104 protein-coding genes and 5 pseudogenes (2 of these 109 cut by a window edge) are annotated in these 112,008 nt (G+C 66.9%); 49 read left to right on the top strand and 60 right to left on the bottom strand.

What is annotated here, in order from left to right; translation table 11 throughout:
* Positions 1-283, bottom strand: the 5' end (the start) of a protein-coding gene (locus tag A6E15_RS01975; protein ID WP_076143164.1) for a ZIP family metal transporter. 515 nt of this gene lie to the left of the window's left edge; the window shows 283 of its 798 coding nt (coding positions 1-283); the start codon lies at positions 281-283; its stop codon lies off the left edge, out of view.
* Between the two features lie 157 nt (positions 284-440).
* Here A6E15_RS01975 and A6E15_RS01970 point away from each other — a divergent pair, with 157 nt between their 5' ends.
* Positions 441-2,081 (top strand): potassium channel family protein, encoded by a 1,641-nt coding sequence (locus A6E15_RS01970; protein WP_076143163.1) that lies wholly within the window; start codon positions 441-443, stop codon positions 2,079-2,081.
* A 62-nt stretch (positions 2,082-2,143) separates the two neighbouring features.
* Here A6E15_RS01970 and A6E15_RS01965 read toward each other — a convergent pair whose 3' ends face one another.
* Positions 2,144-3,394, bottom strand: coding sequence for a digeranylgeranylglycerophospholipid reductase (locus A6E15_RS01965; RefSeq protein WP_076143162.1), 1,251 nt, complete (start codon positions 3,392-3,394; stop codon positions 2,144-2,146).
* Between the two features lie 192 nt (positions 3,395-3,586).
* On the opposite strand from A6E15_RS01965, the gene A6E15_RS01960 reads away from it, so the two are divergent.
* Positions 3,587-5,257: an AMP-binding protein gene (locus tag A6E15_RS01960; protein ID WP_084177322.1), complete on the top strand. Its 1,671-nt coding sequence runs from the start codon at positions 3,587-3,589 to the stop codon at positions 5,255-5,257.
* A 105-nt stretch (positions 5,258-5,362) separates the two neighbouring features.
* Here A6E15_RS01960 and A6E15_RS01955 read toward each other — a convergent pair whose 3' ends face one another.
* From A6E15_RS01955 to A6E15_RS20720, 3 genes are all read right to left on the bottom strand, one after another.
* Positions 5,363-5,779, bottom strand: coding sequence for a universal stress protein (locus A6E15_RS01955; protein ID WP_076143161.1), 417 nt, complete (start codon positions 5,777-5,779; stop codon positions 5,363-5,365).
* A gap of 110 nt (positions 5,780-5,889) precedes the next feature.
* On the bottom strand, positions 5,890-6,582 hold the full coding sequence (locus tag A6E15_RS01950; protein ID WP_076143160.1) for a triose-phosphate isomerase: 693 nt from the start codon (positions 6,580-6,582) through the stop codon (positions 5,890-5,892).
* A gap of 5 nt (positions 6,583-6,587) precedes the next feature.
* Positions 6,588-6,737: a DUF7557 family protein gene (locus tag A6E15_RS20720; protein ID WP_175607190.1), complete on the bottom strand. Its 150-nt coding sequence runs from the start codon at positions 6,735-6,737 to the stop codon at positions 6,588-6,590.
* A 148-nt stretch (positions 6,738-6,885) separates the two neighbouring features.
* On the opposite strand from A6E15_RS20720, the pseudogene A6E15_RS01945 reads away from it, so the two are divergent.
* Positions 6,886-7,116, top strand: a pseudogene (locus A6E15_RS01945) (hypothetical protein).
* Between the two features lie 176 nt (positions 7,117-7,292).
* Here A6E15_RS01945 and A6E15_RS01940 read toward each other — a convergent pair.
* The 3 genes from A6E15_RS01940 to A6E15_RS01930 form a co-directional block, all read right to left on the bottom strand.
* Positions 7,293-8,084, bottom strand: a complete 792-nt coding sequence (locus tag A6E15_RS01940; protein ID WP_076143159.1) for a hypothetical protein — start codon at positions 8,082-8,084, stop codon at positions 7,293-7,295.
* A gap of 136 nt (positions 8,085-8,220) precedes the next feature.
* Positions 8,221-9,150, bottom strand: a complete 930-nt coding sequence (locus A6E15_RS01935; protein WP_076143158.1) for a ribonucleotide-diphosphate reductase subunit beta — start codon at positions 9,148-9,150, stop codon at positions 8,221-8,223.
* A gap of 131 nt (positions 9,151-9,281) precedes the next feature.
* Positions 9,282-9,785 (bottom strand): hypothetical protein, encoded by a 504-nt coding sequence (locus tag A6E15_RS01930; RefSeq protein WP_076143157.1) that lies wholly within the window; start codon positions 9,783-9,785, stop codon positions 9,282-9,284.
* Positions 9,786-10,142: 357 nt separating this feature from the next.
* On the opposite strand from A6E15_RS01930, the gene A6E15_RS01925 reads away from it, so the two are divergent.
* A complete protein-coding gene (locus A6E15_RS01925; protein ID WP_338141478.1) occupies positions 10,143-12,941 on the top strand; it encodes an ice-binding family protein in 2,799 nt (932 codons plus the stop codon).
* Between the two features lie 315 nt (positions 12,942-13,256).
* Here the strand turns inward: A6E15_RS01925 and A6E15_RS01920 are convergent, their stop codons facing one another.
* A complete protein-coding gene (locus tag A6E15_RS01920) occupies positions 13,257-13,463 on the bottom strand; it encodes a cold-shock protein (protein WP_006180818.1) in 207 nt (68 codons plus the stop codon).
* A gap of 203 nt (positions 13,464-13,666) precedes the next feature.
* On the opposite strand from A6E15_RS01920, the gene A6E15_RS01915 reads away from it, so the two are divergent.
* On the top strand, positions 13,667-13,936 hold the full coding sequence (locus tag A6E15_RS01915; RefSeq protein WP_076143155.1) for a DUF7571 family protein: 270 nt from the start codon (positions 13,667-13,669) through the stop codon (positions 13,934-13,936).
* 50 nt (positions 13,937-13,986) lie between these two features.
* Here A6E15_RS01915 and A6E15_RS01910 read toward each other — a convergent pair whose 3' ends face one another.
* The gene (locus tag A6E15_RS01910; protein WP_006647780.1) at positions 13,987-14,220 is read right to left on the bottom strand and encodes a DUF7385 family protein; all 234 of its coding nucleotides are present in this window, start codon (positions 14,218-14,220) and stop codon (positions 13,987-13,989) included.
* Positions 14,221-14,443: 223 nt separating this feature from the next.
* Between A6E15_RS01910 and uvrA the strand changes: the two genes are divergently transcribed.
* The 3 genes from uvrA (at position 14,444) to A6E15_RS01895 (ending at position 18,326) form a co-directional block, all read left to right on the top strand.
* Positions 14,444-17,407, top strand: a complete 2,964-nt coding sequence (gene uvrA / locus A6E15_RS01905) for an excinuclease ABC subunit UvrA (RefSeq protein ID WP_076143154.1) — start codon at positions 14,444-14,446, stop codon at positions 17,405-17,407.
* A gap of 98 nt (positions 17,408-17,505) precedes the next feature.
* Positions 17,506-17,922 (top strand): hypothetical protein, encoded by a 417-nt coding sequence (locus tag A6E15_RS01900; protein ID WP_076143153.1) that lies wholly within the window; start codon positions 17,506-17,508, stop codon positions 17,920-17,922.
* Positions 17,923-17,966: 44 nt separating this feature from the next.
* Positions 17,967-18,326, top strand: coding sequence for a hypothetical protein (locus tag A6E15_RS01895; RefSeq protein WP_076143152.1), 360 nt, complete (start codon positions 17,967-17,969; stop codon positions 18,324-18,326).
* 96 nt (positions 18,327-18,422) lie between these two features.
* Here the strand turns inward: A6E15_RS01895 and A6E15_RS01890 are convergent, their stop codons facing one another.
* Positions 18,423-18,827: a CBS domain-containing protein gene (locus A6E15_RS01890; RefSeq protein WP_076143151.1), complete on the bottom strand. Its 405-nt coding sequence runs from the start codon at positions 18,825-18,827 to the stop codon at positions 18,423-18,425.
* 129 nt (positions 18,828-18,956) lie between these two features.
* On the opposite strand from A6E15_RS01890, the gene A6E15_RS01885 reads away from it, so the two are divergent.
* From A6E15_RS01885 to A6E15_RS01875, 3 genes are read left to right on the top strand one after another with little or no spacing between them, the layout of a single operon-like run.
* Positions 18,957-21,221, top strand: a complete 2,265-nt coding sequence (locus A6E15_RS01885; protein ID WP_076143150.1) for a PD-(D/E)XK nuclease family protein — start codon at positions 18,957-18,959, stop codon at positions 21,219-21,221.
* Positions 21,214-22,266: a PD-(D/E)XK nuclease family protein gene (locus A6E15_RS01880; RefSeq protein ID WP_076143149.1), complete on the top strand. Its 1,053-nt coding sequence runs from the start codon at positions 21,214-21,216 to the stop codon at positions 22,264-22,266. The genes A6E15_RS01885 and A6E15_RS01880 overlap by 8 nt, the downstream gene beginning before the upstream one ends.
* A complete protein-coding gene (locus A6E15_RS01875) occupies positions 22,259-26,011 on the top strand; it encodes an ATP-dependent DNA helicase (protein ID WP_076143148.1) in 3,753 nt (1,250 codons plus the stop codon). The genes A6E15_RS01880 and A6E15_RS01875 overlap by 8 nt, the downstream gene beginning before the upstream one ends.
* 39 nt (positions 26,012-26,050) lie before the next feature.
* On the opposite strand, the gene folP is transcribed toward A6E15_RS01875, so the two are convergent.
* From folP to A6E15_RS01860, 3 genes are all read right to left on the bottom strand, one after another.
* Complete coding sequence (gene folP / locus A6E15_RS01870; RefSeq protein WP_076143147.1) at positions 26,051-28,588, bottom strand: dihydropteroate synthase; 2,538 nt, start codon at positions 28,586-28,588, stop codon at positions 26,051-26,053.
* 301 nt (positions 28,589-28,889) lie between these two features.
* Positions 28,890-29,132 carry a hypothetical protein gene (locus A6E15_RS01865; RefSeq protein WP_076143146.1) on the bottom strand — a complete coding sequence of 81 codons (243 nt, stop codon included), beginning with the start codon at positions 29,130-29,132 and terminating at the stop codon, positions 28,890-28,892.
* A gap of 189 nt (positions 29,133-29,321) precedes the next feature.
* Positions 29,322-30,101, bottom strand: coding sequence for an ABC transporter ATP-binding protein (locus tag A6E15_RS01860; protein WP_076143145.1), 780 nt, complete (start codon positions 30,099-30,101; stop codon positions 29,322-29,324).
* Positions 30,102-30,264: 163 nt separating this feature from the next.
* Between A6E15_RS01860 and A6E15_RS01855 the strand changes: the two genes are divergently transcribed.
* Positions 30,265-31,938 (top strand): hypothetical protein, encoded by a 1,674-nt coding sequence (locus A6E15_RS01855; RefSeq protein WP_076143144.1) that lies wholly within the window; start codon positions 30,265-30,267, stop codon positions 31,936-31,938.
* A 137-nt stretch (positions 31,939-32,075) separates the two neighbouring features.
* Here the strand turns inward: A6E15_RS01855 and carB are convergent, their stop codons facing one another.
* The gene (gene carB / locus A6E15_RS01850; protein WP_076143143.1) at positions 32,076-35,252 is read right to left on the bottom strand and encodes a carbamoyl-phosphate synthase large subunit; all 3,177 of its coding nucleotides are present in this window, start codon (positions 35,250-35,252) and stop codon (positions 32,076-32,078) included.
* Between the two features lie 345 nt (positions 35,253-35,597).
* Between carB and A6E15_RS01845 the strand changes: the two genes are divergently transcribed.
* Together A6E15_RS01845 and A6E15_RS01840 are read left to right on the top strand one after the other, a co-directional pair.
* Positions 35,598-37,991 carry a PAS domain S-box protein gene (locus A6E15_RS01845; protein WP_076143142.1) on the top strand — a complete coding sequence of 798 codons (2,394 nt, stop codon included), beginning with the start codon at positions 35,598-35,600 and terminating at the stop codon, positions 37,989-37,991.
* A 113-nt stretch (positions 37,992-38,104) separates the two neighbouring features.
* A complete protein-coding gene (locus tag A6E15_RS01840) occupies positions 38,105-39,376 on the top strand; it encodes an RNA-guided endonuclease TnpB family protein (RefSeq protein WP_076143141.1) in 1,272 nt (423 codons plus the stop codon).
* 37 nt (positions 39,377-39,413) lie between these two features.
* Here A6E15_RS01840 and A6E15_RS01835 read toward each other — a convergent pair whose 3' ends face one another.
* The 4 genes from A6E15_RS01835 to A6E15_RS01820 form a co-directional block, all read right to left on the bottom strand.
* The gene (locus A6E15_RS01835; protein ID WP_076143140.1) at positions 39,414-39,950 is read right to left on the bottom strand and encodes a DUF5815 family protein; all 537 of its coding nucleotides are present in this window, start codon (positions 39,948-39,950) and stop codon (positions 39,414-39,416) included.
* 360 nt (positions 39,951-40,310) lie between these two features.
* On the bottom strand, positions 40,311-40,721 hold the full coding sequence (locus tag A6E15_RS01830) for a DUF7124 domain-containing protein (RefSeq protein ID WP_076143139.1): 411 nt from the start codon (positions 40,719-40,721) through the stop codon (positions 40,311-40,313).
* 72 nt (positions 40,722-40,793) lie between these two features.
* The gene (locus tag A6E15_RS01825) at positions 40,794-41,042 is read right to left on the bottom strand and encodes a hypothetical protein (protein ID WP_076143138.1); all 249 of its coding nucleotides are present in this window, start codon (positions 41,040-41,042) and stop codon (positions 40,794-40,796) included.
* Positions 41,043-41,270: 228 nt separating this feature from the next.
* Positions 41,271-42,509 (bottom strand): NAD(P)/FAD-dependent oxidoreductase, encoded by a 1,239-nt coding sequence (locus A6E15_RS01820; RefSeq protein WP_076143137.1) that lies wholly within the window; start codon positions 42,507-42,509, stop codon positions 41,271-41,273.
* 238 nt (positions 42,510-42,747) lie between these two features.
* Here A6E15_RS01820 and A6E15_RS01815 point away from each other — a divergent pair, with 238 nt between their 5' ends.
* Both A6E15_RS01815 and A6E15_RS01810 read left to right on the top strand, forming a co-directional pair.
* Positions 42,748-43,332 carry a DUF6149 family protein gene (locus A6E15_RS01815; RefSeq protein WP_076143136.1) on the top strand — a complete coding sequence of 195 codons (585 nt, stop codon included), beginning with the start codon at positions 42,748-42,750 and terminating at the stop codon, positions 43,330-43,332.
* A 101-nt stretch (positions 43,333-43,433) separates the two neighbouring features.
* Positions 43,434-44,699 (top strand): MFS transporter, encoded by a 1,266-nt coding sequence (locus tag A6E15_RS01810; protein WP_076143135.1) that lies wholly within the window; start codon positions 43,434-43,436, stop codon positions 44,697-44,699.
* Positions 44,700-44,777: 78 nt separating this feature from the next.
* On the opposite strand, the gene A6E15_RS01805 is transcribed toward A6E15_RS01810, so the two are convergent.
* From A6E15_RS01805 to A6E15_RS01795, 3 genes are all read right to left on the bottom strand, one after another.
* The gene (locus tag A6E15_RS01805) at positions 44,778-46,121 is read right to left on the bottom strand and encodes an ABC transporter substrate-binding protein (protein ID WP_076148140.1); all 1,344 of its coding nucleotides are present in this window, start codon (positions 46,119-46,121) and stop codon (positions 44,778-44,780) included.
* A 456-nt stretch (positions 46,122-46,577) separates the two neighbouring features.
* Positions 46,578-47,915: an ABC transporter substrate-binding protein gene (locus tag A6E15_RS01800; protein WP_076148138.1), complete on the bottom strand. Its 1,338-nt coding sequence runs from the start codon at positions 47,913-47,915 to the stop codon at positions 46,578-46,580.
* Positions 47,916-48,275: 360 nt separating this feature from the next.
* Entirely contained in the window at positions 48,276-49,610 is a 1,335-nt protein-coding gene (locus A6E15_RS01795) for an ABC transporter substrate-binding protein (protein ID WP_245800511.1), read from the bottom strand.
* A 277-nt stretch (positions 49,611-49,887) separates the two neighbouring features.
* On the opposite strand from A6E15_RS01795, the gene A6E15_RS01790 reads away from it, so the two are divergent.
* The 3 genes from A6E15_RS01790 (at position 49,888) to A6E15_RS01780 (ending at position 54,235) form a co-directional block, all read left to right on the top strand.
* A complete protein-coding gene (locus A6E15_RS01790; RefSeq protein ID WP_076143133.1) occupies positions 49,888-52,896 on the top strand; it encodes a methyl-accepting chemotaxis protein in 3,009 nt (1,002 codons plus the stop codon).
* 114 nt (positions 52,897-53,010) lie between these two features.
* Positions 53,011-53,898: a homoserine kinase gene (locus A6E15_RS01785; protein ID WP_076143132.1), complete on the top strand. Its 888-nt coding sequence runs from the start codon at positions 53,011-53,013 to the stop codon at positions 53,896-53,898.
* A 7-nt stretch (positions 53,899-53,905) separates the two neighbouring features.
* Entirely contained in the window at positions 53,906-54,235 is a 330-nt protein-coding gene (locus tag A6E15_RS01780) for a hypothetical protein (RefSeq protein ID WP_076143131.1), read from the top strand.
* 128 nt (positions 54,236-54,363) lie between these two features.
* On the opposite strand, the gene pdxS is transcribed toward A6E15_RS01780, so the two are convergent.
* Positions 54,364-55,272 (bottom strand): pyridoxal 5'-phosphate synthase lyase subunit PdxS, encoded by a 909-nt coding sequence (gene pdxS / locus A6E15_RS01775; protein WP_076143130.1) that lies wholly within the window; start codon positions 55,270-55,272, stop codon positions 54,364-54,366.
* A 238-nt stretch (positions 55,273-55,510) separates the two neighbouring features.
* Between pdxS and A6E15_RS01770 the strand changes: the two genes are divergently transcribed.
* On the top strand, positions 55,511-56,218 hold the full coding sequence (locus A6E15_RS01770) for a DUF1405 domain-containing protein (protein ID WP_076148136.1): 708 nt from the start codon (positions 55,511-55,513) through the stop codon (positions 56,216-56,218).
* 53 nt (positions 56,219-56,271) lie between these two features.
* On the opposite strand, the gene A6E15_RS01765 is transcribed toward A6E15_RS01770, so the two are convergent.
* From A6E15_RS01765 to A6E15_RS01745, 5 genes are all read right to left on the bottom strand, one after another.
* A complete protein-coding gene (locus tag A6E15_RS01765) occupies positions 56,272-58,929 on the bottom strand; it encodes a valine--tRNA ligase (protein ID WP_139326625.1) in 2,658 nt (885 codons plus the stop codon).
* A gap of 674 nt (positions 58,930-59,603) precedes the next feature.
* Entirely contained in the window at positions 59,604-60,506 is a 903-nt protein-coding gene (locus tag A6E15_RS01760) for an HFX_2341 family transcriptional regulator (RefSeq protein ID WP_076143128.1), read from the bottom strand.
* Positions 60,507-60,552: 46 nt separating this feature from the next.
* The gene (locus tag A6E15_RS01755; protein ID WP_076143127.1) at positions 60,553-61,191 is read right to left on the bottom strand and encodes a hypothetical protein; all 639 of its coding nucleotides are present in this window, start codon (positions 61,189-61,191) and stop codon (positions 60,553-60,555) included.
* Positions 61,192-61,238: 47 nt separating this feature from the next.
* Positions 61,239-62,726, bottom strand: a complete 1,488-nt coding sequence (locus A6E15_RS01750; protein ID WP_076143126.1) for a sodium:solute symporter family protein — start codon at positions 62,724-62,726, stop codon at positions 61,239-61,241.
* Positions 62,723-63,004: a DUF3311 domain-containing protein gene (locus A6E15_RS01745; RefSeq protein ID WP_076143125.1), complete on the bottom strand. Its 282-nt coding sequence runs from the start codon at positions 63,002-63,004 to the stop codon at positions 62,723-62,725. The genes A6E15_RS01750 and A6E15_RS01745 overlap by 4 nt, the downstream gene beginning before the upstream one ends.
* 176 nt (positions 63,005-63,180) lie before the next feature.
* Between A6E15_RS01745 and A6E15_RS01740 the strand changes: the two genes are divergently transcribed.
* The 5 genes from A6E15_RS01740 to A6E15_RS20715 all read left to right on the top strand — a co-directional run bounded on the left by A6E15_RS01740 (position 63,181) and on the right by A6E15_RS20715 (position 67,244).
* Complete coding sequence (locus A6E15_RS01740; RefSeq protein ID WP_076143124.1) at positions 63,181-64,020, top strand: ArsR/SmtB family transcription factor; 840 nt, start codon at positions 63,181-63,183, stop codon at positions 64,018-64,020.
* Between the two features lie 108 nt (positions 64,021-64,128).
* Positions 64,129-64,791, top strand: coding sequence for a helix-turn-helix domain-containing protein (locus tag A6E15_RS01735; RefSeq protein WP_076143123.1), 663 nt, complete (start codon positions 64,129-64,131; stop codon positions 64,789-64,791).
* A gap of 78 nt (positions 64,792-64,869) precedes the next feature.
* Positions 64,870-65,238 carry a DUF7344 domain-containing protein gene (locus A6E15_RS01730; RefSeq protein ID WP_076143122.1) on the top strand — a complete coding sequence of 123 codons (369 nt, stop codon included), beginning with the start codon at positions 64,870-64,872 and terminating at the stop codon, positions 65,236-65,238.
* A 227-nt stretch (positions 65,239-65,465) separates the two neighbouring features.
* Entirely contained in the window at positions 65,466-66,935 is a 1,470-nt protein-coding gene (dnaG, locus tag A6E15_RS01725; RefSeq protein ID WP_076143121.1) for a DNA primase DnaG, read from the top strand.
* Between the two features lie 132 nt (positions 66,936-67,067).
* Positions 67,068-67,244, top strand: coding sequence for a hypothetical protein (locus tag A6E15_RS20715; RefSeq protein ID WP_175607189.1), 177 nt, complete (start codon positions 67,068-67,070; stop codon positions 67,242-67,244).
* A 123-nt stretch (positions 67,245-67,367) separates the two neighbouring features.
* Here the strand turns inward: A6E15_RS20715 and A6E15_RS01720 are convergent, their stop codons facing one another.
* Positions 67,368-68,693 (bottom strand): DUF92 domain-containing protein, encoded by a 1,326-nt coding sequence (locus tag A6E15_RS01720; protein WP_076143120.1) that lies wholly within the window; start codon positions 68,691-68,693, stop codon positions 67,368-67,370.
* Positions 68,694-68,792: 99 nt separating this feature from the next.
* Between A6E15_RS01720 and A6E15_RS01715 the strand changes: the two are divergent.
* A pseudogene (locus tag A6E15_RS01715) lies at positions 68,793-69,092 on the top strand (zinc ribbon domain-containing protein); the annotation flags it as partial.
* A 150-nt stretch (positions 69,093-69,242) separates the two neighbouring features.
* On the top strand, positions 69,243-69,848 hold the full coding sequence (locus A6E15_RS01710; protein WP_076148135.1) for an undecaprenyl diphosphate synthase family protein: 606 nt from the start codon (positions 69,243-69,245) through the stop codon (positions 69,846-69,848).
* Between the two features lie 7 nt (positions 69,849-69,855).
* Here A6E15_RS01710 and A6E15_RS01705 read toward each other — a convergent pair whose 3' ends face one another.
* Entirely contained in the window at positions 69,856-70,248 is a 393-nt protein-coding gene (locus A6E15_RS01705; RefSeq protein ID WP_245800510.1) for a DUF7344 domain-containing protein, read from the bottom strand.
* A 63-nt stretch (positions 70,249-70,311) separates the two neighbouring features.
* A complete protein-coding gene (uppS, locus tag A6E15_RS01700; protein ID WP_076143118.1) occupies positions 70,312-71,244 on the bottom strand; it encodes a polyprenyl diphosphate synthase in 933 nt (310 codons plus the stop codon).
* Positions 71,245-71,410: 166 nt separating this feature from the next.
* Here uppS and A6E15_RS01695 point away from each other — a divergent pair, with 166 nt between their 5' ends.
* Complete coding sequence (locus A6E15_RS01695; RefSeq protein WP_076143117.1) at positions 71,411-71,827, top strand: DUF5778 family protein; 417 nt, start codon at positions 71,411-71,413, stop codon at positions 71,825-71,827.
* Positions 71,828-71,919: 92 nt separating this feature from the next.
* On the opposite strand, the gene A6E15_RS01690 is transcribed toward A6E15_RS01695, so the two are convergent.
* Positions 71,920-72,249 carry a hypothetical protein gene (locus tag A6E15_RS01690; protein ID WP_076143116.1) on the bottom strand — a complete coding sequence of 110 codons (330 nt, stop codon included), beginning with the start codon at positions 72,247-72,249 and terminating at the stop codon, positions 71,920-71,922.
* Between the two features lie 201 nt (positions 72,250-72,450).
* Between A6E15_RS01690 and ahbB the strand changes: the two genes are divergently transcribed.
* The 3 genes from ahbB to hemA are packed head-to-tail and all read left to right on the top strand — an operon-like array spanning position 72,451 to position 75,538.
* Positions 72,451-73,533 carry a siroheme decarboxylase subunit beta gene (gene ahbB, locus A6E15_RS01685; protein ID WP_076143115.1) on the top strand — a complete coding sequence of 361 codons (1,083 nt, stop codon included), beginning with the start codon at positions 72,451-72,453 and terminating at the stop codon, positions 73,531-73,533.
* A gap of 29 nt (positions 73,534-73,562) precedes the next feature.
* Positions 73,563-74,216 (top strand): precorrin-2 dehydrogenase/sirohydrochlorin ferrochelatase family protein, encoded by a 654-nt coding sequence (locus A6E15_RS01680; RefSeq protein ID WP_076143114.1) that lies wholly within the window; start codon positions 73,563-73,565, stop codon positions 74,214-74,216.
* Positions 74,216-75,538 (top strand): glutamyl-tRNA reductase, encoded by a 1,323-nt coding sequence (gene hemA / locus A6E15_RS01675; RefSeq protein ID WP_076143113.1) that lies wholly within the window; start codon positions 74,216-74,218, stop codon positions 75,536-75,538. Before A6E15_RS01680 ends, hemA begins: the two co-directional genes overlap by 1 nt.
* A 213-nt stretch (positions 75,539-75,751) precedes the next feature.
* Here the strand turns inward: hemA and A6E15_RS01670 are convergent, their stop codons facing one another.
* The 4 genes and pseudogenes from A6E15_RS01670 to A6E15_RS01655 form a co-directional block, all read right to left on the bottom strand.
* Positions 75,752-76,081, bottom strand: a complete 330-nt coding sequence (locus A6E15_RS01670; protein ID WP_076143112.1) for a hypothetical protein — start codon at positions 76,079-76,081, stop codon at positions 75,752-75,754.
* Between the two features lie 334 nt (positions 76,082-76,415).
* Positions 76,416-76,613, bottom strand: coding sequence for a hypothetical protein (locus A6E15_RS01665; RefSeq protein WP_076143111.1), 198 nt, complete (start codon positions 76,611-76,613; stop codon positions 76,416-76,418).
* Positions 76,614-76,681: 68 nt separating this feature from the next.
* On the bottom strand, positions 76,682-77,317 hold the full coding sequence (locus tag A6E15_RS01660) for an HAD family hydrolase (RefSeq protein ID WP_076143110.1): 636 nt from the start codon (positions 77,315-77,317) through the stop codon (positions 76,682-76,684).
* 65 nt (positions 77,318-77,382) lie between these two features.
* Positions 77,383-78,186, bottom strand: a pseudogene (locus A6E15_RS01655) (ABC transporter substrate-binding protein); the annotation flags it as partial.
* A gap of 73 nt (positions 78,187-78,259) precedes the next feature.
* Here A6E15_RS01655 and A6E15_RS01650 point away from each other — a divergent pair.
* Positions 78,260-78,687: pseudogene (locus A6E15_RS01650) on the top strand (VOC family protein).
* A 43-nt stretch (positions 78,688-78,730) separates the two neighbouring features.
* Here the strand turns inward: A6E15_RS01650 and A6E15_RS01645 are convergent.
* From A6E15_RS01645 to A6E15_RS01625, 5 genes are all read right to left on the bottom strand, one after another.
* Entirely contained in the window at positions 78,731-79,291 is a 561-nt protein-coding gene (locus tag A6E15_RS01645) for an HTH domain-containing protein (protein ID WP_076143109.1), read from the bottom strand.
* Positions 79,278-79,484 carry a hypothetical protein gene (locus tag A6E15_RS21290; RefSeq protein WP_076143108.1) on the bottom strand — a complete coding sequence of 69 codons (207 nt, stop codon included), beginning with the start codon at positions 79,482-79,484 and terminating at the stop codon, positions 79,278-79,280. The genes A6E15_RS01645 and A6E15_RS21290 overlap by 14 nt, the downstream gene beginning before the upstream one ends.
* Before the next feature lie 112 nt (positions 79,485-79,596).
* Entirely contained in the window at positions 79,597-79,986 is a 390-nt protein-coding gene (gene lwrS, locus A6E15_RS01635) for an LWR-salt protein (RefSeq protein WP_076143107.1), read from the bottom strand.
* Positions 79,987-79,992: 6 nt separating this feature from the next.
* The gene (locus A6E15_RS01630) at positions 79,993-80,274 is read right to left on the bottom strand and encodes a 4a-hydroxytetrahydrobiopterin dehydratase (RefSeq protein WP_076143106.1); all 282 of its coding nucleotides are present in this window, start codon (positions 80,272-80,274) and stop codon (positions 79,993-79,995) included.
* A 148-nt stretch (positions 80,275-80,422) separates the two neighbouring features.
* Entirely contained in the window at positions 80,423-81,082 is a 660-nt protein-coding gene (locus A6E15_RS01625) for a helix-turn-helix domain-containing protein (RefSeq protein WP_076143105.1), read from the bottom strand.
* Between the two features lie 167 nt (positions 81,083-81,249).
* Between A6E15_RS01625 and A6E15_RS01620 the strand changes: the two genes are divergently transcribed.
* On the top strand, positions 81,250-81,657 hold the full coding sequence (locus tag A6E15_RS01620; RefSeq protein ID WP_076143104.1) for a hypothetical protein: 408 nt from the start codon (positions 81,250-81,252) through the stop codon (positions 81,655-81,657).
* Positions 81,658-81,872: 215 nt separating this feature from the next.
* On the opposite strand, the gene A6E15_RS01615 is transcribed toward A6E15_RS01620, so the two are convergent.
* Entirely contained in the window at positions 81,873-82,304 is a 432-nt protein-coding gene (locus A6E15_RS01615; RefSeq protein ID WP_245800509.1) for a hypothetical protein, read from the bottom strand.
* 243 nt (positions 82,305-82,547) lie between these two features.
* Here A6E15_RS01615 and A6E15_RS01610 point away from each other — a divergent pair, with 243 nt between their 5' ends.
* A complete protein-coding gene (locus tag A6E15_RS01610) occupies positions 82,548-83,909 on the top strand; it encodes a TIGR00341 family protein (protein WP_076143102.1) in 1,362 nt (453 codons plus the stop codon).
* Positions 83,910-83,963: 54 nt separating this feature from the next.
* Here A6E15_RS01610 and A6E15_RS01605 read toward each other — a convergent pair whose 3' ends face one another.
* A complete protein-coding gene (locus A6E15_RS01605) occupies positions 83,964-85,400 on the bottom strand; it encodes an MATE family efflux transporter (protein WP_076143101.1) in 1,437 nt (478 codons plus the stop codon).
* Positions 85,401-85,514: 114 nt separating this feature from the next.
* On the opposite strand from A6E15_RS01605, the gene A6E15_RS01600 reads away from it, so the two are divergent.
* Positions 85,515-86,081, top strand: coding sequence for a hypothetical protein (locus A6E15_RS01600; protein ID WP_084177321.1), 567 nt, complete (start codon positions 85,515-85,517; stop codon positions 86,079-86,081).
* A gap of 88 nt (positions 86,082-86,169) precedes the next feature.
* On the opposite strand, the gene A6E15_RS01595 is transcribed toward A6E15_RS01600, so the two are convergent.
* Positions 86,170-87,255: a geranylgeranyl reductase family protein gene (locus tag A6E15_RS01595; RefSeq protein WP_076143100.1), complete on the bottom strand. Its 1,086-nt coding sequence runs from the start codon at positions 87,253-87,255 to the stop codon at positions 86,170-86,172.
* A gap of 147 nt (positions 87,256-87,402) precedes the next feature.
* Between A6E15_RS01595 and A6E15_RS01590 the strand changes: the two genes are divergently transcribed.
* Together A6E15_RS01590 and A6E15_RS01585 are read left to right on the top strand one after the other, a co-directional pair.
* Positions 87,403-88,227 carry a cyclase family protein gene (locus A6E15_RS01590; RefSeq protein WP_076143099.1) on the top strand — a complete coding sequence of 275 codons (825 nt, stop codon included), beginning with the start codon at positions 87,403-87,405 and terminating at the stop codon, positions 88,225-88,227.
* Positions 88,224-89,210, top strand: a complete 987-nt coding sequence (locus tag A6E15_RS01585; RefSeq protein WP_076143098.1) for a fumarylacetoacetate hydrolase family protein — start codon at positions 88,224-88,226, stop codon at positions 89,208-89,210. The genes A6E15_RS01590 and A6E15_RS01585 overlap by 4 nt, the downstream gene beginning before the upstream one ends.
* Before the next feature lie 14 nt (positions 89,211-89,224).
* Here the strand turns inward: A6E15_RS01585 and A6E15_RS01580 are convergent, their stop codons facing one another.
* Complete coding sequence (locus A6E15_RS01580) at positions 89,225-89,587, bottom strand: hypothetical protein (protein ID WP_076148131.1); 363 nt, start codon at positions 89,585-89,587, stop codon at positions 89,225-89,227.
* A 140-nt stretch (positions 89,588-89,727) separates the two neighbouring features.
* On the opposite strand from A6E15_RS01580, the gene A6E15_RS01575 reads away from it, so the two are divergent.
* Complete coding sequence (locus A6E15_RS01575) at positions 89,728-91,131, top strand: cryptochrome/photolyase family protein (protein ID WP_076143097.1); 1,404 nt, start codon at positions 89,728-89,730, stop codon at positions 91,129-91,131.
* Positions 91,132-91,201: 70 nt separating this feature from the next.
* On the opposite strand, the gene A6E15_RS01570 is transcribed toward A6E15_RS01575, so the two are convergent.
* From A6E15_RS01570 to A6E15_RS01550, 5 genes are read right to left on the bottom strand one after another with little or no spacing between them, the layout of a single operon-like run.
* Positions 91,202-91,771 (bottom strand): GTP-dependent dephospho-CoA kinase family protein, encoded by a 570-nt coding sequence (locus tag A6E15_RS01570; protein WP_076143096.1) that lies wholly within the window; start codon positions 91,769-91,771, stop codon positions 91,202-91,204.
* 3 nt (positions 91,772-91,774) lie between these two features.
* Complete coding sequence (spt4, locus tag A6E15_RS01565; protein WP_076143095.1) at positions 91,775-91,972, bottom strand: transcription elongation factor subunit Spt4; 198 nt, start codon at positions 91,970-91,972, stop codon at positions 91,775-91,777.
* 2 nt (positions 91,973-91,974) lie between these two features.
* The gene (locus A6E15_RS01560; protein WP_076143094.1) at positions 91,975-92,544 is read right to left on the bottom strand and encodes a DNA-directed RNA polymerase; all 570 of its coding nucleotides are present in this window, start codon (positions 92,542-92,544) and stop codon (positions 91,975-91,977) included.
* Positions 92,545-92,937 (bottom strand): PIN domain-containing protein, encoded by a 393-nt coding sequence (locus tag A6E15_RS01555; RefSeq protein ID WP_076143093.1) that lies wholly within the window; start codon positions 92,935-92,937, stop codon positions 92,545-92,547.
* Position 92,938: 1 nt separating this feature from the next.
* Complete coding sequence (locus A6E15_RS01550; RefSeq protein ID WP_076143092.1) at positions 92,939-94,171, bottom strand: translation initiation factor IF-2 subunit gamma; 1,233 nt, start codon at positions 94,169-94,171, stop codon at positions 92,939-92,941.
* 166 nt (positions 94,172-94,337) lie between these two features.
* Between A6E15_RS01550 and A6E15_RS01545 the strand changes: the two genes are divergently transcribed.
* Entirely contained in the window at positions 94,338-95,342 is a 1,005-nt protein-coding gene (locus A6E15_RS01545) for a DUF5787 family protein (RefSeq protein WP_076143091.1), read from the top strand.
* Positions 95,343-95,411: 69 nt separating this feature from the next.
* Here the strand turns inward: A6E15_RS01545 and A6E15_RS01540 are convergent, their stop codons facing one another.
* The 3 genes from A6E15_RS01540 to A6E15_RS01530 all read right to left on the bottom strand — a co-directional run bounded on the left by A6E15_RS01540 (position 95,412) and on the right by A6E15_RS01530 (position 98,290).
* Positions 95,412-96,236 (bottom strand): MBL fold metallo-hydrolase, encoded by an 825-nt coding sequence (locus A6E15_RS01540; RefSeq protein WP_076143090.1) that lies wholly within the window; start codon positions 96,234-96,236, stop codon positions 95,412-95,414.
* A 69-nt stretch (positions 96,237-96,305) separates the two neighbouring features.
* On the bottom strand, positions 96,306-96,635 hold the full coding sequence (locus A6E15_RS01535; protein ID WP_076143089.1) for a hypothetical protein: 330 nt from the start codon (positions 96,633-96,635) through the stop codon (positions 96,306-96,308).
* A gap of 191 nt (positions 96,636-96,826) precedes the next feature.
* Positions 96,827-98,290: an ATP-binding protein gene (locus tag A6E15_RS01530; protein WP_076143088.1), complete on the bottom strand. Its 1,464-nt coding sequence runs from the start codon at positions 98,288-98,290 to the stop codon at positions 96,827-96,829.
* A 142-nt stretch (positions 98,291-98,432) separates the two neighbouring features.
* Here A6E15_RS01530 and A6E15_RS01525 point away from each other — a divergent pair, with 142 nt between their 5' ends.
* Together A6E15_RS01525 and A6E15_RS01520 are read left to right on the top strand one after the other, a co-directional pair.
* Positions 98,433-98,804: a universal stress protein gene (locus A6E15_RS01525; RefSeq protein ID WP_076143087.1), complete on the top strand. Its 372-nt coding sequence runs from the start codon at positions 98,433-98,435 to the stop codon at positions 98,802-98,804.
* Positions 98,805-98,806: 2 nt separating this feature from the next.
* The gene (locus A6E15_RS01520) at positions 98,807-99,382 is read left to right on the top strand and encodes a GNAT family N-acetyltransferase (RefSeq protein ID WP_076143086.1); all 576 of its coding nucleotides are present in this window, start codon (positions 98,807-98,809) and stop codon (positions 99,380-99,382) included.
* Positions 99,383-99,401: 19 nt separating this feature from the next.
* Here the strand turns inward: A6E15_RS01520 and A6E15_RS01515 are convergent, their stop codons facing one another.
* Positions 99,402-99,860 carry a universal stress protein gene (locus A6E15_RS01515; RefSeq protein ID WP_076143085.1) on the bottom strand — a complete coding sequence of 153 codons (459 nt, stop codon included), beginning with the start codon at positions 99,858-99,860 and terminating at the stop codon, positions 99,402-99,404.
* Between the two features lie 114 nt (positions 99,861-99,974).
* Between A6E15_RS01515 and A6E15_RS01510 the strand changes: the two genes are divergently transcribed.
* The gene (locus tag A6E15_RS01510; protein ID WP_076143084.1) at positions 99,975-100,433 is read left to right on the top strand and encodes a universal stress protein; all 459 of its coding nucleotides are present in this window, start codon (positions 99,975-99,977) and stop codon (positions 100,431-100,433) included.
* A 78-nt stretch (positions 100,434-100,511) separates the two neighbouring features.
* Positions 100,512-101,780: a DHH family phosphoesterase gene (locus A6E15_RS01505; RefSeq protein WP_076143083.1), complete on the top strand. Its 1,269-nt coding sequence runs from the start codon at positions 100,512-100,514 to the stop codon at positions 101,778-101,780.
* 353 nt (positions 101,781-102,133) lie between these two features.
* Here the strand turns inward: A6E15_RS01505 and A6E15_RS01500 are convergent, their stop codons facing one another.
* From A6E15_RS01500 to A6E15_RS01475, 6 genes and pseudogenes are all read right to left on the bottom strand, one after another.
* The gene (locus A6E15_RS01500) at positions 102,134-102,829 is read right to left on the bottom strand and encodes a hypothetical protein (RefSeq protein WP_076143082.1); all 696 of its coding nucleotides are present in this window, start codon (positions 102,827-102,829) and stop codon (positions 102,134-102,136) included.
* Between the two features lie 66 nt (positions 102,830-102,895).
* Complete coding sequence (locus A6E15_RS01495) at positions 102,896-103,324, bottom strand: DUF5807 family protein (RefSeq protein ID WP_076143081.1); 429 nt, start codon at positions 103,322-103,324, stop codon at positions 102,896-102,898.
* A gap of 163 nt (positions 103,325-103,487) precedes the next feature.
* A complete protein-coding gene (locus tag A6E15_RS01490; RefSeq protein WP_076143080.1) occupies positions 103,488-103,904 on the bottom strand; it encodes a DUF7500 family protein in 417 nt (138 codons plus the stop codon).
* A 457-nt stretch (positions 103,905-104,361) separates the two neighbouring features.
* Positions 104,362-104,841, bottom strand: a pseudogene (locus A6E15_RS21285) (archaellin/type IV pilin N-terminal domain-containing protein); the annotation flags it as partial.
* Positions 104,842-105,549, bottom strand: coding sequence for an archaellin/type IV pilin N-terminal domain-containing protein (locus tag A6E15_RS01480; RefSeq protein ID WP_076143078.1), 708 nt, complete (start codon positions 105,547-105,549; stop codon positions 104,842-104,844). It abuts the pseudogene before it with no gap.
* A 2-nt stretch (positions 105,550-105,551) separates the two neighbouring features.
* On the bottom strand, positions 105,552-106,271 hold the full coding sequence (locus A6E15_RS01475; RefSeq protein ID WP_076148130.1) for an archaellin/type IV pilin N-terminal domain-containing protein: 720 nt from the start codon (positions 106,269-106,271) through the stop codon (positions 105,552-105,554).
* 427 nt (positions 106,272-106,698) lie between these two features.
* Here A6E15_RS01475 and A6E15_RS01470 point away from each other — a divergent pair, with 427 nt between their 5' ends.
* The 6 genes in view from A6E15_RS01470 to flaJ are tightly spaced (at most 35 nt apart) and all read left to right on the top strand, a layout consistent with a single transcriptional unit that may run on beyond the window.
* On the top strand, positions 106,699-107,784 hold the full coding sequence (locus A6E15_RS01470; protein WP_076143077.1) for a FlaD/FlaE family flagellar protein: 1,086 nt from the start codon (positions 106,699-106,701) through the stop codon (positions 107,782-107,784).
* 35 nt (positions 107,785-107,819) lie between these two features.
* Positions 107,820-108,251 carry a flagellin gene (locus A6E15_RS01465; protein ID WP_076143076.1) on the top strand — a complete coding sequence of 144 codons (432 nt, stop codon included), beginning with the start codon at positions 107,820-107,822 and terminating at the stop codon, positions 108,249-108,251.
* A 3-nt stretch (positions 108,252-108,254) separates the two neighbouring features.
* Positions 108,255-108,719 (top strand): flagellar protein G, encoded by a 465-nt coding sequence (locus tag A6E15_RS01460; protein WP_076143075.1) that lies wholly within the window; start codon positions 108,255-108,257, stop codon positions 108,717-108,719.
* A complete protein-coding gene (locus tag A6E15_RS01455; protein WP_076143074.1) occupies positions 108,716-109,444 on the top strand; it encodes an ATPase domain-containing protein in 729 nt (242 codons plus the stop codon). The genes A6E15_RS01460 and A6E15_RS01455 overlap by 4 nt, the downstream gene beginning before the upstream one ends.
* Positions 109,444-111,123: a type II/IV secretion system ATPase subunit gene (locus tag A6E15_RS01450; protein WP_076143073.1), complete on the top strand. Its 1,680-nt coding sequence runs from the start codon at positions 109,444-109,446 to the stop codon at positions 111,121-111,123. The genes A6E15_RS01455 and A6E15_RS01450 overlap by 1 nt, the downstream gene beginning before the upstream one ends.
* A 4-nt stretch (positions 111,124-111,127) precedes the next feature.
* Positions 111,128-112,008, top strand: the 5' portion of a protein-coding gene (flaJ, locus tag A6E15_RS01445; RefSeq protein ID WP_076143072.1) for an archaellar assembly protein FlaJ. It continues 847 nt past the right edge of the window; the window shows 881 of its 1,728 coding nt (coding positions 1-881); it begins with the start codon at positions 111,128-111,130; its stop codon lies beyond the right edge, outside the window.

Below are 112,008 nucleotides of genomic sequence, written 5' to 3'. Positions count from 1 at the left end.
CGATCTCGGTGTCCATCAGGACGTCGTGTGCGATGACGACCAGCGCGACGCCGGCGACCATCCCGATCGCGATCTCCAGCGGCGTGCCCTCGGCCAGCCCCTCCTCGACCAGTCCGAACAGCGACGCCGAAACCATGATCCCCGAGGACAGCCCCCAGAGGACGACGTTACGCCGATCGCTGATCCCGTCGAAGAAGAAAAACGGGAGCGCACCGAGGCCGGTCGCCAGCGCCGTGACGAAACCGGCGACGAACACCAACACGAGGTTCTCGAGGGCAACCATCCGTCGGATCTCGGTGGCGGACGTATAAATTGGCGGCGAAAGCGGCGTGCGTAGCCGTGTCATCGGCGATTCGTCCCCTCATACGACGGCCACCGGAGCGGTCGTTCCGGGGTCGCCGACCGATACCGTCAACAGCCACCCGTCGAATGGCACGTGTATGTCACTGTGGCGATCGCGTCGGGTCGGCTCCTATCTCGCGCTGGTGGCCGGGACCACCGTCGCCGCCACGCTGCTGTACAACTACGGGATGGCGACGTGGGAGAACGATCCCCAACCGCTCTATCGATCGCTCGAGGTCGTCTTTCAGACCTTTACGACGACCGGCTACGGCGAGGACGCCCCCTGGTCGACGCCCCAGATGAACTTCCTGATGATCGGGCTCCAGCTGACGGGAATCGGGCTGATCCTCACGGGCGTCGACATCTTCGCCGTCCCGTGGCTCCGGTCGGCGCTCGCGACGACGGCCCCGACGACCGCGTCCGACCTCGAGGATCACGTCATCGTCTGTGAGTACTCGCCCCGCGGCGAGGCGTTCATCGAGGAACTGGAGTCCCGCGGGCAGGACTACGTCGTCGTCGAGTCCGACGAGGAGACGGCGCTGGAACTCCACGAGACCGACCGGCGGGTGATCCACGGCGACTCCGAATCGACCGACGTCCTCGAGGAGGCGGGAATCGAACGGGCGCGGGCGGTCGTGGCCGACGCGGCGGACGACACGAACGCGAGCATCGTCCTCTCGGCGCGAGAGGCAAACGCCGAGGTCCGGATCGTAACGCTGGTCGAGGATCAGCGACTCGGCGAATACCACCGGATCGCGGGGGCGGACAAGGTCCTCTCGCCGCGACAGTTGCTCGGTGAGAGCTTCGCCCACCGGGTGCCGACGGCCGTCACGACCGCGGTCGACGAGGGGATCGAGATCGGCAACGACCTGGAACTCGTCGAACTCTCGATCGCCGAGGGGAGCGACCTCTGCGGGCGGACCGCCGACGCGGTCGGGCTCCGGGACCGGTTCGGCGTCGACGGGATCGGTGCCTGGTTCAACGGGGACTTCGAGAGCCCGATTCCGCCCGATCGCGACCTCGAGACGGGGACGCGACTGCTCGTGGCGGGCGAGCCAGACCGGATCGACGAGCTGCGGGCCGAGGCCGCGTCGACGGTCCACCCCTTCGCGGCCCAGAGCGTCGTGATCGCCGGCTACGGCGAGGCGGGCGCGGCGGCCGGCAACGCGCTCGCGGCGACGAATACCCGGGTGACCGTCCTCGACAGCGACGACAAGGACGGCGTCGACATCGTCGGCGACGCCCGCGATCCGGAGACGATCGCCGAGGCCGGCATCGACGACGCGTCGGCCGTGATCGTCACGCTGGACGACGACACGAGCGCCATTTTCACCACGCTCGTCGTCCGGGACCTGAACCCGTCGGTCGACATCGTCGTCCGAGCCAACGACACGGAGAACGTCCAGAAACTGTATCGCGCGGGCGCGGACTACGTCCAGTCGCTGGCGACCGTCAGCGGGCGGATGCTCGCCTCGACCGTCCTCGAGGACGAGGAGGTACTGGCCGTGGACAGACAGATCGACGTGGTACGACTCCCCGCCGGTGAACTGGCCGGGCAAACGATCGTCGGCGCCGACGTGCGCTCGCGGACCGGCTGTACCGTCCTCGCGATCGTCAGGGACGACGAGACGATCACCGAGTTCGATCCGTCCGAATTCGTCTTCGAGGCGGGCGACGAGGTCGTCATCGCCGGGACCGACGAGAGCGTCCGCTCGTTCGAGACGCTGTTTCTCGACTGAGAACGCGGCAATCGGTTCGATCGTCGCGAGTCAGTTCGGTATCGCGGGCCGGCGGCCGCCGCCTATACCAGCGATCGGAGGTCCAGATCGAGGTGCTGTTTCGCGAGTTGGGCGAGCAGCGGCGCGTCCTCGAGTTCGAGCAGGCGCGCGATGGCACGGAAGTTCCCCTTGTTCGCCTTGGCCAGCGTGTCGTCGTCGAGGCGCTCGAGGTCCCGCATGAGCTTGTCGTAGCGCTCGTTGGGCGCGAGATAGAGGAGGTTAGTCATCAGCAGCCGGTTGTCGACGTTCGGCGCGACGTCGCGGTGCCAGAGGGTGTCGTAGACCTCGAGGTTCTCGGCGGTGGGCTCGATATCGTCGTGTTTGAGGCAGCTGTCGGCGGCCATGGCCGCGACCCGGCCCGACTGCATGCACTTGTTGATCCCCTCGCCCCAGAGCGGGTCGACGGTCGGGACCGTATCGCCGATGGCCATGAACCGGTCGGTGTGGAGCTGGCCGGGCTTTTGGATGTGCGCCGAGCCGCGGTGTTGCTTGCCGGCGATCTTCTCGGCCTCGCTGAAGCGGGGATCCGTCTCGAGCCAGTGTTCCAGGTAGTCGTCGATGGTGTACCCGTCCTTGGCGTAGCGGCTGTGGTGTTCGTTCTGGATGTAACAGAGGCCGACCTTGGCGGTGTCCTCGCCGGTGTGGAAGATCCACGAGTAGCCCCCGGGGGCGATCGCGTGATCGAGCCGGAGCATCATCGCGTCGCGCAGGTCGGCGAAGCCGGGACGATCGATGTCGATCCCCTCGAACTCGTACTCGATACCGATGGCGTGGTTCTCGCGTTTGAGGTCGACGACGTCGAGTTGCTTCGCGAGGGGGGCGCTCGGTCCCGTCGCGTCGACGACGATGTCGCCGTACACCTCTTCGTCGCCGTTGTATCTGACGCCGGCGATCTCGCCGCCCTCCATGATCGGCGCGGTGACGCGGGCGTCGAACCGATACTCCGCGCCCTTCTCGCGGCCGTCCGCGACGAGATAGCGCTTGAAGTCCGCGAACTCCAGTACCGCGCCGGGCTGGTCCCGGACGTAGTGTTCGGTCGGCGACTCGAGGACGACGCTGTCGGTGTACTGCATCACCACGTCGTCGGGGATGCCGAACGCGGCCATCATCGAGTGGAAGGTTCCCGCGGTGGACTTGTTGCTCTGGCGCGGGAACTCGTCCTCCGCTTCGGTCTCGAGGACGACGACGTCGTACCCCCTGGCGGCGATATCGCGGGCACACTGTGCGCCGGCGGGACCGGCACCGGCGATGACTACGTCGTAACGGTCGTTCATGTAATCGGAACTGTGGCGGACCTTAATTAGTTTGTCCAGTTACGACGGGCGGTATGTAGTGAAATCGCACAAGTACCGGGACTGATACGGGAGAACCGATAGACGGGTCGAAAGCGTCGATATTGCGCGTTCCTCGGCGCATCGAACAGGTCGTGCGGAACGAATTTACGTCTCGATCGTGACGGCGTGGTCATGGTTACCACAGCACCCGAAGAGTTCCCCGAAGGAGTGTCGAGCGAGCCCGCGTTCCCGCTCGGCCGGCGACCGCTCCACGAGTACGTCGCTCACCACGCCGACGAGCGACCCGACGCCGTCGCGATCGACTACTACGGGGCCGAGATCACCTACAGCGAACTCGGAGACGCGATCGACCGCTTCGCCACGTTCCTCGACGATCGAGGATACGGTCGCGGCGACACCGTCCTCCTGCTCCTGCAGAACTGCCCGCAGTACACCGTCGCCTACTACGCCGCCCAGAAACTGGGGATGCGGGTCAGCCCCTGCAGCCCGCTGTCGAAGGAACACCGCGTCTCCTACCAGCTCGCGGACGGCGAGGCGCGGGTCGCGGTCGCCGGCGACACCCACGCGGGCGTCCTCGAGGCCGTTCGTGGTGAGACGCCGCTCGAGGAGATCGTCTACGCGCGCCTCGAGACCTCTCTGCCCGCGGAGCCGGTGCCCGCGATCCACGAGGACGTGGCGGCCGCGATCGAGTCCGAGCGCCGACCCGAGTCCGACGGGGTTCGCTACCTCGATTCGATCCTCGCGGAGACACCCGCCGACCCGCCATCGGTCGAGGTCGCGATGGACGACATCTGTCTGCTGCAGTACACCTCGGGGACGACCGGCCTGCCGAAGGGCTGTATGCACAGCTACGCGAACGTCCTATTCGCCGCGGCTACGTCCTCGGCGCTGTCCGAGCGGGACGCGGACACCCGCCACCTCGCGGTGATGCCAGTCTTTCACGTCGCCGGGAAGTTAAACGCCGTCGACTCACCGATGATACGGGGCGGGACGGTCGTCCTCCTCACCCGGTACGAGCCCGAGGCCTACGTCGAGGCGCTTGCGGCCCACGAACCCACGAACGGCTGGATCACCACGCCGATGGTCCGGGAGATCCTGCCCCTGATCGAAAGCGACGACCGCGAGATCGACTCGCTCGAGTCGATGCCAGTGACGAGCTTCGGCCAGGCACTGACCGAGGACCTCTGCGAGGAGTGGGCCGAGACGACCGACTCGGAGATGTACGAGGCGTCGTACGGCCTGACGGAGACACACACCAGGGACACGTTCACGCAGGGACTGGACGTCGTCGAGGAGGGATTCGTCGGCAAGCCGGTCTACGAGACCGACATCGTGATCCGGGACTGGGCCACCCACGAGCCGGTCCCGCGGGGCGAAACCGGCGAGATCACCGTCGAGTCGCCCTCGCTGTTCGAGGGCTATCTCGGGAAACCCGAGGAGACCGAGGCCGCCTTCCACGACGGCTACGTCCTGACCGGCGACATCGGCCGGCTGACCGAGGACGGCCAACTCTATTTCCTTGGCCGGCGCAAGTACATGATCAAGTCGAGCGGCTTCTCGATCGCCCCCGCCGAGGTCGAGGAAGTGCTGAAGACCCACCCCGACGTGGCGAACGCCGCCGTCGCCGGCCGCGACCACGAGACCAGGGGCGCGGCGGTCGTCGCCGCCGTCGTCCCAGTCGACGATGGATTCGACGAAGGCGAACTGCTCGAGTGGGCCGAGGATCAGCTGGCCGCGTACAAGCGGCCCCGGGACGTCGTCGTCCTCGAGGAGCTTCCGGTGACGGACATGGGAAAACTCGATCGGGAGGCGCTCGAGGACGTGGTCGCCGACCACTCGTAGCCGGATTCGGTCGGCCGGAAGACGGTTGCGCGCGCTGTCGGCGAGGCGAGACCGAGAACGGACCGCACTGGTGGACGATCGAGCACTGTAACGACGAACGAGCGACTAGCGAACGATCGTCACGGGAACGGGGGCCTGGCGGGCGATCCGTTCGGCCACGCTGCCGAGCAATACCCGCGAGAACCCGGTTCGGCCGTGACTCCCGACGACGATCCGGTCGACGCCGTTCTCGACGGCGTAGTCGACGATCGCGTCGGCCGGCTGGCCCACGACCGTCTCCGTCTCGAGCGCGCAGTCGTACTCGGCCGCGCGGTCCTCGGCCTCGGCGAGCAACTCCTCGGCGGCTTCTCGCTGGCGCTCGAGCAGTCCCTCCGGTCCCAGATGTGCCATCTCGCCGTACCCGCTGTCGGTCGGATCGACCGCGTGGACGACGGTGAGTTCGTCGTCGGGATGCTCCCGACAGGCGAACTCGAGGGACGCCCACCCCGGTTCCGAGTCGTCGAGCGCGACCAGTTGGTGCATACCGGACCGTACGCCGACCAGCCACTTGAGTGTCAGGCTCCCTCACACCTACTGACGACTGACTGTCCCGCACGCCGAACTGTCGCGAGCGGCTCGACCGCGAACCGCAGTCAGTCGGCGGCTCCGGTCGAGGGCACGGCCGTCGCGATCGATCGCAGCCACGACTCCCGATCCGCGGCCTCGAGGGCCGCAGAGGCGGCTCCCGTCGCGTCAACGCCACACTCGAACGCGCGGGCGACGTCCGCGGCGGTGCGGACCCCGCCGCCGACGAACGTCCTCGTCGCCGGGCGTTCGTCGGCGACCGTCTCGACGAACGCCGCGATCCGATCGGGGTCGCTCCGGATCAGCCCCGCGTCGCCGCCGATGTCGGCCGGCCGCTCGAAGAGCAGACAGTCCGGCTCGGCGGCGAGCGCCATCCGGGTCGTCGTCCGGCTCTCGACGGCGACGATCGAGTCGAGGCCCAGTTCGCGACACCGGTCTACCGCACGCTCGAGGGCCGTGAACGCGGCCTCGTTCTCGGGATGGGAGACGAAGACGGCGTCGGCCCCCGCGGCCGCGACCGCCTCGAGGGTGAGACCGCCCACGCCACACTCCGACTGCGGGGTACCCGCCTGCGCGACGACGGGCAGGTCGGTTCGCTCGGCGACGCGCCTGAGATCGGGGAGTTGCGGGGCGACGGCGAATCGACTCCCCGTTTCGTCGGCGACGCGGTCGATCGTCTCCGCGAACGCGAGGCCATCGTCGCCGGCCGTCCCCTCGGCGGTCTTGAAATTGACCAGAAAGAAGGGGTACTCGAGGGCCATCCCCGTTACTCGGAGTAGCCCTCCTGTAAGAACGCGCCTTCGGTCTCGTACATCGAGACCAGTTCCTCGATGAGTTCCTCGGGCGACTGGCCCTCCTCGCAGTGGCTTTCGATGCGCTCCGCCAGATCGTCACCGATCTCGAGTGTCCGTGTCATAGGTAGTCGTGGTGCGGTCGGTCCGCGTTACGTCAGGCGTACCGTCGGCATCCAGCGTCAAATAGTCCGGGGGCGCACAGCCGACACAGTTCCCCGCCGGCACGGGACGGCCGATCGTTTACGCCGATCGCCGCGGTAACGTCCCGCCGTGACAACACCACTGACCGACGACGCGGTCGGCAAGACCGTCGTCGACGTCGAAGGAAAGGAACTGGGCATCGTCGCGAACGTCGAGAACGGCAACGCGTACGTCGGTCCCGACCCCAGTCTGGCCGAACAGGTCCTCGCCTCGGTCGGTTGAGACGACGAGGACGACGTCGTCACCGAGGACATGCTCCGGCGGGTCGACAACGAAGTCGTCCTGCGCGGCGAACTCTGATCGGACCGACACGCTATCGGCGACTATTCCCGCCGGCGAGTCCGCCGGCATCGACGCGGCCATCGATCCACGGGACGCCCGCGATCGCGTCCACAGACACCCCGAGCGGGTCAGGTCCGAGGACCGGGAGTCGCGTTCGCCGACGAAACAGCCGATCACGCCGCCGCGACCGTCCGCTACTCGAGCGAGCCGTCGTCGAACGACTGGTCGCGCCAGGTCGTCCAGTCGTACATCCGCTCGAGTTCGCCGCCCTGCTGGCGGATCGCGACGGCGGTGTTGAACAGGAACGCGGCGACCAGCGAGGTGCCGACGAGCCAGGCGGCGTCGGCGAGCGCCCCGTAGCCCGCGAGGTGGTTCGTCACCAGATCGACGAAGACGACGGCGGTGACACAGACGATCGCCGGCAGCAGGTGTCGCGTCAGGGCGGCGAAGGTCGTCCCCTCGTGGACCTGCACGGCACGGACGCCGTACAACACCGCCCACGCGGAGGTGATGATCCAGCCGACCGCGACCACCAGCCGGGTCGAGGCGGTCTGCACGAGGAAGGCCCCCCACCACGCGGCGACGAAGCCGGCGATGACGACGTAGTCCGCCCACGCCGGCAACAGCCGGGACCGGTCGCCCGCGGCCGGCTGGTCGTGATACATCGCACGGATCGCCAGCGCGATAAAGAGGAAGAAAAAGAGGATCGCGCCGTCGACGAACCGGTCGATCCACTCCGGCTCGAGCAACAGCGAGGCGACGCCGGAGGCGGCGTAGACGATCGCCGCGCCGATGCCGATCAACAGATACCACTGTTCGGTCGTGGCTTCGACCGCCAGCACCTCTCGCACGTAGATAAGAGCGTAGTAGAGCAATACGACGGCTGCGACGCCCATCGCGAGGTACGCGAACAGCCGTCCGATCGCGACCGTCGTGGCCGGATCGCTGGCATCGAACGTGATCGAGGAAATGCGGGCGAACACCATCGGGTGAACGTGACAGCCGCGCCAGTATAAGTATGTGTCCCTGTTTCCGCCCCTCGGGAAGGAACCGCGTCCAAACGGACCGCGACCGCACTGCTCGAGGCGCTGTTGCGATTTCGGCGAAACGGGACCGGCGGGGTCAGTCGGCAGCCTGTCGTTCCTCGAGCGTGGCCCTGACGTCGCCGTACCGGTCGAACCGGTCGGCACCGATGTAGTCGACGGTGTCTTGCAGGTACTGGACGAGTTGCTTGCCGATCTTCTCCTGGTCGTAGCCGTCGAAGGGCTGCTCGTCGTAGATCGGGTCGGCGAGCAGTCGGTTCTCGACGTACTCCTCGATGCGGGGTTCGTAGACGTCCGTGACGACGGCCGGTTCGGCCTCGGCCAGTTGCCGTAAGATCCAGCGGCCGTTCTCGATGTGGCGGGTCTCGTCCTGTCGGACCTTGCCGATGGCTTCCTGGAACGACTCGAGGACGACGTCCCGACCCATCTCCTCGGCTTTCAGTTCGATCATCTGATCGAAGCTGAGGTAGCCCCCGCGGGCGAGTTGCGCCTCGACGATCCCCATGTAGTTGAGGTAGGCCTCCCCGAGAGTGTAGACGAGTTCGGTCCGGTCGCCGCGGTCGATCGCCGCGAGGAGGTCGTCCGCGGTGTCGTAGAGGTCGTCCGTGCTATACCCCTGCTCCTGATAGCCGCCCTCGCGGTAGGGGGCCGTCTCCTGCGTGTCGAAGACCGTCTCGAAGTACCGACTGAAGAGGTCGGTGTGCTTGGCCTCCTCGTAGACCTGCTGGGCCAGGTACATCTCCTCCTGGACGGTGTCGAAGGGCATCTCCTCGTTGGGCAGGGCGTCCAGCGCCATCATGTACGGCGCGAGCGTCCGGGTGACGTCTTCCTCGCCGTCGTAGAAGCCCGAACACGTCGCGAGAAACCGATGTTGTTCCGCTTCGGTGAACGACTCCCAGTCCTCCCGATCCCGCTCGAGGTCGTACTCGTCGGGGTCCCACGTCCCCTCCCGTTTCCCCTTCCGATAGAGTTCGTACGACTTCTCGCGATCGCTGTAGTCGATTGTCATGTAGTGCCACGACAATGGATACCATAATCAACGTTCCGGTTGATTTCACGAGCTGTCATCGGGAACGATAGGGGCCGGTCGAACCGGCACCGCGACGATCCGAAACGGCGCAACCGCTCGTTTTCGACCCGCTACTCGGACGTCGACTCGGCCGACGCGGCGGCCGTCTCGAGCATCGTCTCCCGCTCGTCGAAGTAGGCCGGCGCGTCGGCGTCGGCCTCGAACTCGATGACGCGGGTCAGGGCCGTCTGCCCGTCGTCGACGTCCGCGGACAGTTCCGCGGCGAGGTCGGTGTAGTCGGCAGCCAGGTCCTGAAACGCCTGCATCCGGGCCTGTTTGGCCTCGACGAGGAGTTGTTTCTCCTCGAGTTCCGCCTGTAACTTCTCGATCGCCGCGACGTCGACCTCGCCGGCGTCGGGGACGTCGGCGGTCGAAGGGGTTTCGGTCGCCGGCACCTCGTCGGGCAGGGCCTCGAGGCGCGAGCGAATTTCGGCCATCTCGGCGTCGATCTCGTCGAGGAGGTCGTCGGCCTCCGCGGCCATCGTCTCGACGCTGCCCGAGAGCAGGCCGGCCTGCGTGCGACAGTACTCGACTACGTCCTCGACCGCGAGCGGGTCCGCGGCGTCGTCGCTCATGGTCGCCCTTGGGGCTGCCGGCCGAAGTCACTTTGGTCATGACGGTGGGGTCCGGGGACAGGTCCGCTCGAGGGAGTCGAGACGCACCACATCGAGTCACAGCGTCAGTACCGTGAGACAGTAGTCGGCACTCGCAGTGAGCGATCGATACCGTCCCTCCCAGCACGACTGTACAGTTTGCAACGACGCCCTCGCTCGTCGATCCGTCTGCGGTACTGGGTCCAAAACCGTACGGAGATTCGTATCATCACGTCCTACTCGTCGGATCGATTGTTGGGCGCGTTCGAATGTACTGGTTAACTTGGTCTGGATAATATTTGTCAACAGCTTATTTTCCCACCACAATAGTAGCTCAGAATGAACAATTATACATGTCAGTGGCCTTCAGGTATGGATTACAGTCCATCCAGAAGAACGGTGATCACATCGAGTGGGCTACTCACGGCTGGCCTCGCCGGCTGTCTGGGCGCCGTCCGAGAAGAGGACGATCCGAAAGACACGTCCACGAACGCCGTCCAAACGCAACAACCGGACGGCCCGGCACCGGTCGATCTCGGAACGGCCTGTGACTTTTCGATTCTGGCAAAATCCGGAATATCGAGCGTTCCCAATTCCGACGTGGCGGGAGACATTGGCGTGAGTCCGATCGCGTCGACCGCGATAACCGGATTCGATCTGACGTTGGATGCGACGGGCGTCTTCGCGACATCGACGCAGGTTGGCGGACGGGTGTACGCGGCCAATTATGCGGAGCCGACCCCGTCCAGATTGACCACGGCCGTGAGCGATATGGAAACCGCGTTTACCGATGCGTACGGCCGCGTCCCGCCGGACGTCACGGAGTTAGGCGGCGGAAATATCGGCGGAGAGACGCTTACTCCGGGCGTCTACAACTGGAGTACGGACGTCCTGATCGACGACGATATCACCATCGACGGCGGCCCGGACGACACCTGGATCTTCCAGATCGCGGGGGACCTCACCGCGGCGAGCGGGGTGACCGTCAACCTGACAGGTGGCGCGCAGCCCGAAAACATCGTCTGGGTGGTCGCCGGCGGTGCCGGCGTCGAGATCGGAACGGACGCAAACTTTGCGGGGATCGTGCTGGCCCAGACGGGAATCAACGTACTCACCAACGCGACGGTGGACGGCTGCCTGTACGCTCAGACCGACGTCAATCTCCAGATGGCGACGGTTACCGGGTGCGACTGCGACCTCGTCGACCTGCAAGTGGACTCGGCGTGTGTCGATGAGGACGGGGAGATCACGGTAACGAACTCCAACGATGTCTCGGTGATGGTGACCGTCACCGGCCCCGACGCGTACGAGGAGACGATGGAGGTTCCCGCCGGCGGTTCGGCGACGTGGGGGAGTCTCGCGGACGGAACGTACTCGCTCGAGACCGACAGTATCGCGATCGGTCTCGATATCACGACGCTCGACATCAGTTGCGATCCGTCCGTCCCCGATGTCGTAACGACCCCGGCGACGGAGGTCAACGGCTCTACCGCGACGCTCAACGGAGAACTGACCGATCTCGGCGACTCCGACACCGTCGACGTCTTCTTCGAGTGGCGCGAACTCGGCACGGACGAGTGGATCGCCACCGACTCCCAGACGCTCGACGCGCCCGGCGACTTCAGCGCCGGGATCGAGGGCCTCGAGCCCGGCACCACGTACGAGTTTCGGGCGGTCGGGCTGGCGAACGGCGAGCGGGTCGAAGGGGCCACGCTTCGGTTCACCAAGACAGTGCCAGGTGTACCCGAGGTCATCACGGAGCCGGCGACGGAAGTCAACGGCTCGACGGCGACGCTCAACGGCGAACTGCTCGACCTCGGCGACTTCGATTCCGTCGATGTCTTCTTCGAGTGGCGCGAACTCGGCACGGACGAGTGGACGACCACCGCGCCGCAGACGCTCGACGCACCCGGCGACTTCAGCGCCGGGATCGCCGGCCTCGAGCCCGGCGGCACGTACGAATTCCGGGCGGTCGTCGTGGCGAATGGCACGCGTGAGGAAGGGGCCATCATCGAGTTCACCAAAGACGAACCCGGGGCACCGATCGTCGAAACGCAGGTGGCGACGGCGGTCAACGGCTCGACAGCGACGCTCAACGGAGAGTTGATCGACATCGGTGACTTCGACACGGTCGACGTCTTCTTCGAGTGGCGCGAACTCGGCGCGGACGAGTGGACGACCACCGCGCCGCAGACGCTCGACGAACCCGGCGACTTCAGCGCCGGGATCGAAGGCCTCGAGCCCGGGAACACGTACGAATTCCGGGCAGTCGTCGTGGCCGATGGCACGCGTGAGGACGGAACGATCGTCTCGTTCACCAAGGCCGAGGCCGGCGTCCCCGACATCGAGACGGAGCCGGCAACGGAGATCAACGGCTCGACGGCGACGCTCAACGGCGAACTGCTCGATCTCGGGGACTTCGATACCGTCGACGTCTTCTTCGAGTGGCGTGAACTCGGCGCGGACGAGTGGATCGCCACCGACTCCCAGACGCTCGACGAACCCGGCGACTTCAGCGCCGGGATCGAGGGTCTCGAACTCGGTTCCACGTACGAATTCCGGGCGGTCATGGTCGCGAACGGCGAACGGTTCCTCGGAACCACACTCACGTTCACCAAATTCGGGCCGGACGAGTTGGCCGTCGAGACGGAGCCGGCGACGGAAGTCAACGGCTCGACGGCGACGCTCAACGGCGAACTGCTCGAACTCGAGGGCGAAACGGAGGCTACCGTCTACTTCCTGTACCGCATCAAGGGAACGACGGTGTGGACGTTTACCGACGACGCGGTCCGCACCGAACCCGGACCGTTCAGCGCGACGGCGACGAACCTCGAGACCGGCACGACCTACGAGTTCCGAGCGGTCGCCCAGGTGGGCAGCACAGTGGTGTACGGCGACATTCTGGAGTTCACGAAGGTGCCCGATGATGGGGACGATGGAGATGATGGAGATAATGGGAAGAACAAGAAGAAGAAAAAGCGCGAATACAAGCGCGCAAAGCGCGAGTACGAGGAGTACAAAAAGAAATACGAGAAAGGGAAAGTGAACAAGAAGCAACTGAAAAAGAAACGCCACGCCTACGAGAGCGCGAAGCGCGAGTACGAGGAGTTGATAGCGGACTGTAAGAACGCGTCCTGATCCGGTCGAACGATCGGTTCCCCGGTCGCGTTCGACCACGCTGACCGTGGCGTCGCCTCGAACGGCCCGTTCTATCGACCAGTTGGGTATCAGTTTCAAGGGACAGTCAGCCCGCTACTGAGCAAAGAACCGGCGTTGACGACCCTCGAGGAATCAAACGCGGTGCGTTTTGCCGGGCCAAAGGGGGCCACCGAATCTGATAACGGAGATTCGTGGACGTGGGTACCGCTCAGCCCGGAATAGACGGGTCGCTATAGCGGATAGCGCTGCAAAAAACGGAATCGCCGTTCGTCGCGATAGCGACAGCGGGCGGTGTTACTTGCGGACGAGGTTCGTCGCGCGGGGTCCCTTGGGGGATGATTCGATGTCGAACTCGACTTCCTGTCCCTCTTCGAGGTCCGGACCGCCGACGTCTTCCATGTGGAAGAACACGTCCTCGTCGTCGTCTACCTCGTCGCTGTCAGTCGAAATAAAACCGTAGCCGCCCGTGTCGTTGAAGAAGTCAACCTTACCGTTTGCCATTACAACCACTCGTAGTCCCGACTCGGGGATAACACTTCCGAAAGACGCGCTATCGCGATCCGCCGTCGGAGTCGGGGCCAGCCCGGCGTCCTCGTCCGTATTCCAGCGATGCGCCCGTCCGCGGAGAGCGGGCGCGACGGTGCGGCCGTCGCTCACGGAGACAAGTATTTACGCTATGGTAACATGGACCTATAAGCATCGCTATGAAACCGTGTCACAGCTGTCAGGCGGTCATCGACGAGTATCTCCTGGATAAACAACTCGAACCCCTGCGCGACCTCACGGTCGACGACTTCAACGTCTGTGCGGACTGTGTAACCATCGTCGCGGACGCGTGCGTGGAATGCGGCAACGCGGTGTACGTCCCTCGGAGCGAATCCGTCACCCCCGACTACTGTCCGGCCTGTCGGTCCGATCTCATCGACCGCACCGGTCGCGATCCCGGGTGGACTCGCGATCTGCCCTCGGCCTGAACGGCGGTCTCGACTCGAGCGACGACGAAGCGATCGACGGTGCCTGATCGCTATTTTTTGTGCGTGAAGATGACGCCCTTGCCATCGGCCGAGCCGACACAGAGGTCCAACTGTTTCGAGAGGTTCAGGCTCGTCGGGTTCTCCTTGCAGACGACGAGGTCGTCGAACTGCTCGTCGCAGGCCGGGCAGGCGACCGCGACCGTGTTCTGGTAGCTCTTGATCGCCTGGTTCTCCTCCCGGAGCGTCAGCGAGGCCGCGAGTTCCTCGAGATCGATCTCGTCCATACCTCCCGTTTCGACCCCGGAGACATAAAGACGGGCGAAAGTCCCGACCCGCGGCCGTCGGACGGCGTGTGGTTCGAGGGGCCGGTTCGAGAGCCATGTTTGCTGGTAGTATACAACATGGCATTGGGCTTTCAGACTCGTTAAGTTCTTCCGGTCCCTGACTCGGGACAATGAATTCGACACCGTATCGCGATTCCGAACAGTCCCGATTCTCGAGCGAACGATGAGCAAGGACACCATCGAAGTCCGCGGTGCGGAAGAACACAACCTCAAGGACCTCGACGTGACGATCCCCCGCGAGGAGTTTACCGTCGTCACCGGCCTCTCGGGGTCGGGCAAGTCCTCGCTGGCGTTCGAGACGGTCTACGCGGAGGGCCAGCGCCGGTACATCGAGAGCCTCTCGGCCTACGCTCGGAACTTCCTGGGCCAGATGGACAAGCCGCAGGTCGAGACCGTCGAGGGGCTCTCGCCCGCGATCTCGATCGATCAGAAAAACGCCGCGAACAACCCTCGATCGACGGTCGGGACGGTCACGGAACTCCACGACTACCTGCGCCTGCTGTACGCCCGCGTCGGCACGCCCCACTGTCCGGAGTGTGGCCGCGAAGTGGGCGAGCAGTCGGCCCAGAACATGGTCGAGCGCATCCTCGAGTTGCCCGAGGGGACCAAGGCCAAGCTCGCGGCACCGGTCGTTCGCGATCAGAAGGGGGCCTTCGAGGACCTCTTCGAGGAACTCGTCTCGGAGGGCTACGCCCGCGTCGAGATCGACGGCGAGGAGCACGACCTCACGATGGACGACCCGGATCTCGACGAGAACTTCGATCACACCGTCGACGTGATCGTCGACCGCGTGAAGGTCTCGGCCGAGGCCCGCCCGCGAATCATCGACAGCGTCGAGACGGCGCTGGACGAGGCCGAGGGCGTCCTGAAGGTCATCCTCCCGAACGCCTCCGAAGAAGTCGCCGCGGGCCTCGGCGAGGAGGCCCGCCGGACCGGCGCGCTGGGCGAGGAACGCGAAGAGGACGATCGGTTCGTCGTCGAGTTCTCGAAGGACCTGGCCTGCACGCACTGCGGGATCGACGTCCCCGAGATCGAGACTCGCTCCTTTTCGTTCAACTCGCCCCACGGCGCGTGTCCGGAGTGTGAGGGGCTGGGCGAGACCAAGGAGGTCGACGAGGACCTCGTCGTCCAGGACGAGTCCAAACCGCTCAAACACGTCTTCGAGGCCTGGAGCTACAACCGGTCGTACTATCAGACCCGCCTCGACGCCGTGGCCGAACACTTCGACATCTCACTCTCGACGCCGTTCGAGGAGTTAGACGAAGACGTCCGGCAGGCGTTTCTCTACGGCACGGACGGGGAAGTCGTCTTCAAGCGAAGCACCAAGAACGGCACCCGACGGAAGCAAAAGCGCTTCGAGGGGGTCATCCCGAACCTGGAGCGCCGGTACATCGAGACCGACTCCGACTCGACCCGGGACCACATCGAGGACTACATGTCGGTCACGGAGTGTCCGGCCTGTGAGGGCACCCGGCTCAAGCCCGCCAGCCGCGCCGTGCTGGTCGACGGGACCTCGATCACCGAGATCAACGCGATGAGCATCGGCGACGCCCTCGAGCACTTCGAGTCGATGGAGGCCGACCTCACCGAGCGCGAGAAGGTCATCGCCGAGGAGATCTTAAAGGAGATCCGCGCGCGGCTGAGCTTCATGGTCGAGGTCGGCCTCGAGTACCTCACGCTCGACCGGGAGGCCGCCACCCTGTCGGGCGGGGAGAGCCAGCGCATCCGGCTCGCGACCCAGATCGGGTCCGGCCTCGTGGGCGTGTTGTACGTCCTCGACGAGCCCTCGATCGGGCTCCACCAGCGGGACAACGACCGCCTGCTCGACACGCTCGAGGAGCTGCGCGACCTCGGCAACACCCTGCTGGTCGTCGAACACGACGAGGAGACGATGCGGCGGGCGGACAACGTCATCGACATGGGGCCCGGCCCCGGCAAGCGCGGCGGCGAGGTCGTCGTCAACGGCTCCGTCGACGAGGTCAAAGAGTGCGAGGAGTCCGTGACCGGCGATTACCTCTCGGGCCGCAAGCAGATCCCGGTGCCCGACGAGCGACGCGATCCCGACGGCACGCTGACCGTCCTCGGGGCGCGCCAGCACAACCTGACGGACCTCGATGTCGACATCCCGCTGGGCTGCTTTACTGCAATTACGGGCGTCTCGGGCTCGGGCAAATCCACGCTCATGCACGAGGTCCTCTACAAGGGACTGGCCCGCGAGATGAACGACAACACGTCGGTCATTCCGGGCGACCACGACGGCCTCGAGGGGCTCGATCAAATCGAGACGGTCCGGCTGATCGACCAGTCGCCGATCGGCCGCACTCCCCGGTCGAACCCGGCGACCTACACCGGCGTCTTCGACTACATCCGCGAACTGTTCGCCCAGACCAAGCTGTCGAAACAGCGCGGCTACGAGAAGGGGCGGTTCTCCTTCAACGTCAAGGGCGGCCGTTGCGAGGAGTGTGGCGGGCAGGGAACGGTGAAAATCGAGATGAACTTCCTCTCGGACGTCCACGTCCCCTGCGAGGAGTGCGACGGCGCGCGGTACAACGACGCCACGCTCGACGTGACCTACAAGGGGAAGACGATCGCCGACGTCCTCGAGATGTCCGTCGAGGAGGCCTACGACTTCTTCGAGTCCTCGAGCCGAATCCGCCGCCGGCTGAAGCTCCTGAAAGACGTCGGGCTGGACTACATGAAACTCGGCCAGCCCTCGACGACGCTGTCGGGCGGCGAGGCCCAGCGGATCAAGCTGGCGGAGGAACTGGGCAAAAAGGACTCCGGCGAGACGCTCTATCTCCTCGACGAGCCGACGACCGGGCTCCACAGCGAGGACGAGCGCAAGCTCATCGACGTCCTCCACCGGCTGACCGACGACGGCAACACCGTCGTCGTCATCGAACACGAACTCGACCTCGTCAAGAACGCCGACCACGTCATCGACCTCGGCCCCGAGGGCGGCGAGAACGGCGGCGAGATCGTCGCCACCGGTACGCCCGAGGCGGTCGCGCGCCTCGAGGACTCTCACACCGGCCGTTACCTGCGGGACCTGCTCCCGAAGGTCGACCTCGAGGGGCCCCGCGGCGAGCGGGTCGAGCCCGTGACCGCGCCGATGGACGACGACTGACGGCGCGAGCGGCGGCGTCACCGCGCCGACACGCGGCCGCCCTCGTCGGGGCTCGACAGCGAACAGTATAACTTCGTTCCGTCGGAACCGCTCGAGCGATGAGTGGACCGAAGACCGTCGTTCGCCGCGGGTTCGCAGGCGGCGGCGTCGCGACCCTGTTGTTGGCCGGACTGTTCGTCGTCGGCGGTGAGTCGGGAGCGGTTTCGACGCTGGTCCCGGCCGGGTGGCTCGGTGCCGTCGGCGTCACGCTCCTCCTCGCGGGGACGCGGGAGCGACTCGCGATCGCCGGACGACCCGTCGGCTGGCCCCGCGTGGCCGCCGTCGGCGTCTGCCTCCTCGCCGCGGGCTGTGGCGGGTTCGGCCTCACCCAGCTCGACGAGTTCGCCACCGGAAGCGTGCCGTGGCTGCTCACGGCCGCGCTAACGGTCTTCGTGATGGGGTATTTCGGCTGGTTCGCCCGAGAGTGCTGGACCGGCGGGCGGTTGCTGGACGAGGAGACCTTCGCGGTCGAGTGACGGCCGGGCGTACAGCCAAGGGGACTGGCACCTACTCTCGACATATGGACGGAAACGACACAGACGCCGGCGAGCCGCCGGCGACCGAGGAGGCGCGGACGGACTCGTTCGACCTCGAGGACGCAGAGCGGGTCCGAATCGGCGTCACGCGAGGGGAACTGGACCTCGAGATGGGGCCGCCGCGGGAGTATCCGGACCGGGCCGATATCTCGGTGCGGCCCGAAGCGGGGGACCACCACCGGGTCGTGATGAGTATCGACGCGATGGCGGGAGACCACGCGACCGGCCACGCGGACGTCGAACTGACGCCGGCGGAGGCGCGGCGGTTGCGAGAACGGTTGGGGGAGGTCGTCCGCTGGATGACCGAAGACGACGCGCTCGAGGAAGACGCCGATTCGGCGTGACGGGATCGGCCCGCCGAGTTCGGACCACGGACTGGCGTTCGCGTGGCCGTTCGTGGGCAAAGGACGGAGAATCCGTCGGATTCCGAACCGGAGAGGCTATTCGGGACTCGGCGACTGGACGCGCGAGACGTAGCCGGCCAGATCCGATGTCGAGACCATCCCGATGACGCCCTCGTCCTCGTCGACGACGGGAATGTGGTGGAAACCCCGTTCGACCATCACGTCTGCGGCGTCGCGGATGGTATCTTGTGCCCCGGCGGTGACGACGTCCGTACTCATGTAGGTCGAGACCGGCGTCTGGTCCTTCGGCTTTCGCTCGGCGACGATCCGGACGAAGTCGGTCGTCGTCAGGATCCCCTCGAGCCGATTATTATCGTCGACGACGACGACCGAGCCGATCCCGTTGTCGAGCATCTCGCCTGCAGCGTCCTCGACGAGCGTGTCCGGCGCGACCGTATAGACATCCGTTGACATGACTCGCGCGACGAAAATGTCTTCCATACCGTATGGTATTCGGTAGACAATATAAGAATTGTCGGACTGCGGAAGGCAGCCGAACTACCACCGAGCGACTGGACGGACGAGTAACCCACATTTAAATACGAAATCGACCGTACAGGGTGACGTGTCATGCCGTCCCCGCCCGCCCTCGAGGGAACGTGCAAACTCCTTCCCGCGCCCGCGCCCAGCGATACCCTCCTCGCGGCCGTCGCCGACGAGTACGCCGCTCTCGCCGACGACCACGGCCCGCGGAACGTGCTGGTGCTGAAGCGACATCCGGCGGGGCTGGCGTCGCTGACCGAAGCGCTGGCCGACGCACCACTCGAGCGCGCCGACGGCCCCCGCTCGCCCCGCGTCGAGTCCCTGCCGGAACACGCCTCCAAGACCGTCGAGGCGTACGACCCGACGCTCGATCGCCTCGAGTACGAGGAACGCATCGAGCTGATCTCGCTGGTGATCGACGGCGCGAGCCGATCCGTCCCCGACTACCTCGAGCGCGCGGCCGACCACGAGGGGTTTTCCCGCGACGTGGGGCAGCTCCTGCTCGAGGCGACCCGCCAGCGGATTCGCCTCGCGGACCTCGAGGACCCCCACGACTGTCTGGCCTTCCTCTACGCGATGAACGACCGGTTCCACGACGAACTCACAGACCGAGGCTACGTCGAGCGGGCGGACGTGATCCCGCGCGCCGTGGACCTGCTCGCGGCCGACGCCGACGGCCTGCGGTCACGCGTGACGGCCTCGTTCGACGCCGTGCTGGCCGTCGAGTTCGAGGAGTACCGCCGGCTCGACCGACGCTATCTCGCCGCGCTGTCGGCGGACGCCGACCTCGTCTGTCTCGGCGAGCGCCACGCCAGCGTCGAGCGGACGCGGGTCGAACCCGGCCGGGTCGCCGACGTCGCGGCCGAGGCCGGCCTCGCGGTCGAGCCGCTCGAGCCGCCGAGAGCGAACGCCGACGGGCCGCCACACCGGGCGATCACGCGGTTCCTCGCGACCGACGAGGTGCCGACTCGGAGCGCGGAGTCCGGCGGTGACGCCGGATCGGCGGCCGCCGCGTCGGCGGAATCGGAGCCGACCGGCCGGGCACGCCGGCTCCGGACCGACACCGCTCGCGAACAGGCTCGAGCGGTCGCCACCGAGATCCAGTCGCTGCGCGACCGCCACGGCTGGCCGTTCGACGAGTTCGCCGTCGCCGTCCCGCGGATCGAGCGCGTCCCCGAGACCAGACGGCGGCTCCGCGAGGCCGGCGTCCCGACGGCGACGATCGGTACCCCGTCGCTGGCCGAAGATCCCGCCGTCAACGAACTCTACGCGGTCGTCACCTGTCAGTGCGAACGGGAGCGAGACGGCGACGCCATCGAGCGAGCCGACGCCGATCCCGTCGGACCCGAGCGGGACCGGCCTGACTCGGTCGCCGCCTCGCTGGATCGGCTCCGGGCCCGTGTGCCGGCGTTCTCGACGGATTTGCTCGCCGAAACCGCCGGCTCGAGCGTCCGGCGCTCGCTCGAGCGCTGGATCCGGCGGACGGACCTGAAAGGACGGATCGCCCGCGAAGAGGACTGGGTCGACGCCCGCGAGGGGTACGAGGGCGTCCGTCGCGTCCTCGAGATCGCCGCGTTCGTCGAGGAGACGGACCTCGTGGGGCCGGACTGGCAGGGGCTGCGTCGGATGCTCCGGCGGACGATCCAGTACGACGCGCCGTACGTGCATTCGGTCGAAACGCGGCCGCCGACCGGCGGCGTCACCGTCTGTGCCGCCGACGACCTCAAGTACGACTCGCGGCGGGCGGTCTTTCTGCTCGATCTGATCGACGAGACCTACCCCGGCGAGCAGTTCCTCACCCAGCTGTTCCCCGGTGCGTGGCTGCGGTCGATGCCGAGCTACCCCGCGGTCACCGATCCGTCGGTCGACGCGATCGCCGACACCTTCGCGACCGTCGACGCCGACGACGTCGGCGACCCCTTCGAGACCTACCACGCCCAGCGGTCCCGACGCTGGCTCGCACTCGGCGCTCGAGCCGCCGAACGGGCCCTCTATCTGTGTTCCTACGAGCGCGGCTCGGGCGGCCTGCGCCGGACCCACGACGAGTCGCGGTACCTGCAGCTGATCGACGCGACGCCCGGGCTCGCCCTCGAGTCCGTCGACGCGACGGCCGGGGCGGCGATCCACGGCGAGACCGACGCCGTCGAGGCGCTGCTTTCCCAGCCGCGGGGCGAACTCGAGCGGCTCCTCCGGGAGGCGAGTACCGGCGGCGAGGCCGACCTCGGCGAGACCGAGATGCTGTTCGAGGAGATCGCGGTCGTCCTCGAGGACGGCGATATCGACCCGGAACTCGCCGAGGCGGTCCGGTCGCAGTTCGAGTTCGCCGCCGGCGAGGTGGTCCGGGATGAGTGACGACGACGCAGGAGTCGTTCCCACGCTCTCCGCGGACGGTCTCCGGACCGGACTCCGCTGTCCCCGGCAGTACGAGTTCGCCCACGTCCACGACCTCGCGGGCGAGACGGCGGCGGTCGACGACCGGGTCGACCTGCTGCGGACGGCACTCTGTGACGCGCTCCGGAACGCCGATGCGGACCGCGAAGCACTCGAGTCGGTCGCCGCGGACCGGCTGGCGACCCTGTGGGCCGACCACGACGAGCGCTTTCATTCGGCGACCCAGCGCCGTCACGAGCGCCGCGTCCTCGAGGCGACGGCCGCCGCGTACGTCGAGGCCGTCGGCGCCGACCACGCCGCGGGGATCGAGCGGCTCGAGGCCGAAGCGACCGGCGGCGAACTCGTCGGGCCGGGGCTCCCGCTCTCGAGTACGGTCGAGCCGCCGGGGACCGAGCGCGGGGACGGAGCGGCGTCGACTCCCGAGTCGGTGCGGATCGATGCGCCGATCGACTACGTCACCACCGACGGCTCGTCGCTCGTCGGCGTTCGGTTCGTGCCGACGGTCGCGCCGCTCGGCCTCCTCCGGTACCGATCGGACTGGGAGGGCGACGTCGCTTCCCTCTTTACCGATCACTTCGACCCCGAATCGGCCGCGTTCGACCCCGCTCCCGTCGGCGCGCTCCTCGAGACCGCCGTCGTCCTCGACGGCCTCCGCGGGCTCCGCGACCGGCTCGAGTTGGGCGATCGGACCTGCCGATACGTGCAGATTCCGCTGGCCGACCGGTCGGGGACGGCGGTGAACTGGGTCCGCGACGACGTCGAGACGAGCCTCGAGATCGTCGACCTGACCGACGGCTACGTCGATCACCACACCTTCGGGATGACCCACGAGCATCGCAACGAGACCGTCGACGCCCGGCTCGCGGCGGTCGCTGCCGAGCTGGTTTCGGGGCCGTACGACCCCGCGGAGCGGTGGACGGCGATCGAGGATCACGCTTGCCCGACGTGTGACTACACCGTCTGCTGTCAGGACTACGTCGCTCGGGAGGTGGAATTCGATGGCTGAGGACCGCCGCGACGGTCGCGACGACCCCGATCGCGATCCCGGCGACGGGCTCGACCCGACAGCCGACCGCGGGACGTCCCGATCCGACGCCGGCGACGCGTTCGCTGCCGGCGTCGACCCCAAGGGGAACCAGCGGGCGGTCATCGAGAGCGACGCGGCCTGTACCTCCGTCGACGCGGGGGCCGGCACCGGAAAAACGACGACCATGCTGTTGCGGATCGAACGCGCCATCGAGCGCGGCGACGTCGACCCCGAGGACGTCCTCGTGTTGACTTTCGCCAACGAGGCCGCCGCGAGCATCCGCGACGCGGTCGCCGAGCGGCTCTCGCCCGACGCCGCCGCGGCGATCGACGTCTACACCTACCACTCCTTCTGTTACCGGCTCGTCCGCGAGTACGCCTACTACCTCGGCTACGCGCCCGACTTCGAGGTCGTCACCGAGCGCAAACGTCGCCGGATCGTCGGCCGGCTGCTCGCGAGCAACGATTACGACTTCGCGGCCGCCTCGGCCCGCCCGGACGAGGGGACGGCCGACCTCGCCGACGCGGTCGACGGCTTCATCGCTTCGATGAGCCGAGAGGGGATCACCCCCGAGCGGCTCCGGTCGGCGCTGCCGCCGGTCCGGACCCTCGAGCTGTGTGCCGAGTTCGTCCTCTGGCTCGAGCGGACCGCCGACGCGGACCTCTCGTTCGACAACGAGGCGCTGCGGTGGTTCAGCGACGAGATCCACCTCGAGACCGCCCGCGAGTCGCTCGTCGACTACGGCAAGCTCATCGAGTACTGCCGGGAGAAGATCGCCGAAGCGCCCGACGCGTTCCGAGAAGCGGACGTGGTTCGGGACATCGACCGCTACCTGCGGGCGCTCCAGACCTGCGTGACGAACGCGATCGAGGCGCTCGACCTCGAGGAGCCGACCACGAAACACCTCCCGCGGGCGCTGTTCGGCAACGAGATCTGGGGGTCGGCCACGGAGCGACTCGAGCAGACCCCCTTCGGGCGACTCAAACACTACGTCGAGTTCCTCCGGCTGGCCCGCCACTACACCGACGTCTACGCGGACTACCACGACCACCTCGGGGCCGAACGGGCGCTCGACTTCGACGAGCTGGTGCGGACGGCGACGACGTTGCTCGAGGATGACGGGGTCGCTCCGGAGATCACCGGCCAGTGGACGCAGGTCTACTGTGACGAGTTTCAAGATACCGACGCGACCCAGTTTTCGTTACTGACCGAACTCACCGACGGCCCCGACCGGCCGGACCTGCTCGCGATCGGCGACAAGGACCAGGCGATCTACGGCTGGCGCGGCACCGACCGCGAGGGACTCGACCGGCTGGCGACGACCGCGGACGACCACCGCGGGATCGAACTCGAACTCAACTTCCGCTCGAGACAGGAGATCCTCGCGCTGACCAACGCCTGCGACTACGCCCACCAGTCCTCGAAGACGCTGCGGGAGAACGGCCGAACCGAGGGGACCTACGACGAGGTCGACCCGCCGGATCGGGTCGTCAAAGTCGAGAGCGACGAGATCCCCCAGCCGACGCCGGCGCAGGTTGCGACGACGGTCTCGCGGCTCCTCAACGGCGAGGCCGAGAACGTTTCCCGGCGCTCGCTGGGGGATCTCGCCGTGATCGTCCGGACCAACCGCCACGCGCAGGCGGTGGCAGACGAACTCCGATCGCTGCGGATCCCCCACGAGGTGTCGGGCTCGCCGCGGGGGGAGGTCGCGCCCGGCCTGCAGACGGCGCTGTCGTACCTCCGAGTGCTGGTCGATCCGGGGGCGGACGCCCACCTCCGGCGCGTGTTACTCTATCGGTACCGGTTCTCCGAGCGCGATCTGGCGGCGCTCCAGCGACGGGACGGCTCGCTGTACGACGCCGTGACCGCCGCCGAGCCAGCGGCGCTCGATCTCGAGGCCCCCGACCGCCTCGAGACGGTCCGGGACCACCTCTCGACCCTCGAGGAGTACCGCGACGTCTACCCGCTGTCGGGGTTCGTGCGGCGGTTCAGGGAGCTGACTCGACTCGAGTGGTTCTGCACGGGCGAAGAGCGATCGGCGTTCGATCGCATCGAGCGGTTCGTCGAGGCCTACGAGTCCGACGGCGTCGTCCAGTCGCTCTCGAGCGAGTTCGTGGACGCGCTCGCGGCGACGCTTCGAAGCGGCGGGAGCGACCGCACCCGGGGGAGCCGCTCCGAGGACTGCGTCGACGTGATGACGGTCCACCAGGCGAAGGGCCTCGAGTTCGACACCGTCCTCGTCCCCTTCCTCTCGGACGAGGAGTGGTGCGTCGAGGGCGACTACGCCGACCGGGCCCGGGACCGGCTGCTGGCGGCGACGCTCGACGACGACGTCGACTCGCCGCTGTTGGCCGATCTGGCCGCCGAATCGGTCGCCGAGGAGTGGCGGGTCCTCCACGTCGCGCTCACCCGCGCGGCCAACCACCTGTTTCTCTTCGGGGCCGAGTACGAGTACGACCCGGTCGACGGGCTCGCGGCCGCGACCGCCGACGCCTGTCTGGCCGACGGGATCGCGTGGTCGGTGACCGGCCGACGGATGGACCTCTGGTCGTCGCTGACCGAGAGTTTCGAGCGGGTCCGGGAGACCTACCCCGAAACCGTGGTCGATCGCACCGACGAGATCGCCGCCTCGGCCGGCGAGACCCCCGGCACGATCACCTACTACGCCGGCTACGGCGACCGCCCCGTCGAACCGCTCGAGACCAGCGCGGCGATCGAGACGGTCCACCGACTAGGCCGACAACTCCGGGACGGATCGTTACTGCCCGCCGCCGACGCCGCGAGCCACGGCGCGCTCGAGGCGGCCGGGGACGGCCGGGCGGTGCCGAGCGGTCGCCGCCCGTCGGCGCTGACGGTCGACACCGTCCGGTTCCCCGTCGAGACGCTCGCGACCGCGACCGAGCTGCCCGTCGCGATGCGACACAGCTACTCCGCGATGGACACCCACGGGACCTGTCCGCGCAAGCACTACCTCGATCACGTCGTCCGGGCGTTCGACGATCCGCCGGCGGCGGGCGCGACGGGCGCGACAGCGGACGGCGCGGACGGGGGCGCGGCGGAAGCCGACGACGCGGCCTCGCGGCTCGTCGGTACCGTCTTCCACGACGTCGCCGAGGAGGCGTTCCATCGCGAGTACGCCGGCCGCGAGGCCTGGCGCGAGGCCGCCGTCCGCCAGCTCACCGCGCGGGACCTGCTCGCGTACCGCGAGCCCGTCCTGACCTGCATCGACCGCTACTTCGCGGCGACCGCGCCCGCGTACGACCGGCCGGTCGCCGACTGGGACCCGCTGGCCGCGGAACTGCCCTTCTCGCTCGAGGACGTCGCGGACGTGCGCGGGGACGTGGTCGGCTACGTCGACTCGGTCCGGCGGCTCCCCGACGGCGGACTCGCCGTGCTGGACTACAAAGCCACCGCCGACCGGATCGCACCCGAGGACGCCCTCCAGCTGGCGCTGTATCTACGGGCCTGCGAGCGGCGCTTCGACGAACCGATCGCCGCGGTCGGCTACGTCTACGTCGGCGACGTCGACGGCCCTCGCGTCGACATGTTCGATCCCGAGGAGCTGCCGGCCTGGGAATCGGTCCGCGAGACGCTCGCGGCGATCGACGAGCCATCGTTCGCGGAGACGACGCCGGGCGACCACTGCCGGCACTGTCCGCACCGGTCGCTGGGCTGTGGGCCAGACGGGTGGACGCCGGACGCGAGCGTTTCGGGCGACGATTGACGAGCGAACGAATCAGTCCGAGAGAAACGGCGGGTGTTCCTACGAGTCCCAGCTGAAACGCTCCGGATCGCGCGCGGCCAGCGCCGTCCGGACCGCGGCGACGTTCTCGGCCACGTCGTGGACCCGGACGATATCGGCCCCGCGGTCGGTCGCCAGCGCCGTCGCCGCGACGGTCGCCTCGAGTCGGTCGCCGCCCTCGCGGGCGACTTTGGCGAACATGGACTTGTGGGAGTGCCCGAAGAGGACGGGACAGCCGAGCGCCCGGAACTCGTCGATCCGATCGAGCAGTTCGAAGTTCTCGGCGGCGGACTTGCCGAAGCCGATGCCGGGGTCGACGACGATCTGCTCGCGGTCGAGACCCGCCTTCTCGGCGAGTAACACGCGTTCGGAGAGCTGGTCGATCACGTCCGCGACCACATCGTCGTAGTCGACGTCGCGATCGGGGACGACCGGCGCGTCGATGCTGTGCATCACGACCAGGGCCGCGTCGTGGTCCGCGGCGACGAACCGCATCTCGGGGTCCTCGAGCCCGGAGACGTCGTTGACGATGTCCGCGCCGGCCTCGAGCGCGGCGTCGGCGACCGCGGCGCGGCGCGTGTCGACGGAGAGCAGGGCGTCGAGGTCGGCGATCCGCTCGATGACGGGCACCACGCGCTCGAGTTCCTCGTCGACCGACACGGGGTCAGCACCGGGGCGGGTCGACTCGCCGCCGATGTCGATGATATCGACGTCGTTTTCCACCATCGTTTCGGCGCGGGCCACCGCGTCCTCGAGAGCGTCGTACTCGCCGCCGTCGTGGAAGCTGTCGGGCGTGACGTTCAGGATGCCCATGACGGCCGTCCGGTCGGTCCAGGGATAGGCGCGACTCGAGCCGTCGTCGCCGGTGGCCGATCGCGGCCGATCGGCAGTCCGATCCCCCGCCTCGGTTCCGGACTCGTCGGCGGCGTCGATCTCGAGCGTTGCTCGCAGTTCGCGGGCCACGTCGGCCAGCCCGTGGGGTCGCGAGCGAGCCTCGAGAGCCTCGACGAGGGACTCGAACTGCGCCACGGTGCCCATCAGGACGGCGTCGACGGCCTCGTCGTCGCGCTCGAGGCCCGAGAGGGCACACTCGCCGCCGAGCCGTAGCAACTCCTCCTTGAGGACCGTCGCCTGTCGATCCCGTAGTGCCGTCCTGACGACACGGTGGACGGCGTCGCCGTCCAGTCGTTCGACGTCGCCCGTGGCGACGTTTGCCTCCGCGAGGGTGTCGCGGGCGTCCGAGCGATCCCGGATCCGCTTGGGAACGTCGGTGCGGGTCCACCGGGAACGGGCCTCCGCGACCGCGAACAGCGAGCCGGTCACGAGGACGCAGTCGTCGCCGTCGGCCTCGGCCAACGCGGTCGCCAGCGCGTCCTGGACGGCGGCTTCGGTCCGGACGCGGCCGGCACCGGCGTCGGCGAAGGCCTCGGCGAGGACCGCCGGGTCCTCGGCCCGGTCCAGCGTCGGCTCGGTCGTCACGACCGAGGTCGGCGTCGGCAGAGTCGCGGCCATCTCGCGGTGGTCCTTGTCGTGCATCGCGCCGAAGACGAGGTGGAGGTCGTCGTAGTCGTAGGTCTCGAGCGTCGCCGCGAGCCCCTCGCAGGCGCCGGGGTTGTGCGCCCCGTCGAGGACGACCAGCGGTTCGGTGTCCAGCACCTCGAACCGGCCCGGCCAGTGGGCGCTGCGCAGGCCGCGCTCGAGATCGGTCTCGGAGACGTCGCCGGCCTGTCGGGCGAGGGCGGCCGCGATCCCGGCGTTGACGGCCTGGTGTTCGCCCAGCAGCGGAATCGACGTCTCGAGGTCCCAGCCGTCGGCGTCGATCGAGACGGCGGCTTCGGTGTGGTTGGTCCGGCCGCCGTAAGCGACGCGGACATCTAGCGCGGTGGGTTCCGATCCCCCCTCGGGCGACGGGCCGACGGTGACCACGTCGCTGGCGACCTCCCGGACCGCCGCCAGCGCGTCCCCGGTCGTCCCGGTCACGAGCGGCGTGTTTGCCGGCGCGACGTGGGCCTTGTCGCGGGCGATCTCCGCGACGGTGTCGCCGAGGATGCCGGTGTGTTCCAGCGTGACGCTGGTGACCGCGCTGGCGACCGGGTCGACGACGCTGGTGGCGTCGTACTTGCCGCCGATGCCGACCTCGAGGACGGCGATATCGACGTCCTCGCGACCGAACTGCCACAGCGCCATGGCCGTCATCGTCTCGAAGAAGGTCGGCGACTCGCCGTCGGCACCGCGGGTCGTCACGTACTCGCGAACGGCGTCGACGAACTCGCAGACGGCCGCTCGAGACATTTTCCGACCGTCGACGCGGACGCGTTCCCGCAGGTCCTCGAGGTGGGGAGAGGTGTAGAGACCGACGGAGTAGCCGGCTTCCCGCAGCGTTCGCTCGAGCATTCGGGCCGTACTTCCCTTCCCGTTGGAGCCGGCGATCTGGACGCAGTCGACATCGTCGTGGGGGGACCCGAGGTGGGCGAGCAGCCGGGCCGTCGACTCGGTGCCCGGCTTCGGGCGGAACCGCCGCAGATCGAATAAGAAGTCCGCCGCCTCGTGATACTCCATACGAATCCACAGCACCCGGTCGTTTTAGAGTATTCCGTTCGCGGACCGCTCGCGTCGCCTCGAGGCGGCCGTCGCGGCACTCCGTCCCCGGAACGGTCCCGATATATTCGGGGGAAGATCGACCCCGTCGGCCCGTCTCTCGGCCGGCACAGTCGGGCAGCCGGCACGATGAACGCGAGTCGCCCGATCAGATCGCCGTTCGCGGCGCTATTCGACGCTCGAGCATCGATCGGTGTCGCGGCCGTCGGCGTCGTGACGACCGACTCGGCTCCCGACCGGACTCGAGGCGGCGACGGAAGCGTCACGCGCCCTGTAATCCGGTGGGCGGACGGAAGAACAACCCGTCGAGCACGGCCAGCAAAGCGATGGCAACGCCACCGAGCAGGGTCGCCTCGGTGGGGAGATCGAGGACCTGCCCGACGAGCGCCGCGACCGTCAGCGCCGTCGGGATCAGTCCGAGCAGGAGGTCATATCGGTCGATCGTCGAGAGGTGGTCGGCGATGTGAGCAACCGTATCGAACCCAGTGATGTCTCTCAGTACCATCGATTCACACCTCCGGACGAACGTACAACGGCCGAATACTAAAAACCACGGGGAATCGAACGCCACAGAACGAACTTCAGCACTGCTACGTCGTTTTTAGCACGTCTCGTGTGGAGCCCCATCGCCGCGATCCCATCGTGGCGGCGCAGGGAGACGGGCGATCGGCGACGGACCGATCGACTCACAGGATCACTTCGCGGACGGTTCGGCCGCCACCTCGTCGTCGTGGTCACGAGTGATCTCGAGGAAGGCGTCTTCCAGACTGCGGGCGTCGCCGGTTTCGGCGCGGGTCTTGAGCCGGTCGGGGTCGTCCTCGGCGACGAGTGCGCCGTCGTGGAGGACGCCGATCGTGTCGGCCAGTTCGTCGACGACGGGGAGGATGTGCGTCGAGAGGAAGATGGTCATCTCGCGGTCGGCGAGGTCGGCGATGGTGTCGCGCATCGTCCGGGCCGCGCGGGGGTCGAGCCCGCTCGTCGGCTCGTCGAGGAAGGCCACGTCGGGCTCGTGCAACACCGCCTGGATGACGCCGACCTTCTGGCGCATCCCCTTCGAGTAGTCCTCGATGCGCTTGTTCGCGTCCGCGAGCAGGTCGAACCGCTCGAGCAGCGATTCGATTCGGTCGGTCGCCTCGCCCTCGGGCATGTCGCGCAGCCCGGCGGCGTACTCGAGCTGTTCCCGGCCGGTGAGTTCGTCGTAGACCGGCGGTTCCTCGGGCAGGTAGCCGATGTGGGGGGTGACCGACTCGCGGTCGACGATCGAGCGGCCGGCGACGCTCGCCGCTCCTGCGGTCGGCTTCGTCAGCGTCGTCAGTATTCGCATCGTGGTCGTCTTCCCCGCGCCGTTGGGGCCGAGAAAGCCGTAGACGGTGCCGCGCTCGACTTGCATCGTCAGGTCGTCGACCGCCGTCGTTTCGCCGTACCGTTTCGTCAGGCCGTCGGTTTCGATAGCGAGGGCGTCGGCAGGGCTCATAGGCGTCCTTTCGCGCCGGTATAATTAAACGTATGTCACAAGTACCGGTCGCCGAACGCCGCGGTGATGACAGAAACCGAATATTTTACTGGGTGGGTCACGCGGATCCGACCATGAGACCCGTCCGTCCTCACGCGCTGCGATCGACTCGAGGTGATCGCTGATGGGGCAGGTCGCGATCGTGCGTACGATTACCGAAACGGAGTTCCGGCGGACAGCTCGTGCCATCGTGGACAACCGGACGCGACTGTTACTGATCGCGGTCGCCCTGTTGATCGCGCTGGGGCCGATCACGGCGGTCGGCGTCCTCTTCCTGCCGGAGCTGGGCGAGCGCGCCGCCGCCGGCTCGCTGTCCGCGTCCGGCACCGCGACGGTCACCGAGTTCGTCACCGGTGGGACGGCGCTTCTCTGGCTGTTTCTGGTCGTCATGTCCGTCATGCGGGCGGTCACGACGACCGCCGACGTCGACGAACCGGCCTTTCTCCTGTTGTCGACGTCGGTCCGCAACGCCGTCGTCGGTCTCGTCGGTGCCGAGATCGCGCGCTTTCTGGTCTGGGTACTGCTGCCGGCGGTGGCGTTCGCCGCGGCGTTTGCCGCCGGTGCGGGGACCGTCTCGCCCGTTCTCGTCGCGCCGCTTTTTCTGGTTGTGATCATCGCGACCGCCGTCCCGGTCGGGTTCGCCGTCGGCGTCTGGATCCGGCACCTGATCACCGCCTACGAACCGATCGCCAGATACCGGACGCTGCTGTTCGCCGCCTTCTGGGTCGCGTACTTCGGCGTGATCATGACCGGGGGAATCAACGAGATCGCGGCGACGCTCTTTCGACACCTGCAGGCCAGCCCGCTGGGCTGGCCCGGTCACCTGCTACTGGTCGGCGTCCCCGTCGTCGATCCGTCGGTAGCCGCGATCGGCGGCGCGGCCGTCGGCTCGCTGCTCGTCGTCGGTATCGCCCTCATCGTCGGGACGGCCGGCGCACGGACCCACTGGTTCGCCGATCCGGCCCGAACCGAGGATGACGACCCCGAACCGACCGGGGAACGAGCCGACGACCGGCTCACTGGAGCCCTCTCGAGCGTCCTCACGCGACCAGTCCGAACCGTGACCGTGACGGCGATCCGACGGACGAAGCGCTCGCCGATCCGGCTCGCGTACGTCGGCTACCCGCTTTTGGGCGCGCTGGGGTTCGTCCAGCAGATCATCGAAGCCGGGACCGTCCCGTCGTTCATGGTCGCGCTGTTCTGTCTGTACGTCGTCTGGGCGGCCGGCGCGCTGTTCACGCTCAACCCGCTGGGCGACCTCGGCCCGGCGCTACCCGCCGTCGTCACCTCGACGCTCACCGGCCGGGACGCGATCCGCGGCCGGATCGTCGCCGCCGCCCTCGTCGCCGTCCCGTTCGCAGCGCTCGTCCCGCTCGTCCTCGGGGCCGTCAGTCCCCTCTCGCTCGAGCGGACCGCCGTCCTCGTCGCCGGCACCGTCATCGGGGCGGTCGTCACGCCGGCGCTGGCGTCCGGGATCGGCTCGGCGTTCCCCCGCTTCGGCAGCGTCAGCGTGACCAACAACCGCGAGGCGGTGATGCCGAGCAAGACCGCCTTCCTCGTCTACACGCTGGCGATCGCGCTGCCGGCGATCGCGGCCGCCGTCCTCTACCTCGAGGCTCCGGAGACGATCGCCGGCCTGCTCCGGGCCGCGGCCGCGTTGACGCCGCTGCCCGACGTCGAGGTCTCGGCCCGAGCGATCACGATCGGGGCCTGGCTCGTGCTGGTCGCCGGCCTGCTCGCGCCGCCGCTGTCCTACCGCTACGCCGTCGAGCGCTTCGACTGGTACGACTTCGAGTGAGCGGCGTCGGTCGATCAACCACCGCACCGGTTCCGGCCCCGTCTCCGCTACGGGAGACACGAGGCCGACAGCGCCGCTGCGCTTGGCCGGACCGGAAAGAAAGCACACCGCGTCAGAAAGAGACGCCGAGGAGCGTGTTACTGCGACTGGCCCCACTTCGCGGCGCGCTTCGGCCGCTCGGTGACCGACGCCACCTCGAGGTCGCCGTCGAACTCGTCGAGCGCTTCGACGTAGGCCTCGGCGCTGGCGACCGTCGAGAGGTAGGGGATCTCCTCCTCGACGGCCATCTCGAGCGAGTCGCGATCGCGGCTGACGACGAAGTCGACCTCGCCCTCGCGGATGGCCGCGGGCACGTCGTCGAACTCGGCCACGTCGAAGTGGGTCTCGAAGCCGTCGACGTCGAGGTCGACGACGGCGGTCCCCTCGCTGACGGCGTTGCCGGCCGCCTGCTGTGACTTCCAGTAGGCCGTGCCGAAGTCGCTCGCCGTGCCCATGACCTCGCCGGTGGACTTCATCTCCGGGCCGAGACGCGGGTCCGAGCCCGGCAGGCGGTCGAACGGCAGGACGACCTCCTTGATCGACGTGTGTTCGGGGATCTGCTCCTGGGCGTCGAGGCTCTCCAAGGTCTCGCCGGCCATGACCTTCGCGGCGAGCTTGGCGATCGGGACGCCGGTCGCCTTCGAGACGAAGGGAACGGTGCGCGAGGAACGCGGGTTCGCCTCGAGGACGTACACTTCGCCATCACGGACGGCCAGCTGGACGTTCAACAGCCCCTTCGTCTTGAGCGCCTCGGCGATGTCCTCGGTGACCTCGCGGACGCGCTCGAGCGTGTCTTCCTCGAGCGAGCGGGGCGGGATCATACACGCGGAGTCGCCGGAGTGAACGCCGGCGCTTTCGACGTGTTCCATGATGCCGCCGATGATGGCGTTGCGGCCGTCCGAGACGGCGTCGACGTCGAGTTCGACCGCGTCCTCGAGGAAGTCGTCCACGAGGATCGGCTTGTCCGGCGCGACGCGAACGGCTTCCTCGATGTAGGTCTCGAGTTCCGCGTCGTTGTAGACGACGTCCATCGCGCGGCCGCCCAGCACGTAGGAGGGGCGTACGAGGACGGGGTAGCCGATGTCGTGGGCCAGCTCCAGGGCCTCCTCCTCGGAGAAGGCGGTGCCGCCCTCCGGCTGGGCGATGCCCAGTTCGTCCATCAGGGCGTTAAAGCGGTCGCGGTCCTCCGCGAGGTCCATCGCCTCGACGGACGTGCCCATGACCTCGCAGTCGAGATCGCGGCGCTGCAGTTCGTCCTCGAGGGGTTCGCCGATGTTGACGGAAGTCTGGCCGCCGAACTGGACCATCACGCCGTCGGCACCGGTCGCTTCGGCGACGTCGGCGACCTCTTCGGCGGTGATCGGTTCGAAGAACAGCCCGTCGGAGGTGTCGTAGTCGGTCGAGACCGTCTCGGGGTTGTTGTTGACGACGTAGGCGTCGATCCCGAGTTCGCGCAGGGCGCGGACGGCGTGGACCGAACAGTAGTCGAACTCGACGCCCTGCCCGATGCGGATCGGGCCGCCGCCGACGACGATCACGCTCTCGAGGTCGCGGTCGACCTCGAGTTCGCCCGCGGCGGCGTCGCCGAGCAGCGGGCCGGACTCGAACTCGGACTTGCGCGCGGAGTAGTAGTACGGCGTCTCGGCCTCGAACTCGCCGGCGCAGGTGTCGACCTGTTTGTAGGTGCGGCCGGGGACCTCGGTCTCGACGGTGTCGACGTCCGCGCCGGCGGCGGAAGAGATCGTCGCGTTGGTGTGGCCGGCGATGGCGGCTTCGGTGAAGTCGCCCTCCTGTGCCGCCAGCGTCGAGTCGGCGGTGTTCTTGTAGCGCTCGGTGTACCACTCGAAGATGCCCGTCAGATCGACGACCTCGTCGACGGTGTAGCCGCGTTCGAAGGCCTCGAACATCGCGTAGGGGCGGTCCGGCGACGGCCGTTCGAGGTACTGCTCCTCGAGTTCCGCGTCCGAAACCTCGTCCCAGTCGACGTCGGGTTCGTACTCGCTCGAGCGAAGCGCCTTGAGCAGACTCTCCTCGAAGCTGCGGCCGATGGCCATCGCCTCGCCGGTCGATTTCATCGCCGTCGTCAGCTCGAAGTCGACGTCGTCGAACTTGTCTTTGGGCCACCGGGGCACCTTGGTGACGACGTAGTCGATCGCGGGCTCGAACGCCGCCGTCGTCTCGCCGGTAATCTCGTTATCGATCTCGTGGAGGCGCTTGCCAAGGGCGACCTTCGCGGTGACGCGGGCGATCGGGTAGCCGGTCGCCTTCGACGCGAGTGCAGAAGAGCGGGAGACGCGTGGGTTGACCTCGACGACGCGGTACTCGCCGCCGGGAGTACCGTCGTCGTGCCACGCGAACTGGATGTTACAGCCGCCCTGGATACCGAGTTCGCGAATGACCTCGAGCGCGGCGGTGCGCATCTCCTGGTGGCCCTCGTCGGGGACGATCTGGGAGGGCGTGACGACCGTCGACTCTCCGGTGTGGATGCCCATCGGGTCGATGTTCTCCATGTTACAGATGATGATACAGGAGTCGTCGGCGTCGCGCATGACCTCGTACTCGTACTCGACCCAGCCCGCGATGGACTCGGTGATGAGGACCTCGCTGTTCCGGGAGAGGCGCAGGCCCTTGCGGACGCGACGGAGGAGTTCGTCCATCTCGTGGACGACGCCCGACCCCGAGCCGCCGAGCGTGTAGGTCGTCCGGGCGATGACCGGCAGCCCACCGACCTCGTCGACGGCGGCTTCGACGCGCTCTTTCAGGTCGGCCTCGGTCATCTCCGAGACTTCCTCGTCCTCCTCGAGCGAGATGGTCGTCGAGGCGGGGACCGGCTGACCGATCTTCTCCATGCGCTGGCGGAAGAGGTCGCGGTCCTCCGTCGCGTAGATGGTATCGAGCGGCGTCCCCATGATCTCGACGTCGTACTCCTCCAAGACGCCCTCCTCGGCGAGTTCGGCGGTGACGTTCAGGCCGGTCTGGCCGCCCAGCCCGGCGATGACGCCGTCGGGGTTCTCCTTGCGGATGATCTCGGCGATAGCGTCGGTCGTGATCGGCTCGATGTAGACCTCGTCGGCCATCTCCGGGTCGGTCATGATCGTCGCCGGGTTCGAGTTCACGAGGACGACGCGAGCGCCCTCCTCCTGGAGCGCCCGGCAGGCCTGTGCGCCCGAGTAGTCGAATTCGGCGGCCTGTCCGATCTGGATCGGGCCGCTGCCGATCAACAGGATCGTGCGGCCGTCGCCCGTTTCGGCGTCGGTGGCGGTGTCCGTGCTCATTTGTCTTGTCGGATCGGAGTTCGCACATCGTAATAAGCCCCACGATACAGTACGAATCTCGAAATCGATTTTCGAAATTCGAACCCACGACGGCGGACGGGCCCCGGAGACACCGATTTCGGGTTCCGACGACCGGTCTCCGTCGGCCATAGTAGCTCTTGAAACGAGTTACACACCGATCACAACGCTGTCCTGCGATCGGGTGTGCATTGACTTTCAAGAGCGACTATAGGTGTGAATAACTCCCGTATTCAGGCACGCTTCCGCTTGCATTAGTGTCGATTATGACTGCGCGGCTCGGCCGAATTCCTTATCACGACTCGTTCCTTGCTTCGGAGCAATCAGATGGTTGAGTCCGGTTCGGACCGCTTTTCTCGATCGCTTACCGTTATCTACGCCGATCCATCTCCCGAGCGCCGGCGGCGGACCGTCGACGCCCTCGAGTCAGCGGCGGACGCGCTCACGGCCGTCCCCGTCGCGACACCGGCCGCGCTCCGCGACGCGCTCGTGGGGGCGTCCGAGGGCACCTGTGTCGTCACCGAACGCGATCTCGGTGAGACGAGCGCGCTGACGCTGTACGACCGCATCGCGGCCGACGAGGGGGCGACCGTCCCGTTCGTCCTCTACACCGGCGACGGCGACGAACTGCTCGCGAGCGACGCCGCCGGGGCCGGGCTGGCCGGCTACGTCCCGAGAGGCCACGAGGATTCGCTCGAGCGGCTACTCGCACAGATTCGACGGGCCGTCGGCGAGACGGGGCACGGCGAGACGCCGACCGATCCCCGTTCTGATGGGGCCGCCGCGACCGAGCGGGACCGCTTTCGCTCGCTGTTCGAGAACATTCCCGATCCGGTCGTGTTGACGGTTCGTGACGACGGCAACCGGATTCTCGACGTCAATCCGGCGTTCGAGGAGATGTTCGGCTACGACCGGGAGACGCTCGTCGGAACGTCGGTCGAGGACCGGCTCGTCCCCGACGGCTCGGAGTCGGTCGACGTCCTCGGGACGAGCGGCGTCGGCGGGAGCGTGACCACCGTCGCCGAACGGGTGACCGCGGAGGGGCCTCGGGAGTTCCTGATCCGCGTGTTCGCGATCGGTCTCGGCGATGCGGTCCACGAGTACGCGATCTACACCGACATCGCCGAACAAAAGCGTCGGGAGCGAGAACTCGAGCGGTATCGAACGCTCGTCGACACCGTCGGCGATCCGATGTTCGTCCTCGGCGCGGACGGGCGGATCGAGATGGTCAACGAGGCGATGGCGGCCGTCCTCGGAACGACGCGTGCCGACCTCGTCGGCGCTCACCCGAGCGCCTACATGCCCGACGAGGACGTCGAACGTGCGACGGCGACACTCCGTGAGATCCTGGCCGACGAGGATCGGACCTGGGAGACCTACGAGATGCAGTTAGAGCCCGTCGGCGGCGACCCGTTGCTCGTCGAGAACAACGTCGCGCCGCTGGTCGACGAACACGGGACGTTCACCGGCAGCGTCGGCGTGATCCGCGACATCAGCGATCGCAAGGAACGCGAGCGGCGCATCCACCGCCTCCACGAGGGCACCCGTCGCCTGATGGCCGCCGAACGAACCGACGAGGTCGCTCGCGTCGCGACCGAGATCGCCCGCGATGCGCTATCGCTCGAAGTCAACGCCGTCCACCTGTACGAAGAGCGGCCAGCGACGCGGTCCGCGTCGGCCACCGACGCGACCGCAGGGATCGAACGACCCACCGAACGACGGGACGAACACGGCGTTCTCGTCCCGGCGGCGACGACCGACCGGACGGAAGAACTGCTCGGGACGGTGCCGGCACTCGGCCCCGACAGCATCGCCTGGGACGCTTTCGTGGCCGGCGAAACGCTCGTCCACGGCGACGTCCGCCGTTCCGATAACGTTCGCAACCCCGAGACGCCGATCCGGAGCGAGATCCACATCCCGCTGGGCGACGCGGGAATCTTCATCGCCGGTTCGACGACGCCCAACGATTTCGACGCCGAGACGATCACGTTCGCGCGCATCCTCGCGGCCAACGTCGAGGCCGCCCTCGAGCGGGCCCATCGCGAGGCCGAACTCGCCGCGCGGACGGCCGAACTCGAGCGCCAGAACGACCGCCTCGAAGCCTTCGCCAGTACCGTCTCCCACGACCTGCGGAGCCCGCTGACCCTCGCGGCGGGCCACCTCGAGAACCTCGCGGCCCACGTCGACGGCGAGGGCGAGCGCTACCGCGAGGAGATCGACTGGGCGCTCGAGCGGATGGAGACGCTCATCGAGAACGTCCTCGCGCTCGCTCGGAGCGGCCAGCGACTCACCGAGACGGAGCCGGTCGATCTCGACGCGGTCGTCGATCGGGCCCGCCGGACCGTCGATCCAGACCTCGATCTCGTCCGCGAGACGCCGCTACCGACGGTCGAGGCCGACGCGGACCGATTGCAGGTCTGCTTCGAGAACGTCTTCCGCAACGCCCGCGAACACGTCGGCGACGACGTGACGATCACGCTCGAGCGGACCGCCGACGGGTTCGCGATCGGCGACGACGGCCCCGGCGTCGATCCCGACGAACGCGACGCGATTCTCGAGTCCGGCTACAGCACCGAGCCGGAGGGGACCGGCTTCGGGCTGGCGATCGTCTCCGAGGTGATCGAGGCCCACGGCTGGTCGATCGCGGTCGAGGAGAGCGCGGCGGGTGGGCTCCGACTGGCCGTCTCGTTCGAGGACGGGGACGTGGCCGATCTATACTAGAAGAGCCAGGGCGAGTACCCCGACCCACCGTGGTCGGGGGTGAAGCCCGACACTCGGCCAACCTATCAACCGTGTTCTATACCTTTACAAGACCGCAGTACGACGATTAGGGTATGCAGAAGTCGCTGACCAAAACACTCGTCTTCCAACTTCAACCCGACGAGGACGGTCAGCGACTTCTCGATGACGCCTTCCTTGAAGCCCGGCGCGTGTACAACGAAACGATCCGGCGAGCGAAGAACGGTGAGGACTGGGATGAGATTCGGCAGGACTTGGAGTCTGACGCCAACCTCGTGAACAACACCGCTCAGCTCGTCGTACAGAAATCGCTGGAAGCGATGGAGAATTACTACGAGTACGACGACTATAACCAACCCAGCCACACCAAAGGCGGTGCATACCCGCTCCGGTCGAACTACGAGGAAGGCTACAACCTGTTCCTCAAAGACGACTGCATCCGCTATCGGGTCAGTGCGAAACCGTACAACCCGGTGAAGGGGACACTCAGTGGCTCGCTCGACTCTCTTGAACAACTTCGCCAAGCTATCCAATCCGATGAGTGGCGTGTTGGAACGGCGGAAGCGATACAGCGGAACGGGAACTACGAACTCCACATCAACATCACCCACACCGAAACCGAAGTCCAAGACAAAGCGGAGTCACGAACAGTGGTTGGTGTGGGTATTAACGAGGACTGCGTTGCTCTCGCTGCCCTCCACGAGAACGACATTGGTGACTCGGTGGTCATCGACTTCCCTGAAATCAAGAAAGAACGGCATCGGTACTTCACGATGCGAAAGCGGATGCAGAACGCAGGGAAGTCGTCATTTGACCGGGCGTTCGAGCAGAAGGAGGAACGGTTCGTTCACGACCAGCTCCACAAAGTCTCTCGACGAGTCGTGGAGTGGGTGTCACGGTTTGAGACCCCCGTCATCGTCTTTGAAGACCTCAAAGAGATGCGGGACTCGATTGACTATGGTACCCGGATGAACCGTCGTCTCCACTCACTTCCGTTCCGCAAACTTCGGGAGTTCATCACGTACAAAGCCGCGTTCCAAGGCATCCCGAGCGAGGCGATTAACCCTGAATACACGAGTCAGGCGTGTTCACTTACCACGTGCGAGTATACGACTCGTGCAAACCGGAACAAGAAGCGATTCAAGTGTGTAGAGTGTGGCCGCCAAGACCACGCTGACCGGAACGCGGCCATCAACATCGCCAAGAAAGAATTGGAGAAACTGGATAGGAATGTGCCTGCTCTCAAGACACTTCCCACTGTGCGGAAGTTGCGACGGCAGGCATCGGGCTGTGTGGACCAGCCGACCGTGACCCACGACACCGCCAGAGGTCATCATGCCGATGGTGTCGCGGGTGTGTCAGACTAATCCACGGGAAGCCACGGGCCACCGCGCCCGTGGCGGTTCACAACGCGCGGTCGTGTTCGCTCTCGAACTCCCGTTCCCGCCGGTACTGCTCGACGAACGCCTCGACGTCGAACTCGAGCATCTGGGACTCGAACTCGGAGACGGCGGCGTCGTCGTCGGCGTGGCTAATCGCGTGTTCCATGAGTTCGACGACGAGTTCGACGACGACCTCGTGGAGCCGGCGGGCGTCGAAGTCGGTGACCCAGACGAGCGTGTAGCCGACCGCGCCGTCGTCGCTGGCGTCGTGAACGACGACCGCCTCGGGGAACTCCTCCAGGACGACCCCCAGCAGGTGGGGCGTGCCGAACTCCGCGAACTCGTCGTCGGTGTCGATCGTCTCCCGCAGGACGGTCACCAGCGATTCGGGAAAGAACCGAGAGGGCGGGTGGACGTCCGTGACGACCGCGTGGCCGTCCCCGCAGGGACAGTCGTACTCGCGCATCCCCAGATCGATCTCGTGGGGGTCGAGATGTTCCCCGCAGGGTAACTCGAGCCGATCGCCGCCGTCCGCACCCGGAGCGCCGGGGCCTGCCATTGCCCGTCGTTCGGCCGGAGCGGGCTTAAGGGCGACGACTCGGGACTGGCGCACTCGATCCCTCCCCGACTTCTGATTGCTGTGGCGCGCGCTGCGGGCGACTGAGCGCCAGCGAAGGCGACCAGTGACACCGCGCGAGGGATGAGTGAGCGACCTGCGGGAGTCGTTCGAAAGACGCGAAGCGTCTTTCGTGATGACGAGAGACCATCGGTCTCTCGAACCACGAACGAATCGGCTGGGGAGGGCGAGGGAGTCCCTGTCGCCACGATGGCAGGACACGGGACGATCGGAGATCGTGTCCTGCCATCGTGGCACTACTCGTCGGGCAACTCGGAAATCACGCCGAAAATGCGCGGTCGTTTACGGCCAGTCGTCGCGGACCTCTTCGGCCTCGTCGTCCTCGTCCTCGGCGCTCGAGGCGATGATCCAGTCGGCCGCGTCGGCGGCGTCCTCGACCGCCAGATACTCCCAGTCGACCTCCTCGGCCAACTGCTCGTCCTCTTCGCTGGCTCCGACGTAGACGTAGCGCCCGGTATCGAACTGGTCTTTGACGCCCTCGAGGCTCTCGGCTTTGCCCCGGGGCCCGGAGAAGAAGTCCTGGCGGATGCGGTTCTTCCGGGTGAAATTCGTGACGACGTAGGTCGGCTTCTCGGAGACGACGCCGATGTACTCGGTCCACCCTCTGGCGTCTTCGAACACGCGCTCGGGCGAGGCGAGTTCCTTCAGCGCCTCGAGTTCGAACGCCAGTGTCATGTCGCTGTCGCCGTTCATGCGTCATCGAAAGCGCGCACGCGGGAAAACGACTTCGATACCGCCCACGTCGGGAGGCGGAGTCCCGACGGCTCACGCCCGTTCGACGCGGTAGTAGTCCGTGAAGACGAGTACCTCGCCCGGCTCGAGGCCGGTCTCGGCGGCCGGGATCGGGCGGTTCTCGGCGACGGCGTGATAGATGACATCCAGTGTCCCGGTCTCGAACTGATCGACGTGACGGACGGTCGCGTCCGCCGGGACGGACGGGATCCGCTCGAGTTTCACAGCAGGGGGTTCGGGACGTACCGCTCGACGCCGGAGGTCACTGGATGCCATGTTCATTGTTACCAAATGTATTCATCTCTCTTAACCGTTCCGCTTCCGGCAGAAGAGCCGGCGACAGTAGCCACTGAACGGCATTGTACACCGGATCACACGACTGCGTTGCGATCAGTGTGCAAATTGTTTCCGTGACTCCGTCGGAAACGCGACTCGCCGTTGCGAAGCCCTCGGTCTTGGAACCAATACTCGGAACTTGCTACGAACGAATCGGGAAAACGGACGCGGCCGCTACTGCTCCTGTGTCGGAGCGAGTTCGTCGAGATCGACCGACTGCTCGAGGAGTACCTCGGCCTGGTCGGCGACGACGCGCTGTTCGCGCATCAGCTGTTTGAACTTGCTCTGGGGCGAGAGGTCGCCGATGAGGACGCCGCCGACGATCTTGCCGTCCTTGAAGGCGATGCGTCGCCACTCGGTGTCGCTGTATTTCCGTTCGGCGTGTTCGTCGCCGCGGGTGGGATGACCGAAAGAGAGGAACGGGAAGTCGAAGTGCGTGATGGAGTACGACGAGACCCACTGGAAGCCCTCCGCCTCGGCGTCGGCGGCCATGTTGATGGCGGCGACCCGCCCCTGTTCCTTGGCCGAGCCCCACGAGCCGTTCTGGGCCTGCTCGCCGAGCAGGACGTCGTGGAACTGCGTGAGGTCGCCGGCCGCGTAGACGTCGTCGACGTTGGTCTGCATGTACTCGTCGACGACGATCCCGTTATCCTGCTCGATGCCGGCCCCGCGGAGGAACTCGGTGTTGAACGACAGGCCGATTGCGACGCCGGCGAAGTCACACTCGAAGCGGTCGCCGTTGGGGTCGACCGCGGCGGTGACGCGGCCGTCGTCGTCGACCTCGAAACGGTCGACGCCGCTGTCGAAGACCGGCTCGACGCCGACGTCGCGCATGCCCTCGTGCATGATCTCGGCACCCTCTTCCGAGAGGGCGTAGCGCCACCAGCGGTCGCCACGCATCAGGTAATCGGCCTCGATCCCCTGTGCGCCACAGACCGCGGCGAAGTCGATTCCGAGCAGGCCCGCGCCGACGATGACGCCCGTGTCGGCCTCGTCGGCGTGTTCGCGGATCCCGCGGGCGTCCTCGAAGGTCCAGAAGTGGTGGATCCCGTCGGCGTCGCTGTTCTCGACGGGCAACTGGGTCGGCGTCCCACCGGTCGCCACGAGCAGCTTGTCGTAGGGGATCTCCCCGCTGTCGTGGGTGTGGACGACCTTCCCCTCCGTGTCGACGGTCGTGACGTGGGTGTTGAGCGAGAGGTCGATGTCGCGGTCCTCGTACCACTCCTCGTCGTGGATCGAGATGGGGGCTTCGGGGAGTTTGCCCTTCGCGTGTTCCTTGATGAGAATCCGGTTATACAGTGGCTCCCCCTCATCGGTGATGACGGTAATCTTCGCGTCCGGGTCCTCTTCCCGGAGGGTCTCGGCGGCCGAACTGCCCGAGATCCCGTCACCGATGATGACGTACTGAGTCATATCCCGATGGTTCGTAATCCGGGTTAAAGTGGGTTGCTATCTCGTCTATTTTGCCGGACGACAGTGTCTGACACTACGAGCGTAAACTGAACGCCGAATATATTCACCAGAGTTTACTAATCTCGCGTATTTCGGCACCAGTTCTCGAGCATGCAAAGATTGCTGGCACCTCCGGCGACCGCGGACCCTAACAGTGTTGTCCAAACCGTTCTTTAGGACATACCCCCAAACGTCGGGCATGAAACTGCGACAGAACGCGAAACACTTCGCCTACCGCAAGGCCCTCGAGACGCCCGGGGTCCGCTCGGTCGCCAACTCGGGGCTGGTCCGGCTCCATACCAAGATCTTCACCGACAAGGCCGATCCCGCCCGCGCCGAGGAGCGAAAAGAACACCTCGATGCCCTCTTCGACGCGACGATGGACACGTACCTGCGAGCGCTCCAGGAGGGCTACTCCGAGGCCGAGGCCCGCGAGATCACCCACATCCAGGCCAACTTCGACTTCTACAACCACGGCTGGACCGAGATGATGGAGATTCCCGTCGACGAACTCGAGGCCCACTACGACCGCTACGGCGAGTTCTTCGAGCGCTGGGACGTGACCATCGACGAGCCGCTCGGCCAGTTCGCCCCGCCGGCGGGACTGCCTGAAGCGCCGTCGACCCCCGAACTGCTCGACGACCCCGACCACCCCCACGCCGAGGGTGGGTTCGCCGACGACGTCTACGTCGAAACCGACGACGGCGAACTGGTCGTGGGCGGCCAAGAGGAACCCGAAGACGTCGACGTCTCGCAGGCCGTCAGTGGCTACGAGGAGGAGTGACACGGCACTCGATATCGTTTTGACGCGGGTCGCGGCCGGCAGCAGCCGGTTTCCACACGGCTAAGTAGTCGGAGCGTTCCGGTTCGGGCAACGGCTCGACCATGGCACTCGAGGGCAACGACCGATCGATCGCGGCGTTTACGATGGCCGGCCACGCGCTGGTTCACTGGTTCGAGACCTCGATTCCGATCTTTCTGGTCGTCTGGCTGGCCGAGTTCGACGCGGGCGTGAGCCTGTTCGGGATCGTCGTCGCGCTGGGCTACGCACCGTTCGGAATCGGCGCGTTGCCCGGCGGCGTCCTCGCGGACCGCTACGGCACGAAGCGACTCATCGTCGCCTGTCTGGCCGGGATGAGCGTCGCCTTCCTCGTCCTCTCGCTGGCGACCTCGATCTACGCGATCGCCGCCGGCCTCGTCCTGTGGGGCGTCGCCGCCAGCGTCTATCACCCCGCCGGCCTCGCGCTGATCAGCACCGGCGTCGAGGAACGGGGTACCGTCTTCGCCTGGCACGGCATCGCGGGCAACACCGGTATCGCGCTCGGCCCCTTCGTCGCCGCGACCCTGCTGATCGTCCTCGAGTGGCAACTCGTCGCCGCCCTCCTGGCAGTCCCGGGCGTTCTCGCGGTCCTGTACGGATTGGGTGCGGAGTTCGACCCCACTGCGGCCGTCGCCGAGGACGTCGACGCCGGCCCCGACGAGTCACTGTCGCTGTCGGCGTTTCTCGCGGACTCGCGGGCGCTGTTCGCCAGCGCCTTCGCGTTGATCTTCGCCATCGTCGCCGTCGAGGGGCTGTACTACCGGGGGATGCTCACCTACCTCCCGGAGATCCTTCACGGACTGCCGGCGATCGAGGGACTGGTCGTCCCCGCCGGCCTCGATGGGATCGAACCGGCCGACTACATCTACGTCGGCCTGTTGGTCGTCGGGATGGGGGGCCAGTACGCCGGCGGGAAACTGACCGATCGGATCGATCCGGCCCGGGGCCTGCTGACTATTTTCGGCGTCCTCGCGGTGCTGGCGCTGGCGTTCGTTCCCGTCACCGGAGCCGGACTGCTCCCCGTCGTCGCACTCTGTGGCGCGTTCGGGTTCTTCCTCTTTGCGATCCAGCCGTTCTACCAGAACGCCGTCGCGGTGTACACGCCGCCGGACACTCGGGGACTGTCCTACGGATACACCTACCTCGGGGAGTTCGGGATCGGTGCTGCGAGCATCGCTATCGGCGGGTTCGTCCTCGGTGAGGCCTCGCTGACGGCGTTTTTCGGCGTGATCTCGACCTTCGCCCTCGCCGGGGCCGGCCTCTCGGTGGCGCTGCTTGCGAGTCTCGATCGGTTCACCGGAGCCGAACGCCCCGTGGGGGCGAACGAGTAGCAGACACGACACACCCGGTCCGGATTCGTCGACCGACGAAAAACGCGCCGTCGTCCTCGATCGCTCGAGCGGGACCGATCACGCGAGCCAGGTGGGCGTCTGGTACTCCGCCGTCGCTCGGTCCTCCGGCCAGATGATCTCCTGTGACCCCTCGCCGTCGTCGTTTTCCTGCCACTGGAAGTAGACCGGGTCCGGATCGGACCTGTCATACCGGAGATCGTGCGTGTGTTCGTGGTCCTGTCCGTAGAACTCGACCGTTCCGCTGCTGCCGGTAAACGAGACGTCTTCGATATACGAGACGAGTTCGTCGGCGTCGAACGTGCCCGCGTTCTCGACGGCGTCGGCGAACAGAGCGACCGCGTCGTACGTGTGATAGCCGGTGTACACCGGGCTCGAGCCGTCGTAGGCATCCCGGTACGCGTTCACGAACGGCTGTGTCTTGTCGGTTCGCGTACTCTGTGCCGTCGCGCTGCTCTGACCGACTCCGAACCGACAGGCCTCGTTCGTCGCCTCGTAGTACGACGGGAGCTGCATCGGCACGTGGATACCGCCGAACGCGAACGGGCGCGGTTGGGGCGTGACCCAGTCCAGGAGCGCGTCGGTTCCGGTGTGGGCCGTCGTGATAAACGCCGCGTCCGCCCCGACGGCCTCGACCTCGTCGTAGATCGCCGTGAAGTCCTCCGTCGCGGGCGGATACTGCTCTTCCATGACGATCTCGACGCCAGCATCCGGGAGCTGATCCTGATAGACTTTCCACGGCTCCTCGGTCCAGTCGTAGTCCTCGACGAGAACGGCGACGGAGTTCCAGCCGATATCGTCGGCCTTGTCGGTCAGGAAGTCGACCTGCATCTGGCCGAGGTCGTGGTTGTTGTTCGGCCCAACCCGGAAGTGATACTTGTACTCGTCGTACTGCTCGTTGACTCGCTGGCTTACCGCCGTCGTCGCCGCACCGGAGGTAAGGTGGATCGTCTCCTGTTCGGCGATGTCGTCGATGATGTTCATCAGCGCCTCACTGGCGAAGACGCCGACCGTCACGTCCACGGCCTCCTCGAGGATGAGCCGTTGATACTGACGCCGAGCCTCGGACGGACTCCCGTTCGTATCGGCGACGACCAGTTCGACGTCCCGTCCGTCGATCCCGTCGTCCTCGTCGTTGAGTTCGTCGACCGCCACTGTTGCCCCACGTTCCATCGACCGCCCGATCTGGTCGCTGTCCGGATCGGGTGCGAGCAACCCGATCCGGACCGGACCTTCGGTAGCGCTTCCGCCGACGATCGATTCGTACGTCCCGAGACAGCCCGCAAGCGATGCGCCAGCGGTGACTCCACCCGTCGCTCTCAAGAACCGTCGGCGGTCGAGCGCCCGAGAACGCGACGTCGAGGGGTCGTTCGGCTCGGTACCATGTCCCTTGCTCCCATTCATCTTGACAAGCATTTCTCCTTGGGTTTCTTAGTATTTTCGCATAGTTGCAACCACTATATTACCTACGCTCAGATGTGTCTAAATACATATATCAGTTCGTGCCGGTTCACATCCCTCGCGGAGTCGCCGTTGGATCCCGAACGGGAGTCGGTAGTCGGCCGGGCCGGAGCCGGCGATCGGAGTTCACGTTCTTCCTACCCGCTCCCGCCCGACTCGCTTCGCTGTCGCTTGCGGGGATTCCGAGGGAGATCGAGCTAACCGAGCGCCGGTCATCGGATCGAACCGGACGCTCGAGTCGGTATCCGAACGGGCGACCCGGCGCTTGCACGTCGGATCGGAAACCGTGGCCGCCGCCGTTCGTCGATACCGGAAAGCGACGGCAGCCCTTCCGGGGACCGTTCGCTAACGGACGGAAACGGCGCTGAAACCGAGGTCGCCGGGAAAAACTCGAACGGGCTACAACCAGTCCGGCGTCTCGTACTCGTCGCCGTCGGCCGCGTGTTCGTCGGGCCAGATGACCGTCTGCTCGCCCTCGCCGTCGTCGGTCTCCTGCCACTGGAAGTGGACGGGATGGACGTTGCCCTCGCCGTAGATGACATCGTGGGGGTGCGGACCGTCCTGCCCGTGGAACTCGATGGTGCCGGTGGTGCCAGTAAATGAGGTCTCCTCGAGCGGGCCGACCAGTTCCGTCGAGTCGACGGTCTCGCCGCGCGTGGCCGCGTCCGCGAACACCTTGACCGCGTCGTACGCGATGTAGCCGGTGTAGACCGGGCTCGTCCCGCCGTGTTTGGACCGGTACGTCGAGACGAACTCCGGGGTTTTAGACGTGATCTCCGCAGTCGGGACTGCACTTGCGTATCCGACGGCGTACTCGCAGGCACCGTTGGTCGCCTCGTAGTACGACGGCAGTTGCATCGGCACGTGGATGCCGCCGAACGCGAACTCACGTTCGGCCGGTCGCCAGTCCTGCAAGGCCGCAGTACCGGTGTGAGCCGTCGAGATAAACACCGCGTCGGCCCCCGATTCCTCGACGTCGTCGTAGATGTCCGAGAAGTCCTCGGTCGCCGGCGGATACCGCTTCCACGTGGCGACGTCGATGTCGGTCTCCGGGAGCTGGCTCCGGTAAAAGTTCCACAGGCCGTCGGTCCAGGCGTAGTCCTCTGCGAGAACGGCGATGGAATCCCAGCCGATGCTCTGGCTTTTCTCGGTCAGGAAGTCGAGTTGTGCCTCCGCGAGGTTGGTCCCGTTGACCGGCCCCACCCGGAAGTGGTACTTGTACTTGTCGTAGTCCGAGCCAACGTTCTCGCTGGCCGTCGTCGTCGCGGAGCCGGCCGTGAGATGGACGGTCTCCTGTTCGGCGATATCGTCCATCAACGGCTCGAGGACCTCGGTCGTCGAGATGCCGACGGTGACGTCGACGTCCTCCTCGAGAATGAGCCGCTGGTACTGGCGGCGACCTTCCGTCGGACTCGCGTTCGTGTCGCCGACGACCATCTCGACGTCGCGGCCCAGTACCCCGTCGTTCTCGTTGAGTTCGTCGACGGCGATCCGAGCGCCCTGCACGATCGAGCGGCCGGTCGAATCGCTGTCCGGGTCCGGTGCCAGCACGCCGATCCGAACCGGGTCGACCTCGTCACCGCCGACGATCGATCCGTACGTCCCGAGACAGCCCGCAAGCGATGCGCCAGCGGCGACTCCACCCGTCGCTCTCAAGAGCCGTCGACGGTCAACCCTCCGAGAACGAGACGTCGTTCGGTCGTTCGATTCCCCACCATGTCCCGTGGACTCATTCATCCTGACGATCATTTCAACCTAGGTTTCTTAGTGTTTTCGAATAATAACAGCAGACGTATTTATTATATTCTGAGAGATCGTACTTGGCATGCGGGGCTCGCATGGTCCACGTCTTCGCCGCGTAGTTAGCTCGGGGGCGGAACGACGACTGATAGCCAGCCGTCTCATCAGTTGGTGGCCGAATCACTCCCTGCGTATCGTCTCGCCGTCCGCATCGCTCGCTGGCGCTGGACGGAGATCGCGACGGACTGCGACGGCGGAGAAGACAAACGGGGTTACCGACGACCGAGGTACTCAGTCGTAGCGGTTGACCGAACGGAAAACCGGCAGAGAGACGAGCGGTTGCCTGCCGAACTCCGCTCAGAACCAGTCGGGTTCGACGTAGTCGGTCGTCGAGTACGTGTCGGGCCAGATCGTCTGCTGAACGCCCTCGCCGTCGTCGGTTTCCCGCCACTGGAAGTACAGCGGATGGACGTTGTCCTCACCGTAGATGACGTCGTGGGCGTGTTCGTGGTCCGCGTCGTGGAACTCGATCGTTCCGGTCGTTCCGGTAAAGGAGGTCGATTCGAGCGCACCGACCAGTTCGTCGGAATCGAACGCGCCGGCCCGTTCGACCGCATCAGCGAAGAGTTTGATGGCGTCGAACGCGATGTAGCCGGTGTAAACGGGAGCGGCCCCCTCGTTTCTGTTCTGATACTCCCGGACGAACGGCCGGGTCTCGTCGGTGGTTTCAGCGGTCGGTGTCGCGAAGGCGTAGCCGGCCGCGTAACGGCACGCACCATTGACCTTCTCGTAGTACGAGGAGAGTTGCATCGGGACGTGAATCCCGCCGAAGGCAAACGGCCGCTCCGCCGGTCCCCAGTCCATGATGGCCTGGGTTCCGGTGTGGGCCGCCGAAACGATCGCTGCGTCGGCACCCGATCGTTCGACCTCGTCGTAGATGCCCGAGAAGTCGTCAGTTTCCGGCGGGTATCGTCGTTGCATCGCAACGTCGACGTTCACGCCACCGAGTCGGTTCTGATACACCCGCCACAGCCTCTCAGTCCAGTCGTAGTCCTCCACGAGAATCGCAACGGAGCCCCAGCCGATTTCGCCGCCCATATCGTCCAGAAAGTCGATCTGGGTTTCGGCGAGATTGACGTCGTTGATCGGGCCGGCACGGAAGTGATACTTGTACTTCTCGTATTGCTCGTTGACCAACTGACTCGCCCCTGACGTCGCGGAACCGACAGTGAGATGCGGAACCGCTTGCTCGGCGATATCGTCCATCAACGCCATCAGCACCTCGGTCGTGGCGATACCGATAGTGGCGTCTACCCCCTCATCGAGGATCAGTCGCTGGTACTGACGGCGCGCCTCGAGCGGACTCCCGTTCGTGTCACCGAGGACCAGTTCGACGTCCCGCCCGTCGATACCTCCGTTGTCGTTGAGTTGATCGCGGGCGATCGCTGCACCGGAAACGATCGATTGTCCCGTCGAATTGCTATCCGGGTCGGGTGCCAGCACGCCGATCCGAACCGGCTCGACCTCGTCGTCGCCGACGATCGAGCCGGCGGTCTCGAGACAGCCCGCAAGCGAGAGACCGGCGACACCGCCGGCGGTCGTTTTCAGCACGCGGCGGCGGTTCGACCCTCGTGCCGGCGTATCGCTCGGAGCGCGTCCGCCGTTCCGACGGCCGCAGCTATCTTCGTCCATATTGAGCGGTCGTTTCGACCTCCGTTTCTTAACGTTTGCGAAGCAACCCGTCTCGAAAGTACGGCATCGTGGCTCGTCGCGGGAATCGAAAGGGGGAGTTCGTTTTGGCCACCAATTCCGACCGATAGTCTTGATTTTACGCCGCTATATTTGATATCTTTATGGGCATGGTATAATACACATATTCGGAAGACGATACCAAGAAACCGCCTCATTATCAGCTTCGATAACCACGCCTGACAATTTATGTACCGACGAAATCACGCGTGACTTATCCATGGATTTCGCTCGACGACTGGTGCCGACAGCTATCCGACGGCGATACGCCGTCAAGTTCGGAATCGCTCTGTTGATTCTCGGACTCTCCGTCGGTCTCATCGGCTACGCTGCCACGGGGGCAATTACCGATCAGGTGGAGGAACGGGTACAAAACGACCACGCGTCTGCGGCGGGGCAAGAAGCACAGAGCCTGCAGATGTGGAACGAACAGAACGAACACACGATCAGTACGATCGCCAGATCGGACGTCGTCGCCAGTGACGATCCGGAGGCGATCCAACAGCGGTTCCTCGACTGGGAGGAACACTTGGACGCCGACACGTTCGACATCTCCTACGTCGACACCAGTACCGACACGGTCACGGCAAGCACCAACGAGGAACTTCGTGGGACGACCGCGACCGAGATGGACAACGTCGACGCGAACGCCTACGAGGAGGCGACCACGAACGTTCCATGGGTGTCCGACGCCTACCTCGCCGAGGGCGAACTCGGGGAGGAGACGACGGTGATCACGTACGTCCAGCACTCGCCCGAAACCGAGAATCGGGCGATCGTGTACACCGCCGACCTCGAGGCCTACGCGAACCAGCTTCAGGACGAGGAGGGAGTCACGACGATGGTCGTCGACGGTGACGACGAGATCATGCTCGACAACGCCGGCTACGGCGGCAACCACTCGACGCTCGGGGCCGGCTTCGCCGGCAACGGGAGCCTGTTAGACGCCGCGCGGACCGAGGGCGCGACGACTCAGCGGATCGATAGTTCCTCACTTACCTTCGAGAACGACGCCTACGGCTTCGAATCGGACGGCCACGACAAATACGTCACGAGCTCCGCACGCGTGTTCGGCACCGACTGGGTCGTCGTGACCCACGAGCCTACCGATCAGGCCTTCGGGTTCGTCAACGCGGTCAACCAGTACGGGATCTACGCGACGATCCTCGGCGTCCTCATGATCGGAATGGTGGGAGCTGTCCTCGGCCGGAACACCGCCGTCTCCATCGACCGACTGACCGACAAGGCCGGCCAGATGGAGGAGGGCAACCTCGACGTCGACCTCGAGACGAAACGGATCGACAACATCGGTCGGCTCTACAACGGCTTCGACTCGATGCGTGACGCCCTTCGCGAACAGATCCGCGAGGCCGAGGCCGCCCGCGAGGAGGCCGAACAGGAGCGCGAACGCGTCAAAGAGATCAACGATCACCTAGAGGACAAGGCCGCCGAGTACTGTGCGGTCATGGGTGACGCCGCCGACGGCGACCTCACCGCTCGCGCGGACGTCGAAAGCGACAACGAGCAGATGCAACAGATCGGCGAGGACTTCAACGAGATGCTCGACGAGATCGAGCAGACCATCGCCGAACTCAACCGGTTCGCGACCGACGTCGCGACCGCCTCCGAACAGGTGACCGCCTCGAGCGAAGAGGTTCGCTCCGCCTCGCAACAGGTCACCGAGTCGATCCAGGAGATTTCCGACGGCGCGGATCGACAGAACGAGTCGCTGCAGTCGGTCAACCAGGAGATGAGCGGCCTCTCGACCACGACCGAGGAGATCGCCGCCTCCTCGAACGAGGTCGCCGACATCGCCGAACGGACCGTCAACACCGGGCAGGAAGGGCAGGAAGCCGCCCAGGAGGCGATCGCAGCCATGGAGGCGATCGAGACCGAGTCCGAGTCGGCCGTCAGCGAGATCCGCCGCCTCGAGGAGGAGGTCCAGCAGATCGACGAACTGATCAACACCATCTCCGAGATCGCCCGCCAGACCAACATGCTGGCGCTGAACGCCAACATCGAGGCCTCCCGCTCCGCGGGTGGCAACAGCGACGACGAAGGGTTCTCCGTCGTCGCCAAGGAGGTCAAGGCGCTCTCCGAAGATGTCGCCGAAGCGGCCGACGAAGCCGAGGACCGCCTCGAGGCGATCCGCGATCGGACCGAGCAGTCCGCGGCCGAGGTCGAGGGCACGAGTGCCGACATCGAGAACGCAAGCCGACAGGTTCAGGAAGCGGTCAGCGCGCTCGAAGAGATCGCCAACCTCGCCAAGGAGACCAACGTCGGCGTCCAGGAGATCTCCGCGGCGACCGAAGAGCAGGCGGCCTCGACGCAGGAGGTCGTCGCGATGGTCGACGACGCGGCGACGATCTCCGAGGAGACGACCTCCGAGGCCGAGAACGTCGCCGCCGCCGCCGAGGAACAGACCACCGCACTGACCGAGGTCACCAAGTCCGCCTCGAGCCTCTCCGAGCAGGCCTCGCAGCTCTCGGAGGCGCTCGACCGGTTCGACACGGATATCGACCTCGCGGACGTCGAACTCGAGTCGGCGTTCGACGTCGACGCGGAACTGGGCACCGACGCCGAGTACGCGGTCGACGAGGCGACCGACGAACGGGAGCAGGGAATCACCTTCGACGCCGACGGGGCCGACGCCGAGACGGCGTCGAGTCCCGGCATCGGTGACGATACCGACGACACCGACGGTGACTCCCTCGAGACGGAGGGGTCGAGCGTCGACGAGACGGACGCCGAACCCGCGCCCGAGGACGCCGACGCACCCGAGGAGATCGGAGCCGAAGAGATCCTCGGTATCGAGGACGAAGCGGCGGCGGAGCCGGTGATGGACGCCGACGAGACGACCGCGACCGACGACGGCGAGCCGGCCGAACCGCTCGGCGGCGACACCGAAACGGACCCGCTCGCTGACGACGGCGACACCGAAACGGACCCACTCGCTGACGACGGCGAGACGGACGACCCGCTGGCGGACGCCGACGAACCGGATCCGCTGGCCGACGACAGTGAGCCGGCCGAGCCGCTGCCCGACGAGACGGAATCGGCGACCGAGGGCGAACCCGTGGCCGACGAGAGTTCCGGGTTCGAAGACGACGGCGACGACACGGCCGCCGAACCGCTCGAGCCGGTCGACGACGACGCTGGCGACGACGAAACCGACGAAGGAGACGCTGACGACGACGTCTTCACGTTCGGCACGACCGACGACGAGTAACGACGATCGACCGGGTCGGTTCCCGACCGGGACCGCTCGAGTCACCGACGGCAGCCGCGGCGGCTGTCGTCGTCGTTCGCTACCTTTTTGACTGCAGTCTGGAAAGGAATCGGCATGCTCACCGTGCGGGCACCCGCGACGAGTGCGAACCTCGGGAGCGGCTTCGACGTCTTCGGTGTCGCTCTCGGGACGCCCGCCGACATCGTCCGGGTCGAACGCGCGCCGGAGACGACGATCACGGTCACCGGGGCCGGCAGCGAGTACATCCCCGAAGACCCCGAGAAGAACACCGTCGGCGCGGTGGCGAAGGCGCTCAACGCCCCGGCCCGGATCCGGATCGACAAGGGGGTCCGCCCCTCGTCGGGACTGGGGTCGTCGGCGGCGAGCGCGGCCGCCGCGGCCGTCGCGCTGAACGCCCTGTACGACCGCGGTCGCTCCCGGGAGGAACTCGTGCCGATCGCCGCCGAGGGCGAGGCGCTCGTCTCCGGCGAGGCCCACGCGGACAACGTCGCCCCGGCCTTACTGGGCGGGTTTACCGTCGTCACCGACGAGGGCGTCACGCAGGTCGACGCCTCGATCCCCGTGGTCGCCTGCCTCCCCGATATCTCCGTCTCCACGCGCGACGCGCGCGGCGTCGTCCCCGAGTCGGCGACGATGGACGACATCGTCGACACCGTCGGCAACGCCGCCACGCTGGCCGTCGGCATGAGCCGGAACGATCCCGACCTCGTCGGGAGAGGGATGGTCGACGCGGTCGTCACCCCCGAACGCACAAAGCTCATCGACGGCTACGACCGGGTTCGTGAGGCCGCCCTCGAGGCGGGCGCGACCGGCGTCACCGTCAGCGGGGCCGGCCCCGGGATTCTGGCGGTCTGTCGCCGGCAGGACCAGCGGGAGATCGCCTCGGCGATGGTCGACGCCTTCGACGCCGTCGGCGTCGAGAGTCGGGCCTACCAGACGGCCGTCAGCGAGGGGGCGATGCTGTACTCGGACGGTTCGTAGCTCGGCGATGGGTGCCCGAACCGACGCGGTGCTTGCGACGGTCTCGCTGGCCGGGTTCGCGCTCGCGCTCGCTCTCGTCGGCACCCCGCTGTCGGGTCCCTTCTTCGCGCTCGGCTGTGCCGGGACGCTCGGCTTCGAGGTGGTCGCGTTCCGGCACTACGAGACGGTCCGAGCGTACTGGGAACGCAGGCCGGTCCAGTTCGGGGCGCTCGCGCTGTCGTTCGGTATCGTCGGCCTCGGCGTCGCGTTCGCGCCGACGGCCGTCCTTTCGGCCGGGACCGGGTCGCTGGTGACGTACCTGCTGTTTCTGGTCGTCGTCGCGTCGCGTGCCCGATAGTCGGATTCGGTCCGGACAGCGTCGCGGGATCGGACGGCACTTGCCGGAGCCGACAAACGCCGTGTGTCGGCGAAAACGAGTCGTAACCGTACGAAAAACGAGGCGTAGATGACGGGAGTCGTGGTCGATCAGACGCCGCGGTCCTGCAGCTTCTCTTCCTCGGAGAGATCGGCGTTCGCGTCGCCTTTCATCCCCTTGCCGAGGTTCTTCGAGATCTCGGCGAGGCGCTCGGGGTCGTCCCAGTTGTTCGTCGCCTCGACGATCGCCTCGGCCATCTCGGGCGGGTTCTCCGCGCCGAAGATCCCGCTGCCCACGAAGATACCGTCGCACTCGTGGTGCATCATCAGGGCGGCGTCGGCGGGCGTCGCGATGCCGCCGGCAGCGAAGTTCACGACCGGGAGCCGGCCCAGTTCGGCGGTCTCGTGGACCAGTTCCGCGGGGGCTTCGATCTCGCGGGCGTAGGCCTCGCGTTCCTCGTGGGTCATGCCCTCGAGTTCGCGGATCGCGCCCTTGATCGTCCGCTGGTGGTGGACGGCCTGGTTGACGTCGCCGGTGCCGGCCTCGCCTTTGGTGCGGATCATCGCCGCGCCCTCGTTGACCCGGCGCAGGGCCTCGCCGAGGTTCCGCGCGCCACAGACGAAGGGCGCGGTGAACTCGCGCTTGTCGATGTGGTAGGCGTCGTCCGCGGGGGTCAGAACCTCCGACTCGTCGATCATGTCGACCCCGATCGCCTCGAGGATCTGGGCCTCCTTGGTGTGGCCGATCCGGGACTTGCCCATCACCGGGATCGAGACCTCGTCAACGATCGCCTCGACGTCGGCGGGGTCGGCCATCCGGGCGACGCCGCCGCGCTTGCGGATGTCGGCCGGAACGGCCTCGAGGGCCATCACGGCGACCGCGCCGGCGTCCTCGGCGATCCGTGCCTGTTCTTCGTTGACGACGTCCATGATGACGCCGCCCTTCTGCATTCGCGCGAACCCGCGCTTGACGAGATCGGTCCCGCGTCGCAGTTCTTCGAGATCGGCTGGTTCCGACATACTGCGCGCTTAGGAGTCGCCGCACTTACGCGTGTTCTTTGGGGACGATCCGGCCGCGGAACCCGAAATCGTTCGCCTCGCCCGGCGGTCGGTCACCACCGTCGCGCCGTCGACCGCCGGATCGCTCGCGAGTCGGTCCGAGGTCGGCCGCGGTCACGGACCGGACCAGGGCTCGAGGCGGCGCGTGCCGGTTCGGAGACCGCTACTGTTTTGCGGGTTCCGGCCGTCGCGCCGGACGATGACCGCGTCGACTCGGACGGCGGAGCGCGGACGCGCGGACGACGAGTCGCTGCCGGCCTATCTCACGCCGGTGCCCAGAGCGCTCGAGGACCTCGGCCTGCGCTTTGCGTGGCTGGTCGTCGCGATCAACCTCGCGGGGACTGCCTTCGGCTTCTGGTACTACTCGGGACAGTTCGCCGGGACCGCGACAGCGCTGTGGCCCTGGGTGCCCGACAGCCCGCTCGCGACGCTGTTTATCGCGCTGGCGATCGCCGCCTGGAAGTTGGGTCGCGAGCAGCCGTGGCTGACCGCGCTGGCGTTCTTCGGCAACGTCGTGTTGGGCCTGTGGACGCCGTACACGCTGCTCGCCTTCGCCGATTCCTACGCGTACCTCCCCGTGTGGATGTACCACTTCCTCTTCTGGAGCCACCTCGCGATGGTCGTCCAGGCCTTCGTCCTCTACCGGATCACCGACTTCCCGGTGTGGGCCGTCGGCGTCGCCGCCGTCTGGTACTGGAGCAACCTGATCGTCGACTACTTCGTCCCGATCGTCGGGGAGCCCCACCACACGATTATCCCCGTCGACCGCGACGCAGCGATGTTCCTCGAGGCCGACGCGCTGGGCGTGATCGCCGCCGGCGAGGTCACGTTCGTCCTGCTGGCGCTGTTTCTCGCGCTCGCGATTCGGGTCAGGAAACTCGAGCGACCGCAGGCCGCGAACGGGTAGCGGTCGCGAACGGCGCTCGCGTCCGCGAGAAGACGAATCGGTGGACGACGGCGCTACTCGAGGATGACGACCGCCGACTCGGTCTCGATCATCTCGCCGTCGCCCGAGTAGGTCCGCTCGAGTTCGACCTCGAAGAGGTCGTCCTCGAGGTCTTCGCCGGCGACCCGTAGGACGCCGTCCTCGTCGTCGATCTCGTACTCACCGCTCTCGATGCCGGCGTCGATCTCGCCGACCTTCGAGCCGAACTTCGGCCCGAGCGTCGAGTAATCGAGGTCGATTTCGGCGACCTCGGTCGAGATCTCGGGCTCGTCCTCGAGGAGCGTGAGATCCCGCACGTGCATCACGTTCCGGATCGCGTCCTCGAAGCCGTCGACCGGGCCGTAGACCGACACCGACTCGAGGTCGGCGTTCAGCGGCAGCTGGTTCTCGCTCTTGTACCGGCGCAGCGCGGAGATGACCTCCATGGCAGTCTCGCCGGCCTCGAGGTCGGCCTCGTACTCCTGCGGGTCGGGCCAGTCGCGGACGTGAATGCTGCTGTCCTCGAGGGCCGCCTCGCCGTCCGCGTAGACGGCCTGCCAGATCTCCTCGGTCGCGTGGGGCAGGAACGGCGCCCAGAGTTCGAGGAAGGTCCGGTGGGCCGTCCGCAGCGCGTACTGCGTCGAGGGGTTTTCCTCCCGCGTTTTCGCGATCTCGAGGTAGTCGTCACAGAAGGTACTCCAGAAGAAGGTCCGCAGGCGGTCGCGGGCCTTCGCGAACTCGTAGTCCTCGAAGTGGGCGGTCAGATCCGCGACGGCGTCGTCGAGTTCCGCCAGCAGCCAGCGGTCGATCGCCTCGAGGTCGGCGGGCTCCTCGGGCTCGCGCGGCGCGAGCGTGTCGACGAGCTTCGAGGCGTTCCAGAGCTTGCGCAGCAACTTCTCGCCGGCGGTGAGGTCTTTCTCCTGATACGGAAAGTCGTCGCCGACGGCGGCGCTCGCCGCCCAGAACCGGACGGCGTCGACGGGGTAGTCCGCCAGCACTTCGTCGGGTTCGACCACGTTCCCGCGGGACTTCGACATCTTCTCGCGGTTCTCGTCTAAGACGTGGCCGTTGATCATCGTCGCGTCGAAGGGCACCTCGCCGGTGTGTTCGTAGCACTTGACGATGGTGTGGAACAGCCAGAACGAGATGATGTCGTGGCCCTGCGGGCGCAGGTCGAACGGGTAGAGTTCGGGGTTGTCCATCCGGAATTCCTCGCTCTCCGCGTCCCAGTCCCAGCCCGCGTTGATCAGCGGCGTCAGCGAGGAGGTCGCCCACGTGTCGAAAACGTCGTCCTCGGCGACGAACTCGTCGTGGCCACACTCCGGACAGCTATCGACGGGCGGATCGTCGCTCAGCGGGTCGACCGGAAGGGAGTCCTTCTCGGCCATGACCTCGTGATCGCAGTCGGCGCAGTACCAGACCGGGAACGGGATTCCCGAGTCGCGCTGGCGCGAGATCAGCCAGTCCCACTCGAGACCCTCGATCCAGTGCTGGTAGCGGGAGAACATCTTCTCGGGGTACCAGTCCATCTCCCGGCCGGCCTCGAGGTACTCCTCCTTGTGATCGAGGATTTCGACGTACCACTGCTTGGAGACGCGGTACTCGACGGGGGTGTCACAGCGCTCGTGGACCTGAACCGCGTGGCTGATCTCCCAGCGGTCGCGGAGGGCACCCTCGTCGTCCAGATCCTCGACGATGGCCTCGCGGGCCTCCTCGGTGGACATGCCCTCGTAATCGCCGGCCAGTTCGGTCATCGTCGCGGACTCGTCGATGGCGACCCGCAGCGGGAGGTCGTGGGCCTGGTACCACTCGATGTCGTTCTGGTCGCCGAAGGTACAGCACATCACGACGCCGCTTCCCTTCTCCATGTCGACGCGCTCGTCCGCGATGATCGGCACCTCGTGGCCGAAGATCGGGATGCGAGCGGTCTCGCCGACGAGGTCCTGATTCTCCTCGTCGTCGGGGTGGACGAAGACGGAGACACAGGCCGGGATGAGTTCGGGTCGCGTCGTGGAGATGACGAACTCCTCGCGATGGGCGTCCTCGCCGACGAGTTCGAACGCGATGTCGTTGAAGTGCGAGCCGCGCTCGTCGTCTTCCATCTCGACCTGCGAGATGGCCGTCTCGCACTCGGGACACCAGATCGCCGGGGCCTTTTTGCGGTACTCGCGGCCCCTCTCGTAGAGGTCGAGGAAGGACAGCTGGGAGATCCGCTGGACGCGGGGTTCGATCGTCTTGTAGGTGTTGTTCCAGTCGATCGAGGTCCCGAGGTCCTGCATCTTGTGCGTGAAGTCGGCCTCGTACTCCGTACAGACCTCGCGGCAGAGTTCCTGAAACTCCCGGCGCTCGTAGTCCTGATGGCGGATGTCCAGTTCCTTCTCGGTCAGGCGCTCGCTCGCGATCCCGTTGTCGTCGTAGCCGAAGGGAAAGAGGACATCGCCGTCGGCCATCCGCTGGAATCGCGCGGCGAAGTCCTGCAGGGTCGAGCCGTAGAGGTGGCCCATGTGCAGGCTTCCCGAGACCGTCGGCGGCGGCGTATCGATCGCGTAGACGGTATTGGGGTCGCGTTTCTCGTCGCCGTCGTAGGCGTAGACGTCCGAATCGACCCAGCGCTCCTGCCAGCGCGACTCGACCGTCTCGGGGTCGTAGCCGCCCTCGAGGCTCGGCTCGTCGGCCTGTTCGGGCGCGTCCATGCTCATGCTCTCACCGCCCGTCGCGGGCGTCGTCGATCCGTCGAAGTTCGAACGTGCAGTCGATTGTCGTCCATAGAGCGGTCGTTGTGCTGTGAATGCTGGTCGGCGACAATACATCCGTCGAAACGGGGTGGGAATGCGGGGCTACGGGGCCCCTACGAAAACGGTGCCGCACGGGCCGTCGAACGGGTCGTTCGCCGCGACGGACTCGAGCATACGTCTCACTTGCCCCGGGAACGGTGTTAGGTGTTTCGTCGTCCGCTGTCGATCGCTACTCGGAGAAGTACCAGTCTTCTATTCATTCACCCACCCACCGTACTAGTCGGGTATTAGCGATCGAGATATCGGACGTGCGCCAAAGAGAACAGCGTCGAAATTGCTGCTATTGAGAGTAATACTGTGAGTAGCAGTTGATTCGAAAGATAGGTGTAATATCCGAGGAGTGAGAACGCCACAGCAGACAGAATTCGACTACTGTCTCTTCGCTCGGTATGTAGATGCAGATACAGGCCGAGAGATGCGATAACGAGCGAAACAGGAACGATCACCCATGGATCTCCGAGACCGGAGATACCTTCGAAAGCCACTCGCATACGGATATGAAATCAATTTCTATTCTGAAGTAACTTCTGTCTATATTATGGTCTGTCGAAGGGAATCAACCGCCGAGGATCTCATTCGTCTGCATCGTCGTCGGAGTGAGCCCGCACCCACAGTTCGCCGATCCGGGAGAGCCGCGTCCGGTAGGACTTGCCGTGTTCCTCGCGCTCGATGTAGCCCTTGCCGCCCGGCCCCAGCCGGTCGACGTTGTAGATGACCTTCGAGCGGAAGCTGTCGGTGTACTCCTCGTTGAGTTCGCGGGCCAGCGACTCCGCGAGTTCCGAGACGGAGTCGAACTCGCCGTCCTCGCCGAGCTTGTAGAGGATGAGTTCCTCGAAGGGCTTGACGTTCGAGAAGGAGGCGACCGGTAACTCGACGATGTGTTTGCCGTCGATCTCCTTCGCGCCGATGGTCGTCCCGCGCTCGTCGAACTCCGCCAGCAGATCCCGCGCGCTCTCGAGTCGCGTCGCGATCCGGTCGTCTTCGGGGTCGTCGTCCGCCTGGAGATCCTCGAGCAGGGCGATCTGTTCGCGAAGCTCCTCGGCGAGTTCCGTCTCGAGGTACTTCTCGGGGGCGGTGTAGTAGGTGTGGATCCCCTCGCGGTCCTCCTGGCGCTCGACCATCAGCGAGTGGGCGGCGTTGGCGAAGGCGAAACTCACCGTCCGGGGCATCGCGGCGACGTTGACCCAGACCTCGTTGCCGGCGTCCAGTTCCGCGGTGATCAGCTCGTAGGCCTGCTCGAAGGCGTCGTCGTAGTCGTAGACGTCCTCGAGGACGAACCGCTCGGTGTCGGCCCCCAGCAGGTTCTTGAAATCGGTCTCGAGTTTCTTCGAGAGGTGTCGGGAGTACTCGACGTTGGCTTCGCTCCCGACCGCGCCCTCGAGCAGGATGACGCTGTCGACGTCGATCTGATCGCGGACCAGCGGCGCGATCAGCCGGTCGTAGTCGAACCCGACCGGGACGATGTGGGTCTGCATGGCTGGGGATTAGACGGGGCCGATACAAAACCCCTCGAATCCTCCCTCAGTCGCCCGCCGCGCCCTCGAGGTCGAGCCCCCGGAACAGATCCACGATCCTCTCACGGTCCCGGGCGGGGTCGACGTCGAGGGCGGCCGCCAGCAGGTCAGACTCGGGGGCCTCGAGCGGGAGGAGGCCGCCGGCCAGCGCGTAGGACTCGCCGTCGGGCCAGACCGCGACGTGGACCTCGGCGTCGATGGTCGCGGGGTCGTCGTCGGGCGACCCGCCGTCGGCCGCCGCGTTCGCGTCGACCGGGTACGCGGCCTCGAGGACCGTCAGGTGGCCGATCGCGCCGTCGGGCCGGTCGATGTACTCGGTCGCGCGTTCCGCGCCGACGTCGATCCCGTCGTCGGCGAGGGTCTCGACGACGCCGTCGCGGGCCTTCGGCGCGGCCAGCTCGAGGGCGTCGCCGGGGTCGAGCCCGATCGCCGAGAGGGAGGGGCTGATCGCGAGGTCGACGGTGAACAGCGACCGGGCCGGCACGTCGCCGTCGGCGCGGAGCCGCTCGAGGGCGTCGGCGGTCGGCCGGTGTTCGAAGACGGCCGTCTCGGCGGTGATCGTCGCCAGCGAGAGGCTCCGGTCGTCGGTCCGGCCGCCGACGTGCTGCCAGTCGTCGGCGACCGCGGGCGGCAGATCGATAGCCATCGCCGACGGGTACGACGGCGGGGCGGTTCAGCGTGGCGGTTCGCGGGTCAGTCCGCGCCCAGTCGATCGAAGTAGATCGCGCGGCGTTCGGCCGCCGCCGGCGACGTGACCAGCGAGACGGCGACGGTGACGACGAGGCTCAGCCCCATCCCGACGATACCGGCCGTCCAGCCGGCGTAGGAGCCGGGGACGACGGCGAGGAAGAGACTCGAGAGGTAAAAGCCCTGGCTGGCGAGGATCCCGGCGGTGATGCCGGCCCGGGTGATCGACCGCCAGTAGAGCGCGAGCAGGACCGGCAGCGCGAGCTGGGCGAAGCCGCTGAAGGCCGCTTCGCCCAGTTCGAACAGGCCGGCAGGCCGGAGGAGGCTGCCGACGAACGCCGCGGTCGCGAAGACGACGACCCCGATGCGGGCGATCAGGTCCTCGCGTCGGTCTGAGAGGTCCCGGCCGAAAAAGGCGGCGACCGGTCGGTACAGGTCCCGCGTGAAGTACGACGAGCCCGACAGCAGCATCGAGTCGGAAGACGACATCATCGCGGCCATCGCGCCGGCGACGACCAGCGCGGCGAACCAGGTCGGCGTGTACTCGGCCAGAACCGCCGGCAGGATGTTCCCGCTGTCGGGCATCGGCACGCCGAGGCCGGCGGCCCAGGTCCCAAGCATGAACGAGGGGACAAAGAGCAGGACACAGAGGACCGGCCACAGCGCGAAGGTGCGCTTGAGGACGGTCCGCGAGCCCGCGGCGAAGAAGCGCTGGTTGACCTGCGGGAACATCGCGACGCCGAACCCGATCGTGATCGCCGTCGAGAGGATCCACTGGACGGTGTAGTAGTCGCCCCCTAGCGAGAGGAAGCCGGCGGTGTCCGGGTTCGACGCCAGCGCCTCGGTCGCGGCACCGGGGCCGCCGACGGCCGCAAGCACCCACAGCAGCGCGACCCAGGTGGTCACGAGCATGAACACGCCCTGTAACGTGTCGGTCCAGGCGATCCCGCGCATCCCGGCGGCGACGACGTAGAGGATCATGAACGCGGTGATCAGCCCGGCCCCTGCGGCGTAGGAGACCGCACCCTCCGTTAGCGCCTCGAGGGCGGTGCCGGCCCCGACCTGCTGGAGCATGACGTACGGAAAGAGCCACACGAGGCTCACGGCGGCGACGAGCCCGCGAAGCCACCGCGAGCCGAAGCGGTCGCCGAGCATCTCGCCGAGCGTGACGTAGCCGTGTCGCTGGCCGAGCAGCCACTGCTTGTAGCCGATCACGTACCAGAGGACGGCGAAGATGATCCCGTCCATCAGCCCCATGACGAGGATCCACTCGGGGCCCTGCGCGTAGGCGACGTTCGGGCCGGCGAAGAAGGTAAACGCCGACAGCAGCGTCGCGAACGTCGTAAAGAGCAGGACGACGGTTCCCAGGGTTCGGCTGGCCAGATAGAAGTCCTCTGCGGTACGGTCGGTCAGCCGATAGGCGACCAATCCGACGGCGAGGGCGACCAGTAGATAGCCGACGATGATCGACAACTGGATCGCGACGGCGTTCATCGGCGCTCACCTCCGGCCTCGGATTCGCTACCGCGGACGGTCCCGTCCCGCGAGACGTCGCTCGAGCCGTCACCGGCCGTTTCGATGCCGATGCCCCAGGCCCGCTGGGCGAACAGCCAGAAGGCGACGGAGGCGAGACACATCCAGCCGACGTGCCACCAGAGCCAGACCGGCAGTCCGGCGACGACGGTCGAGGTACCCCACAGGAACCACGGCACGGTCAGTCCGGCGAGGACGACCGCGGCCGCGAGCCATGGCAACAGTTCAGTCCGGCGCATGTCGGATCGTTCGTCCCGACATGGGTAGTTCTTGCCCTTCGAATGCCGATATCGAAGAGATATATTCATCGATGGGGCATCCGCATCGAGTCCCGCGGTTTCGGGTAGGTGAAATCGGTCTTTCACCGATGAAAAAGCGTATATGTGTTTGTCATCGAATAGGAATCGACTCCCGTATGGCCCGTCTGTTTCCCTTTCGCTCCGAAACGAACGCCGAGGAAGGCGCGCCCCGCGTCGTCGATCTCGAGGGAGAGGACGCCGACGCGGTCTTCGCCGCGCTCTCGTCGACGACGGCACGGCGGATCTACGCGCACCTAGACGGCGAGCCGGCGACGCCGAGCGATATCGCCGAGGCGGTCGATTCCTCGATCCAGAACGTCCGCTATCACCTCGAGAAGCTCGAGGACGCGGGGTTGGTCGAGGTCGTCGACACCTGGTACTCCTCGCGGGGCAACGAGATGAGCGTCTACGCGACGACCGACGGGCCCCTGATCGTGACCAGCGACGAGTCCCGCGCGGCGCGGCTCAAGGAGGCGCTCTCGCGGCTGCTGGGCGGTGTCGGCGTGCTGGCCGGCGGGAGCCTGCTGGTCCAGTACGCGGCGACGCGGTGGCTCGGGGCCACGGACGGTGAATCGACGGGCGATAGCGGGGCACAGCCCGTCGGGACGGACGACGGGGCCGACGACGGCTCGAGTCCCGAATCGACCGGGGACGGAAACGACATGGGAACGGCCGATGTCGACGAGAACGGCACCGAATCCGGCGGCGACGGAAGTGCGGACGGTGCCGACGGCGGTGCGGGTGCCGACGGCGATGCGGGCGCGGACGGTGCCGACGGTGAACTGCTCGAGAACGCCACGGACAACGAGACGGTCGACACCGCCGCCGACGGCGGCGCGGAGGTGGCGGAGGCGGTGTTCGAAACCCTGCCGCCGGGGCTGCTGTTCTTCCTCGGCGGGCTGACCGTGCTGCTCGCGGTCGCGGCCTACTGGTACTGGTATCGACCGGCGTACTGAGTCTCGAGACCACGTCGTGACCACCGGTCGACGGCGACTCGTTGACAGCCGTCCGCGGCCGCGTCTTCGTCGGCGGCGTCTTATGATGCCGCCCGGCGTATCGGCGGTATGAGCCTCATCGCCGAGTTCTCGATCAAGTCCGACGACTTCGCGCTCGACCACGCGCTGACCGCCGCTCCGGAGATGGTGGTCGCGATCGAGCAGGTCGTCGCGACGATGGAAGACAGGATCATGCCGTACTTCTGGGTCAGCGGTGGGGACCACGCGGCGTTCGAGGCGGCGTTTCGCGACGACGACTCGGTCACGAACATCGCGGCCGTCGACGAGGCCGACGGCGCGAAGCTGTATCGCGGCGAGTGGACCCGAAACGTCGAGACGGTCGTCTACGCGTACGTCGAACTCGGGGCGACGATCCTGCGGGCGACCGGAAAAGCGGAGAGCTGGAAACTGCGGATGCGGTTCGACGATCGGGAGAGCCTCTCGCGGTTTCGGACCTACTGCGACGATCACGACATCACCGCCGCCCTCGAGCGGATCACGGAACAGGAACAGCCGATGGCCAGCGCCCGGTACGGCCTCACGCCCACGCAACGCGAGACGCTCGTGACCGCGCTCGAGGCGGGCTACTACGAGGTCCCGCAGGCGGTCACGATGGACGAACTGGCCGACCGGATGGGTGTCTCCCAGCAGGCGCTCTCGAAGCGGTTCCGGGGCGCGTACGAGAATCTCATCGCGAACACGCTGACCATCGGGTACGCCGACGAGGAGTAGTCGCTCGCCACCGGCGACACCGAATGGGGTTGTTTATACAACCCACCACCTCTTCCGTACGGGGACGTTTTACAGTGTATGGTTGGGCCGAAACAGGCACACGACACCGCGAACGACGCGTTCGACGTTCTCTCACACCACCGTCGTCGCTATGCGCTGCAGTGTCTCCGGGAGTACGAGACACCGCTTGCGCTCGCCGATCTGGCCGACGAGGTCGCCGTCAGGGAACACGACCGCCCGCTTGCGGAGATTCCGTCCGAGGCGGTCAAACGGATCTACGTCTCGCTCTATCATACGCACGTCCCGAAGTTAGCGGACGCGGACCACGTCCGCTACAGTCAGGAGCGAGACGAGGTCGCGCTCCTGGATCACGCGGCGCAGTTCGAGCGACTGCGGCGCTATCTCGCGATCGAGCGATCGGCCACGAACTGTTCTAGTGGCAACTAAACGTCATTCCACACCTGATCGCGCGACAGCGTTGTGATCAGTATGTGAATCGTTTCAGTTGTCACTATAGGCGCTCGCCACGCCGCGGACCGAACGCGTCGCCACGGGAGAGTCGGCGCAAGCGCCGGCGGGTCAACAGCTATTTGCCCTTCACGAACGAAATCATATATAAATCGGTCTCTGTACGCGTTTCCCGCGTCACCGCCCCTCACGGGGACAGATCTCCCATGGAAGACACCTCGAAATACCTCATTCACGCGGACGTGACGGCTGACGGGGTCGTCGAACGCAGCGACGTCGTCGGCGCCATCTTCGGTCAGACGGAGGGCCTGCTCGGTGACGACCTCGACCTCCGCGACCTCCGCCAGTCCGGCAAAGTCGGCCGTATCGACGTCGAAATCACGAGCACCGGCGGCCAGTCACACGGCCAGATAACCATCGCGACGAGCCTCGACAAGGTCGAAACCGCCACCCTCGCGGCCGCCCTCGAGACTATCTCACGGGTCGGTCCCTGTCGGGCCGATCTCGAGATCCGCGAGATCGAGGACGTCCGGGCGGCAAAGCGAAAGGAAGTCGTCGACAGGGCGAAAGAACTGCTCCGGACGGGCTTCGACGACACGATCATGTCCTCCGACGAGATCCTCGCGGAGGTCCGCCAGCAGGTCCGCGTCGAGGACATCACCGAGTACGAGGGGCTGCCCGCGGGCCCCCGGGTGACGGACAGCGACGCCATCATCGTCGTCGAGGGACGGGCCGACGTTCTCACCCTCCTGAAGTACGGCATCAAAAACGCCATCGCCGTCGAGGGAACCAACGTTCCCGATGCGGTCGCCGAACTCACCCGCCACCGCACCGTCACGGCCTTCCTCGACGGCGATCGGGGCGGCGATCTGATCCTCGAGGAACTCGCGCAGGTCGGGGATATCGATTACGTCGCCTTCGCCCCGACCGAGGGCTCCGTCGAGGACCTGGACCATCACGAACTGTTCGCCGCCCTCCGGAACAAGGTCCCGTACGACACCGTCGCCGAACTGAACGAACCTCGGGAGGCGGTCGCCGCGACCGACGGCAGTGCGACGCCGTCCCCGCCGCCGTCGGACGCCGGCCCCGACACAGTCGACTCTCGAGCGACCGCGACCGCGGCCACGGCCGAGACCGAGTCCGACGACGGGGCGGCCGCCGCCGATACCGACGCGAGGCAGTCGGACGATCGAACGGAGCCGGCGAAGGCAAAGACCGAACGGACCGCTACGACCCGTTCGCCGACTCGGTCGGCGGACGAGCCGGATCGAGCCGGTGCGGGGGAGTCGTCCTCGGCGTCCGATGCCGAATCGACACCAACCGACGACGCGGAATCGGACGAGGATCGGTCGCCGGAAACCGTCTACGGCCACGCAGCCGCCGTCATTCGTGGGGAAACCAACCGCGTTCGGTTCCTCGACGACGACGGGGAGACGATCGAGGAGGTCCATGCGGGCGACGCCTACGACGCCCTCGAGGACTTCGAGCCGGTGCCGGCGACGGTCGTCCTCGACGACGCGCTGGGCCAACGGCTGCTCGATCTGGCGGCCGACCGCGGCGTCGACCGGATCGTCGCCCGCTCGCTGGGGGCCTTTACCAAGCGGCCGACGGCCGTCCGGATCCACGCGATCGACGAGATCGCCGAGCGGCCGCCGGAAACGTATCGTGACCGCTGAAACGAGTTACACACCGCTCGCAATGTGGCCGTGCGATCGGGTGTACAGTGCCGTTTAGTGCCGACGAGCGAGTTCTCACCGGTCGGGAGCGGTCCGAACCGTTGATACGCGGGGAGTACCGAGCGGCCGATAATGGCACCACCCGCGACCGCTGCGCTCGCACTGCTCGGCGTCTGGGTTCTCGTGACCCTGTGGGCGACGACGACCGCTGCCGGGGGACAGGTGCGGGCCAACGATCGACTCGGTATCGAGGAACAGTCCGAACAGTCGCTCGAGGAGCCGTCGTCGTTCTCGACTGCTGACGACTGAGACGGGTTGCTGTCCCGAGTTCCACGGTGGGACCCATGGCGGTCGCGGTTCCACCGGCAGTGACTGACAGGGGACCGTCGGACTCTTTTCGCGGTCTTCCGTCCCGAAGCGCAGTCACTGGCGTCAGCCGAGGAGGGGAACGACGACCACCAGCGCGGCGCTGGCGAGCGCGCCGGACAGCGTCGCGAAGAAATTCACGCTCTGGTTGCCCAGCAGGGGTCCCTCGAGGGTCGCCCCGAGGAGGCTGTCGACGGTCATCCCGACGACGCCGGCCGCGGCGACGATCGCCCCGCCGACGAGGTCGATCTCGGGGAAGACGCCGGCGGCGATGGCGGCGACGACGACCGCGCCCGTGAGGCCGGCGAGTTCGCCCTGCCAGGTGACGCCGCCGTCGGTGCCGGGCTCGACCGGTTCCAGCGTCGTGATCAGTCGGGGTCGATCGAAGACGCTGCCGATCTCGCTCGAGAGGGTGTCGCTCATCGCGGTCGCGATCGATCCGGCGAAGGCAAAGAGGAACAGTTCCGGTTCGTAGGGGAGCAACCCGGCGTCGCTGGCCGCGTAGCCGAGGACGGCGACGAGCGCGACCGCGGCGTTGCCCAGGACGTTGCCGCTGCCGCGGGCCCCGTTGTTGTCCTCGGCGACGCCGAGTTCGGTCTTGCGGTCGTACCGGAACTTCGTCGAGAGGCCGCCGATGGCGAAGAAGGAAACGAGGACGGCGACCCAGCCGTACCCTCCGAGGACGATCGTCAGCAAGACGAGTAAGACGCCGGTGAGCATCCCGGCGACCGAGGCCGTCTCGAGGGAGTAGGACGCGTAGCCGAGCGCGACCGTGACCGCGAGTGCGACGACGATCTCGAGGCGGCCGACCGAGGGGCCGAGTTCGGCGAGCAGCCACAGCAGGAGGCCGACCGAGAGGACGACGATCGGGTCGTCGGACCGCAACAGCATGTCCCGGAGCAACGCGGCGAGGAAGGCGCCGCTGGCGGCCAGAAAGACGACGACCGGCAGCGCCGTGGCGACGGGATCGCCGGCGAGGGCCCGCGTCCCCGCCAGTCCGGCGACGGCCGCCGCGCTCCCCGCGAGACAGAAGCCGGCGACGCGAACGACGTCGCTGTCCGTCCGGAGCCTGACGAGTTGCTCGCCGAGGTTGCCGTAGCCGACCAGCAGGATCGTTCCGACGAAGACGGCGACCGACATCGACGCCGCGGTCGCGATGAGCCCGAGCGCCACCCCCGCGAGGACGAACGTGATCAGGCCGTACAGCCGGGCGTCCTCGTAGTCGCCCGGATAGGCGAGCAGATCGAACAGCGGCCCCTCGGGGACGAGATAGGCCCCGAGCAGGACGACGCCGGCGACGCCGGCACCGACCTGCGGACCGAAGAGGGGAACGGCGAGCGAGAGCGTACAGAGCGCCGCGAACACGCCGGCTCGCCCAACGGGTGCTGTCACGATACCGGTCCCTTTCTGTGGCGGTTACTTCAACTGTGCGGTAGCGCGGAGTCTCCGTCAGCAAGGAGCAACGCAGGCCGAAGCCGAGTCCCCGAGAACACGTCGAAGCGGTGTTGCGAGTGCGGCCAGACCAGCGATGGCAACCGAACGGAACGGGACTTCTTCGAGTGTGGGAAGTGCGGTGCAACGGCGAATGCAGAGTATAACGCGGCGAAGAACGTGGGCTGGCGGTTTGTCCGTCGCGGGCTACACGACTCACGGCGGACGGGCAACAGTCAACTTACCCTGAAGTCGGGGACGGTGACGCCGAACCGAGGGTTTGTCTCGTACGCTGTTACAGAGTCAGAGGCGGAGTCCACCGACAAGCCCCACCCTCAACGAGCGAACCCGTCAGGGTGAGCGAAGTAGGGAGGGGTAGTTGACGGTTCGTGAACCCGCTCGAGGCGGGTATTACCGCACTCAGCGGTCCACTCCGTGGAAATTGGCCGGCCGTCGAACGGTCGGTCCGAACCCGTAACCGGTATGGCTGCCGCCGAGAAAATCGCCGGTGTGGGACTGTACGAACGGTACCTCGCCTTTCGGATCCGTCGTCACGACGGCGACCCGCCCGATCACGTCGCGCTCGTGATCACCGAGCGCGATCTCCTGGAGCGGGGGGCCTACGAGACGCTGACCGACTTCTTCGAGTGGGCCACGGAGTACGCGTCGCAGATCACGGTCTACGTGAGCGTCCTCGACGAGGCCGCGGTGCCGGCCCTCCAGCGGGAACTCGAGACGATCGACGCGCCCCGGCCGGTCGCGGTTCGGGGTCCGGGCGATCAGGCGCGGGCCGACGCGCCGATTCGGATCGGGATCGGACTCGGCGGCAAACACGAGTTCACCAGCGCGGTCCGAACGCTGGCCGAACGGGTCGATGCGGGCGAGTTAGCGCCCGACGAGATCGACGACGACCGCGTCGAGGACCACCTGGTCTTCCCGTCGGAACCGGATCTGGTGATCAAGACCGGGGCCGAACGGCTCTCGGATTTCATGATCTGGCAGTCGGTCTACTCGGAACTGTACTTCACCGACGTGAACTGGCGGGACTTCCGCAAGCGGGACTTCCTCCGGGCGGTCCGGGAGTACTGTAATCGGTCGCGACGGTTCGGTCGCTGATCGCGGCTCACGGGGAGGCGTTCGGCCCCGATCGCTCGGGACGCGACGGGTCCGCGAACGGCTCGGCGGCCGCGACGACGGGTCGCTCGAGCCGGATCAGGCCGGTCTCGCCGTCGTACTCGAGCACGTTCGCGCCCGCGAGTTTCGGGAGGACGACGTGGACGAGCGACGCTTCGACGGTCCGCTCGTCGGCGTCGTCCCGGTCGGCGACGACGGCGGCCAATTCGGTGACCGAAACCGGTGGTTCGGCTGCCGACAGCGCGTGCAAGGCGAGTCGCGTCCGTGCGTTCGCGAGGAGCGCGTACGCCTCGTCGAGCGGTACGTTCGTCAGCCGAACGAACCGTTCGACGTCGACTGGCGGGGCGGTGTTCGGAGTCGCCATCACGACTACTGCTGCCATAATGACAGTGAAATGCCTTGTGGTGGCTGAAATAGTCGTTAGCGGCGACGGGATCCGGCGCGGTCAGTCCGCGGCCTGACCGCCCGAGTCGCCGCCCTCGAGATCGCCGGCGTCGGGCCGTTCGGCGGAGGGCAGGGAGTCGCGAAACCGGTCGACGATCGCCCGGGCCTCGGCGAGTTCCGTCTCGCTGACGGCACCCAGCAGGGCCAGCGCGCGCCGGGCGCGGGTCCGCCGCCACGATTCCGCGCGGTGTTCGTAGGTGCGGATCCCCCGCAGGAAGTCGGCCTTGGAGAACTCCGGCCAGTAGGGCGTACAGAAGAAGACCGCGGCCTCGTTGCCGTTGGCGTGCCAGGGCAGGAAGTTCGAGGTGCGCTCTTCGCCGGCGGGTCGAATTATCAGGTCGACGTCCCGGATCGGCCGGTCGTATAGCCGGCGTTCGATGTCCTCGATGTCGATCTCCTCGGGGTCGAGGTCGCCCGCCTCCACGTCCGCGGCGACTCCGCGGGTGGCCTCGAGCAGTCGCGAGCGACCGCCGTAAGCGAGCGCAATGTTGAGAACGAACTGATCGTAGCCGCGAGTGCGCCGTTCGGCGTAGTCGACCGCGTCTCGGACTCGCTCGGGAAGCATGTCGATTTCGCCGATCGCGCGGATACTGACCTCGTTCTCGTGGACGCGGTCGGCGTCGGCGAACTCTCGCAGCTTTTCACAGAGGAGATCGAACAGCGCCTCCTTTTGCTCGGCTGGCCGATCGAAATTCTCCGTCGAGAAGGTATACAGCGTCAGTTCCTCGACGCCGATCTCCTGGCACCACTCGAGGACGCGTTCGGTCGTCTCGGCCCCCGCGCGGTGGCCCTCGTGGGCATCGCCGCCCCGCTTGCGGGCGTACCGTCGGTTGCCGTCCTGAATCACGGCGACGTGGGTCGGCGCACCCGAGACCTCGCGAGAGAGCAGCCGCTCGTACGCCGCGTCGACGCGTTTTCGGAGCCACCGCTTCATTACTCCGAGAAAGGTCAGCGACGACTATGTGTCTTGCGTGTTACTCTCCGAGCGCGAGACTGGTTTGGTATCGCGTGTCTATACGATTGAAATCCCGTCGAACGACGGGTCGATCGCCCCGTCCGAACCGTGACGGCTTTGGGGCCGGCCCCTCTCGGTTCTGACAATGGCAGACGCAAACCACCGGCCCGTCGACGAGGACCTCTACCAGCGGACCAAGGCGCTGCTCGAGCCCGGCGAGATCGAACTCAACGGGGCAATCGTCCACACCGACTACGACGGCCAGGAAGACGTCAAGATGATGCAGGCGACGATCGACGTCGGCGACGTCATCGCCGAACACTCCGGCCACGACCCGACGGACTGTTACGTCTACTCGGGCAACGACGACCCCGACTTCTCCTCGAACCAGCACCAGGGTCTGACGCTGGACGACGAGGAGTTCGTCTGGGAGTGCCAGCAACTGCTGCGCGAGGGCAGTTTCGACATCGTCATCTACTACCGGGCAACGGCCGACCACGAGGCCATCCTCGAGGAGATCCGCGAGTTGGGATTCGACGTGACCGGCGTCGAAGGCGAGTAGCTGCCCGACAGGTACCGACGACACCCGTTATCGGCCGTACTCGTGCGACAGTGAGACGCTCTCGGTCGCGCCCTCCGAACGGATCCTGCCGATCATTTCGAGCCGGAAACGGCCGCTCCGAAGCGCGTCGGCGACGGCCGATCGGCCGTCGGCGTATTCGACGACGAGATCCAGATTCGCCTTCCCGTCTCGCCCGACTCGAGCGTGTTCACAGACGGTTCCGCCGTGACCACCGTTTCCCCGTCGATCGAGACGTCGAATTCGCCCGACGTCGACGGGATATCCACGTCGGTCGGATTCTCGAGTTCGGGGATGACCGGGAGCGTGGCGCTCTGCAGCCCGGTATCCGGTTTGCGGACGTCGAAAATCGAGAGTTCGACCTCCTCGATCGGAGGCCGCTCGGACTCGCCGTTCGACCCCACGGAGTCGCCGAGACACCCCGCGACCGCCGCGATTGCTATCGACGGTACCTCTCCCTGACGACGCGACGTTGTTCTATACCTGACAACATAACTCCCGTTAATCCTCGGTACGATTCATCCTTGCATCGACCGTCATCGAGTGGTACGGAACCGAGCAGCCGTTCCAATCCCCTTATACTCCGTCAGTCCCGAGGTTCTCGTATGAGTACGGACGTCGACCTCACCGAGCGCGAGCGGGCGGTCGTCAACGCCTATCAGGGCGGATTCCCCGTCACGGAACGACCGTTCGAACCGGCGGCAGCCGCCATGCGCGGCCACGGGGTCGACATCACGGCCACCGAACTACTCGAGACGGTCCGCGACCTGGACGAACGGGACGTCCTCTCGCGGTTCGGGCCGCTCGTCAACGCCCAGGAGATCGGCGGCGCGGCGACGCTGGTCGCCATGCACGCTCCCGAGAACCGGTTCGACGAGGTCGTCGAAGCGGTCAACGACCACCGCGAGGTGGCACACAACTACGAGCGCGAACACCCTCACCTCAACGTCTGGTTCGTCGTGAGCGTGGCCGACGAGGACCGCGTCGCGGCGGTCCTCGACGAGATCGAGGCGGAGACGGGCCAGGAGACGTACAACCTGCCGAAACGCCGGGAGTTCCGCGTCGAAGCCAAGTTCTACGTCGATGGCCCGCTGAACGGTGACGGGGACGTCGAGGCGGCCGGCATCGATCGCTCGGAGCTTGGACCCGAAGTCGAGCCGACCGACGCGGCGACGCTCTCGCCGGCCGAACGCGACCTCGTGATCGAGATTCAGGACGGCATGCCCCTAACGGAAACGCCCTACGGCGACGTCGCCGACGCGATCGGGCGTGACCGCGAGTGGGTCCTCGAGACGGTCAAACGGTTCGAACGCGAGGGCAAGATCCGACGGATCGGCGTCGTCCCGAACCACTACGCGCTGGGGTACACGGAGAACGGCATGACGGTCTGGAACGTACCCGACGAGGTCGTTCCCGAGGTCGGTCCCGAAATCGCCGCACTGCCGTTCGTGACCCACTGTTACCGGCGGCCGCGCCACGAGGGCGTCTGGCCGTACAACTTCTTCGCGATGACCCACGGCCGCAGCGAGGCCGAGAGCCAGCGCCGTGTCGAACAGGTTCGGGAACGGATGGAGGAGTACTGGGACGTAACAGCCGACGACTGGGATACTTTGCACTCGACACGGATCTTGAAGAAGACCGGCATACGGATGGCAGAGCGAGCGGACGCGAACACCAGAGCGCGGTAACGGAGTCCGTCCGAGCTATATCACCGACAATGATACCGCTCTTGCACGATTTCACGGACGAGACGGTGCTGATCTTCGGCGGCGGTCCCGTCGGGGCCCGGAAGGCCCGGCGGTTCGCCCGCGAGGCGCGGGTGATCGTCGTCAGCCCGGCCTTCGCCGATCGCGAGTTCGGCGCGGCCGAACGGGTCCGGGCCGCGCCCGACCCCGCTGACGTCCCGGCGTGGCTCGAGCGGACCGAGCCCGCCCTGGTCGTCGCCGCGACCGACGACGCGGCGGTCAACGAGGCCGTCGCCGACGCGGCCCGCGACCGGGGCGCGTTGGTCAACCGAGCCGACCGGTCGGGAGAACGCGACGTCGGCAGCGTCGTCGTCCCCGCGACCGTCCGCGAGGACCCGGTGACCGTCGCCGTCGCGACCGGCGGCACCGCGCCCGTACTGAGCAAGTACCTGCGCGAGGAACTCGAGGAGACGCTTTCGGGGGCCGGCGAGATGGCGTGGGTCTGTGGCGAACTCCGCGCGGAACTCAAGGCCCGCGACGTGCCGGCGGAGCGCCGTCGATCGATAGTCACTGACGTCGTCAATTCCCCGGACCTTTGGACAGCTTTACGTACGGGTACTTCCAACTGTGCCCAAGTGATCGAGGACGTGCTCGGCGAGGAACGCTCAGGGGGTGATCGAACGTGATGTCGACCGGGGTCGTCACTGCGGCGCGAGTGACGCACGGAAGCGGTAGCGTCGACCAGCTCGCCGCGGCCAGTCCCGACGGACAAGAAAGCGCCGTCGAGGAACTCCTGGCCGTTCCCGACGTCGAGGAAGCGTACGTCCTCTCGACGTGCAACCGGGTCGAAGCCTACGTCGTCGGGCCGGACCACGCCGTCGGCCGGGCCGCCCTCGAGGAGTTCTTCGCCGGCGTCGCAGACGAGGCGGTCGTCGTGACCGACCACGACGAGAGCCTGCGTCATCTCATGCGGGTCGCCGCCGGCCTCGAGTCGGTGATCCTCGGCGAGGACCAGATCATCGGACAGGTCCGGACCGCCTACGAGGATTCGCGCGACGCCGGCGGCATCGGCTCGATGCTCGAGGCCGGCGTCACGAAGGCGATCCACGTCGGCGAACGCGCCCGCACCGAGACCGCGATCAACGAGGGCGTCGTCTCGCTGGGCTCGGCCGCGACCCGCAGGGTCGCCGAGGAGATCCCGCTCGAGGACGCGACCGCGCTGGTCGTCGGGGCCGGCGAGATGGGGAAACTGGCCGCACGAAGTCTCGCGGCCGCCGACGTCGCGGAAGTCGTCGTCGCCAACCGGACCGTCGCCCACGCCGACCACCTCGTCGACGATCTCGAGGCCGAGACCGACGCCCGGGCCGCGCCGCTCGAGGCGCTCGATTCCGTCACCTCGCGCGCCGACGTCGTCGTCACGGCGACCGGCAGCGAGGAGCCGGTCGTCGAACCCCGCCACCTCGAGGGGCCGAGCGAGCAGGTCGTCGTCGACCTCGGCCAGCCCAGGGACGTCGCCCCGGCGGCCGACGACCTGTCGTCCGTCCGGGTCTTCGATCTGGACGATCTCGAGTCGATCACCGAGGAGACGCGCGAGAAGCGCGCCGACGCCGCCCGCGAGGTCGAGGCGATCGTCGATCGGGAGTTCGAACTGCTGACCGAGCAGTACAAGCGCGCCCGCGCCGACGAGGCCATCGCGGCGATGTACGAGGCCGCAGAGCGGATCAAAGAACGGGAGGTCGAGACCGCTCTCTCACATCTCGAGGAGCCGTCCGAGCAACACCGCGAGGTCCTCGAGTCGATGGCCGACTCGCTGGTCAACCAGTTGCTCGCCGCGCCGACCAAGAGCCTGCGGGAGGCCGCTGCCGAGGACGACTGGAGTACGATCCACACCGCCCTCCAACTGTTCGATCCGGAGTTCGGCGGGAACGACGGCCCGATCGCCCCGCCGTCGATCGCCCCCACCACCGGGAGCGGCGAGGCGGGAATCGGCGCGACCGACGACGACTGATACTACTGGACAGCAGTCGATACGAAGCCGGTCGCGAATTTGCGGCCGTCTCCGGCGGGGACGGGCCGCAGACATGCGACCGGCTTCACGTCGTTCTGTCCGGCAGTCTGAGACGAACTGTTCTCGCGGGGACTGCAAGACCGGCGAGAAGGGAAGGCCGCCGCTGGGAGCGTCGTGATCCGGAAACCGCCTACTCGTGAGAGCCGCGGCCGCCTACCGCTGTGCCGAGCCGTACCCGACGTGAACCGTCGGGACGCTCGCGGAGTCGGCCGCCTCGTTGCCGTTCCAGTCGACGAGTCGGACGTTCGCCAGCTGGCCCGAAAACCGGAACCGCTGGACGCCGACGTCGATCGCACCCTCGGCGACGCCGCCGGAGACGACGGTCCCCTCGGCTACGGGGTCGTCGGCCAGCATCTCGAGGTCGCCGTCGACCGAGAGTTCGAAGTTCGAGGGGACGCCCCGTCCGACGATCGTGACGAGGTTCGGAAGCGTATCGCTGTCGGTTTCGGCAGTTCTGTTCCGTACCGAAGTGTCGCGTGTCATGGCTCGATAACGCGAGGGTCCCGGCATAAGCTTTCCTGTCGAAATAATGGTAAGAATGGGTGAATACGCCGGTCCGGTGACCGATCGTCGCCGGCGACTGTCCGGCCACCGTCGATGGCGATCCGCGTGGTCGGACGGAGAACGCTCGAGCGCTCTCGGGCGGAGAAGGGCCCAAACGCGACGGCGTGGTTCGCAGCGAGCGGAGCCCGCGGGACTCCGACGGATCGTGGCGGTCGGGCCGTCCGGGGGCCTCATACGGCCTACCGTATGCCGGTGGGATCACGACCGCAGGACCGGGCGGCATCGTGTTGGAACTGACAGATAGCGGTCCGTCTCAGTCGCTCGAGGGCGACAGGTCGCAGGCGAGGACCGCTCCGAATCCGTCGGGCGTCGTCGGTCGGACGAGCGACTCGCTCGAGTCGATCGCGTGGCCCGTTTCGACGTGGTGGTCGATCGCCGCCCGCGAGCGGTCGCGCTGGTCGGGTTCGTCGGTGGCGGCCGCGTGCCAGTCGCAGTCGAGACAGTACTTCATCGTGACATCGAATCCGAGCCGATTCCTGAAGCTCCTTCGATCTCGCGGTCGGCGAGTGCCGATCCCGATCAGTACAGTTCGTCGAAGGACGTAACACGGTGGTCCCCGAGAACGCATCGGCCTCGCTGCTCGTGGCCGACGCGCTCGACGTGGATCGCGTCGAGGCCGGCGTTCCAGGCCGCGCCCACGTCACAGGCCCCGTCGCCGGCGAGGACGCCGCGGTGGCCGTTGTGGCCGACGCCGAGGTCGTTCATCACCCGTTCGACGGGGGTCGGATCGGGCTTCCAGCCGGTCTCCTCGGTACAGCACAGTCGCGCGTCGAACCAGTCGTGGATGTCGAGGTGGTCCAGGACGGGCTCGGTGAGAAACTCCTGACAGTGCGTGACCAGCCCGACGGGAACCTCGAGGTCGCCGACGACGGCGGCGTCCTCGTGGAGGTAGGTCCGTTCGGCCCGCTCTATCGGGTTCTCCTCCTCGTGAAAGGCCGTCCAGAACGCGTCGGGATCGACCCCCCACGCCTCGAGCTGGCGGTCCCGAGAGCCGGTCAGGCCGTTCCAGATGATTTCGGCCTGTCGGTCGGAAAACTCGCGACCGAGCCGGTCGCCGACCCGATCGAAGACCCCCCGCGTGTAGGACCACTCGACGTCGACGAGGGTCCCGTCGAGATCGAGCAGCCAGAAGTCGTAGTCGTGATCGAGGGCCATTCGGACGGTAATATAGCGCGCTCTTGAGTAAATGCCTGTCGCCCGATCGCGGGTCCGTTCCGGGCTCAGTCAGCCGTCGAGCGGATCCGCTCGGCGTACTCGGCCACCGGCGGATCGTCGTCGGGGCGGAACTCGCCCGTCCACGCGTCGTCGGGGTCGATCTCGCCCTCGAGCAGGGCCGTCTCGGACAGCGTCTCGCCGAGCCGCCGCCAGCGGTCGGGGTCCTGTGCCCCCCAGCCGCGCTCGCGGACGAACGGCGTGAACTGCAACCGGTGGGCGGCGGTCTCGAACTTCAGCCGCTCGATCGCCCGACTGCGCTCGAGGGTGGCGTTCCGGTCGACGAGGACGGCGATCGCCCGTTCGGGATCGCGGGTCGCCTCGGCCCAGCCGCGGGCGGTCGCCCGGAGCCGCTCGGGGCTGTCGGCCGCGAACTCGGGGCTCGTGACCAGCGTCATCCCGTAGATATCGAGGGACTCGCCGATCGGCAGTTACTCGGGCGTTCGGTCGCATTCACGGCCGATCTCGATCCCGTTCGTGACGACGCCGACCGCCGCGTCGACGGTCCCGTCGATCACCTGATGCTGGACGCGGTGATGCGTGTGGGGATCGACCGTGAGGAGATCGACTTCGTCGCGGATCCCCGCGTTCTCGAGCAGTTGGGCCGTGAGGATCCGGGTCTTCGTCGCGGATGGCGCAACCGTCCGGCCGGCCAGCTGCTCGGGCTCGGAGAGGGGCTCGCCGAAGACCTCGCGCAGGGTGTAGACCGCCGCGGGCGTCTTCTGGGTCACCGCGGCGACCGCCAGCGGCTCGAACCCCTCGCTTTGTTTCGCCAGGACGGCGCTGGCGCCGGCCAGCGCGATACCGGCGTCCTCGCGCCGCCGCGGGACGAGCCGGCGTGGCGACGAACCGCGTCGCGGTCGCGGGTCGACCGGGAGTCGTAGCATGGACGCCGTCGATCACATCAACGTCGACGTCGACGCGCTCGAGCCCTGCTACGAGTTCTATCGCGAGACGCTCGGCCTCGAGTTGGTCAGGCCGCCCGACGACTTCGCGGGCGGTCACGCGATGTTCCGGGCCGGCGAGACGGTCGTCACGCTGGCCGAGACCGGCCGCGCCGAGAACTGGGACCGGCGGGGGCTCGACCACCCCCTCGACAAGGCCCACCTGGCATTCGAGGTCGACCGTGCGGAATACGACGCGTTACTGGACGGGCTCGAGGGCCAGTTTCCGAACCAGGGGCCCTACGACTGGGGCGAGTTCGAGGGGTTCTACTTCCTCGACTCCGACGGGAACCTGCTCGGGTCGTCACCTACGAGCCGCCCGCGGGCGGGCGAACGCGGCCGCTGCTGACCCACGACGGCGTGGCGTAAGCTCGCGTCGGGCGGGCACGGTCGGTTCCCGGGCCGTCCCCGGCTACTGCCGCCCGTACAGCGCTTCCGGACCGTCGATCCGAGACGCGCGGACGGGCTCGTCGAACGCCCGCGTTTCGACGGCGGTGAGCCACTCGTCGACGGTGTAGGTCCGCTCGTTGCCGGTGTAGGAGAGTTCCGTACACGGGAGGACGGCCCGCAGCGTCTCGGCGTCGTCAGCGCCCTCGTAGAGCGCCAGCGCCACCAGCGGGACGCGGACTCGTTCGTGCGAGCCGATGTCGACGCCGAACGACGAGCGCGGGACCGTTCGGCGGCGAAACCCGGGCTCGAGGCAGTAACCGTGTCGGTCCGCCCAGCGTTCGAACTCCGCGACGAGTTCGTCGCGGGTCCGCGTCGGTCCCGGCGCGTGCTGTGGCGGCCACTGGTCGACTCGCAACTCGTCGACGTAGCCCCGCTCGCGGAGCGTCCGGAGCCGCTCGGTGACCGCGGCGATCCGTTCGGAGACGGCGGCCGGCACGCTCGAGCGGACGTAACAGTCGATCCCGATCGCTCCGCCCGCGTCGGGGTCGGCGATCACCGACACGGCGGGTTCACGGTCGGACATCGTCACCCCCGGTCGGTCCGGCGACTGCCACGTCGAAGTGCCCCTCGGCGGCGAGAGCGCCCGCCGGGTCGAGCGTTCGTCGGGGGGCAGTTCCCCACGTCCGGTCGCCGGGACAGACGGAACGCACGACGCGTCGAATCTCTCGTAATCCGAGTCCCTCCCGAACCGCCGGTCGGTAGTCGCTCGCGATCATCACCAAAGGCGGCCACAAGCGAGTACATAAATGTGGGCGAATCTTGTTACCAATACACATTAGTCGTTCGTCGCGAGACTCCAGTCCGTGACGCACTCGCCGTCACCGACCGTCAGTCGCTCTCGGTCACGCGGATGCTCGAGCCCAGATACTTCGAGAGTACCTCGTCGACGTCGTCGGCCTTGAACGGCTCGAGGTCGGCCGCGATTTCGGCCCGGAGCGCGTCGAGGTACTCCTCGTCGGTCTGGAGTTCGCGGAAATCGACGGCTTCGACGGTCCGTTCGGGAACGCCCAGCCACTCCGCGGCGAGCCGGCGAGCGTAGTCGTCGCCGACCGCGCCGCGCCAGAGCGTGTTCCGGAAGAACAGCCACCCCTCGGTGCCCGGTTCCGGTGCGTCCCGATAGAGCGTCACCGTCGTCTCGGCGCTGTCGGACTCGAGCGAGACGGCCGCCCGGGCGGGCTCTATGCGGACGCGAACGCGGAAGACGTAGCGGGCGTCCACGGTCGGTCAGTCTCCGCGTTCGGCCTCGATCAGTTCCGCCATCTCGATGTCGTCCTCGGTGATGCCGCCTTCCTCGTGGGATGTCAGCCGGATCTCGAGTTCGGCGTAGCGAATGACGATCTCGGGGTGGTGGAACTGGGCCTCGGCGATCTCGCCGACCATCTGGGCGAAGTTGACCCCGCGGAGGTAGTCGTCGAACTCGTAGATCCGAACGATCTCGTCCCCCTCGCGGTCCCAGCCGTCGGGGAGTTCCGCCTCGATCTCGTCGTCGGAAAGCAGGTCGGCCATGTGGGGCCGAACGCGAGCCAGTCAAATAACGATTGTGCCGTGCTCGCACCCGAGGGCGGCGGCGTGTCATACGGTCTCCCGTCCGTCAGTACCGGCGGGACTGCGACCGTCCTGCGGTCCCACCGGGACGTCGGGACGGCAAACCGTCTCAGTCGAACCGCGACCCCTCGCCGACCGGCTGGAGTTCGGCGTCGACCAGCGTCTCGTAGGCCCGGCGGAACCGCTCGGAGAGCGCCTGATGCGAGATTCCCAGTTCGTCGGCCAGTTCCTCCATCGACACCCCGCGAGGGATCTCGAAGTAGCCGTACTCGAGCGCGGCCTCCAAGGCCTCCTGCTGTTCGGGCGTGAGCCGCGTCGCGTGGCCGCCGGTATCGGTCACGTCGGTCACGCGCCGGAGTTCGACGTTGATTCCCCGCTCGAGCAGCCGCTCGTAGGCCTCACAGAGCGTCTCGCGATCCCGGTAGCGGACCGTCACCTGCCACCAGCCGTCGCTGGCCCGGGCCTCGAGCAGGGAGCCGCCGTCGACCAGCAGGTCCTCCCAGAGGCGGCCGGTCCCCGACTCGTCGGCGAAGGTCACGTCGTACAGTAGCCTGGCGTCGGTCTCGACGAGCAGTTCGGCGGCCTCGACCGACGGGTCCGCGCGGAAGGCGGCGTCGGCCGTCTCGCGATCCACGTCGGCCACCCACAGCGAGGGGCGGGTCTTCGAGACCGAGGACTCGAGTTCGAACGTGGCCGCCGGCGCGCGCTCGAAGGCGGTGGCAAGCGCCGTTTCCGCGGCCGGCAGCCGGAGATCGGCTATCGTCGACATCGGGCGTCGTACACCGCCGGTGGGTAAAAACCGCTGTCGCGACGAGCCTGACTGTCGCGCTGGCTGATACCGCCGTTTCCGTCGCGGTCGAATCGCCTCGCGGCGGCTCTCGAGAGCCGGAACTGGCCGGCCGAGTTCTCAAGGCCGGCCGACGACGACGACCGCCCATGACCGCCGATCTCGACGCCGAGACCGACTTCGCGGAACTGGCCGCCCGCGTCCGCATCCAGTCCCAGCGAGCGCCCGGCTCCGACACCGAGCGCGTGACGATCCGGTCGCTCGAGGCCGTCCGCTTCGACGCGCTCGAGACCTTACTCGCGGCCGCCGAGAGCGAACACCTCGAGCCGGGGGAACTCGTGGTCGTCTGTTCGCGGACTAACGTCGACCTGTGCATCGACCGCGAGTCCGGGATCGACGACGTCGGCGACCTCGAGTCGGCCCTGGGCTGTGGCGTACGGGTCGAGAGCGAGATGCCCGACGACACGATCCTCGTGGTCCATCCCGACGCCGTCGACGGTACGGACCTGCTCGAGCCCGAAGCGATCGCCTGCGGAGTCGTTGGGACAGACGAGTAGGGTATCGTAGCCGCTGAAAGTCATTGCACACCTAATCGAACGACAGCGTCGCGATTAGTGTGTAAATCGTTTCAGCGGCTACTATAATTTCGCTGAAGTTGCTATCGCGGAGGTACCGCCAAGGGTAGTCGATAGTGCGTCCGCGCCGACGGTCGCGCTATCGCCGGTTCGTGTGGGTACGTCGAAGCGCACACAGACTGCTGTCGGTGACTCCGTCATCGGGAGTAACTCGAGGGGAGATCACAAGGGATCTCAGGATAGTCATTACAGTTTTTGGAGTCTAAATGAATAGCACCATACTCACACTGGACCGAAACCCACTGGCAGGCACCCCCTTCCTCGTCCAGTGCGAGTTCGGTCCACTCCGCTCGGTCGAACAGTTTCGCGGCCACGGAGTACGCGCTCGCTGCGTCAGTATCCCACGTACAATCGATAATCCGCGTCGAGACGGTGTCCGAGGGCGGGTCGATCGAAACTGTCCCGTCGTAGACGATATCGCCGTCCTTCTCGACGCGAATGTCGACCTCCCTCGAGTTTGTCTCGAAATTCTCGAGACGAACCCCGCCGAGGCGGACCCTCGAGTCGAACACACCGCACCCGCTAAGCAACATCGTTCCGGAAATCGCCAATAGTTCTCTTCTCTTCATACTGGATCATTACGCTTGTTGGAAATAATTACCCCGTCATCATACGTATTCTACGGAGTTAGACTGTACTCTACCGACCGGGTATCAGTTCGGACTCGATCACGGCGCCGAGCCACGGCCCACCACGGGGCGGTGACACCCGCGAGGCCATACCCTGCCGAATCGACGCCGGAGATGCCTGGGGAATCCGAACCCGTCCACTGCCGCCCGGAGGACTATCCGCGACTCCGGTGTGGCCCCCGTATGCGCTATCTCGAGATCACGGTCCCCGAGGGGAAGCGGCGGGCCGTTCTCGACGTCCTCGAGGACGAGGGGTTCGACTACGTCGTCAGCGACGAGACCAGCGGGCGGGGGAAGGCGGCCGTCGTCCGGTTTCCGGTCCCGACCCAGGCCGTCGAACCGCTGCTCGATCGGCTCGAGCGGGCCGGGATCGGCGACGAGGCAAGCGTCGTCGTCATCAACGCCGAAACGGTCGTCTCCGAGGAGTTCGCGACGCTTCGCGAGCGGTACAGCCGCGGCGGCCAGACGGGTTCGCGCACCTCACGACAGGTGTTGCGAACGAAGGCCGACGAACTCACGCCGCCCTTCGCGATCTACACCGTCATGCTGCTGATCAGCGCGGTCGTCGCCACGGCGGGGCTGCTCGCCGATTCGCCGGCGGTCGTGATCGGCGCGATGGTCATCGCGCCGCTTTTGGGACCCGCGCTGGCCGCCAACGTCGGCATCGTGACCGGCGACGGCCGGCTCAAGTCGACCGGCTTCACCTACCAGATCGCCGGCGTGACGATGGTCATCGTCGCTTCGGTCGCCCTCGCGATGCTGGCTCGGCTGGCCGGCCTCGAGCCCGCCGGGGTCGACATCGTCGCCGCGACCGAGCTCGAGGAGCGGGTCGCGCCGAACCTGTTCTCGCTGGCGGTCGCGCTGGGCGCGGGAATCGCCGGCATCCTGAGTCTCACGCGGGGTTTTTCGGAGGCCATCGTCGGCGTGATGATCGCCGCGGCGCTGATCCCGCCGTCGGCCGCGGTCGGTATCACGGTCGCCTGGGGGATGTCCGGCGCGGCGATCGGTGCCGCCGGCCTCGTGGTCGTCAACCTCCTGTCGATCAACCTCGCCGCGCTGGCGACGCTGTGGATCGCCGGCTACCGCCCGCAGGGCCCCTTCGACGTGTCGCCGACCCGGACGCCGACGTACACGTACGCGGCGATATTCGGGATCGGGCTCCTGATACTCGCCGCGCCGCTCGCCGGCGTTACCCTGCTCGATTTCCACACGACCGAACTCCAGTCGGCCGCCGAAAGCGAGGTCAATGCGGTGCTCGCGGAGCCACAGTACGACGAACTCGAGAGCGACGAGGTCGCGGTCGAACTCGACGGCGACTACCCGACCCAGTCGGTCGACCGGGTGGTCGTGACGGTCTCCGGGCGCGAACCCGGCCCGGAACCGGGGCTCGCCGATCGGCTCTACAAGGCGATCGGGCCCCACAGCGACGGCCCGCTGGTCGTCGAAGTCCAGTACGTCGTCGCCGAGGAACGGGGCGAAAACGCCACCGCGGAAGCGACGATCGAACGCGGCCGGCGAACGGCGGCCGCCGAGAGCCGTCCGTGAGTCCGCGGCCGGGGAGGTGTCGGGGCGGTCGATCGGCGAGTCGTCGCCGACCGTTCAGCCGGGGTCCGACGACGGCCGATAGCGCCGGCTCACTGCCTTCCAGCGCCCGCTGCGGAACAGCCAGTAGTTGATCCCGCCGGGGACGCTCGTCTCGAGGAAGAGTGCGAGATAGAGCCCGCCGACGGCGAGCGGCGTGACCAGCCCGAGCGCGGCCGCGGGGAGCGCGAAGGCGTACCGGCCCAGCAGCGAGGCGACGAACGGCCAGCGGGTGTCGCCGGCACCCAAGAGGGCTCCAGCGGCGGCCCCGTCGATCCCGTAGCCGACCGAACTGACCGCGCCGACGGCGACGAAGACCGAAGCCTGGGTGACCGCCGCGGGGTCGCTTACGAACAGCCCCGCGATCGGCCGGGCGAAGACGAGGACTAGCGCCCCGACGACGGCGTAGATCACCGTCGAGAGCCGAACGATCGCCGCGCCGTAGGCCCCCGCCTCCGCCTCCTCGCCCGCGCCGAGGTGTTGGCCGACCAGCGAACTCGCGGCCAGGGACAGCCCCCAGTTGACGCTGTTGAGCAGGGCCCGCACCCGCCGGCCGACCTCGAGCGCCGTCACAACGACCGGGCCGAAGGAGGCGGCGATCCACAACAGCGGGAAGACGACGGCCCCCTGCGCGAGCCGGCGGCCGATCTCCGGCAGCGAGATCTCGATCAACTGTCGCAACAGCGTCGGCTCGAGCCACGGCCCCGACCGGGTGATCGGGACGGGGCTGGATTCCATGCCGAGCCGGCCGTAGGAGCGGCCGAGCATCCCCCACGCGAGGACGACCGTCACGAACCCGCTGGCGAGGGTGGTCCCGATGGCCGCGCCCGCGGAACCGAGACCGAAGCCGAATATCAGCAGGCCGCTGAGGACGACGTTAAGGACCGCGCCGCCGGCGCGGGCGACCATCTCGGTGAACGTGTCGCCGACGCCGGTGTAGGTCCGACTGGCGATCAGGTTGAGCAGTTCGAAGACCACCGCGGGCGCGACGTAGACGAGGTAGAGCCGCCCGTGGACGAGCGCGTCCGGCCCGGAACCGAGCAGGGCGATTAGGGGACCGGGGACGGCGACGAACAGGAGCGCGATCGGCACCGCCAGCGCGGTCGCGAGGACGATACTCTGGTTGACCGCCACCGACGCGCGCTCGGTCGCTTCGCCGCCGTAGTTCTGCGAGACGAGCGTGACGGTCCCGCCCGCCACACCGAGTCCCAACAGCGTGACGATCTGCCAGTACCCGAGCGCGAACGCCATCCCCGCCGTGCCGGCCGTCCCGACGGCCGCCCCGACCATCGCGAGGTCGACCGTCTGCTTGGACATGATCGCGAAGCCGGTGACGATCCGGGGCCAGGCCAGTTCCATCGTCGGGCGAAGCCGCTCCCCGTCGATGATGCCGGCCCGCTCGAGCGCCCCGGCGACGAACGCGAGCGCGGTCGCCCGCCACTGCTGGCCCGTCATCGACCGCCCGTTTCGTCACTGCGACCTTCGGTCTGTCGACTCCAGCACTCGAGGCGGGGGTCGCGAAACGTGACGGATCGGAAGTATTATCGGATCTCTTTGACAGGTCCACGCATGTGCCTGCCCTCCCGCCGTTCGTTTCGGAGCGGTGCCTTCGCGACCGTGCTGGGCCTGACGGGCGTTCCCGCCGCGGCGCTCGCCCGGCGAGCGCCGAACGGGGTCGAAACCGGTACCGAGACCGCGGCCGCCACGCCGTGGTACGTCCAGGCGATCGGCGCCGGACTCGTCACGCTCGTCGTCGGCGGCCTGCTGGTCGCGGTCGCACCCGACAGCACGCGGCGGCAAACCGATCGCGCGCTCGAGTCGCCCGGGATCGCGTTCGCCTACGGTATCGCCAGCCTGGTGGCCGTGATCGGCGCGTCGGTTCTGTTGGCGATCACGGTGATCGGACTCGTCCTCGCGATTCCGCTGCTCCTGGTGTTTGCCCTCGTGGCGCTGGTGGCCGGCGAGTACGGCTACCTCGCCGTCGGTCGACTCGTCAGCGACAACCGGCTCCTCGCGCTGGGGTGCGCGATCGTCGTTTCCGTGGCGGTCGGTTCGGTTCCGGTCCTCGGTCCCGTCGTCGGATTCGTCATCAGTAGCATCGGCCTGGGAACGGTCGCCATGGCGGTCCTATCGTAGCCGCTGAAACGATTTACACACTGATCGCAACGCTGTCGTGCGATCAGGTGTGCAATGACTTTCAGCGGCTACGATAGAGGATCGGTAGTCACGACCCTGAGAGGACGGCCCTGAGGTGATCGAGCGAGACCAGCGAGGTCGGCCGGTCCATGTGGACGCCGATCTCGCCCGACAGCGCGCCCAGCCCCAGCCGCTGGACGGGTTCGGGCAGCGAGTAGGCGCGCCGGATCCAGCGGCCGAGCGTCTGCTCGCGCGCCAAGTCGTCGCGCCAGGCGCGCTCGTAGGCCGCCAGCGTCGTCGGCCGATCGGGGTCGATCTCGCGGGCAGCGTGGTCGGCGCTGGTCATGCCGTAGAGGATGCCGCCGCCGGTGAAGGGCTTGGTCTGGGCGGCCGCGTCTCCGACGAGGAAGGCCCGCCGGGACGTCACGCGGTCGGGCGGCCCGACCGGGATCGCGCCCGAACAGCGGTGCGAGACGTCGACCTCGTAGCCGTCGATCAGCTCCTCGAAGTGCTTGGTGACCTGAACGCCCGGCGGGGCCGCCAGCCCGTACTCGACGCCGGCCTCGCCGCGGGGGATCCGCCACGCGAAGAACGTCGGCGGCGTGAGGTGAACGTCGACGAAGTCCTGGTGGTCCACCTCCTCGGAGAAGGCGAGGACGCCGTGGAGCAGCTCGTCGGGCTGTGGGAGCCCGAGTTCGTCCCGCACCCGCGAGCGCGGCCCGTCACAGCCCGCGACCATCTTCGCCTCGACCTCGAGGCGGCCGTCGGGGCCGCTGGCGACGACCGCGACCCGGTCGCGGTGTTCCGTGACCGCGGTGACGGTGTGGCCCTCGCGGACGTCCGCGCCCGCCTCGCGGGCCAGTTCGGCGAGGTGGCGATCGAGCCCGACGCGGTCGATGACGTTCGACGCGACCGCGTCCTTGTAGAACGGATAGGCGTCGCTGCCGGGTCCGCCGACGTGAAAGCGCGCGCCGTAGATCTCGTTCTGAAAGAGGTCCTCGCGCGCCCCCTCGCCGGTGAACTCCCAGACGTCAGTACTCACGTGGCCCGAACAGGCCAGCGGCTCGCCGACCGCCCCCTTCTCGAGAGCGAGGACGTCGTAGCCTTCCTCGGCGGCCCGGCGGGCGAACCGCGCCCCCGGCGGGCCGACGCCGACGACGACGAAATCGTACATGCTGGGGACGTTCACGCCGGACGGTAAATAGGTTCTCGAGATTCTCCCGCGGGTGCGGGTCGAACACCCTCGGGGGCACACCCGGCGGTCGGTCCCACACCGACCCTGACAGGTATCCTTACGGTGTTTCCTCGAGTCGTGGCCACTATGCGAGATTTGGTGACAGCCGACGAGACCACGCTCGTCGATCTGAGCATCGGCCTCGAGGACGGCATCGCGAGCGAACCAACCCCACCGGAGATCGACGCCTTCGACCACGAAGCGGGGGCGAAACGCCTCGCCGAGACCCTGCAGGAACAGGGCTACGACGTCGATCCAGCGGACTTCCCCGAGGGGATGGGACTGGCGTGGGAGGACCTCGCGGTCATCCCCCACGCCGGCACCCACCTCGACGCGCCGTGGCATTACGGCCCCGAGGTCGACGGCGAGCCCGCGAAGACGATCGACGAGATCCCCCTCGAGTGGTGCCGTGGGAACGCGGTCGTCCTCGATTTCCGATCGATGGATCCCGGCGAGGAGATCGGGGTCGGGGACCTGGAGGCCGCCCTCGACGACCTCGGTCACGATCTCTCGCCCGGCGAGATCGTCCTGCTCCAGACCGGGGCCGACGAGCTGTGGGGGCAGCCGGAGTACCTGACCGAGTTTCCGGGAATGAGCGCCGAGGGAACGCGGTTCCTCGTCGAACAGGGCGTGAAGGTGATCGGCACCGACGCCTACGGTTTCGACAAGCCCTTCGCGGCGATGGGCGAGCGCTACGTCGAATCGGGCGAGGAGTCGGAACTGTGGCCGGCCCACTTCGCGGGGCGGGAGGTCGAGTACTGCCAGATCGAAAAGATGGCCAACCTCGACGCGTTGCCGCGAAAGACCGACGTCCCGATCGTCGCGTTCCCCATCGAGATCGAGGGCGGGAGCGCGGGCTGGGTGCGACCGGTCGCCCTTATTGGGGACGAGACGGGAGGTGAGAGCGCATGAAACTCGCGACCTTCGAAGTCGACACGCCGGTCGGTCCGGTCGAACGCATCGGTGCCGTCGACGAGTCCGGCGACGCCGCGGCCGGCGACGCGACCCTCGTCGATCTGACGGCGGCCTACGGCGCGGCCCTCGCAGCCGAGGGCGAACCGGCACCCGCGGATCTGGCCCGCGCGCACGTCCCGCCGGAGATGATCGCCTTCTTAGAGCGCGGCGACCGGGCGATCGCGGACGCCCGCGAGGCCCTCGAGTACGCGGCCGAGACCGACGCGGAGCGCGGGCCCGGCGGCGCGAAACTTCGGTACGAACCCGGCGAGTACCGGCTGCTCGCGCCGCTGCCGCGTCCCAACTCGCTGCGCGATTGCATGGCCATCGAGGAACACGTCCAGAACAGCATGGACGGCGAGATCGCCGACGTCTGGTACGAGCTACCGGTCTACTACAAGGGCAACGCCGACAGCGTCGTCGCGCCCGGCGAGACGATCCGGTGGCCCGACTACTCACGGATTATGGACTACGAACTCGAGATCGCGGCGGTGATCGGCACGCGCGGCCGCGACATCCCCGCCGACGAGGCCGAGGCGTACATCGCCGGCTACACCGTCTTCAACGACTTCAGCGCCCGCGACATCCAGGGCGAGGAGATGAAAGGCCGACTCGGCCCCGCGAAGGGGAAGGACTTCGCGAACGGGCTGGGCCCCTATTTCGTCCCGCGCGAGGACGTCGACGTCCTCTCGGCGCCGATGACCGCCCGGATCGACGGCGAGGTCTGGTCTGAGGGTACCGTCGACGAAATGTATCACTCCTTCGCCGAGATCATCGAACACGTCTCCCAGTCCGAGACGCTCCATCCCGGCGACGTCATCGGCAGCGGCACCGTCGGCGAGGGCTGTGGCCTCGAGCTAGGACAGTGGCTCGAGGACGGCGACACCGTCGCACTCGAGGTCGAAGGGATCGGGACGCTCGAACACACGGTCGTCGAGTAGCGCCGCTCGCGGCGTTACCGGGCGTCGCGTTCGCTCCCGACCGCCGCGGCGCTCGAAGTGAGCAGAAAACCGACGACGCCGAGATAGGCGACGAAGAGCTGCCCGCTGATATCGGCCGTCGTGAGCTGTCGGCTGACGGCGACGGGACCGATACTGAGGCCGAAGAGGCCGATCCCGTAGCCGAGCCGATCCGCCGACCGGTCGAACGCGGGGAACTCGGCGGCGAGCAGCCGACGGTACGCGACGGCGAAGTACCCCCAGCCGGCGTACAGCGCGACCACGGCGGCGACCAGGAACCAGTTCGACCCGAACGCGATACGGAGGGTGGCGCCAGAGTCGTCGCCGGTACCGGCCACCGTCGGTTCCGGCCCCTTCACGATGCGGATCACGTCGGCATAGCGCACCCACAGCGCGAACACGCACGGGAGGACGAGCGCTCACCAGGAACGAGGAGACGAACACGAATGACGGCCAGTACGGCCGAGGACATTACACCCTCGAGTCGCTTAGCGCTACTATGCTCCTGTACTGGCATCGGCGGGATCGGCGCACGGCCGACGATCGGGGACTGGCCGCCGCGGTCGCCGCCGCGGAGGGGCCCGTCCTTCCCGTCTACGTGTTCGACCCCGCAGTCACCGACGGCCTCGGGACGCGAAAACGCGCGTTCGTCGATCGGACCGTCCGGACGCTCCGGGAGCGGTACCGCGACCTCGAGAGCGACCTCCTCGTGCGGTCGGGACCGGCCCCCGACGTCCTCGCCGAACTCTGCAGCGAATACGACGTCGACCGCGTCGTCACGACGGAGTGCTACGAGCCCGTCCGACGGGACCGCACGACCGCCGTCGACGCCGCGCTCGCGGTCCCCCTCGAGACCCACGTAGACGCCGTCCTGGTCGATCCGCGGACGCTCGCACCTTCGTACCCGACCCACAGCCAGTTTCACGCGGACTGGCGGGAGCGGCCGAAGCCGGCCACGGTACCCGAGCCCGACCCGGACGCGCTCGCCGACGTCACCGCCGACGAGCCGGTCCCGATCGCCGACAGCGATATCGACCTCCCCGCGGCGGGGACCGAGGCCGCCCGCGAGCGCCTCGCGTCGTTCCGCGACGCCGGACTGCGAAGCTACGCCGACACCCGGGACGATCTCGCGGCCGCGGTCGAGCGCCCGCTCGAGGCCGTCTCGCGGCTCTCGCCGTATCTGGCCGCCGGCGCGATCGGGATCCGCGAGGTCTGGAAGACCGTGACCGACGTTCGCGACGCCGTCGACGGCGACGAGCGACGCAGCGTCGACAAGTACGCGTTCGAGCTCTCGTGGCGCGAACTGTACTACCTCCTGCTCGCCCACGCGCCGGAGTTGGCGACGGAGGACTACAAGCAGTTCCCGAACGAGATTGCGTGGCGAACGGACGAGGCCGCCTTCCGCGCCTGGAAACGCGGCGAGACGGGGTATCCCCTCGTCGACGCCGGGATGCGACAGTTAGAGCGGGAGGGGTATATCCACAACCGACCGCGACAGGTGGTCGCGAGCTTTCTGACGAAACACCTCCTGCTCGACTGGCGACGCGGCGCGGCCCACTTCCGAGACCGGTTGGTCGATCACGACCCGGCGGTCAACTCAGGGAACTGGCAGTGGATCGCCTCGACGGGGACGGATTCGGTCGACGTCCGGATCTTCGACCCGGTCGCGCAGGCCGCCAAGTACGACGACACCGGGGCGTTCGTCCGCGAGTACGTCCCCGAACTGGCCGACGTGCCCGCCGGAGCGATCGTCGAGTGGCCGACGCTGCCGGCCGATCGCCGGTCCGAACTCGCGCCCGACTACCCGGCCCCGATCGTCGACAGAACGGACGCCTACGAGCGGGCCCAGCGGGTCTTCGAACGGGCGCTCGGAAAACGAGACGACGGCTATAGTGGCCACTGAAACGATTCACGCACTGATCACGACGCTGTCGTGCGATCTGATGTGCAATGACTGTCAGTGGCGCTATAATTCAACCCTCGAGCAGGTCCCAGAACCGCTCGGTGTCGCCCTCGAAACGCTCGAGCAACTCGCGCATCTCCGCGCGGTGGTCGTCGGTGACTTTCACGTGGACCATTCCCTCGTCGGGCTGGCCGTAAACGACGCTCGCGCCCTCGGGCGCGGCGACGATCGCCGGCAGGGCGACGAGATCCTCCTCGCCGTCGACCAAGATCGTGGTCGGGTCGTCGGTCGAGAGCGCGCGCCGAAGCGCCCGCACGACCGGCACGCCGAGTTCGGCGGGCGGGTTTCGAACCTCGATACTCGCGCCCTCGGTGACCGCTTCGCGGATCTCTTCGTCCACTTCGCTGCGTTTGGTCCGGCCGTCGACGAGCGCGACGTCGGGTCGGCGGTCCGCCTGCAGGAGGTGATAGGTGACGACGTCGCCGACGGCGATCAGGGGGCCGTCGACCGCCTCGAGGAGCCGGTCCGTGTCGGTCTCGATCGGTCCCATCGGCTCCTTGAGTTCGTGGCGCAACGCGTCGGGCAGCACGAGTAGCTGCTCGTCGTCGGCGAACGCGTCGTCGTTGTCGTCGGGAGTCACGCGTCAGCGAACCTTCAGGGCGTACGCGCCCGGCTCGGTGATCTGCATCTCCGTCGCGATCTCGCTTTCCTCGGGGTGGGCGATGATGACGTAGCCCGCCCAGTCTTCGGTCAGCGACGAGGAGTTGCAGGCGTCACACGTCTCGTTGTCGGGTTCGTTGACCCGGTGACACTCGCGACAGACGAGCCGATCGGATGCCATGGTTACTCACCCGCCGTGGCTTCGCGTTTCTCCCGTTCCTCTTCGAGCCAGCCGTGTTTGCCGAGGCCGGGCTGTTTCGCGGTGAGCCCGATCTTCGAGTCCCGCGGGTTGCGCTCGTCGATGCTCTTGGTGACGATGCGGGCGCGGACGGCGTCGTCGACGCCGAGCGCGCGGTCGGACTCGTTCGAGGAGAGCCGCTGGTTCTCGCCGTCGAACGCGAGGTATTCGTCGCTAATCTGTGAGACGTGGAGCAGGCCGTCGACGGGGCCGATACCGACGAAGGCACCGAACTCGACGACTTCGACGACGGTGCCGTCGACGACTTCCTGCATCTGCGGATCGAACGTCACCGCGTCGAACTCCGCCTCGTAGTAGACTCCCGGCCGGTTGGGCAGGACCGTCCCCTCGCCGATGTCGTGAACCTCCGTGACGGAGACGACGCTGCCCACCTCCTCGTCCATGCGCCCCTCGAGTTTGTCCTGGAGCAGTCGTTTGACTCGATCCGGCGAAACGTCGCCGAGCTCTTTCGGCGGTACTTCTACCGTGTCCTTCAATCTAACCCGTTTGTACATCTATGGTTGAGTGATCGCTAACTTGTTTCTCCCGCGTAATGCAATTACCGGTCTCCCCGCTTCGAGGACCCGGTCGCGCAGCGGGCGGTCGTTCGTGACGACGTACTCGACGTTCCCCTCGCGGGCGAGTTCGACCAGTGCGTCGTCGGCGTACGATGCCTCGGTGTCGACGACGAGACAGCGCTCGGTCGCCAGGTCGTGGCCGACGGTCGCGGCCGTCCCCTCCTGTCCGCCCGTCTCCGAGAGCCGCCGGAGTTCCTCGAGGACGGCCTGTGGAATCGTCGGCTCGTAGTCGTCCACGAGCCGCTCGAGTTCGTCGAACAGCCGCACGTCGAGTTCGACCGGCATCATGAGCGCGCTCGTGTCGAGAGCGACCCGCGTCGACTGTCCCATCTCAGTCCGTCAGCGTGCCGAGGCCGATCAGCCGCCAGCGCGCGCCGATGCGGCGATTGATCGCGATCTTCGTTCCCGGCTCAGCGGCGACGGGGCGCTTGAGGTTGACCTCGCACTCGCCTTCGCGGGCACTGGTGACGGCTCCGACGGTCGTGGCCGTGCCGACGGTCATCATCAGCGGTTCGCCGGTGCTGATTTCGTCGACCGTCTCGCCCTGATCCGCGCCGACGACCCGCTCGAGCAGGTCGACTTCCATCGTGAACTCGTTCCAGGTCGGCGGCAGCGTCCCCAGCGGGCCGGCCATCCGGCCGGCCAGCGCGTCACCTTTGGTGAGCGAGGGGTCGAGTCCGGTCCCGACGCCGAGCAGACCGCCCGGCGTGACGGTGTCGACGGTCTCGCCGCCGGCCTGTAGCGACCGGATCGTCGTCTCGATCGGAACGTACTCCGTCTGCCCGCCTTCCTCGACCTCGCGGCCGGGCCGGATCTCGATCTCGTCGCCGACCTCGAGTTCGCCCGCGACGAGGCTGCCCCCGAGGACGCCGCCGGCGAGGTCTTTCGCCGACGTGCCGGGTTTGTTGATATCGAAGCTGCGGGCGACGTGCATCCGGGGATCGGCGTCGGGATCCCGATCGGGTGTAGGGATCTCCTCCTCGATCGCCTGAATCAGCAGGTCGAGGTTGACCTCCTGACCCGCGGAGACGGGGACGATGGGTGCGTCCTCGGCGACGGTGCCTTCGACGAACTCTTTGATCTCCTCGTAGTTGTCGCGGGCGGTGTCGGCGTCGACGAGGTCGACCTTGTTCTGGGCGATGACGATGTTGTCGATCCCGATGATGTCCAGCGCCATCAGGTGTTCCTCCGTCTGGGGCTGGGGGACGGGTTCGTTGGCGCTGACGACCAGCACCGCGCCGTCCATCAGGGACGCGCCCGACAGCATCGTCGCCATCAGGGTCTCGTGTCCCGGGGCGTCGACGAACGAGACGGTCCGCAGCGGCTCGCTTTCCGAGCCGTCCGGACACTCCGGTTCGACGGTGTAACACTCGGGTTCATCGAGGCCGTCACAGTGGCGGAACGTGGCGTCGGCGTAGCCGAGCCTGATGGAGATCCCGCGTTTCATCTCCTCGCTGTGTTGGTCCGTCCACGAGCCGCTGAGCGCTTGCACCAGCGTCGTCTTGCCGTGGTCGACGTGACCGACGAGCCCGATGTTCACCTCCGGTTGTCGATTTCCTACCATAAGACGATGAGTAATCTTAGGTAGTGATTCCGCTGTGCGACTGATAAAGGTTGCGAGCTATCCCGTCGATTTCGAGGTCGGCGGGACCGTGTGAATGTCTGCCGGGCGGGCGGTTCCGCGCCGGCGATCCCGACGACTTATCTCCCGTCCGCCCCTCCCAGGTATCGTGTCCGAGTTCGCGTTCGAACTCGAGTTGTGTGCCCATCTCGAGCAGCGCGCCGATGGGATCGTCGCCCGCCAGCTCGGGGGCAGCGTGGCCGATCCCGGCGGCCGGATCCTCGACGTGGTCCGCGTCGAGCCGGGTCCCGAGTTCGACGATCGGATCGAACTCACCGGCGAGACGATCCCCGACGCCGCCATCGAGTCGGCGGTCGGCACCGGGCGGGCCCGCTACTGGAAAGCGGCCTTCGACTGCCACCCCGAGCGCGCCCGCAGCGCCACCGAGCGGGCCCTCGAGATCGGCTTCTTCGAACGCGACCGCGAGGCAAGCGCGGCTAGCAACCGCGAGTACGTCCGGCAGGTCGCCCGCTACCCCGACTGGTACGACCGCATCGTCGGGATCGAGAACAAGCCCGACCTGGGGCGGCCCGGCGACCTCGAGGCCCAACTGCGGACCGACGTGGGCCTCGCGCTGGTCGACGAGGCGATCCTCGCGACCGAGAGCTACGTCACGCGCGCGCACCTGCACCGGCTCCCCGACGCGGTCGGCGTCTGGCGGGTCCACCGCGACGAGGCCGCCGCGGGCGACGGCCTCGAGATCGAGGTGATCCGCGAGCCCGCGCCGCTCGCCCCCGACGAACCCGGGATCGAGCCGCTCACCTCCCACGCGGGACGGACGGAGATCGAGGTCGTCTCACCCGACGCGAAGGCGCGGGCGCGCCGCCGCCTCGCCGAACGGGCCTACGGCAAGGGCTGGCGGACCTACCAGTTTCCCGACTGCGAGGCCTGTCGTCCCGACGGCGCGAGCGGAGCGACGGTGCCGTACTGCGAGTGGAAGGACCGAGTCGTCGACGCCAACTCGGAGTGCGGCCCGGACTGTCCGGGCCACGAACCGGGGTCGGCGGCCGAGATGGCGGTCGACCTCGAGGCCGAACGCGACCGCCGGACCGCCTGGGAAGCCGATCCGGACGGCAAGCGGCGGCGACAGGCCGGACTCGATCGGTTCGGGTAACCGGGGAGAGGGGCCGTCGCTCGAGCCTCGAGCGCTTGCCGTCGCGGTCGCTGAGCCGGTCGACCTACACTACAGCTCGTAGACCTCGCCGTCGACCGCCAGCGGCTCCGCGAACGCCTCGTCCGCGGGGTAGAAGTGCGCGAGGTGGACCAGCCGCGTCCGGTCGGCGTTCAGTTCCTCGGCCAGCGCGAGCGCGCCCTCGCGAGTCATGTGTTTCGTCCCGAACGTTCGAGCGACGCCGTCGGGGCCTTCGTGACGGCCGCCGAGCGGGTGGTAGTCGGCCAGGCTCGCCGGGACGATACCGTCGGCCAGCAGGAGGTCGGCGTCGGCAAGCACCGCCCGCGACGCTTCGGGGACGTTGTAGCTCGTATCGCCCGTGATCGACAGCTTCGCGCCCGTCACGGGGTCCTCGACGGAGAGGCCGTAACAGACCAGCGGCGGGTGGTCGACCGGCACCAGCGTCACGTCGAGCCCGCAGACCCGGACCGTCTCGAGGGGCGTCGTCGGGACGACCGTGAGCGGATCGAGGTAGTGGTAGTCGTCGTCGACCGTCTCGGCGACGCTCTTGCCCGTCTCGGGATCGGTCTCGTCGGCCGCGTAGATCTCGAGGGAGTCCAGCACGCGGAAGACGTTGCCCAGCCCGTCGAGGTGGTCGAAGTGAATGTGGGTGATGACGGCGGCGTCGGGCAGGGGGACCTCGTCGCGGAGGAACTGGTACCGGAAGTCGGGGCTGAAGTCGATCAGCAGCGACTCGTCGACGCGCTCGTTCTCGACGTGGACCGAAAAGCGCGTGCGCTCGACGCCGCGCTCTCGAGCGGCGTCGCAGGTGTCGCAGTCGCAGCCGACGGTGGGCGTCCCGGTCGTGTCCCCGGTCCCGAGAAGCGTCACCCGCATCGTCAGTTCGTCCCTCCAGCGGCGCTGCGGCGGGTCGGCTCGAAGGGGTCGCGACTCCCGGCTCGTCGCCTACACATACGATCGCCCTTTCTCGAGCGCCGTCCGGATGAACGGGTGGTCCGAATTCGCCTCGACCCGGTCGACCGGCAGGACGTGTACCTCGAAGACGACGCCGTGTTCGGCCCCGGTCCGCTCGGCCAGCGCCTCGAGTCGCCGCTCGCGTTCCGGATCCGGCTCCTCGAGGACCAGCAGTACCTCGACCGACGCGTGGACGCCGCGGTCGTCACCCCGGGGGGCGTCGCCGAAGACGACGAGGTCGCGGATCGCCTCGCCGTGGTCGGCCTGTGCCCGGGCCGCGAACGTCGCCGCGGCGTCGCCCTGTGGCTCGCTATCGCTCATAGGGGTGTCTTGACAGCCGTCGCATAAAGGGTATTCCCCGCGGAACGGGCGCTCCGCCGTCCCGGGTCGTCCTCGTCCCCGCGTTCGCGATGCGAGTCCGGGTCGCGCCGTCGACTCGGAGCCAGCGCTCGAGGGAGCATCGAACTCACCGAGAAAACGGATCGGTACGGCTCGAACGAGCGGCGCAGCGCTCAGTGGTCGTGATCGTGATCGTGATCGTGGTCGTGAGAATGCCCACCGTCGGACCCGCGGTCCGACGAGGATCGCCTCGCGTCGCTCGGCTCACCACCGTCGCTGGCCTTGTCGAGGTCGCCGCCGGCGACCAGCGCGTCGTGGTCGCCCCCCATCATGTCCATGTTCTTTAACGTGTCTCGTTCCTCGAACTCCTCGACGGCGTTCAGGAGGTCCTGCTGGGTCAGCGTCGTCCGGTCCTCGGTGAGGGCCTCGAGGACCGCCTCCCGGAGGACCATCCGGAGGTCGCTGCCGGTCAGCCCCTCGGTGACGTCGGCGATGAGCTGGGGGTCGAACTCGTCGATGTCCATCGTCCGGGTGATGAGTCCGAGGATGTCCGCCCGCATGCCCTGGTCGGGTTTGGGGAAGTTGATGATCTCGTCGAAGCGCCGCCAGGCGGCGTCGTCGAGCTGGTCGGGGTGGTTGGTCGCCCCGATGAGCAAGACGTCGTCCTCGATGAGCGAGATGTTGTCGATGCTCTTGAGGAGGGTGTTGACCGCTCGCTTCAGCGCGGCGTGTTCGTCGCTACGGCGGGTCTTGGCGACGAAGTCGAACTCGTCGATAAAGAGGATACACGGCGAGAGTCGCTTGGCGACCTCGAACGTCTTGTCGACGTTTTTCGCCGTCTCGCCTAAGTACTGCGAGGTGATCATCGAGAGCTTGACCTCGACGAACGGCAGGTCCATGTCCTGTGCGAGCGCCTGTGCGGTCGAGGTCTTCCCGGTCCCCGGCGGTCCGACGAACAGCAGCTTTCCGATCTCGCGCAGGCCGATATCCGCGAGGTAGTCGCGGTGTTCGATGGCCTTCGAGATCTTGTCGAGTTCGTTCTGCTGGTCGTCGGTCAGCACGAGGTCGTCCAGCGACATGTCGACCTCCTCGGGCGCGCGCACCTCCACGAGGTCCAACATCTCCTCGTCTTCCTCCTCGTCGAAGTACTCGTTCAGCAGGCCGTCGATCCAGACTCGGTCGGCCTGGATCGGTCGGTTTCGCTCCCGCGCTTCCTCGTGGGAGACGTCGACGTCGTAGTCGTCGTGGCGCTCGAAGTGTTTCGCCAGCGTCGGGTTCTCCAGCAGGCGCTCCGCGTCGACGCGTTCGGCGAACCACTCCTCGGCCATGTCCCGTTGGGCGAGGGTGATCGTCCCCGAGAACTCGTCGCGCTCGGTGAACATCAGGTCGGAGACGGCTTCCCACGGCCGGTCGACGTCGGTCGCCTCGCGGGCAGTCGTGGTGGTGACCGAGAGCGGGCGATCGATGCCCGCGGGTTTGCGGCTCGAGCCCCCGTCGTCCCCGTCCTCGTCGACGCCGCCGGTCCAGTAGACCCGGCGAAACGCCGGCGGGAGATCGTTCTCGTCTAGCGTCCGGTCGTCCGAATACACGCTCGTCGTGAGCAGAAACTCCACGACATCGAGCGCTGCGTCACTCATTCGGTCAACGTATTCACTACACGCTCTTAACAGCGTCGTCCTGCACAACGTCTGCGATCGGCCGGCCCGCGAACGGTTCGGTCGCCGCAGTTCGGCGAAACGGGGCACAACCGTTTTCGTGTATCGGCTCACAGTCACGTGCATGAACGTGTTACTGGGTCTCGGCGGGAGCGACGAGTCGGTGAAGACGCTCCGACGGACGATCGAGCGAACGACCGACGTCGGCGACGACCTGACCGTCGTCATCGTCGACAAGCCCGAGTCGAAGCGATCGCAAGACGAAATGTACCAGCAGGCCCGCGAGGCCCTCGACGAGGCCGGCCTCGAGGACAGACCCGTCGAAAAACTCGAGGGCGATCCGGGCAGCGCGCTCGTCGATTACGCCGAACAGGGCGAGTACGACCAGCTGGTCATCGGCGGCGGGACGCTGAGCCCGATGGGGAAGATACAGCTCGGGCCGATCACCGAGTTCGTCCTGCTGAACGCCCCCACGACCGTCAAGTTGGTGCGATAACGATGTCGGGGTCGCGTCAGTACCCGGACGAACCGTCCGGACCGTTTCCCGCGCCGCCGGCGACGATCGAGGACCGCGAGGATCGCGCCATCGAGATCCGCGCCGTCGGCTCGTTCGCCGAGGGTGAACTCGAGGACGTCGTCGAGATGTACCTCGAGTTCGATCCCGCCGATCGGGCACAGGGCATTCCGCCGACCGGCGAGAGCCGCATCCGCAACTGGCTCGAGACGATCGGCGAGGACAGCGTCAACGTCGTCGCCTCCCACGAGGACGACGCCATCGGCCACGCGATGTTGGTCCCCGACACCGACGATCCGTCGGCGATCGAGGACAACGCCGACATCGAGTGGGAGCTGGCGATTTTCGTCCTGCAGGCCTATCAGCAGGCCGGGATCGGCACCGTGTTGCTCGAGAATCTGCTGGGCTACGCGGCCGAGATCGGGATCGAACGCGTCTGGCTGACCGTCGAGCGCTGGAACAACCCGGCGATCGCCCTCTACGAACGGGTCGGGTTCGAGTCGACCGGCACCGAGAGCTTCGAACAGGAGATGGCGATCCTGCTCGAGACCGAGGACTGAGCCGGAGCTGGCGCCCTCGCTATACCGACAGCACGGGCTGGCTCGCGTAGGAGAGGACGTACTCGGCCGCCTGCTCCAGGACCTCCGCCTCGGTGCCGGTGACCGGCTCCCGAGGGAGGACGACGAAGTCGGCGTCGACGGCGTCGGCCGTGTCGAGGACGACGTTGCCGGGGTGGCGGGTCTTGCGCGTCTGCGAGAAGCCGTCGTCGACTGAGGTCGCGAGGTCGACGCCCGCGTCGTCGGCGATCCGGCGGACGTCGTCGAAGAACTCCTGGGTCGTCTCCGCGACGTCCGTCTCGTCGACCGTGCCGGCGTCTAACCCGCGGACGACCCCGCGTCCGAGGACGAACAGCGCGTGGACGCTGGCGTCGTAGCGGTCGGCGACGGCGACGGCGTACTCGACGGCGGTGGCTGACTCCTCGCTCCCGTCGACCGTCGCGAGGACGGTGTCGACGGTAAACGGCTCGCTGGCGTCCATACGCGGCAGTGGGTGGGCCGGCATGAAAAAGCCACCCCACCGCGGCGGCGCGCCGGCAGCCGTTCGCCCCGTCGAACGGGGAAGTTTAAGCGCTCGCGAGCGAAACCCCCCGCTATGTTCGATACCGTCGTGGTCGCGACCGACGGCTCCGACAGCGTCAAACGGGCGGTCGACGTCGCGCTCGATCTCGCCGCCCGCTTCGAGGCCGACGTCCACGCCCTCTCGGTGGTCGACGCCAGCGAGGTCGACGCCTCGCCCCAGCAGCTCCGGGACGAACTCCGCACCGCCCTCGAGACGACCTCGGACGCGGCGCTTGCCACCGTCGAGGACCGAGCCGACAGGGGAGTGACGACCGCGATCCGCGACGGCCGGCCCGCCGCCGAGATCTGCGAGTACGCCCGCGAGGTCGACGCCGACGTCGTCGCGACCGGAACCCGCGGTCGCCACGGCGAGAACCGGCTCCTGCTGGGCAGCGTCGCCGAGCGGGTCGTCCGCACCTCGCCCGTGCCCGTGTTGACCGTCCGTCAGCTCGATCCGGCCGACGACGGCGACGAGGCGGCGGTCGACGCCTGACTCCGCGGGCCGCCGCTGCCGGCCCGCGGCGCTCTCGAGACCGGCGGTTACTTGCCCACCGATGACCCACGGGGAAGCATGTACGACGAACTCATCGAGAGCGGCGATCTCCCCCTCTCGCGGAAATCCGTCCTCCCGGGAACCGGCTTCTTTCTGCCAGACGACCTCGAGGAGGACTTAGAAGAACAGCAGGCCGCGGTCGCCCTCGAGGGGGCCGAGGTCGCCGTCGTCGCGGATCCGGACGCCGACGGACTGGCCTGCGTGGCCCTGCTCCGGGAGGCCTACGACGACGTGGGAAACGTACCAGAGCCCGACGACGCGGACGAGGGCGCTGCGAGCGACGACGAGGCCGAGCCGGCAGCCGACGCGACCGACGACGGCGACGAGGCGGAACTGGCGGTCGCGGTCGGCGAGGCCGACGACCCGCTCGCGGAATCCGATCCGACGCCCCACGGCGTCGCGTTGCTTCCGGCCAGTCCCCACGACGTCGAGGACGCGCTCGCTCGCGTCGCCGAGTACGGCGACGAGGGGATCGATCTCTACGTCTGTGACCTCGCGCCGGACAGATACGAGTACGTCGAGTCGGAACTCGACGCGGCGCTCGAGACGGCCGATCGCGTCTCGTGGTACGACCACCATCAGTGGGGCGACGACGTCGCGGCGGCGGTCCGCGAGGCCGGCGTCGACCTCGCGATCGGCGACTCCGAGGAGGAGTGTTCCGCCGACGTGGTCTATCGCTCGCTCGAGTACGAGTTCGACCCGATGTACGAGGAACTGGCCGCCGTGACGCGGGACCACGACCTCTGGCTGCGCGAGGACCCCCGCAGCGACGACCTGGCGGACTACGCCTACTGGACCGACCCCGCGGAGTACGTCGAGGTCGTCCGCGAGTACGGCGCCGACCTGCCCGCGTGGGTCGCAGACTTCATCGCCGAACGCCGCGTCGAGAAGGAGGCGCTGATCGACCGGGCGGTCGGGCGCGCCGAGTACCGCGAGATCGGCGGCTACACCGTCGGCGTGACCTACGGCCGCTGTTCGCAAAACGAGGTCGCGGAGGCGATGCGCGAGGAAGGGGCCGACGCCTCGGTGATCGTCAAACCCGCCGGCTCGGCCTCGATCCGGGGCACCGACGCGTTCGACCGCTGCCACGAGGTCGCGGGGAAGGTAAACGGCGGCGGCCACCCGAAGGCCGCCGGCTGCAAGCCCGACGTCTACGACGACATGCTCGACTTCGCGAACCACTGGACGACCCGCGGCGCGGTGACGAAACAGGTCATCCTCGACGCGTTCCGCGAGGTCGTCGACGAAGCGGACGAAGACGAGAGCGGCGACACCAGCGAGAGCTGATCGGCTCGAAGAGCGCCCATACCGGTTTTTCTCTTGCTACCGAGAGCGAAGCCACCGAGGCATCACTCCGTGCTGACCGGCTGGTATGCGGTGGCGCGCACTGTCGACCGGCCGAACGATAGTGAGGACGGGAGACGACACTGTGCGAGGGATGAGCGAGGGAATCTCGCGACCGAGCGTTAGCGCGGGACCACAGGTCCCGCGAACCATCCGAACGGGTGCGATGCACCCGTGGGGAGAAATCGGCTGGGGAGGGCGTGGCCCCTCCGTGTTGCCCCGATAGCAGACCTCCGTCCCACAGCCACGTTCCGTATCGCTCACTCCGTTTGTGAAACAATCGCTCGAGTACGCCCCTACCCTCGAGACGCGACGTACCGCAACACGAGTTGCAACACGTGGACGAAGACGCCGGCGACGGCGATGTAGACGCCAATTGTCTGGAGCGCGACCGACGCCGTCCGCTCGTCTCGAACCTTCCAGATCTCCCAGCCGAGTCGCAGCAGAAAGCCCAGAAAGAGCAGGACGAAGCCGGCGAGCAACACCGGCGCGTAGAAGGTTCCGACGGCGATGGCGACGAGCCCGCCGATGAAGGCGTAGTTGGCGTACGATCCCCAGTGATCGAAGTCGCTCGAGCGGGCGTAGACGTAGGCGGCGATGACCGCCGTCAGCACCGCGACGACGACGGCCGTCACGGCGAGAACTGTCAGTTGGGACGCCCGCGGCACGAACCGCAACACGCCGGCCCCGAAGACGCCGAAGGCCAGTTGCAGGATCACCATCCCGACGACCGCGACCCCGGTATCGCCGCCGGAGACGCCGCGCTCGGCGACCAGCTGACCGGCCACGATCGCCGCGCCGTAGGCGAGCGCGCCGACGATGGGGAACGCGAAGAGGGCGTCGTTGACCGCCGCCAGCGGCGTCACCGCGAGGATGTACATCACGATCACGTTGATCGCCATAAGCAGGCTCGCGCCGCCGATAACCCGCGCGTCCCGACTCGAGAGACCGAACCCGCGGCGGGTCTCGGACGGGGTTTCGGTCGCGCTCATGGCAGCGAACACGACGGTGAGACGCAAAAGCCTGTGGCCGACCGTTGACTGGGGTTCTCCCGGAAGCTACGCCTCGGTGACGTTCCAGCGGTCGGAAAACGCCGTGCCGCAGGTACACTGGGCGTAGGCGTGGATCACGTCGCCGTCGGCGTAAATCCCGCCGACCTCCTCGTTTTGTTCCTCCGCGAAGGCGAAGACGAACTGGATCGCGTGGTCGCCGTCGTCTCCCGCGTCCGGACACTGCGCGCCCGCGAGGTCGGCGTCGATCTCCCCTTCGGTACTCATCGCGGACTTGGCGAACTCCATCGCCCCGGTGCCGGTCGCCGCCTGGAACGCGTTGCGGCCGCGCTCGCCGTCGACGACGATCAGCGTCCCGTCCGCGACGGCGTCGCCGAACTGCTCGAGGCGGTCGTCGGAGACGTACGAGTCGGCCAGAAACAGCGCCACGTCCTCGGGGCGCTCGCCGGCGAGGAACTCCGCGCGTTGGTCAGTCATGGCCCCGGATTCGCGCTCGAGGTGGAAAAAGGACCGTATTCGCGGTTCATCGAACCGTCGGTCGCCACTGGTCGCCTTGGAGTCGCGACAAAAAGGAAACGCCGTGGTACCCTGTCTACTCACGCCCTGTCGTTCGTGAGCGGTTCGACGGGTGACGGTCGTCTCAGACCTCGAGATCGGACGCGGCCAGCATGACCCGCAGCGCCTCGCTGGGCGACATGTCGTCGTCGAGCTGGCCCGCGTACCAGGTCAGGAGGTCGACGAACACCTCGCGGACGTCGTGTGACGTCGCGTGATGGTGTGCGATCTCCCCGTCGGTCTTCAGCGTGATGTCGACCCCGTGCGGTTCGGCCGCGTCGGCGAGGGCCGTCTCCGACGCCGTCTGTGCGCGTTCCGACTCGAGGTGCGTGGAACTCGCGTCGGAGTCGGTGATCGTCGTGGCGTCGGCGGACGGCTCCTCGTCGGCAGCGTCCGCTCGGACGAGATAGCGGTTCTCACTCAGTTTCGCGACGTTCTCGTCCTCGAGCTGCAGCTCGTCAGGGGTGAGAATACCGTCGTCCTGTGAACCGTTGGGGGTCATAGTGTGTGCGAGAAGTTGGTTGGAAGGCTATACGTTAGACTTCGACGACCTGCTTGTTGCCGAAGGTCGACGGGACGCTGATCCCGTAGGTGAACTTCGCACCGGACTGATCGACGAGCGAAACGGTCGCGCTCGAACCGGACTCAAGACCAGCGCCGTTTGAGGCATAGTCAACTGTGACCGTATCTCCATTACCGTCCGTGACCTCCGCAGTCAATTGCTCGCCATCACTGAAGTCTCCACTATCTACTGTAACTTCCGTTTCACTAGCACTTCCATCTATTGTTCCGATAGAACTATCGGTACTATCATAGATAGTGATTGTTTCAGAGTCGAATGAACCCGAATTGCTTCCCACCGAGAAGACTAAATCACCACCGGATGTGGGCTGCGTGTCAATAGTTGCGGTATCGACTTCAGACCCATCCGAGACTAGATCCAACGTAGCCTGACCCGTAGTCTCACTGCCGCCTCCTCCTTCGAGCGCAGCGGTATTTAGCATGAGTTTAACTCGGTCTTCAGTCGTCGTTAGCGACGTTCCATCGGTTACGCCAGCTAGTTCTTCCGTATCGAAGTGGTCTCCATCAGTGGTGCCGTCTTCGTACGTGAGAGTCGCATCAGTACTGGAACTCGTGTACTGCACGGTCATCGCCTCGAGGTCGATCGCGTTCGACCCCGCCGACTTCATGAGCGTCAGATCCACTTGATCAACGACATCGCCGCTAACCTGACCGGCAGCGTGGGTGACTTCGATCTGGTTGGCAACGGCCTCCTGCGTTTCTGATCCCGTATCAGACGCCTGGGTCTGTAGAACGCCAGCGGTGTTGATCAGGACGCCCGCAGCGATCGCTGCGACCAGGACCATCGCGATGAACACGATGAGTGTCCCGATCCCGACTTGCCCGCGCTCGCGTTCGTCTACGAGTCGTTCGAACATCTATACCTCCACGATGCGCTTGTTCCCGAAGGTCGACGGGACGCTGATCCCGTAGGTGAACTCGGCGCCCGACTGGTCGGTTAGCGTTAGCGTGACGCTGTCTCCGCCCTCGAGACCGTCTTCATTGAGGTTCTCGATATCGCCCTCACTAAGTGGCGTAGCAGAACCGTCACCTTCTGCACCAGCCTCAATTGCGGCTACTTGAAGTGTAACTGTCACTCGGTCGTCGGTACTGATGAGTTCATTATCGCCACCGTCGTCGCCAGCGATATTGTTGGTCGCGAACTGGGTGGCATTTAAGACACCAAGGTCATCAGTAGTACTGGAACTATAATCAACATCATTAGTGGCTCCGACGTCGTTTCCACCATGAGTCAACGTCCGGTCGACGCTATCACTGGTGTACTGGATCGTCATCGACTCGAGATCGATCGCGTTCGAACCGGCCGATTTCATGATCGTCAGGTTGACCGAATCGATCTTGTCCGTTCCGGAGACGTTCCCAGATGCATGTGTGACCTCCACCTGATTAGCGACCGCCTCTTGCGTTTCGGAGCCGGTGTCAGAGGCCTGCGTTTGCAGGACTCCAGCCGTGTTGATCAGGACGCCCGCTGCGATCGCTGCGACCAGGACCATCGCGATGAACACGATCAAGGTCCCGATCCCGACCTGTGCACGCTCATTATCGTCAGTTATTTTCTCGAACATCGTCACACCTCCACGATTTGTTTGTTGCCGAAGGTCGATGGAACACTGATGCCGTAGGAGAATTCCGCACCGGACTGGTCCGTCAGCTTAATCGTTGCACTCTCACCACCCGTGAGACCACTATCTGCATTGACATCCCCGTCTGCGCCGGACCCTTCCTCAATTGCGGCAACAAATAGTGTAACCTTTACTCGGTCATCAGTGCTAATGAGTTCAGTGTCACCACCATCATCACCGGCAATGTTCTCCGTTGCAAAGGCCGTGTGGTTTGCAGCGGATGTGCCATCAGTATAGGTGTCTGCCGTATTCGTGAGTCCACTTGTTCCATCACTACTGTAGTCTGGAGTAACGAAATTATTACCGCCGTAGGTCAACGTCTGGTCAACAGACGAACTCGTATACTGAATCGTCATTGATTCGAGATCGATCGAGTCGGAACCAGCCGACTTCATGACGGACAGGTTGACGACGTCGACAGTCCGTCCATCCCCGTACCCAGGAGTCACGTTCCCACTAGCATGTGTCACTTCGATCTGATTCGCAACTGCTTCCTGTGTTTCGGAGCCGGTGTCGGATGCCTGCGTTTGCAGAACACCAGCCGTGTTGATCAGTACCCCTGCCGCGATCGCCGCGACCAGGACCATCGCGATGAACACGATGAGCGTCCCGATCCCGACCTGCCCGCGGTCGTCGTTGTCGTAGTCTGTTATTGCTTCGAACATAGTGTGTACACCCTGCATGCCGTCCTCGTCGCCGCCGCGTCGTCGCGACGCGTGCCGTCCGCGCGAACGCGAACGTCACCCGCCGGCTCGACGGGCCGAACCCGCCGCTCCCTCCGTAGGCGTGGCGACGGGACACCGGTCGTATCCCGCCGAAGGCCGGCGCGTGACGAGGCCGTTGGCATCACAGATTCTGGGGATGTACCCCGACGGAGACAAGGGCTAACCGGAGTATCAAGCTCAGTATCACTTCAGCCGGCGTATCGAGACTCGACTCACGACTCGAAACGCGGGCCGATTCGGGGGGCGAACTCGAGCGGACATCTATACGAACACCCCCGCTACGAGTGAGTAGCATGACCGTATCGGACGACGGGGACCGCCGCTATCGGCGACTGACAGCGACACATCGAGCGGCACGGAGGTAGCCATGGACTTCGGACTCGACTCCCTGCGAACCCTGCTCGAAGACTTCCTCAGCGACAGCGGCGGTCGTCGAGGCCGGGAGCGCGAGCAGCGCCGGCAGCAGGGCGAGGTCGACGACGGCGATACCGAGTCCGCGGCCGACGCGGAAACGCAGGACGGCTCCGACGAGCCGGCCGAAACGGCCGAGCCGAGCGAGTCCGAGTCCGACAGCGGCGGTGGTGGGTTGTTCGGCAGGGGCGGCTCGAGCGACGAGGAGGACCTCGACGATCTGCACTACCGGATCGAGGAACTCGAGGACCAGCTCGCGGACAAGGAGTCAGAGCTGGGCTCGGTCCGCGACTCCCAACAGCAGGTCGCGGATCAGGTCGAGGAGATGAACGACACGGTCCGGCAGCTACTGGGGGTCTACGACATGTTGACCGACGACGTGAACCCCTTCACCGGGGACGGCGAGGAGCGAAACGGGTTCGGCGTCTTCGGCGAGGACGAGTCGGTGACCGACGGCGGGACCGAGACGCGCCAGACGGCGGTCGACGACCGCTCCCGGCGCGGCGAGGAATCGGTCTCGTTCGACGACCTGAAAGGCGTCATCGAGGACGCGGCCCAGCGGCGCGACGGGGACGGCGAACGGCTCGCGTTCGAGACCGAGATCGACGGCGACGACGACACCCGCGTCGAGGTACAGGCGACCGACAGCGTCGATGATTCGGCCGACGCCGACCCGATCGAAGACGAGACGGACGGCGCAGACGGCGATTCAGACGTCACCCTCGAGGCGCTCGCGGACACGTACGCGACGGACATCATCGTGTTGGAGTGGCTCACCGAGTTGGTCCGGACGGCCGGCCCGGCGGCGACGTTGCGCGCGATCTCCTACTACGCCGAGATCGGCTGGATCGGCGAGGACGTCAAGGCCCACCTCGAGGCGACGCTCAGCGGCCCGGACCTCGACATCCACGTCGATCCGGGGGCGACGCCCGACGAGTTGACCGCCGAGGACCACGCGGACAGCTACACCTACATCATGAAACTCCAGAAGATCCACGAGACGAAGCAGGAGGTCGAACCGGACGCGGAGACGGAGGCGTGACCGTGATCGCGGCCGACGGGGAACGGTGATCGAACGTGGGATTCAGTACCAGCGGCGCGACGGCGATCGTCTTCGTCGGGGTCCTCGTCGCGGCGGGGATCGCGTACCCGGTGTTCCAGACGGCACAGGAACAACGGCGAGACGCGATCGCGGACCGCGACGACCGACAGCTCGACGTGCGGAACACGGGGATCGAGGTCGCGTCCTGGAGCTACAACGAGAGCGGCGACGAAAACTTCACCATGAGCGTGGACAACACCGGGTCGACGACGCTGTCGGTTCCGGAGACGGCGCTGCTGCTCGACGGCGTCTACCAAGAGTCGTACGCGACCAGCGTCGACGGCGACGGCGGTCGGGAACTGTGGCAACCCGGCGAAACGCTGACGATGGAGGTGTCGACGCCGCGACCGGACAGGGCGAAGGTCGTGACCGACTACGGGGTCGCCGAGACGGTGACGGGGGTGTGACCGATGGCAGGTGACTCCGTCTCGACGCTGATCCTGTTCATCGCCGCGATGCTGGTCGCCGCCGGCGTCGCCGGCACGCTGGTGACCAACGTCAACGAGATCAGTAACTCGGTCGAGGCCCACAGCGGCGACGTGACCGACAAGATCGACACCGACATCGAGATCATCAGCGATCCGGGCAGCGACGCGGTGTACGACTCCGACGGGTCGGAAAACATCACGCTGTTGGTGAAAAACACCGGCCAGAAGACCCTTGCAACCGACGAGAGCGACCTCGACGTACTGGTCAACGGCACGTACGTCTCGAGCGACGAGTTCACGGTAACGGTCCGCGACGGCGGCAGCCAGTGGCGGTCGGGAACCGTCGCGCAACTCGAGATCGATCGGTCGCTGGCGACCGACGCGGAACACCGGGTCGTCGTGACGATCAACGGCGCGGAGGAGGTGTTCGAATTCTACGTCCCATGACGGACTACTACTCGATCGGACTGACAGGACGGGATCGCGTGAACACCGCCATCGGCGGCGGGGTCCCCGCGGGCAGCATCGTACTCATCGAAGGTCAGGACGGGGCGGGCAAGAGCGCCCTCACCCAGCGGTTCTCCTACGGGATGGCGACGGAGGATGCCTACGTCACGTACGTCTCGACGGAGCTGAAATCGTGGGAGTTCGTCCAGCAGATGCACTCGCTGTCCTATGACGTGGTCGACCTGCTGCTTGACGAGCAGTTGCTGTTCCTGCACGCCAACGTCGACACCCACGACGAGGGCCGGAAACGGCAGTTGCTCGCCCGCCTCGCGGACGCCAAGACGCTGTGGAAGGCCGATGTCGTCTTCGTGGATACCCTCTCGTCACTGTTGCGAAACGATCCCAACTACGAGAGCGTCATCGACGACGGCGACGAGGACCACGTCATCCAGCGGCTGGTCACGTTCCTGCGACAGATGACGATGAAGGACAAGTCGGTCGTCCTGACGGTCGATCCGACCAGCGTCGCCGACGACGCCTTACGGCCGCTGCAGAACGTGGCCGATATCTACTTTCAGATCGAGACGAGCACGGTCGGTCAGGAGATCAGGCGGAAGATCCTGGTCCGACGGTTCCAGAACATGAAGAGTCCGGTCGACGACTCCATCGGCTTCAGCGTCCAGCAGGGCCGTGGCGTCTCGATCGTCAGCAGGACGGTGGCATAATGTCGGACTTCGGGACTGCACGACTCGAGAGCGAACTCGACACGTTGGCCGACGAGTACCCACACCTCCGGGAACACCTCGAGTGGTTTCACGACGAGTACAACGAGTACCCGAAACTCATCGACGAGCCCGGCGGCGAGTGGGAGTCCGACCGGCCCAACGTCATCTACACGGCCGAGGAGCCGATCTTCTGTCACGTCCACGGTGATCTGGGAATCGACACCACCTACTACTGCGTCGAGCCGACCCTGGAAAGCGAGGACAAGGCACTGTACAACCGCATCCGGCAGCGAATCCTCGACAAGAGCGTCACCCGGCCGGCACCGGGCGACGACGAGGAGTTCGAGGAACACCTGGACGAACTGCTCGACGAAGTCGTCGCGGTCGGGTCGGGGATCGCGGGGCAGTCGATCGGTCGGCTCAAGTCGCTCGGTACCAGCAAAATCGCGCTCTCGCAGGATCAATTCACGCGGCTGCGCTACCAGCTCCAGCGCGACATCGTCGGGCTCGGTCCCTTAGAGCCCGTGATGACTGACCCAGCTAACGAGGACATCCACGTGATCGGGCCCAAGCAGTGTTACCTCGATCACGGCACCTACGGGATGATCTCGGCGACCGTCGACTTCGGGACCCCCGAGGAGTTCGAGCAGTGGCTGCGCAACATGGGCGAGCGGATGAACCACCCGGTCAGCGACTCCGACCCGGTGATCGACGCGACGCTGCCCGACGGCTCGCGTATCAACATCATCTACTCCGACGACGTCTCGGTACAGGGCCCCTCCCTGACCATCCGACAGGGCGAGGAGATCCCGCTGTCGGTGTTCCAGATCACGAAGTGGGGAACGCTGAGCCCGGAGCTGGCCGCGTACCTCTGGCTCTGTCTCGAGAACGAACAGACCGTCTTCGTCGTCGGCGAGACGGCGTCGGGGAAGACGACGACACTGAACGCGGCGCTGTCGTTTATCCCGCGGGACGCGAAGATATACACCGCCGAAGACACCGCGGAGGTCATCCCGCCCCACAACACCTGGCAGCAACTGCTCACCCGCGAGGGGTCGGGCGACGAGTCGGCCGACGTGGACATGTTCGACCTGGTCGCCGCCGCGTTGCGATCCCGGCCGGACTACATCGTCGTGGGCGAGGTCCGCGGGGCGGAAGGCCAGATGGCGTTCCAGGCGGCCCAGACCGGTCACCCCGTCATGCTGACCTTCCACGCCAGCGACATCGTCTCGATGATCCAGCGCTTTACCGGGGCACCGATCAACGTCCCCGAGACGTTCATGGACAACTGCGACGTCGCGCTGTTCCAGAACCGCGTCAAGCAGGGCGACGACGTCCTCCGGCGGGTCACGTCGGTCCAGGAGATCGAGGGCTACTCCGACTACGAGGGCGGGGTCGTCACCCGACAGGCGTTCAAGTGGGACCCCCGCGACGACGAGGTCGCCTTTACCGGCCGGAACAACTCCTACGTCCTCGAGGAACAGATCGCGACGTTGCTCGGCTACGAGGACACCCGGAAGATCTACGACGAACTCGACCGGCGGGCCGAGATCATTCGCCAACTGATCGACGCCGACGTGCTGGGCTATCACGAGGTCAACGACGCGATCGCGAGCTTCCAACGGGACGGCCTCGAGGGGCTTCCCATCCGGATCAGCGGCATCGACCAGTTCGCCTGATACCATGTCTACCGACTCCCAGTCCGCGCCGGATCTGAGCGCTCGATCGACGCTCGAGTCGCTCAATAGGGCCTACGCGAACATGGACATGCCCGCGTCGCGGTACCTCCTGCTGATCATCTTCCCCGCGTTCGTCTTCTTCCTCGGGACGGCCGTGATAGCTCTCTTCCTCGGACTCTCGCTGATGCTGGCGCTCCCGGTCGTGTTGCTGGGGGCGCTGGCGATGGTCGTCGCGGTCATCTATCCGAAACTGGCCCAGGACCGCAAGCGAAAGCAGGTCCGCCAGCGCTTTCATCTCTTTCTGACCCACATCACCGTCCTCTCGATGACCAACATCAACCGGGTCGAGATCTTCCGCACCCTCGCGGAGGAAGACGAGTACGACGCCCTCGCGGAGGAGATGGGGCATCTCGTCGCCTTGGTCGACACGTGGAACCAGAGTCTGGACGACGCCTGCCGACTGCGGGCCAAACAGACCACCAGCCCGCTGCTGACCGACTTCCTCGAGCGACTGGCCTACACGGTCGGGGGCGGCCAGCAGATCAGCGAGTTCCTGATGGACGAACAGGACACCATCATCCAGCAGTTCGTCACCCGCTACGAGTCGGATCTGGCGAAACTCGACGTGATGAAGGAACTGTACATGTCGATGATGCTATCGGTGGCGTTCGTGCTGGTGTTCGCGATCGTCCTCCCGATCCTGATCGGAGTCAGCCCGACGATCCTGATCGCCGGTACCATCGTCATGTTCGCGATCGTCCAGGCGGGGTTCGTCTACGCGATCCACGTCGTCTCGCCGTACGACCCCGTCTGGTACATCGAAGAGACCGAAGGGACCGGCCCGCTGACCCGCATCCCGCGGGCGCTCGCGATCGGCGTCGGCTG

The organism is Natrinema saccharevitans (assembly GCF_001953745.1).
GTDB lineage: Archaea > Halobacteriota > Halobacteria > Halobacteriales > Natrialbaceae > Natrinema > Natrinema saccharevitans.
Note: the sequence above shows the minus strand (reverse complement) of the source record. Positions and strands in the feature narration are given on the sequence as shown.

What these genes read in the sequence shown, in the direction of transcription:
- A6E15_RS01890 (WP_076143151.1), bottom strand. Translation starts at nt 18,827, where the DNA reads ATGGAAGACATTTTCGTCGCGCGAGTCATGTCAACGGATGTCTATACG.
- A6E15_RS01665 (WP_076143111.1), bottom strand. Translation starts at nt 76,613, where the DNA reads ATGAAGTACTGTCTCGACTGCGACTGGCACGCGGCCGCCACCGACGAA.
- A6E15_RS01660 (WP_076143110.1), bottom strand. Translation starts at nt 77,317, where the DNA reads ATGGCCCTCGATCACGACTACGACTTCTGGCTGCTCGATCTCGACGGG.
- A6E15_RS01535 (WP_076143089.1), bottom strand. Translation starts at nt 96,635, where the DNA reads ATGAGCGATAGCGAGCCACAGGGCGACGCCGCGGCGACGTTCGCGGCC.
- A6E15_RS01505 (WP_076143083.1), top strand. Translation starts at nt 100,512, where the DNA reads ATGTACGACGAACTCATCGAGAGCGGCGATCTCCCCCTCTCGCGGAAA.
- A6E15_RS01940 (WP_076143159.1), bottom strand. Translation starts at nt 8,084, where the DNA reads ATGGTGTTCGCCCGCATTTCCTCGATCACGTTCGATGCCAGCGATCCG.
- A6E15_RS01755 (WP_076143127.1), bottom strand. Translation starts at nt 61,191, where the DNA reads ATGGCTATCGATCTGCCGCCCGCGGTCGCCGACGACTGGCAGCACGTC.
- A6E15_RS01910 (WP_006647780.1), bottom strand. Translation starts at nt 14,220, where the DNA reads ATGGACGAGATCGATCTCGAGGAACTCGCGGCCTCGCTGACGCTCCGG.
- A6E15_RS01490 (WP_076143080.1), bottom strand. Translation starts at nt 103,904, where the DNA reads ATGACCCCCAACGGTTCACAGGACGACGGTATTCTCACCCCTGACGAG.
- A6E15_RS01825 (WP_076143138.1), bottom strand. Translation starts at nt 41,042, where the DNA reads ATGAACATGGCATCCAGTGACCTCCGGCGTCGAGCGGTACGTCCCGAA.
- A6E15_RS01765 (WP_139326625.1), bottom strand. Translation starts at nt 58,929, where the DNA reads ATGGACGCGCCCGAACAGGCCGACGAGCCGAGCCTCGAGGGCGGCTAC.
- A6E15_RS01495 (WP_076143081.1), bottom strand. Translation starts at nt 103,324, where the DNA reads ATGACTGACCAACGCGCGGAGTTCCTCGCCGGCGAGCGCCCCGAGGAC.
- A6E15_RS01740 (WP_076143124.1), top strand. Translation starts at nt 63,181, where the DNA reads ATGGCCCGTCTGTTTCCCTTTCGCTCCGAAACGAACGCCGAGGAAGGC.
- A6E15_RS01530 (WP_076143088.1), bottom strand. Translation starts at nt 98,290, where the DNA reads ATGAGTGACGCAGCGCTCGATGTCGTGGAGTTTCTGCTCACGACGAGC.
- A6E15_RS01525 (WP_076143087.1), top strand. Translation starts at nt 98,433, where the DNA reads ATGAACGTGTTACTGGGTCTCGGCGGGAGCGACGAGTCGGTGAAGACG.
- A6E15_RS01845 (WP_076143142.1), top strand. Translation starts at nt 35,598, where the DNA reads ATGGTTGAGTCCGGTTCGGACCGCTTTTCTCGATCGCTTACCGTTATC.
- A6E15_RS01830 (WP_076143139.1), bottom strand. Translation starts at nt 40,721, where the DNA reads ATGAACGGCGACAGCGACATGACACTGGCGTTCGAACTCGAGGCGCTG.
- A6E15_RS01770 (WP_076148136.1), top strand. Translation starts at nt 55,511, where the DNA reads ATGACCGCGTCGACTCGGACGGCGGAGCGCGGACGCGCGGACGACGAG.
- A6E15_RS20715 (WP_175607189.1), top strand. Translation starts at nt 67,068, where the DNA reads ATGGCACCACCCGCGACCGCTGCGCTCGCACTGCTCGGCGTCTGGGTT.
- A6E15_RS01965 (WP_076143162.1), bottom strand. Translation starts at nt 3,394, where the DNA reads ATGAACGACCGTTACGACGTAGTCATCGCCGGTGCCGGTCCCGCCGGC.
- A6E15_RS20720 (WP_175607190.1), bottom strand. Translation starts at nt 6,737, where the DNA reads ATGACACGGACACTCGAGATCGGTGACGATCTGGCGGAGCGCATCGAA.
- A6E15_RS01475 (WP_076148130.1), bottom strand. Translation starts at nt 106,271, where the DNA reads ATGTTCGAAGCAATAACAGACTACGACAACGACGACCGCGGGCAGGTC.
- A6E15_RS01610 (WP_076143102.1), top strand. Translation starts at nt 82,548, where the DNA reads ATGCGCTATCTCGAGATCACGGTCCCCGAGGGGAAGCGGCGGGCCGTT.
- A6E15_RS01925 (WP_338141478.1), top strand. Translation starts at nt 10,143, where the DNA reads ATGAACAATTATACATGTCAGTGGCCTTCAGGTATGGATTACAGTCCA.
- A6E15_RS01900 (WP_076143153.1), top strand. Translation starts at nt 17,506, where the DNA reads ATGAGTGGACCGAAGACCGTCGTTCGCCGCGGGTTCGCAGGCGGCGGC.
- folP (WP_076143147.1), bottom strand. Translation starts at nt 28,588, where the DNA reads ATGGAGTATCACGAGGCGGCGGACTTCTTATTCGATCTGCGGCGGTTC.
- A6E15_RS01645 (WP_076143109.1), bottom strand. Translation starts at nt 79,291, where the DNA reads ATGTCCGACCGTGAACCCGCCGTGTCGGTGATCGCCGACCCCGACGCG.
- A6E15_RS01620 (WP_076143104.1), top strand. Translation starts at nt 81,250, where the DNA reads ATGACCGCCGATCTCGACGCCGAGACCGACTTCGCGGAACTGGCCGCC.
- A6E15_RS01735 (WP_076143123.1), top strand. Translation starts at nt 64,129, where the DNA reads ATGAGCCTCATCGCCGAGTTCTCGATCAAGTCCGACGACTTCGCGCTC.
- A6E15_RS01810 (WP_076143135.1), top strand. Translation starts at nt 43,434, where the DNA reads ATGGCACTCGAGGGCAACGACCGATCGATCGCGGCGTTTACGATGGCC.
- A6E15_RS01860 (WP_076143145.1), bottom strand. Translation starts at nt 30,101, where the DNA reads ATGAGCCCTGCCGACGCCCTCGCTATCGAAACCGACGGCCTGACGAAA.
- A6E15_RS01460 (WP_076143075.1), top strand. Translation starts at nt 108,255, where the DNA reads ATGGCAGGTGACTCCGTCTCGACGCTGATCCTGTTCATCGCCGCGATG.
- carB (WP_076143143.1), bottom strand. Translation starts at nt 35,252, where the DNA reads ATGAGCACGGACACCGCCACCGACGCCGAAACGGGCGACGGCCGCACG.
- A6E15_RS01750 (WP_076143126.1), bottom strand. Translation starts at nt 62,726, where the DNA reads ATGAACGCCGTCGCGATCCAGTTGTCGATCATCGTCGGCTATCTACTG.
- A6E15_RS01785 (WP_076143132.1), top strand. Translation starts at nt 53,011, where the DNA reads ATGCTCACCGTGCGGGCACCCGCGACGAGTGCGAACCTCGGGAGCGGC.
- A6E15_RS01595 (WP_076143100.1), bottom strand. Translation starts at nt 87,255, where the DNA reads ATGTACGATTTCGTCGTCGTCGGCGTCGGCCCGCCGGGGGCGCGGTTC.
- A6E15_RS01805 (WP_076148140.1), bottom strand. Translation starts at nt 46,121, where the DNA reads ATGAATGGGAGCAAGGGACATGGTACCGAGCCGAACGACCCCTCGACG.
- pdxS (WP_076143130.1), bottom strand. Translation starts at nt 55,272, where the DNA reads ATGTCGGAACCAGCCGATCTCGAAGAACTGCGACGCGGGACCGATCTC.
- A6E15_RS01560 (WP_076143094.1), bottom strand. Translation starts at nt 92,544, where the DNA reads ATGTACAAACGGGTTAGATTGAAGGACACGGTAGAAGTACCGCCGAAA.
- A6E15_RS01600 (WP_084177321.1), top strand. Translation starts at nt 85,515, where the DNA reads ATGTGCCTGCCCTCCCGCCGTTCGTTTCGGAGCGGTGCCTTCGCGACC.
- A6E15_RS01795 (WP_245800511.1), bottom strand. Translation starts at nt 49,610, where the DNA reads ATGGACGAAGATAGCTGCGGCCGTCGGAACGGCGGACGCGCTCCGAGC.
- A6E15_RS01970 (WP_076143163.1), top strand. Translation starts at nt 441, where the DNA reads ATGTCACTGTGGCGATCGCGTCGGGTCGGCTCCTATCTCGCGCTGGTG.
- A6E15_RS01780 (WP_076143131.1), top strand. Translation starts at nt 53,906, where the DNA reads ATGGGTGCCCGAACCGACGCGGTGCTTGCGACGGTCTCGCTGGCCGGG.
- A6E15_RS01510 (WP_076143084.1), top strand. Translation starts at nt 99,975, where the DNA reads ATGTTCGATACCGTCGTGGTCGCGACCGACGGCTCCGACAGCGTCAAA.
- A6E15_RS01820 (WP_076143137.1), bottom strand. Translation starts at nt 42,509, where the DNA reads ATGACTCAGTACGTCATCATCGGTGACGGGATCTCGGGCAGTTCGGCC.
- A6E15_RS01575 (WP_076143097.1), top strand. Translation starts at nt 89,728, where the DNA reads ATGCTCCTGTACTGGCATCGGCGGGATCGGCGCACGGCCGACGATCGG.
- A6E15_RS01520 (WP_076143086.1), top strand. Translation starts at nt 98,807, where the DNA reads ATGTCGGGGTCGCGTCAGTACCCGGACGAACCGTCCGGACCGTTTCCC.
- A6E15_RS01875 (WP_076143148.1), top strand. Translation starts at nt 22,259, where the DNA reads ATGGCTGAGGACCGCCGCGACGGTCGCGACGACCCCGATCGCGATCCC.
- A6E15_RS01615 (WP_245800509.1), bottom strand. Translation starts at nt 82,304, where the DNA reads ATGAAGAGAAGAGAACTATTGGCGATTTCCGGAACGATGTTGCTTAGC.
- A6E15_RS01630 (WP_076143106.1), bottom strand. Translation starts at nt 80,274, where the DNA reads ATGGCCGACCTGCTTTCCGACGACGAGATCGAGGCGGAACTCCCCGAC.
- A6E15_RS01790 (WP_076143133.1), top strand. Translation starts at nt 49,888, where the DNA reads ATGGATTTCGCTCGACGACTGGTGCCGACAGCTATCCGACGGCGATAC.
- A6E15_RS01880 (WP_076143149.1), top strand. Translation starts at nt 21,214, where the DNA reads ATGAGTGACGACGACGCAGGAGTCGTTCCCACGCTCTCCGCGGACGGT.
- A6E15_RS01915 (WP_076143155.1), top strand. Translation starts at nt 13,667, where the DNA reads ATGAAACCGTGTCACAGCTGTCAGGCGGTCATCGACGAGTATCTCCTG.
- A6E15_RS01950 (WP_076143160.1), bottom strand. Translation starts at nt 6,582, where the DNA reads ATGGCCCTCGAGTACCCCTTCTTTCTGGTCAATTTCAAGACCGCCGAG.
- uvrA (WP_076143154.1), top strand. Translation starts at nt 14,444, where the DNA reads ATGAGCAAGGACACCATCGAAGTCCGCGGTGCGGAAGAACACAACCTC.
- hemA (WP_076143113.1), top strand. Translation starts at nt 74,216, where the DNA reads ATGTCGACCGGGGTCGTCACTGCGGCGCGAGTGACGCACGGAAGCGGT.
- A6E15_RS01585 (WP_076143098.1), top strand. Translation starts at nt 88,224, where the DNA reads ATGAAACTCGCGACCTTCGAAGTCGACACGCCGGTCGGTCCGGTCGAA.
- A6E15_RS01840 (WP_076143141.1), top strand. Translation starts at nt 38,105, where the DNA reads ATGCAGAAGTCGCTGACCAAAACACTCGTCTTCCAACTTCAACCCGAC.
- A6E15_RS01605 (WP_076143101.1), bottom strand. Translation starts at nt 85,400, where the DNA reads ATGACGGGCCAGCAGTGGCGGGCGACCGCGCTCGCGTTCGTCGCCGGG.
- A6E15_RS01920 (WP_006180818.1), bottom strand. Translation starts at nt 13,463, where the DNA reads ATGGCAAACGGTAAGGTTGACTTCTTCAACGACACGGGCGGCTACGGT.
- A6E15_RS01895 (WP_076143152.1), top strand. Translation starts at nt 17,967, where the DNA reads ATGGACGGAAACGACACAGACGCCGGCGAGCCGCCGGCGACCGAGGAG.
- A6E15_RS01480 (WP_076143078.1), bottom strand. Translation starts at nt 105,549, where the DNA reads ATGTTCGAGAAAATAACTGACGATAATGAGCGTGCACAGGTCGGGATC.
- A6E15_RS01450 (WP_076143073.1), top strand. Translation starts at nt 109,444, where the DNA reads ATGTCGGACTTCGGGACTGCACGACTCGAGAGCGAACTCGACACGTTG.
- ahbB (WP_076143115.1), top strand. Translation starts at nt 72,451, where the DNA reads ATGAGTACGGACGTCGACCTCACCGAGCGCGAGCGGGCGGTCGTCAAC.
- A6E15_RS01555 (WP_076143093.1), bottom strand. Translation starts at nt 92,937, where the DNA reads ATGGGACAGTCGACGCGGGTCGCTCTCGACACGAGCGCGCTCATGATG.
- A6E15_RS01670 (WP_076143112.1), bottom strand. Translation starts at nt 76,081, where the DNA reads ATGACACGCGACACTTCGGTACGGAACAGAACTGCCGAAACCGACAGC.
- A6E15_RS01680 (WP_076143114.1), top strand. Translation starts at nt 73,563, where the DNA reads ATGATACCGCTCTTGCACGATTTCACGGACGAGACGGTGCTGATCTTC.
- A6E15_RS01960 (WP_084177322.1), top strand. Translation starts at nt 3,587, where the DNA reads ATGGTTACCACAGCACCCGAAGAGTTCCCCGAAGGAGTGTCGAGCGAG.
- A6E15_RS01470 (WP_076143077.1), top strand. Translation starts at nt 106,699, where the DNA reads ATGGACTTCGGACTCGACTCCCTGCGAACCCTGCTCGAAGACTTCCTC.
- A6E15_RS01815 (WP_076143136.1), top strand. Translation starts at nt 42,748, where the DNA reads ATGAAACTGCGACAGAACGCGAAACACTTCGCCTACCGCAAGGCCCTC.
- A6E15_RS01855 (WP_076143144.1), top strand. Translation starts at nt 30,265, where the DNA reads ATGGGGCAGGTCGCGATCGTGCGTACGATTACCGAAACGGAGTTCCGG.
- A6E15_RS01500 (WP_076143082.1), bottom strand. Translation starts at nt 102,829, where the DNA reads ATGAGCGCGACCGAAACCCCGTCCGAGACCCGCCGCGGGTTCGGTCTC.
- dnaG (WP_076143121.1), top strand. Translation starts at nt 65,466, where the DNA reads ATGGAAGACACCTCGAAATACCTCATTCACGCGGACGTGACGGCTGAC.
- A6E15_RS01590 (WP_076143099.1), top strand. Translation starts at nt 87,403, where the DNA reads ATGCGAGATTTGGTGACAGCCGACGAGACCACGCTCGTCGATCTGAGC.
- A6E15_RS01540 (WP_076143090.1), bottom strand. Translation starts at nt 96,236, where the DNA reads ATGCGGGTGACGCTTCTCGGGACCGGGGACACGACCGGGACGCCCACC.
- A6E15_RS01625 (WP_076143105.1), bottom strand. Translation starts at nt 81,082, where the DNA reads ATGTCGACGATAGCCGATCTCCGGCTGCCGGCCGCGGAAACGGCGCTT.
- A6E15_RS01705 (WP_245800510.1), bottom strand. Translation starts at nt 70,248, where the DNA reads ATGGCAGCAGTAGTCGTGATGGCGACTCCGAACACCGCCCCGCCAGTC.
- A6E15_RS21290 (WP_076143108.1), bottom strand. Translation starts at nt 79,484, where the DNA reads ATGATCGCGAGCGACTACCGACCGGCGGTTCGGGAGGGACTCGGATTA.
- uppS (WP_076143118.1), bottom strand. Translation starts at nt 71,244, where the DNA reads ATGAAGCGGTGGCTCCGAAAACGCGTCGACGCGGCGTACGAGCGGCTG.
- A6E15_RS01730 (WP_076143122.1), top strand. Translation starts at nt 64,870, where the DNA reads ATGGTTGGGCCGAAACAGGCACACGACACCGCGAACGACGCGTTCGAC.
- A6E15_RS01760 (WP_076143128.1), bottom strand. Translation starts at nt 60,506, where the DNA reads ATGCAGACCCACATCGTCCCGGTCGGGTTCGACTACGACCGGCTGATC.
- A6E15_RS01515 (WP_076143085.1), bottom strand. Translation starts at nt 99,860, where the DNA reads ATGGACGCCAGCGAGCCGTTTACCGTCGACACCGTCCTCGCGACGGTC.
- A6E15_RS01455 (WP_076143074.1), top strand. Translation starts at nt 108,716, where the DNA reads ATGACGGACTACTACTCGATCGGACTGACAGGACGGGATCGCGTGAAC.
- A6E15_RS01835 (WP_076143140.1), bottom strand. Translation starts at nt 39,950, where the DNA reads ATGGCAGGCCCCGGCGCTCCGGGTGCGGACGGCGGCGATCGGCTCGAG.
- A6E15_RS01550 (WP_076143092.1), bottom strand. Translation starts at nt 94,171, where the DNA reads ATGGTAGGAAATCGACAACCGGAGGTGAACATCGGGCTCGTCGGTCAC.
- A6E15_RS01800 (WP_076148138.1), bottom strand. Translation starts at nt 47,915, where the DNA reads ATGAATGAGTCCACGGGACATGGTGGGGAATCGAACGACCGAACGACG.
- A6E15_RS01745 (WP_076143125.1), bottom strand. Translation starts at nt 63,004, where the DNA reads ATGCGCCGGACTGAACTGTTGCCATGGCTCGCGGCCGCGGTCGTCCTC.
- A6E15_RS01865 (WP_076143146.1), bottom strand. Translation starts at nt 29,132, where the DNA reads ATGGTACTGAGAGACATCACTGGGTTCGATACGGTTGCTCACATCGCC.
- A6E15_RS01935 (WP_076143158.1), bottom strand. Translation starts at nt 9,150, where the DNA reads ATGACAATCGACTACAGCGATCGCGAGAAGTCGTACGAACTCTATCGG.
- spt4 (WP_076143095.1), bottom strand. Translation starts at nt 91,972, where the DNA reads ATGGCATCCGATCGGCTCGTCTGTCGCGAGTGTCACCGGGTCAACGAA.
- A6E15_RS01955 (WP_076143161.1), bottom strand. Translation starts at nt 5,779, where the DNA reads ATGCACCAACTGGTCGCGCTCGACGACTCGGAACCGGGGTGGGCGTCC.
- A6E15_RS01930 (WP_076143157.1), bottom strand. Translation starts at nt 9,785, where the DNA reads ATGAGCGACGACGCCGCGGACCCGCTCGCGGTCGAGGACGTAGTCGAG.
- A6E15_RS01885 (WP_076143150.1), top strand. Translation starts at nt 18,957, where the DNA reads ATGCCGTCCCCGCCCGCCCTCGAGGGAACGTGCAAACTCCTTCCCGCG.
- A6E15_RS01695 (WP_076143117.1), top strand. Translation starts at nt 71,411, where the DNA reads ATGGCAGACGCAAACCACCGGCCCGTCGACGAGGACCTCTACCAGCGG.